This window comes from Rhodococcus sp. 114MFTsu3.1 (genome assembly GCF_000383555.1).
Lineage (GTDB): Bacteria > Actinomycetota > Actinomycetes > Mycobacteriales > Mycobacteriaceae > Rhodococcoides > Rhodococcoides fascians_E.
Genome location: NZ_KB911560.1, coordinates 1 through 115,343, shown reverse-complemented (window position 1 = coordinate 115,343; position 115,343 = coordinate 1). Strand labels below are relative to the sequence as shown.

Annotated in this window: 100 protein-coding genes (1 of these 100 running past the window's edge); 58 read left to right on the top strand and 42 right to left on the bottom strand. The window is 65.0% G+C overall.

Translation table 11 applies throughout. The annotated features are described in order from the left end of the window. The 4 genes in view from H292_RS0124190 to H292_RS0124175 are tightly spaced (at most 5 nt apart) and all read left to right on the top strand, a layout consistent with a single transcriptional unit that may run on beyond the window. Positions 1-1,096: the 3' portion of an ABC transporter substrate-binding protein gene (locus H292_RS0124190; protein ID WP_020113107.1), read on the top strand. The gene continues 227 nt to the left of window position 1, outside the view; only the last 1,096 of its 1,323 coding nucleotides appear in the window; its start codon lies off the left edge, out of view; the stop codon is at positions 1,094-1,096. Further along, positions 1,093-2,016 carry a carbohydrate ABC transporter permease gene (locus H292_RS0124185; RefSeq protein ID WP_019665372.1) on the top strand — a complete coding sequence of 308 codons (924 nt, stop codon included), beginning with the start codon at positions 1,093-1,095 and terminating at the stop codon, positions 2,014-2,016. The genes H292_RS0124190 and H292_RS0124185 overlap by 4 nt, the downstream gene beginning before the upstream one ends. Further along, positions 2,016-2,849, top strand: a complete 834-nt coding sequence (locus tag H292_RS0124180; RefSeq protein WP_019665371.1) for a carbohydrate ABC transporter permease — start codon at positions 2,016-2,018, stop codon at positions 2,847-2,849. Before H292_RS0124185 ends, H292_RS0124180 begins: the two co-directional genes overlap by 1 nt. A 5-nt stretch (positions 2,850-2,854) precedes the next feature. After that, a complete protein-coding gene (locus tag H292_RS0124175; RefSeq protein WP_020113106.1) occupies positions 2,855-4,024 on the top strand; it encodes an ABC transporter ATP-binding protein in 1,170 nt (389 codons plus the stop codon). Between the two features lie 104 nt (positions 4,025-4,128). Here the strand turns inward: H292_RS0124175 and H292_RS0124170 are convergent, their stop codons facing one another. The 4 genes from H292_RS0124170 to H292_RS0124155 form a co-directional block, all read right to left on the bottom strand. Continuing rightward, positions 4,129-4,404, bottom strand: a complete 276-nt coding sequence (locus H292_RS0124170; protein ID WP_019665369.1) for a hypothetical protein — start codon at positions 4,402-4,404, stop codon at positions 4,129-4,131. An 84-nt stretch (positions 4,405-4,488) separates the two neighbouring features. After that, positions 4,489-5,991: an MFS transporter gene (locus H292_RS0124165; protein WP_020113105.1), complete on the bottom strand. Its 1,503-nt coding sequence runs from the start codon at positions 5,989-5,991 to the stop codon at positions 4,489-4,491. A 110-nt stretch (positions 5,992-6,101) separates the two neighbouring features. Next, positions 6,102-6,959 carry a hypothetical protein gene (locus H292_RS0124160; protein ID WP_019665367.1) on the bottom strand — a complete coding sequence of 286 codons (858 nt, stop codon included), beginning with the start codon at positions 6,957-6,959 and terminating at the stop codon, positions 6,102-6,104. Next, the gene (locus H292_RS0124155) at positions 6,949-7,665 is read right to left on the bottom strand and encodes a metallophosphoesterase family protein (protein WP_027499053.1); all 717 of its coding nucleotides are present in this window, start codon (positions 7,663-7,665) and stop codon (positions 6,949-6,951) included. The genes H292_RS0124160 and H292_RS0124155 overlap by 11 nt, the downstream gene beginning before the upstream one ends. Before the next feature lie 33 nt (positions 7,666-7,698). Here H292_RS0124155 and H292_RS0124150 point away from each other — a divergent pair, with 33 nt between their 5' ends. Next, positions 7,699-8,295: a suppressor of fused domain protein gene (locus H292_RS0124150; RefSeq protein WP_019665365.1), complete on the top strand. Its 597-nt coding sequence runs from the start codon at positions 7,699-7,701 to the stop codon at positions 8,293-8,295. Here the strand turns inward: H292_RS0124150 and H292_RS0124145 are convergent. Further along, positions 8,292-9,389, bottom strand: a complete 1,098-nt coding sequence (locus H292_RS0124145; RefSeq protein ID WP_027499052.1) for a magnesium and cobalt transport protein CorA — start codon at positions 9,387-9,389, stop codon at positions 8,292-8,294. The two genes, H292_RS0124150 and H292_RS0124145, sit on opposite strands and share 4 nt — an antisense overlap. Before the next feature lie 57 nt (positions 9,390-9,446). On the opposite strand from H292_RS0124145, the gene H292_RS27990 reads away from it, so the two are divergent. From H292_RS27990 to H292_RS0124125, 4 genes are all read left to right on the top strand, one after another. Continuing rightward, positions 9,447-10,298, top strand: coding sequence for a PHP domain-containing protein (locus tag H292_RS27990; RefSeq protein WP_020113102.1), 852 nt, complete (start codon positions 9,447-9,449; stop codon positions 10,296-10,298). Beyond that, a complete protein-coding gene (locus H292_RS0124135) occupies positions 10,295-10,909 on the top strand; it encodes a MarC family protein (RefSeq protein WP_019665362.1) in 615 nt (204 codons plus the stop codon). Before H292_RS27990 ends, H292_RS0124135 begins: the two co-directional genes overlap by 4 nt. A gap of 16 nt (positions 10,910-10,925) precedes the next feature. Then, positions 10,926-11,174, top strand: a complete 249-nt coding sequence (locus H292_RS0124130) for a hypothetical protein (RefSeq protein ID WP_019665361.1) — start codon at positions 10,926-10,928, stop codon at positions 11,172-11,174. A gap of 326 nt (positions 11,175-11,500) precedes the next feature. Further along, on the top strand, positions 11,501-12,697 hold the full coding sequence (locus H292_RS0124125) for an NAD(P)-dependent malic enzyme (protein ID WP_020113101.1): 1,197 nt from the start codon (positions 11,501-11,503) through the stop codon (positions 12,695-12,697). A 198-nt stretch (positions 12,698-12,895) separates the two neighbouring features. On the opposite strand, the gene H292_RS0124120 is transcribed toward H292_RS0124125, so the two are convergent. Genes H292_RS0124120 through H292_RS0124105 form a run of 4 tightly spaced genes read right to left on the bottom strand, consistent with a single transcriptional unit; the run spans position 12,896 to position 16,388 of the window. Beyond that, positions 12,896-13,579, bottom strand: coding sequence for an ABC transporter permease (locus H292_RS0124120; protein ID WP_020113100.1), 684 nt, complete (start codon positions 13,577-13,579; stop codon positions 12,896-12,898). Next, positions 13,576-14,241, bottom strand: a complete 666-nt coding sequence (locus tag H292_RS0124115) for an ABC transporter permease (protein ID WP_019665358.1) — start codon at positions 14,239-14,241, stop codon at positions 13,576-13,578. The genes H292_RS0124120 and H292_RS0124115 overlap by 4 nt, the downstream gene beginning before the upstream one ends. Beyond that, positions 14,241-15,410, bottom strand: coding sequence for an ABC transporter ATP-binding protein (locus H292_RS0124110; protein ID WP_020113099.1), 1,170 nt, complete (start codon positions 15,408-15,410; stop codon positions 14,241-14,243). The genes H292_RS0124115 and H292_RS0124110 overlap by 1 nt, the downstream gene beginning before the upstream one ends. A 12-nt stretch (positions 15,411-15,422) precedes the next feature. Continuing rightward, a complete protein-coding gene (locus H292_RS0124105) occupies positions 15,423-16,388 on the bottom strand; it encodes an ABC transporter substrate-binding protein (RefSeq protein WP_170947450.1) in 966 nt (321 codons plus the stop codon). Between the two features lie 176 nt (positions 16,389-16,564). On the opposite strand from H292_RS0124105, the gene H292_RS0124100 reads away from it, so the two are divergent. Further along, the gene (locus H292_RS0124100) at positions 16,565-17,452 is read left to right on the top strand and encodes a glycine betaine ABC transporter substrate-binding protein (RefSeq protein ID WP_019665355.1); all 888 of its coding nucleotides are present in this window, start codon (positions 16,565-16,567) and stop codon (positions 17,450-17,452) included. Here H292_RS0124100 and H292_RS0124095 read toward each other — a convergent pair. Genes H292_RS0124095 through H292_RS0124085 form a run of 3 tightly spaced genes read right to left on the bottom strand, consistent with a single transcriptional unit; the run spans position 17,408 to position 20,746 of the window. Continuing rightward, positions 17,408-18,346: an alpha/beta hydrolase gene (locus H292_RS0124095; RefSeq protein WP_019665354.1), complete on the bottom strand. Its 939-nt coding sequence runs from the start codon at positions 18,344-18,346 to the stop codon at positions 17,408-17,410. The two genes, H292_RS0124100 and H292_RS0124095, sit on opposite strands and share 45 nt — an antisense overlap. Positions 18,347-18,350: 4 nt before the next feature. Continuing rightward, a complete protein-coding gene (locus H292_RS0124090) occupies positions 18,351-19,184 on the bottom strand; it encodes an SDR family NAD(P)-dependent oxidoreductase (RefSeq protein ID WP_019665353.1) in 834 nt (277 codons plus the stop codon). After that, positions 19,181-20,746, bottom strand: a complete 1,566-nt coding sequence (locus tag H292_RS0124085; protein WP_027499051.1) for a flavin-containing monooxygenase — start codon at positions 20,744-20,746, stop codon at positions 19,181-19,183. The genes H292_RS0124090 and H292_RS0124085 overlap by 4 nt, the downstream gene beginning before the upstream one ends. Before the next feature lie 69 nt (positions 20,747-20,815). Between H292_RS0124085 and H292_RS0124080 the strand changes: the two genes are divergently transcribed. Next, entirely contained in the window at positions 20,816-21,451 is a 636-nt protein-coding gene (locus tag H292_RS0124080; RefSeq protein ID WP_020113097.1) for a TetR/AcrR family transcriptional regulator, read from the top strand. 165 nt (positions 21,452-21,616) lie between these two features. Here H292_RS0124080 and H292_RS0124075 read toward each other — a convergent pair whose 3' ends face one another. From H292_RS0124075 to H292_RS0124050, 6 genes are all read right to left on the bottom strand, one after another. Next, positions 21,617-25,450 carry a multifunctional oxoglutarate decarboxylase/oxoglutarate dehydrogenase thiamine pyrophosphate-binding subunit/dihydrolipoyllysine-residue succinyltransferase subunit gene (locus H292_RS0124075; RefSeq protein WP_080733888.1) on the bottom strand — a complete coding sequence of 1,278 codons (3,834 nt, stop codon included), beginning with the start codon at positions 25,448-25,450 and terminating at the stop codon, positions 21,617-21,619. A gap of 112 nt (positions 25,451-25,562) precedes the next feature. Further along, positions 25,563-29,354, bottom strand: a complete 3,792-nt coding sequence (locus H292_RS0124070; protein WP_196806198.1) for an ABC transporter ATP-binding protein — start codon at positions 29,352-29,354, stop codon at positions 25,563-25,565. Between the two features lie 36 nt (positions 29,355-29,390). Continuing rightward, the gene (locus H292_RS0124065; protein WP_019665348.1) at positions 29,391-30,155 is read right to left on the bottom strand and encodes an ABC transporter permease; all 765 of its coding nucleotides are present in this window, start codon (positions 30,153-30,155) and stop codon (positions 29,391-29,393) included. Further along, a complete protein-coding gene (locus tag H292_RS0124060; RefSeq protein ID WP_020113095.1) occupies positions 30,152-31,201 on the bottom strand; it encodes an ATP-binding cassette domain-containing protein in 1,050 nt (349 codons plus the stop codon). The genes H292_RS0124065 and H292_RS0124060 overlap by 4 nt, the downstream gene beginning before the upstream one ends. Positions 31,202-31,298: 97 nt before the next feature. Beyond that, the gene (locus H292_RS0124055; RefSeq protein WP_020113094.1) at positions 31,299-32,168 is read right to left on the bottom strand and encodes an LLM class F420-dependent oxidoreductase; all 870 of its coding nucleotides are present in this window, start codon (positions 32,166-32,168) and stop codon (positions 31,299-31,301) included. A 19-nt stretch (positions 32,169-32,187) separates the two neighbouring features. Beyond that, positions 32,188-32,928: a hypothetical protein gene (locus H292_RS0124050; RefSeq protein ID WP_020113093.1), complete on the bottom strand. Its 741-nt coding sequence runs from the start codon at positions 32,926-32,928 to the stop codon at positions 32,188-32,190. 83 nt (positions 32,929-33,011) lie between these two features. On the opposite strand from H292_RS0124050, the gene H292_RS0124045 reads away from it, so the two are divergent. Continuing rightward, positions 33,012-33,827: an AraC family transcriptional regulator gene (locus tag H292_RS0124045; protein ID WP_027499049.1), complete on the top strand. Its 816-nt coding sequence runs from the start codon at positions 33,012-33,014 to the stop codon at positions 33,825-33,827. An 18-nt stretch (positions 33,828-33,845) separates the two neighbouring features. Next, positions 33,846-34,265, top strand: coding sequence for a VOC family protein (locus H292_RS0124040; RefSeq protein WP_026347826.1), 420 nt, complete (start codon positions 33,846-33,848; stop codon positions 34,263-34,265). Here the strand turns inward: H292_RS0124040 and H292_RS0124035 are convergent. Both H292_RS0124035 and H292_RS0124030 read right to left on the bottom strand, forming a co-directional pair. Beyond that, complete coding sequence (locus H292_RS0124035) at positions 34,247-35,254, bottom strand: glutathione S-transferase family protein (protein WP_051127791.1); 1,008 nt, start codon at positions 35,252-35,254, stop codon at positions 34,247-34,249. The two genes, H292_RS0124040 and H292_RS0124035, sit on opposite strands and share 19 nt — an antisense overlap. 4 nt (positions 35,255-35,258) lie before the next feature. Then, entirely contained in the window at positions 35,259-35,951 is a 693-nt protein-coding gene (locus H292_RS0124030) for a GNAT family N-acetyltransferase (protein ID WP_020113090.1), read from the bottom strand. A gap of 148 nt (positions 35,952-36,099) precedes the next feature. Between H292_RS0124030 and H292_RS0124025 the strand changes: the two genes are divergently transcribed. Together H292_RS0124025 and H292_RS0124020 are read left to right on the top strand one after the other, a co-directional pair. Continuing rightward, entirely contained in the window at positions 36,100-36,303 is a 204-nt protein-coding gene (locus tag H292_RS0124025; protein ID WP_019665340.1) for a cold-shock protein, read from the top strand. Between the two features lie 228 nt (positions 36,304-36,531). Continuing rightward, positions 36,532-37,980: an MFS transporter gene (locus H292_RS0124020; RefSeq protein WP_019665339.1), complete on the top strand. Its 1,449-nt coding sequence runs from the start codon at positions 36,532-36,534 to the stop codon at positions 37,978-37,980. A 94-nt stretch (positions 37,981-38,074) separates the two neighbouring features. Here the strand turns inward: H292_RS0124020 and H292_RS0124015 are convergent, their stop codons facing one another. Then, a complete protein-coding gene (locus tag H292_RS0124015; RefSeq protein ID WP_019665338.1) occupies positions 38,075-39,220 on the bottom strand; it encodes an acyl-CoA dehydrogenase family protein in 1,146 nt (381 codons plus the stop codon). A gap of 87 nt (positions 39,221-39,307) precedes the next feature. Between H292_RS0124015 and H292_RS0124010 the strand changes: the two genes are divergently transcribed. Next, entirely contained in the window at positions 39,308-40,099 is a 792-nt protein-coding gene (locus H292_RS0124010; protein WP_019665337.1) for an enoyl-CoA hydratase/isomerase family protein, read from the top strand. A 10-nt stretch (positions 40,100-40,109) separates the two neighbouring features. Continuing rightward, the gene (locus tag H292_RS0124005) at positions 40,110-41,045 is read left to right on the top strand and encodes an adenosine deaminase (RefSeq protein ID WP_019665336.1); all 936 of its coding nucleotides are present in this window, start codon (positions 40,110-40,112) and stop codon (positions 41,043-41,045) included. Here H292_RS0124005 and H292_RS0124000 read toward each other — a convergent pair. Next, on the bottom strand, positions 41,038-42,519 hold the full coding sequence (locus H292_RS0124000; protein WP_019665335.1) for a molybdopterin-dependent oxidoreductase: 1,482 nt from the start codon (positions 42,517-42,519) through the stop codon (positions 41,038-41,040). The genes H292_RS0124005 and H292_RS0124000 overlap by 8 nt on opposite strands. Before the next feature lie 18 nt (positions 42,520-42,537). Then, on the bottom strand, positions 42,538-43,833 hold the full coding sequence (locus H292_RS0123995) for a D-arabinono-1,4-lactone oxidase (protein WP_019665334.1): 1,296 nt from the start codon (positions 43,831-43,833) through the stop codon (positions 42,538-42,540). A gap of 66 nt (positions 43,834-43,899) precedes the next feature. Between H292_RS0123995 and H292_RS0123990 the strand changes: the two genes are divergently transcribed. The 3 genes from H292_RS0123990 to H292_RS0123980 all read left to right on the top strand — a co-directional run bounded on the left by H292_RS0123990 (position 43,900) and on the right by H292_RS0123980 (position 46,835). Then, positions 43,900-44,532 carry a TetR/AcrR family transcriptional regulator gene (locus H292_RS0123990; RefSeq protein WP_019665333.1) on the top strand — a complete coding sequence of 211 codons (633 nt, stop codon included), beginning with the start codon at positions 43,900-43,902 and terminating at the stop codon, positions 44,530-44,532. 46 nt (positions 44,533-44,578) lie between these two features. Further along, entirely contained in the window at positions 44,579-45,772 is a 1,194-nt protein-coding gene (locus H292_RS0123985; RefSeq protein ID WP_170949159.1) for an alanine racemase, read from the top strand. 88 nt (positions 45,773-45,860) lie between these two features. After that, complete coding sequence (locus tag H292_RS0123980) at positions 45,861-46,835, top strand: ABC transporter substrate-binding protein (RefSeq protein WP_231383917.1); 975 nt, start codon at positions 45,861-45,863, stop codon at positions 46,833-46,835. 6 nt (positions 46,836-46,841) lie between these two features. Here H292_RS0123980 and H292_RS0123975 read toward each other — a convergent pair whose 3' ends face one another. Further along, positions 46,842-50,264, bottom strand: a complete 3,423-nt coding sequence (locus H292_RS0123975) for a TM0106 family RecB-like putative nuclease (protein WP_020113088.1) — start codon at positions 50,262-50,264, stop codon at positions 46,842-46,844. A gap of 56 nt (positions 50,265-50,320) precedes the next feature. On the opposite strand from H292_RS0123975, the gene H292_RS0123970 reads away from it, so the two are divergent. Beyond that, a complete protein-coding gene (locus H292_RS0123970) occupies positions 50,321-50,935 on the top strand; it encodes an alpha/beta hydrolase (RefSeq protein ID WP_020113087.1) in 615 nt (204 codons plus the stop codon). Positions 50,936-50,978: 43 nt separating this feature from the next. On the opposite strand, the gene H292_RS0123965 is transcribed toward H292_RS0123970, so the two are convergent. Next, positions 50,979-52,766, bottom strand: coding sequence for an AMP-dependent synthetase/ligase (locus tag H292_RS0123965; protein WP_027499048.1), 1,788 nt, complete (start codon positions 52,764-52,766; stop codon positions 50,979-50,981). Positions 52,767-53,216: 450 nt separating this feature from the next. Between H292_RS0123965 and H292_RS0123955 the strand changes: the two genes are divergently transcribed. The 5 genes from H292_RS0123955 to H292_RS0123935 all read left to right on the top strand — a co-directional run bounded on the left by H292_RS0123955 (position 53,217) and on the right by H292_RS0123935 (position 60,145). Then, positions 53,217-54,908, top strand: coding sequence for a DEAD/DEAH box helicase (locus tag H292_RS0123955; RefSeq protein WP_170945279.1), 1,692 nt, complete (start codon positions 53,217-53,219; stop codon positions 54,906-54,908). Between the two features lie 133 nt (positions 54,909-55,041). Continuing rightward, entirely contained in the window at positions 55,042-56,520 is a 1,479-nt protein-coding gene (locus tag H292_RS0123950; protein ID WP_020113084.1) for a carboxylesterase/lipase family protein, read from the top strand. A gap of 90 nt (positions 56,521-56,610) precedes the next feature. Continuing rightward, positions 56,611-57,105, top strand: coding sequence for a 2Fe-2S iron-sulfur cluster-binding protein (locus H292_RS0123945; protein WP_019665325.1), 495 nt, complete (start codon positions 56,611-56,613; stop codon positions 57,103-57,105). Then, positions 57,102-58,097, top strand: coding sequence for an FAD binding domain-containing protein (locus tag H292_RS0123940; RefSeq protein WP_020113083.1), 996 nt, complete (start codon positions 57,102-57,104; stop codon positions 58,095-58,097). The genes H292_RS0123945 and H292_RS0123940 overlap by 4 nt, the downstream gene beginning before the upstream one ends. Then, positions 58,094-60,145, top strand: coding sequence for a xanthine dehydrogenase family protein molybdopterin-binding subunit (locus H292_RS0123935; protein ID WP_020113082.1), 2,052 nt, complete (start codon positions 58,094-58,096; stop codon positions 60,143-60,145). The genes H292_RS0123940 and H292_RS0123935 overlap by 4 nt, the downstream gene beginning before the upstream one ends. Positions 60,146-60,185: 40 nt before the next feature. On the opposite strand, the gene H292_RS0123930 is transcribed toward H292_RS0123935, so the two are convergent. From H292_RS0123930 to H292_RS0123910, 4 genes are read right to left on the bottom strand one after another with little or no spacing between them, the layout of a single operon-like run. Further along, positions 60,186-60,932 carry an amino acid ABC transporter ATP-binding protein gene (locus H292_RS0123930; RefSeq protein ID WP_019665322.1) on the bottom strand — a complete coding sequence of 249 codons (747 nt, stop codon included), beginning with the start codon at positions 60,930-60,932 and terminating at the stop codon, positions 60,186-60,188. Further along, positions 60,929-62,413, bottom strand: coding sequence for an ABC transporter permease subunit (locus H292_RS27985; RefSeq protein WP_020113081.1), 1,485 nt, complete (start codon positions 62,411-62,413; stop codon positions 60,929-60,931). Before H292_RS27985 ends, H292_RS0123930 begins: the two co-directional genes overlap by 4 nt. Positions 62,414-62,422: 9 nt before the next feature. Next, positions 62,423-62,905 (bottom strand): RidA family protein, encoded by a 483-nt coding sequence (locus H292_RS0123915; protein WP_020113080.1) that lies wholly within the window; start codon positions 62,903-62,905, stop codon positions 62,423-62,425. Between the two features lies 1 nt (position 62,906). Then, positions 62,907-63,473 carry a histidine phosphatase family protein gene (locus H292_RS0123910; protein ID WP_019665319.1) on the bottom strand — a complete coding sequence of 189 codons (567 nt, stop codon included), beginning with the start codon at positions 63,471-63,473 and terminating at the stop codon, positions 62,907-62,909. 77 nt (positions 63,474-63,550) lie between these two features. Here H292_RS0123910 and H292_RS0123905 point away from each other — a divergent pair, with 77 nt between their 5' ends. Beyond that, positions 63,551-64,726, top strand: a complete 1,176-nt coding sequence (locus H292_RS0123905; protein WP_019665318.1) for an acyl-CoA dehydrogenase family protein — start codon at positions 63,551-63,553, stop codon at positions 64,724-64,726. A gap of 10 nt (positions 64,727-64,736) precedes the next feature. Further along, positions 64,737-65,834, top strand: coding sequence for an acyl-CoA dehydrogenase family protein (locus H292_RS0123900; RefSeq protein ID WP_020113079.1), 1,098 nt, complete (start codon positions 64,737-64,739; stop codon positions 65,832-65,834). A gap of 53 nt (positions 65,835-65,887) precedes the next feature. Here the strand turns inward: H292_RS0123900 and H292_RS0123895 are convergent, their stop codons facing one another. Next, entirely contained in the window at positions 65,888-66,682 is a 795-nt protein-coding gene (locus tag H292_RS0123895; protein WP_019665316.1) for an alpha/beta fold hydrolase, read from the bottom strand. 190 nt (positions 66,683-66,872) lie between these two features. Between H292_RS0123895 and H292_RS0123890 the strand changes: the two genes are divergently transcribed. Further along, positions 66,873-67,778: a phosphodiesterase gene (locus H292_RS0123890; protein ID WP_019665315.1), complete on the top strand. Its 906-nt coding sequence runs from the start codon at positions 66,873-66,875 to the stop codon at positions 67,776-67,778. 1 nt (position 67,779) lies between these two features. On the opposite strand, the gene H292_RS0123885 is transcribed toward H292_RS0123890, so the two are convergent. From H292_RS0123885 to H292_RS0123875, 3 genes are all read right to left on the bottom strand, one after another. Next, a complete protein-coding gene (locus H292_RS0123885) occupies positions 67,780-69,210 on the bottom strand; it encodes a stealth family protein (protein ID WP_019665314.1) in 1,431 nt (476 codons plus the stop codon). Positions 69,211-69,439: 229 nt separating this feature from the next. After that, complete coding sequence (locus H292_RS0123880) at positions 69,440-69,799, bottom strand: VanZ family protein (protein WP_020113078.1); 360 nt, start codon at positions 69,797-69,799, stop codon at positions 69,440-69,442. Between the two features lie 10 nt (positions 69,800-69,809). Next, the gene (locus H292_RS0123875; RefSeq protein ID WP_019665312.1) at positions 69,810-70,442 is read right to left on the bottom strand and encodes a class I SAM-dependent methyltransferase; all 633 of its coding nucleotides are present in this window, start codon (positions 70,440-70,442) and stop codon (positions 69,810-69,812) included. Positions 70,443-70,527: 85 nt separating this feature from the next. On the opposite strand from H292_RS0123875, the gene H292_RS0123870 reads away from it, so the two are divergent. Then, positions 70,528-71,007 carry a phosphoribosyltransferase gene (locus tag H292_RS0123870; protein WP_019665311.1) on the top strand — a complete coding sequence of 160 codons (480 nt, stop codon included), beginning with the start codon at positions 70,528-70,530 and terminating at the stop codon, positions 71,005-71,007. 75 nt (positions 71,008-71,082) lie between these two features. Further along, positions 71,083-72,165 carry a M20 family metallopeptidase gene (locus H292_RS0123865; protein WP_020113077.1) on the top strand — a complete coding sequence of 361 codons (1,083 nt, stop codon included), beginning with the start codon at positions 71,083-71,085 and terminating at the stop codon, positions 72,163-72,165. Here the strand turns inward: H292_RS0123865 and H292_RS0123860 are convergent. Next, entirely contained in the window at positions 72,126-73,151 is a 1,026-nt protein-coding gene (locus H292_RS0123860) for a LacI family DNA-binding transcriptional regulator (RefSeq protein ID WP_020113076.1), read from the bottom strand. The two genes, H292_RS0123865 and H292_RS0123860, sit on opposite strands and share 40 nt — an antisense overlap. A gap of 214 nt (positions 73,152-73,365) precedes the next feature. Between H292_RS0123860 and H292_RS27495 the strand changes: the two genes are divergently transcribed. Genes H292_RS27495 through H292_RS0123810 form a run of 8 tightly spaced genes read left to right on the top strand, consistent with a single transcriptional unit; the run spans position 73,366 to position 80,356 of the window. Further along, positions 73,366-74,208 (top strand): BtpA/SgcQ family protein, encoded by an 843-nt coding sequence (locus tag H292_RS27495; protein ID WP_020113075.1) that lies wholly within the window; start codon positions 73,366-73,368, stop codon positions 74,206-74,208. Between the two features lie 4 nt (positions 74,209-74,212). Continuing rightward, positions 74,213-75,109 carry a carbohydrate kinase family protein gene (locus H292_RS0123840; RefSeq protein ID WP_020113074.1) on the top strand — a complete coding sequence of 299 codons (897 nt, stop codon included), beginning with the start codon at positions 74,213-74,215 and terminating at the stop codon, positions 75,107-75,109. Then, on the top strand, positions 75,110-76,123 hold the full coding sequence (locus tag H292_RS0123835; RefSeq protein ID WP_019665306.1) for a substrate-binding domain-containing protein: 1,014 nt from the start codon (positions 75,110-75,112) through the stop codon (positions 76,121-76,123). A gap of 3 nt (positions 76,124-76,126) precedes the next feature. After that, positions 76,127-76,912: an ATP-binding cassette domain-containing protein gene (locus tag H292_RS0123830; RefSeq protein ID WP_027499046.1), complete on the top strand. Its 786-nt coding sequence runs from the start codon at positions 76,127-76,129 to the stop codon at positions 76,910-76,912. Beyond that, on the top strand, positions 76,909-77,943 hold the full coding sequence (locus tag H292_RS0123825; RefSeq protein WP_020113072.1) for an ABC transporter permease: 1,035 nt from the start codon (positions 76,909-76,911) through the stop codon (positions 77,941-77,943). The genes H292_RS0123830 and H292_RS0123825 overlap by 4 nt, the downstream gene beginning before the upstream one ends. Further along, complete coding sequence (locus tag H292_RS0123820) at positions 77,907-78,968, top strand: phosphotriesterase family protein (protein WP_231383916.1); 1,062 nt, start codon at positions 77,907-77,909, stop codon at positions 78,966-78,968. The genes H292_RS0123825 and H292_RS0123820 overlap by 37 nt, the downstream gene beginning before the upstream one ends. A gap of 9 nt (positions 78,969-78,977) precedes the next feature. Next, positions 78,978-79,730 (top strand): glutamine amidotransferase, encoded by a 753-nt coding sequence (locus H292_RS0123815; protein ID WP_019665302.1) that lies wholly within the window; start codon positions 78,978-78,980, stop codon positions 79,728-79,730. Next, entirely contained in the window at positions 79,727-80,356 is a 630-nt protein-coding gene (locus tag H292_RS0123810; RefSeq protein ID WP_019665301.1) for a TenA family protein, read from the top strand. Before H292_RS0123815 ends, H292_RS0123810 begins: the two co-directional genes overlap by 4 nt. A 59-nt stretch (positions 80,357-80,415) precedes the next feature. Here H292_RS0123810 and H292_RS0123805 read toward each other — a convergent pair whose 3' ends face one another. Continuing rightward, positions 80,416-81,480, bottom strand: coding sequence for an NADPH:quinone reductase (locus H292_RS0123805; RefSeq protein ID WP_020113070.1), 1,065 nt, complete (start codon positions 81,478-81,480; stop codon positions 80,416-80,418). A gap of 33 nt (positions 81,481-81,513) precedes the next feature. Here H292_RS0123805 and H292_RS0123800 point away from each other — a divergent pair, with 33 nt between their 5' ends. After that, on the top strand, positions 81,514-82,026 hold the full coding sequence (locus H292_RS0123800; protein ID WP_020113069.1) for a mycothiol transferase: 513 nt from the start codon (positions 81,514-81,516) through the stop codon (positions 82,024-82,026). On the opposite strand, the gene H292_RS0123795 is transcribed toward H292_RS0123800, so the two are convergent. Further along, the gene (locus tag H292_RS0123795; RefSeq protein WP_081631904.1) at positions 81,996-83,402 is read right to left on the bottom strand and encodes an MFS transporter; all 1,407 of its coding nucleotides are present in this window, start codon (positions 83,400-83,402) and stop codon (positions 81,996-81,998) included. The two genes, H292_RS0123800 and H292_RS0123795, sit on opposite strands and share 31 nt — an antisense overlap. Before the next feature lie 66 nt (positions 83,403-83,468). On the opposite strand from H292_RS0123795, the gene H292_RS0123790 reads away from it, so the two are divergent. Beyond that, positions 83,469-84,119: a TetR/AcrR family transcriptional regulator gene (locus tag H292_RS0123790; RefSeq protein WP_019665297.1), complete on the top strand. Its 651-nt coding sequence runs from the start codon at positions 83,469-83,471 to the stop codon at positions 84,117-84,119. Here the strand turns inward: H292_RS0123790 and H292_RS0123785 are convergent. Together H292_RS0123785 and H292_RS0123780 are read right to left on the bottom strand one after the other, a co-directional pair. Continuing rightward, positions 84,101-84,601: an SRPBCC family protein gene (locus H292_RS0123785; RefSeq protein WP_019665296.1), complete on the bottom strand. Its 501-nt coding sequence runs from the start codon at positions 84,599-84,601 to the stop codon at positions 84,101-84,103. The two genes, H292_RS0123790 and H292_RS0123785, sit on opposite strands and share 19 nt — an antisense overlap. Beyond that, entirely contained in the window at positions 84,598-85,419 is an 822-nt protein-coding gene (locus tag H292_RS0123780; protein WP_019665295.1) for an SDR family NAD(P)-dependent oxidoreductase, read from the bottom strand. Before H292_RS0123780 ends, H292_RS0123785 begins: the two co-directional genes overlap by 4 nt. A 72-nt stretch (positions 85,420-85,491) precedes the next feature. Here H292_RS0123780 and H292_RS0123775 point away from each other — a divergent pair, with 72 nt between their 5' ends. Beyond that, the gene (locus H292_RS0123775) at positions 85,492-86,514 is read left to right on the top strand and encodes an iron-siderophore ABC transporter substrate-binding protein (protein WP_020113067.1); all 1,023 of its coding nucleotides are present in this window, start codon (positions 85,492-85,494) and stop codon (positions 86,512-86,514) included. Positions 86,515-86,519: 5 nt separating this feature from the next. Here the strand turns inward: H292_RS0123775 and H292_RS0123770 are convergent, their stop codons facing one another. Next, complete coding sequence (locus H292_RS0123770; protein WP_020113066.1) at positions 86,520-86,987, bottom strand: GbsR/MarR family transcriptional regulator; 468 nt, start codon at positions 86,985-86,987, stop codon at positions 86,520-86,522. 35 nt (positions 86,988-87,022) lie between these two features. Further along, positions 87,023-88,501: a cryptochrome/photolyase family protein gene (locus H292_RS0123765; RefSeq protein ID WP_019665292.1), complete on the bottom strand. Its 1,479-nt coding sequence runs from the start codon at positions 88,499-88,501 to the stop codon at positions 87,023-87,025. A 57-nt stretch (positions 88,502-88,558) separates the two neighbouring features. Between H292_RS0123765 and H292_RS28775 the strand changes: the two genes are divergently transcribed. The 10 genes from H292_RS28775 to H292_RS0123715 all read left to right on the top strand — a co-directional run bounded on the left by H292_RS28775 (position 88,559) and on the right by H292_RS0123715 (position 98,403). Continuing rightward, positions 88,559-88,693 carry a ParA family protein gene (locus H292_RS28775; RefSeq protein WP_019665291.1) on the top strand — a complete coding sequence of 45 codons (135 nt, stop codon included), beginning with the start codon at positions 88,559-88,561 and terminating at the stop codon, positions 88,691-88,693. Positions 88,694-88,745: 52 nt separating this feature from the next. Continuing rightward, positions 88,746-89,486, top strand: a complete 741-nt coding sequence (locus H292_RS0123755) for a GNAT family N-acetyltransferase (RefSeq protein ID WP_019665290.1) — start codon at positions 88,746-88,748, stop codon at positions 89,484-89,486. A gap of 62 nt (positions 89,487-89,548) precedes the next feature. Beyond that, positions 89,549-91,219: an alkaline phosphatase D family protein gene (locus tag H292_RS0123750; RefSeq protein WP_020113065.1), complete on the top strand. Its 1,671-nt coding sequence runs from the start codon at positions 89,549-89,551 to the stop codon at positions 91,217-91,219. 92 nt (positions 91,220-91,311) lie between these two features. Further along, a complete protein-coding gene (gene trhO / locus H292_RS0123745; protein ID WP_020113064.1) occupies positions 91,312-92,154 on the top strand; it encodes an oxygen-dependent tRNA uridine(34) hydroxylase TrhO in 843 nt (280 codons plus the stop codon). Continuing rightward, positions 92,147-93,043 carry a pseudouridine synthase gene (locus H292_RS0123740; protein ID WP_020113063.1) on the top strand — a complete coding sequence of 299 codons (897 nt, stop codon included), beginning with the start codon at positions 92,147-92,149 and terminating at the stop codon, positions 93,041-93,043. The genes trhO and H292_RS0123740 overlap by 8 nt, the downstream gene beginning before the upstream one ends. A 95-nt stretch (positions 93,044-93,138) precedes the next feature. Continuing rightward, entirely contained in the window at positions 93,139-93,483 is a 345-nt protein-coding gene (locus H292_RS0123735) for a hypothetical protein (protein WP_019665286.1), read from the top strand. Next, positions 93,473-95,002, top strand: coding sequence for a sensor histidine kinase (locus H292_RS0123730; protein WP_231383915.1), 1,530 nt, complete (start codon positions 93,473-93,475; stop codon positions 95,000-95,002). The genes H292_RS0123735 and H292_RS0123730 overlap by 11 nt, the downstream gene beginning before the upstream one ends. Then, a complete protein-coding gene (locus H292_RS0123725) occupies positions 94,999-95,658 on the top strand; it encodes a response regulator transcription factor (protein ID WP_019665284.1) in 660 nt (219 codons plus the stop codon). Before H292_RS0123730 ends, H292_RS0123725 begins: the two co-directional genes overlap by 4 nt. Next, the gene (locus H292_RS0123720) at positions 95,655-97,154 is read left to right on the top strand and encodes an SLC13 family permease (protein WP_020113061.1); all 1,500 of its coding nucleotides are present in this window, start codon (positions 95,655-95,657) and stop codon (positions 97,152-97,154) included. Before H292_RS0123725 ends, H292_RS0123720 begins: the two co-directional genes overlap by 4 nt. Before the next feature lie 28 nt (positions 97,155-97,182). Next, positions 97,183-98,403 carry a glycerate kinase family protein gene (locus H292_RS0123715; protein WP_020113060.1) on the top strand — a complete coding sequence of 407 codons (1,221 nt, stop codon included), beginning with the start codon at positions 97,183-97,185 and terminating at the stop codon, positions 98,401-98,403. Positions 98,404-98,549: 146 nt separating this feature from the next. On the opposite strand, the gene H292_RS0123710 is transcribed toward H292_RS0123715, so the two are convergent. Next, on the bottom strand, positions 98,550-104,018 hold the full coding sequence (locus H292_RS0123710) for an ATP-binding protein (RefSeq protein WP_019665281.1): 5,469 nt from the start codon (positions 104,016-104,018) through the stop codon (positions 98,550-98,552). 801 nt (positions 104,019-104,819) lie between these two features. Between H292_RS0123710 and H292_RS0123705 the strand changes: the two genes are divergently transcribed. The 3 genes from H292_RS0123705 to H292_RS0123695 all read left to right on the top strand — a co-directional run bounded on the left by H292_RS0123705 (position 104,820) and on the right by H292_RS0123695 (position 111,425). Further along, complete coding sequence (locus H292_RS0123705) at positions 104,820-109,517, top strand: AAA domain-containing protein (protein WP_020113059.1); 4,698 nt, start codon at positions 104,820-104,822, stop codon at positions 109,515-109,517. A gap of 71 nt (positions 109,518-109,588) precedes the next feature. Then, complete coding sequence (locus tag H292_RS0123700) at positions 109,589-110,239, top strand: NAD(P)-dependent oxidoreductase (protein ID WP_026347816.1); 651 nt, start codon at positions 109,589-109,591, stop codon at positions 110,237-110,239. Beyond that, positions 110,232-111,425, top strand: a complete 1,194-nt coding sequence (locus H292_RS0123695) for a metallophosphoesterase (RefSeq protein WP_020113058.1) — start codon at positions 110,232-110,234, stop codon at positions 111,423-111,425. The genes H292_RS0123700 and H292_RS0123695 overlap by 8 nt, the downstream gene beginning before the upstream one ends. Here the strand turns inward: H292_RS0123695 and H292_RS0123690 are convergent. Further along, the gene (locus H292_RS0123690) at positions 111,422-112,297 is read right to left on the bottom strand and encodes an aldo/keto reductase (RefSeq protein WP_020113057.1); all 876 of its coding nucleotides are present in this window, start codon (positions 112,295-112,297) and stop codon (positions 111,422-111,424) included. The genes H292_RS0123695 and H292_RS0123690 overlap by 4 nt on opposite strands. A 46-nt stretch (positions 112,298-112,343) precedes the next feature. On the opposite strand from H292_RS0123690, the gene H292_RS0123685 reads away from it, so the two are divergent. The 3 genes from H292_RS0123685 to H292_RS0123675 all read left to right on the top strand — a co-directional run bounded on the left by H292_RS0123685 (position 112,344) and on the right by H292_RS0123675 (position 115,144). Continuing rightward, positions 112,344-113,219: a Cof-type HAD-IIB family hydrolase gene (locus H292_RS0123685; protein ID WP_020113056.1), complete on the top strand. Its 876-nt coding sequence runs from the start codon at positions 112,344-112,346 to the stop codon at positions 113,217-113,219. Beyond that, complete coding sequence (locus tag H292_RS0123680) at positions 113,216-113,746, top strand: LpqN/LpqT family lipoprotein (RefSeq protein ID WP_020113055.1); 531 nt, start codon at positions 113,216-113,218, stop codon at positions 113,744-113,746. Before H292_RS0123685 ends, H292_RS0123680 begins: the two co-directional genes overlap by 4 nt. Positions 113,747-113,815: 69 nt before the next feature. Then, the gene (locus tag H292_RS0123675) at positions 113,816-115,144 is read left to right on the top strand and encodes an IS1096 element passenger TnpR family protein (RefSeq protein ID WP_020113054.1); all 1,329 of its coding nucleotides are present in this window, start codon (positions 113,816-113,818) and stop codon (positions 115,142-115,144) included. Positions 115,145-115,343: the final 199 nt, after the last annotated feature.

The window sequence follows — 115,343 nt, the reverse complement described above, 5'->3', positions numbered from 1 at the left end:
GGGCAACGACAATTCGTTGGACCTGATGACCCTCGACGTGGTGTGGACCGCCGAGTTCGCCGAGGCCGGCTGGGCACTTCCGGTCCCGGATGATCTCGCCGCCAAGCTCGAAGGCGGCGCCACCCTGGAAGGCCCGCTCGAAACGGCGCAGTGGCAGGACCAGCTGTACGCGGTTCCACTGAACTCCAACACGCAGCTGCTGTGGTACCGACCCGATCAGGTGCCGGGTGGTCAGCCGCCGCAGACGTGGGACCAGATGATCGACGAAGCCGAATCCAACGCGGCCGAAGGCAAACCCGCGTACATCGGCGTCCAGGCCAAGCAGTACGAGGGCCTGATGGTGTGGTTCAACAGCCTCCTCGTCAGCGCAGGCGGTCAGGTCGTCGCCGACGACGGTACGACGGTGACCCTGAACGACACTCCCGAGCATCGTGCGGCGACCGAGAAGACACTCGAGATCATGAAGCGCGTCGCCACGGCCGACGGCCACGACCCGTCGATCTCGCAGACCGACGAGGCCACCGCCCGTCTCGGTATGGAGGCCGGCAACTCGGCATTCCAGGTCAACTACCCGTTCGTGCTCCCGGGCATCAAGGAGAACGCGGCAGCCGGGGCAGTACCGTTCCTCGATCTGACGAACGTCCCTGCGGACCAACAGGATGCCAAGGTCGCCGAGGTGTTCCGCAGCGCGCCGTACCCGGCGGTGATCCCGGATACTCCGGCCAAGGTGACCATCGGTGGCTTCAACATCGGCGTCGCCAAGACCACTCAGCACGAGGACCTCGCGTGGGAAGCCGTCGAGTGTCTGACCAACGAGGACAACCAGCGCAACAACGCCGTCAACGGCGGAGTTCCGCCGGTGCTGGCGCAGCTGTATCAGGACCCTGAATTCCAAGCCGTCTACCCGGCGTGGGAAGGCGTACTCGACTCCATCGAGAACGCCGCGGTCCGACCCGTCTCACCTGCCTACCAGAGCATTTCGATCCTGCTTGCCGACGCGCTCAATCCACCTCAGAACATCGATCCCGTTGCGGACGTGGACAAGCTCGCCGACCTGGTCTCCAAGGCTGTCAATTCGGAAGGGCTGATTCCATGAGCGAGACGTTGGACAAACAGGAGATCCTGAAGAAGGTCTCCGACGGCAAGAAGGCCGAACGTCGGCTCGGTCTGACGTTGATCGCTCCCGCCGCGATCATGATGATCGCGGTGACCGGATACCCGATCATCTACGCCTTCTGGCTCAGCCTGCAGAAGTACAACCTCGCGTTCCCCGACGATCGTGAGTTCGTCGGAATCTCCAACTACGTCACCGTTCTCACCGACGGATACTGGTGGACGGCGTTCGGTGTCACCACCGCGATCACCATCATCTCGGTGATCATCGAATTCGTACTCGGCCTCGCGGTAGCGCTCATCATGCACCGCACGATCTTCGGCCGCGGACTGGTGCGCACGGTCGTGTTGATCCCGTACGGCATCGTCACCGTCGCCGCCGCCTACAGCTGGTACTACGCGTGGACGCCGGGCACCGGCTACCTCGCCAACCTGCTGCCCGACGGCAGTGCCCCACTGACCGAGCAGATTCCGTCGCTCGCCATCGTCGTGCTCGCCGAGGTGTGGAAGACGACGCCGTTCATGGCCCTGCTTCTGCTGGCCGGTCTCGCACTCGTCCCGGACGATCTGCTCAAGGCCGCGCAGGTGGACGGCGCGGGAGCGTGGACACGGTTGGTGCGCATCACGATCCCGCTGATGAAACCGGCGATCCTCGTTGCGCTGCTGTTCCGCACACTCGACGCATTCCGCATCTTCGACAACATCTACGTGCTCACCAAAGGCAGCAACGGCACGGGATCGGTGTCGATTCTGGGCTACGACAACCTGTTCGGAGCGTTCAACCTCGGACTCGGCTCGGCGATCAGCGTTCTGATCTTCTTCTGCGTCGCCATCATCGCGTTCGTGTTCATCAAATTGTTCGGTGCGTCGGCGCCGGGCTCGGACGACGGAGGCCGTAAGTAATGACGACCGTGACGCCTCGCAAGAAGGTCGGTTGGACCGTCATCAATGCGCTCGTGCTGCTGTACGCGCTCATCCCACTGGCATGGATCATCAGCTTGTCGTTCAAATCGACGGCCACCATCGCCGACGGCAAGTTCATTCCGAGCTCGTTCACCCTGGACAACTACAAGGGCATCTTCCAGACCAACCAGTTCACCTCGGCACTGATCAACTCGATCGGAATCGGACTGATCACCACGGTCATCGCCGTCGTGATCGGAACCATGGCTGCCTACGCCGTCGCTCGCCTCGACTTTCCGGGCAAGAAGGCGCTCGTCGGTGCGGCTCTGCTCATCGCGATGTTCCCGCAGATCTCGCTCGTGACACCGCTGTTCGACATCGAACGCGCCATCGGCCTGTTCGACACGTGGCCGGGCCTGATCATCCCGTACATCACGTTCGCGTTGCCGCTCGCGATCTACACGCTGTCGGCGTTCTTCCGGGAAATCCCCTGGGAGTTGGAGAAGGCCGCCAAGATGGACGGCGCGACACCGGCACAGGCATTCCGCAAGGTGATCGCACCACTGGCGGCACCCGGCATCGTCACCGCCGCGATCCTGGTGTTCATCTTCGCCTGGAACGACCTGCTGCTCGCGATCTCGCTGACCGCGACGGAGCGATCCATCACCGTTCCGGCCGCGATCTCGCAGTTCACCGGTAGCTCTCAGTTCGAGGAGCCGACCGGGTCCATCGCCGCGGCTGCCGTGGTCATCACCATTCCGATCATCATCTTCGTGCTCTTCTTCCAACGACGTATCGTGGCGGGCTTGACGTCCGGCGCAGTGAAGGGATAACCGTCATGGCCGAAATCGTTCTCGACAAAGTCACCAAGCTCTACCCGGACGGCGCGGCTGCGGTCAGCGACGTCGACATCACCATCGCCGACGGCGAATTCATCATTCTCGTCGGTCCGTCGGGCTGCGGAAAGTCGACGACGCTCAACATGATCGCCGGTCTGGAGGACATCTCCTCGGGTGAGCTGCGCATCGCAGGCGAACGCGTCAACGAGCGGGCACCGAAGGACCGCGACATCGCGATGGTGTTCCAGTCCTACGCGCTGTACCCGCACATGACGGTGCGTCAGAACATCGCGTTTCCGCTGACGCTCGCGAAGCTCAGCAAGGACGAGATCAACACCAAGGTCGAGGAAGCAGCGAAGATCCTGGACCTGAGTCAGCACCTGGACCGCAAGCCGTCGAATCTGTCGGGTGGTCAGCGTCAGCGAGTCGCGATGGGCCGGGCCATCGTTCGTACACCCAAGGCGTTCCTGATGGACGAGCCGCTGTCCAACCTCGACGCCAAGCTGCGCGTGCAGACGCGTGCGGAGATCTCGCGGTTGCAGAAACGTCTCGGCACGACGACGGTGTACGTCACGCACGATCAGACCGAGGCCATGACGCTCGGGGACCGGGTCGTCGTACTGCGGGGTGGGCTCGTGCAGCAGATCGGATCGCCCCAGGAGCTGTACGACAAGCCGCGCAACCTGTTCGTGGGCGGGTTCATCGGATCGCCGTCGATGAACTTCGTTCCGGGCCAGCTCACGTCGGACGGGGTGCAGACGGACCTCGGCACGTTCGAACTGCCGCACGAGCGTCGTCAGGCGATCGCGCAGAAGAACCCGGGCAAGGACGTCGTCATCGGTATCCGTCCGGAGCACTTCGAGGACGCGGCGTTGATCGATTCCTATCAGAAGTTGAACGGTGCGACGTTCACCGCGAGGGTGGATGTTCTGGAGTCGATGGGCAGCGACAAGTACGTGTACTTCGAGTCCAAGGGCAGCAAGGTGCAGTCCGCGGAGTTGCAGGAACTGGCTGCGGACGCCGGTCTCGGGGACACCGGAGGTGCTCAGATCGTCGCCCGTCTGGCCGCGGAATCGGCGGCCCGCGAGGGCGGCGACGTCGAGCTGTGGTTCGATCCGGGCAAGATCTCGGTGTTCGACCAGGCCTCGGGTGACAACCTGACGCTGTAGAGGGCTCTACCCCCTGTGTGAGTGGAAATGTAGGCCCTGGGCCACCGGAGCGGAGCCGGCGAAGCGACCCGAAGACACATTTCCACTCACATAGGGGAAGCGAGCTACAGGGACGAGCCGGTGGACAAGCCCTGGAAGAACCCGGGCGCGAAGTTCGGAATGTCGGTCGGCGCCGGGGCGGGGGCAGGCGCGGGAACCGGTTGAGCCGGAGCCAGATTCGGCAACTGGAACTGTGGAAGCTCCCATTGAGGCTGAGCCTGCTGATGTCCCTGCTCGTCACGGATCGGATCGGCCGAGGCGGTACCCACCACCGCGACGAGCGGAACGGCAACCAGTACCCCGGTGACAGCGGTGCGGGACAAGATCTTTCGAGCGTTCATTCGGATTCCCTTTCGTGTGCGTACAACTCGAATCTAGGTACGCACGGAAGGGTCCGAAAGGGAGAAGCGGCTACTCCCAGAACGTCAGCAGTCTTCTGCCAGGATGCGCTCACCAGCGGATGCGCGTGCTTTTGCCTGCTCGGAATCGCCTCCGACCGTGGAGGCTGCTGTGAGTGTGCTCCGAGTCGCGCGGGGTACGCGGATCGCGAAGGCGGACAGGGTCGCAATGGCGCACGCGAGTGCACCGACCAGGAACGCTGCGGTGTAGACGATCTCGCGAGGAACAGATGTACCCGCGATCGTGTAGGTGGCGAGCATCGTCGTCAGGACCGCGCTCGCAATGGATGTCCCGACTGTTCGAACGATGGAGTTGACGCTGTTCGCGACGCCGGTGTCCGCCGGAGAGACCTCGGCCATCAGCAGGTTCGGGATCGAGGCGAAGGCCAACGACACGAAGACGTTGACGATCGACGACGCGAGAATCACCTGCCACGTCGTGTCGTGGAACAACGCGAATTGAATGAATCCGACGATGCCGATCGCGCCGCCGCCGATCAGAACCGGCCGTGGGCCGAACCGTCGGATCAGCCCACCGCTCAACGTCGCCGCGACGACGCCCACCGCGGCACCGGGGAGCAGGTAGACGACGCTGGCGTACAGCACGTCGGCGCCGAAACCGTATCCGGCGACCTCGCGCGGTGTCTGCACGAAGTACGAGCACGCCAGGAAGTTGACGAACATGCCGATGCCGACGAACAGCGTCGCGACGCTCGTTGCGAGTAGTGGGCCGTGGGTCAGCATGCGCGGCGCGACGAGCGGGGCGGCGATGCGGTTCTCGAATATCCACCAGCAGGCGAGGACGACGATGCCGCCGACAGCGCAGAGAACCGTCGGAATCGATCCCCAACCCCACGACCGGCCCTGTGTCAGTGCGAGGAAGAGAAGTACCAGCGCGGCCGCGAGCAGGATCGCACCCCACCAGTCGACCGAGCCGGTCCCGGTGCGTGCGCGCGTGGGAACACCGAACCAGACGAGTGCGATCGCCGCGGCGACGAAAGCGACGGTGAGCCAGAACACACGCTGATAGTCCGCGCCGTCGGCCGTCAGGACTCCGGTGAGCACGAGACCGAACCCACCGCCCGCGCCGAGAGTGCCGGACAGAATGGCCATCGATCCGACGAGGCGGCGCGGGGGCATTTCGTCGCGCAGCAGAGCGAGGGAGATGGGAAACAGCGCGTAGGACAGACCCTGGAGGACGCGTCCGGCGAGCAGAAGTGGCAAGGATTCGGTGACGGCGGCCAGGAGCGATCCGAGCAACACGAGAACCAGGACGGCGATGAGGACGGGTCGCTTGCCGTGCAGGTCGGCGAGGCGACCGATGACGGGGGTCGCGACGACGGCGGCCAGTAGGTTGGCCGTCAGGACCCAACCGGCCGCTGTCGTGCTGACGCCGAGCTGTGTACCGATCGTGCCGATGATGGGGACCACCATCGTCTGAAGGACGGCAAGTGTCATGACGACGAAACAGAGGCCGGGAAGCAGCAGGCGTCCAGGGTGGATCTCGTCGGTGCGAGCCTGGGTGGGCATGACGAAAACCTCGTTACTTTTTCACAAGAGCTAAAGGGAAGACCAAAAGTTTGATGTGTGCATCTAAGTAACTATCAGGTTTGTGCCCGCCGGGAAAGACGAGCGGTGTTCTACGGAGTGCGCGAGCTGCGAGCGCGCTGGCGAAGCTCGGACACGATCTCGTCGTTCCAGATGTGTTCGCGGACCAATCGGTACCGCTCTCGGCTCATCCACATGTACGCCTCGGCGTCGGTCCGGCCCTCGAGAATGTCGGCGGCCCGGACCATCCTGACGACGGGCAGAAACTCCTCACCGAACCATCGGCGCGCGACGGTCGCCCGGTCCACGAATTCGCCCAACTCCTGCATCAACCTGAAACCCCACGCTTCGACCGACTCGCTCAGCTCGGCGTAATCGAACGGGTCGGTCACGGTGACGGCCTCACGAGCCTTCCCGACGAGGGGGACCCGGGACAGGAAAATCCGTCGGTGATCCTTGATCAGCAGGTCACCGCGCCGAGTGATTCCTTCGGGGGAGATGCGGGTGACGATTTCCGTGACGAGCGCGTCGATCGTGGTGCGGTGCATCGCGAACGCGATCGACACCCGGTGATGGCCGTCGAGCACGAAATGCATGGAACCGATGCGGTAGACCTGAATCGGCGGCATCGCCTCGCCTCGCCGCTGCGCCGCAGCAAGACGCTGCCACCGCTCCCTGATCCGAGCCGACGTCGGCCTGAAGAACCGGTCGAAGTCCCGGGTGCGGTCGACACTGCCGACGATCGAATCGACACGAATGACCTGAACGCCCAGTTGGCGTTCACCGACCTTGCCGAGCGCGGCGACCACCTCGTCGAACGGCAGGATCGTGTTGATGTCGTCGGGTTGGCGACGCAACCAGCCGACGAGACGCGCCACATCGGCACGCCGACGCTGACGGGTGAAGTCGTTCTCGGCGTCGGCCGCGGGGAATCCGGTGTCACGTGCCATGGCGTCGCCTCACGATGGTCGGTGCTGTGATCTCCCGAGCCCCTCCACCGGGTTCTATGTCCAGCAAGGTGTAGCCGACGGTGTTCACGACGGCTGTGTCGTGCAGTCGAAGATCCGGAGGTGACTGCCCGTGCGGATGAACGTGCCCGTGCAGCAGAACCTGCGGTCGAAGAGACTGCACCGTGTCGTGCAGGCACTCGAATCCGATGTGCGCGGGATCGGTGTCGTCTCCGACGCCGAACGGTGGACTGTGCGTCAGCAGTACATCGACGCCGCGGTCGTCGCCCCGGACCTTCTCTGCCCACGTCTTGGTCCGTGTCAACGTCCGTGCCCGACGCCTCTGTTGGCGCTGGGTCCACTGGTTGGGTCCGCCGTTGTAGCGGATGGACCCGCCGAGACCGGCGATGCGAAGGCCCGCTGCGGTCACGATCCGACGATCCGCGTTGACGGCGCCGACGGGGCCCGGCCAGGTGCTCGGCAGTCCCGCCCGCATCCATCCGGCGCGTCCGGCCGAGTAGCCCGTCAGGTCGGCGTCGTGGTTTCCCGGCACGAACACGCACGGCGCGTTCAGGGCGTCGGTCAGATACTCGAGGTAGTCGAACGGGAGGTCTCCCGCGCCGAGAACGAGGTCGACGTCCAGTGAACGCACCTGAGAACTCCACAGGCTTTCGATCGTTTCGTCGGAGACGGCAAGGACAGAGACCACGCGGACGACGCTACCGGGCAGCGGTGGTGTTGGATGGACTTCGTGAGCGACAGTGTCATAGCTCGGGTACGCAGTCATCTGCTTGCCGCGATCGGAGACGAGAAGCCGACGCCGTTCTCGGTGACGTTCCTCGGTCTCGAATCGTTGGACGTGTTGACGTTCTTCCCGCGACGCGACGAGTTCGCCCGGTTCGTGACGCTCGGTTGTTCGAGGTATCCGATGTCGGATCCGAGCGAGATGATCGCCGACGCCACCCGCGGTCCTCGCGCCGAGCTGATTCTCGTCACCAGAGTGTTCGACGGGATCGACAAGGATTTCCTGCGGAACCTGGCCAAGCTTGCCGCGACGCCGTCCGTCGAGGGTGTCGTGCTCCGCGAGGATCTTCTGCTGGATCTCGGTGAACCATTGTGGGCGGGTGCGCCGTTCACGGCGGTACTGCTCGGGCGCAGCGACATCGAGGATCTCGAGCTGCCCGAGCCTGCCGACCCGGTCCAGTTTCTCGATGTCGTGCCGATCACGGGCACCGAGGCGGCGTGGGTTCGGCTGCGCGGCGCCGAGGCCCTGCGCGACGCGTGGACGGAAGCGGGAATCGACGTCCGTGACCCGAGCCGGTCCGCCGTGACGCTCTAGAGCCAGTCGTTCTTGCGGAACGTCGCGAACAATCCCACGCAGGCCACGGCCACAACGGCGACGACGATGTAATACCCGTACTTCCAGTGAAGTTCGGGCATGTTGTCGAAGTTCATCCCGTAGATGCCGGCCACCATCGTCGGCAGGGCTGCGATGGCCACCCACGCCGAGATCTTGCGCATGTCCATGTTCTGCTGCATCGTCACCCGCGCCAGCGCGGCGTCGACGAGCGAGCTCAGAACCTCGTCGAACTCCGCTACTCGTTCCGCGACCAGAGTGTGATGGTCCTGCACGTCGCGCAGGTAGCGTCGTACCGCTTTGGGGACAGGGTTCTCCGAGCTCTGCGCCAGCTGATTCAACGGCGTCGACAACGGCGTGACGGATCGTCGAAGTTCGACGACCTCACGCTTGAGCAGATAGATGTTCTCGATCGGTACGTGATGGTGAGGCGAGAAGACCTCTTCCTCCATGACGTCGACATCTCGCTCGATCGAGCCGGTGACCTCGAGATATTCGTCGACGACGTGGTCGGCGACGGCGTGCAGAACGGCCGACGGCCCCAGAGCCAGCTGCTCGGGATTGTTCTCGAGCGTTTGCCGCACACCGGACAACCCCGAATGCTCGCCGTGGCGCACGGTGATGACGAAGTCCCGTCCGAGGAACACCATGATCTCGCCGCTCTCGACGATTTCGTTGGCCGTGGTCACCGATTCGTGTTCGACGTAGCTGATGGTGCGCAGGACGAGGAACAACACGTCGTCGTAGCGCTCCAACTTGGGACGCTGATGCGCGTGGACGGCGTCCTCGACCATCAGTTCGTGGAGGCCGTAGCACTGCGCGACACCGTCCATCTGACCCTCGTCCGGGGCATGCAGACCGAGCCAGACGAAGCCTTCCCCTCGCTTGCGGACCTCGGCTATCGCCGCCGAATGCGTGTACTTGCCCGGCAGCCGGTGCCCGTCGACGTAGACCGCGCAATCGACGATCGCGCGAGCGGTGGGTACGGGAACCTTCGGTCCGGCTGCCTGTCCACGATTGGACGGCCGCAGGGAGTGGAGCGACGGAAGCGACGGCCTCGGAGGTAGAGACGGCATGGCGCGAATCGTACGCCTGCGATACCAACGCCCGGTGCGCCTGAGACACTGGCTGTCGTGCGCATCGACCTCCACACCCACTCCTCGGTCTCCGACGGCACCGACACTCCCGCGGAGCTGGTCCGCGCCGCTCGTACCGCCGGACTCGACGTCGTCGCGCTGACCGATCACGACACCACATCGGGGTGGGACGAGGCCCTCGATGCAGCCCCGACCGGACTGACCGTCGTGCGCGGTATGGAGATGTCGTGCGTCGGCCGAGGGGAAGACGGCAAGCCGGTCCCGGTGCATCTTCTGGCCTACCTGTTCGATCCGAACGACTCGAGCTTCGCCGACGAACTCGCCCGCCTTCGAGGGGAGCGAGCGGCCAGAATCCGGCTGATGGCCGAGCGTCTAGCCGCTGACATCCCAGGCATCGTCCCCGACGACATCATCGCGGCCACCGGCGAATCGGCAGGCAGGCCTCACCTCGCCCGAGCCCTCGTCGACCTCGGCGCCGTCGACAGCGTTCAGCACGCGTTCGACGGCTACCTGTCGACGACCAGCCCGTACTACGTCGACAAAGTGGACACACCGATCCAGCGGGCCGTGGAGATGATCGCGGCGGCAGGGGGCGTCAGCGTCGTCGCGCACGCCCGTGCACGCAAACGCGGACGGATTCTCGACCCGAACCACATCCGAGAACTCGTCCCGCACGGTCTCGGCGGCGTCGAAGTCTTCCACGCCGACCACGACGAGCCGGACACCCACTTCATGCACGAACTCGCCGACGAACTCGGCATCATCGCGACCGGATCGTCGGACTACCACGGAGCGAACAAACCCCTGAAGCTCGGAGAACACACCACCGCGCCGGACCAGTACGAGCGCATCCTCCGCGCGGCGACAGGGTCGACGGTCCCGTCGTGAGCTTCGACACGACCCTCTACCTCACCGTCCTGATCACCCTGTTCGTGATCATGGACCCGCCCGGTGCCATCCCGGTGTTCCTCTCCCTCGTCGGACGCAAGAGCAAGGAAGCACGCAACCGCGCCGCATGGCAGGCACCGGCGGTATCGCTCACCGTCATCACCGTGTTCGCGATCGGTGGCCAGGCCATCCTGAACTACCTGCACATCGGTATCCCCGCACTGCAAGGCGCAGGAGGACTGCTCCTGCTCATCATCGCGCTGTCCCTGCTCACCGGACGCGGAGCCGGCGGCGGCGCCGAAGCCGAAGACGTCAACGTGGCACTCGTCCCTCTGGGAACCCCACTGATGGCCGGGCCGGGAGCAATCGCCGCCGTGATCGTCAACGTCAGCCAAGCCGAAGGACACGTCGGATCCCTCCTCGCGGTCGCACTCGCAATCGTGACCATCCACCTCGTGTTCTTCCTCGTCCTCCGATTCTCGACCGTCCTCATCCGCATCCTCGGCGAAGGCGGCATCACACTGCTCGCCCGCATCGCAGGTCTACTGCTGGCCGCAATCGCGGTCCAGCTCATCGCGGACTCCGTCCGCGGATTCATCACAGGAGGCTGACGGTTTGCTACGAGGTTTGAGTGGGGCCGTCACCGCGGGCCTCGTCGTACTGGCCGTCGTCGTCGCCGGCGCACAGTATCTCGGCAGCCAACGGGGATTCCCCGGCCCGGGAACAGTATCCGTCGCCGCGCACATCGCCGCAGCCATCGGCGCCGTCGTGATCCAACACTTCGCGGATCACCGACGCCGCGCCGTCTCCGTCATCGCATCACTACTGGTCCTCGCCGTCGCCGGCATCCTGCTGTGGACACAGTGGTGGGGCTGACGCGGACTCACTCCGCAGGCTCCGCTCGCGGGTGGGGCTGACGCGGCCTCACTCCGCAGGCTCCGCTCGCGGGTGGGGCTGACGCAGGCTCACTCCGCAGGCTCCGCTCGCGGGTGGGGCTGACGCCGCGGGCTCAGTCCGTCCTGGACCGCAGTCGACGGCAGGGATGTTTGCGCATCACGCGGTCCCGGTGGCAGACTGACCGACCAGTGCAGCCTGCGGTGCCACAGCGCCCGGCTCTTGTCTGCGACGGCGTCACCCGCCTCACGCCATCTTCGTGATTTCCCGACGCTTTTACGCGTCTTTACGTGACTGGGGCAACTAACGTGACTGCTGTGACCGAATCCATCGACAACGCCATCGACCCGACCGCCATCACCGACGAGGACATCTTTCTCGGCCACGTCGGCGGAAAACTCTCGGTCGAACTGACTGCGCCGTTGGATACGCAGCGGGACTTGTCCATCGCTTACACGCCCGGCGTCGCGCAGGTCAGCCGCGCGATCGCGTCCGACGCCTCGCTGGCGAAGCAGTACACGTGGACCGACCGTCTCGTCGCCGTCATCACCGACGGATCAGCTGTTCTCGGACTCGGCGACATCGGACCCCGCGCGTCGCTTCCCGTCATGGAAGGCAAGGCGGCGCTGTTCAAGAGGTTCGCCGGCCTCAACTCCATCCCGATCGTGCTCGACACGAACGATGTCGACGAGATCGTCGACACCATCGTCCGGCTCCGCCACAGTTTCGGTGCGGTCAATCTGGAGGACATTTCTGCGCCCCGCTGCTTCGAGATCGAGAAGCGGGTCGTCGAGGCTCTCGACTGCCCGGTGATGCACGACGACCAGCACGGCACCGCCATCGTGGCGCTCGCAGCACTCAACGGCGCCGCGAAGTTCCAGGGCCGACGTACCTCCGAACTGAAGATCGTGATCTCCGGAGCGGGCGCCGCTGGAGTCGCATGTGCCAACATCTTTCTCGCAGCGGGTATCTCGGATGTCGTGGTGCTGGACTCCAGAGGCATCGTCTCCGCCGACCGCGGTGACCTGAACGCCGTCAAGGTCGATCTCGCTGCACGCACCAACCCGCGTGGACTGTCCGGTGGGGCAGGGGATGCGCTCGTCGGCGCGGACGTGTTCCTCGGGGTCTCTGCGGGCAAGATCGACGAGAGCTACATCGCGTCGATGGCGCCGCACTCCATCGTCTTTGCATTGTCGAACCCCGACCCGGAGATTCATCCGGAACGGGCTGCGCTGTACGCGTCGATCGTCGCGACCGGTCGCAGCGACTTTCCCAATCAGATCAACAATGTGCTCGCCTTCCCCGGCGTGTTCAGAGGCGCACTCGACGCCGGAGCGCGACGGATCACCGAAGGCATGAAACTCGCCGCCGCCGAGGCAATCCTCTCGGTACTCGGCGACGAGCTGGCTGCGGACAAAATCGTGCCCAGCCCGCTCGACCCTCGCGTCGCCCCGGCCGTTGCGGACGCAGTTGCGGCAGCAGCGCGAGCCGAGGGTGTCGCGTAGGACAGGGAAACGAAGCGCCCCGAATCACGCCTCACCTGGCTGTGGTTCGGGGCGCTTTCCCGTTTTCGCCCGGCTTTGCTCCGGCTTTCGGAGCGAAAGTGGCGTCTGGTCAGTCTGAGTGACTGAAGGGCTCGTTCGCTCCGAAAACCGGACTGTGGGCGTGGGTGGTCCTGGGACGAAATGTGGCCGTTGGTCGAGCTAGTGCAGGTTCGGTGTTCGACGCAGCCGGCCGGTGCCGGGCACGGACGCGTACACCGCGAGGGCGAGGAGGCCGTCGACGACGAGTGCGAGCACGGCAACCAGGATGGCGCCGACGAGAACTCGGTCGTAACTGTAGAGCGCCAGACCGTCGAAGATGTAGCGGCCGAGCCCGCCGAGGTTGACGTAGGCCGCGACGGTCGCGGTAGCGATGACCTGCAGGGTGGTGTTCCGAAGACCCCCGAGAATCAAGGGCATCGCGTTGGGGATCTCGACTCGGAACAACACTTGCAATTCGGTCATGCCCATAGCGCGTGCTGCATCGACGACGTCTGCGTTCACGTTCGCCACTCCGGCATACGTTCCGGCGAGCACCGGCGGAATGCCCAGTAGGACAAGGGCGATGATCGGTGGAACGAGCCCGAGACCGATGAGCAGCACGAGGAACACGAGCACGCCGAGCGTCGGAAGCGAACGAAGGGCGTTGACGAGTCCGACGATCAGTACCTCGCCGCGGCGCAAGTGCCCGATCAGCAGCCCGACGGGTACTGCGATCGCCGAGGAGACGACCACGGCGATGAAGCTGTACCAGATGTGTTCGAGGATCCGTGCGCCGATTCCGGTGCTGCCCTCCCAGTTCGCCGGGTCGGTCATGTACGCGAAGGCGTCGGTGAAGATGTTCATGCCCGTGCTCGCTTCTTGCCTGCCGACGTTCCGATACGGGTCCACGGCGTCAGTCGACGCCCCAGCAGATACAGCGCAGCGTCGAAGATCAGCGCCAGGAACACGATGGAGATGATCCCCGCGACGATCTGATCCGGGTAGTCGCGCTGGTACCCCTGGGTGAACAACTGGCCGAGACCGCCGATGCCGATGACCGAACCGACGGAGACGAGCGAGATGTTGGTGACGGCGACAACGCGGATGCCTGCCACGAGAACCGGAAGTGCCAGTGGCAGTTCCACTCCGATCGCGCGGCGCAACGAGGTGTAGCCCATCGCCTGCGCGGAGTCGACGACGGCGAAAGGCACCGAATCGAGTGCTTCGGGGACCACTCTGATCAGGAGCGCGGTGGAGTACACGGCGAGAGCGATGACGACGTTGATCTCGTCGAGAATCCTGGTGCCGAGGATGGCTGGGATGGTCACGAACAAGGCGAGCGACGGGATGGTGAACGCGATGCTGGCCACCGTCAACGTGATTCGGCGGATCCACGAGACGTTGCGAACCAGAGTGCCGACGGGGACCGCGATTGCGAGTCCGATGAGCAGGGGGACCAAGGACAGGTACAGATGAGTCTTGGTCAGGTCGAGAACGACGTCGAAATTGTCGACGAGCCAACGCATCAGAGCGACCCGAAGTGGTGCTCGTTGCGCGCCTCGTCCTCGGCGCGGCGTTGTGCCGCCAGATGCTCTAGAATTTCCGAGCCGTCGAGACTGCCGACGACCGCACCCGACTCGTCCACAGCGACACCGATTCCGGACGGAGACGAAATGGCTGCGTCCAACGCCTGTCGGAGGTCACCTCCGACGGTGAACAGCGACCCGCCTGCCGCGGTGCTTTCCTGAACACTGCGCCCGGCGCGGATGCCCTCGACACCGGTGACGTCGATCCAACCCAGCGGCGCACGATCGGCCGTGACGACGAGAACCCACTGGCCCTGCTCGAGCCGGAGGCCGTCGAGTTTCTCGACCGGCGAGGTGTCGATGCCGTGCACGGGAACGGCGTCGGCGCTGCGGAAGGACAATCCGCGGTAGCCGCGATCGCGTCCGACGAACGAGGCCACGAAATCCGTTGCGGGTGACGAGAGTACGACCTCCGGCCGGTCGTACTGCTGAAGCCTGCCTCCCGTCCCGAAGACGGCGATACGGTCCCCGAGGCGTACGGCCTCGTCGATGTCGTGGGTGACGAACACGATCGTCTTCTTCAGCTCGGCCTGCAGCCGGAGCATTTCGGTCTGCAGGTCCTCGCGAACGACCGGATCGACGGCGCTGAACGGCTCGTCCATCAACAGGATGGGTGGGTCCGCAGCCAGTGCACGGGCGACACCGACTCGCTGCTGCTGCCCACCGGACAGCTGAGCCGGATAGCGGTCGGCGAAAGCAGGGTCGAGCCCCACACGTTCGAGGACACCCAGTGCGGCGGTTCGTGCAGCGCGGCGCGACGTGCCCCGCAACACCGGGACCGTCGCGACGTTGTCGACGACGGTCCGGTGGGGGAGCAGACCCGCACTCTGGATGACGTATCCGATACCGCGCCGCAGCTTCACCGCGTCGGACTCGGCGATGTTCTTCCCGTTCACCGTGATCACCCCGGACGTCGGGGTGATCATGCGGTTGATCATCCGCATGGACGTCGTCTTGCCGCAGCCCGACGGCCCGACGAACACCGTGAACGATTCGGCCTCGATGTTCAGATTCAGCGAATCGACCGCGGTGGTGCCGCTGAGAGTGGAGCCTGCGGAACGACCCCCGGCTTCCGGGTATCGCTTGGTGACGTTCTCGAATGTGATCACGTGCGGCTCTCTCTAGGAGACCGGAGTATCCAGTCCCTGTGCGGTGACCCACTGCTGTGCGGCAGCAGCAGGCTCTGTCTTCGACTCACCGGAGACGGACTGGTTGAGCGCCAGCAGTTCCTCGGTGGTCAGCTTGTCCGAGATGGCGTTCAGCACCGACGTCAGCTTGTCCGACGTCTTGCCCGCGTTGATGACGGGAATGACGTTCTGCGCGGCGAAGTTGAACTCCGGATCCTCGAGGACGACGAGGTTGTTCTCGGCGATCGACGCGGATGTGGAGAAGATGTCGGCGGCCGTGACCTCGCCGGAGGTCAGCGCGCGGACCGTGGCCGGGCCACCACCGTCGGACAGCGGCACGAAGTTGGCCGGATCGATGTTCACGCCGTAGTTCTCGCTCAGCCCGGGGAGGCCGTAGGTGCGCTCGGCGAACTCGGGAGGTGCACCCAACTTGATCTCACCGGAGTAGGGGGCGAGGTCCGCGATGGACGTCAGATTCCACCGGTCGGCGGTCTCCCTCGTCACGACGATGGAATCCTTGTCCTCCGCCGACGCCGGGTCTGCGACGACGAGGTCCGAGCCCAACGCGTCAGGGAGCGCAGCTTCCACGTCGTCCGCCGACGTTGCCGTGGCCTCGGGATCGAGGTACTGCAGCAAGTTACCGGTGTAGTCCGGGATCACGTCGATGGAGCCGTCCTTCAGTGCCGGGATGTACGCCTCACGGCTGCCGATGTTCAGGGTCGTGCTGACGTCGAAGCCGTTGACCTTCAGCACCTCGGCGTAGATGTTGGCGATGATCTCCGACTCGGTGAAGTTCGCCGATCCGACCACGATGGAATTGGGGTCGGAATTGGTGTCACCTCCGCCCGAGGACAACGGATCGGAGTCCTCGCCGCCGCATGCAGTGAGAGCGAGGGCCGCTACCGACAGGGCCGCGACAGCGCGCGCAGTTCGGGTGATCTTCACAAGGAATCCTTCCATCGTGTCCAGCCGTCGCGTTCAGCCTGTTCCAGAGCTGTCCGAGCATGCGGGATGGTGCTTCGAGCGAGTCTAGCCATAAGGTTGTCCGGAGTATTTCTCTCGCAGGGCTCTGTTCCCAGCGTGCGAAACGTTAAACCAGACCACCGACAACTACTCCTCGAACGGAGATCTCTCTCGTGCGTGCGTTCGGCAACCGGCTGGTCGGCTCCCTCGTCCTGGCGTCGGTGGTCACCGCATGCAGCGCCGTGGCCGAGCCGACGGACGCGTCGTCGGTGGTGGTCGGTCGCGGAGACGACACGACGAGTGAACTGCTGGCCGAGATCTACGCGGGAGCGATTCGGTCCGCCGGAGTCACCGTGTCGGTCACGGACGGTCTCGGAGAACGCGGTGACTACCTTGCCGCACTCGACGCCGGGGATGTCTCGCTCGTTCCGGATTTCACGGGCGAACTTCTGCGTACGTTCGATTCGACGTCCACGTCGACGGACGCCGAGGATGTCTTCGTCGACCTGAACAGGTCGTTGCCGGAAGGGTTGTCGGTGGGCGACTACGCGCTTGCGGAAGACCGCATTGCTGTCGCGGTAGCGCCCGACGGGCCGCTTGCCGAACTGACGACAGTCTCGGAATTCGTGGACAACCGCGGTAGGGCGACGTGGGGTGTCGTCGGTGATCCGCCCGACCCGGACCCGATGGAGGTCGCCATGCGGCTGGTTCCTAGCGGAACAGGATCTGTGTTCGAGGACATCGCCGTCTACGTCGATGCAGACGCTGCGACAGCCGCACTCGAGTCCGGCGAGATCGGAGCGTTGGTGTTCAGAACGGCATCGCTCGGCCCGGCGGCGGCGAATCTGATGACCCTCGAGGACGAACAGTCGGCGTTCAGCGCGGAGAACGTCGTGCCGTTGATGCGCACGGGGACGTTGAACGATGCCGCGACAGCGACGTTGAGTGTCGTTGCGGGCGAACTGACCACAGCGGACCTCGCCGACATGATCGGCGAGGTCCGCAGTGGGGGAGAATCAGGCGATGTCGCTGCTCGTTGGCTCGGCGAGCACAACCTCTGACGATCGCAGACGTGCCCCGAGGAAAGCACCGAGGTGGTGAGTCGCCTCGGCGGCCTCGCGCAGTATCGAGGTCTGCAGATGCGCGACGTGCCACAGCTTCTCGTACTCTACGTACTCGACCTCGTTGCCCTGCGTCAGTAGCCGATCGTGAAAATCCACGATCTGCGAGTAGAGCACCTCGGCCTTGCCGACGTGCATGACGATGGGCGGAAGGCCGGACAGGTCTCCGTGCAACGGCGCGAAGCCCTGATCGAGTGGATCCCCGTCGCCCAGGTACGCTTCCGCGGCCGCGAAGGACCAAGCGGTGTTGACGACGATGTCCCGGGGGAACGGCGCATCGCGAGCACCTGGATCCACCCACGGCGAGATGAGGCCCAGCGCAGCCGGTTTCACACCGTCGTCGACGAGATGCCGGGCCGTCGCGACGGTCAGCCCGCCGCCCGCGGAATCGCCGGCGATGGCAATCCTGTCCGGCGTGTATCCGTGTGCCTTGACGAGTTCGCGGAACGCCGCGACGGCGTCGTTCAGGCCGGCGGGATAGGGGTTCTCGGGCGCCAGGCGATAGTCGAGAACGTACACGGCACTGGCCGATTCGCGCGCCAGGTGGGCAGCGAGCGAACGGTGCGTCGAGATGGATCCGATGGTGTACGCGCCGCCGTGCAGATACAGAATCGCAGTATCGCGCTCGGTTGCTCCGACGGTGATCCGCTCGGCGGGTCGGCCGGCAAGCGTCGTCTTCAGGCTGACGGCGCCGTCGGGCATGGTCTGCAGCGGAGAAGCCAGATCGAGGATCCGTCGCTGCACCGACACCGGCAACCTGGCGTCGAGGGCCAAGCGGTAGAACGGTTTCAGTGCGGCGGCGACCAGCGGAAGCGGCAGGTAGAAGGACTTCATCGTCCTACTTCTTCCTGGGCATGACGCGGTTGGCGATGGTGGCGACCACTCGCTGGTACTTCGACCCGGTGATCCGCTGGAACAGGTCCAACGCGATGGCGTCGGATCCGATGAGTACGCGGCCCTTGCCCTTCTCGACGCCTTTGAGGATCGTCTTCGCGGCCTGATCGGGTGTTGTCTTGGCGAGTTTCGCGTCGAAGAACTTCGCGACCGACTGCTGGTCGTAGTTCTCGGCAACCGTAGCGTTGCGCGCGATGGCGGTCTTGATGCCACCGGGGTGCACGACGGTCATCTTGACGGGGGCCTTGGAGATCAGCAGTTCCATCCGCAGCGCTTCACTGAAACCGCGGACGGCGAACTTCGCCGCGTTGTAGGCGGCCTGCGACGGCATCGCGAGCAGCCCGAAGAGGCTGGAGATGTTGACGATGTGACCGTCGCCGGATTCCTGCAGGTGCGGGATGAAGGCTTTGGTGCCGTTGACGACGCCCCAGAAATCCACGTCGACGATGCGTTCGATGTCCTTGAACGAGGACTGCTCGACGTCACCGTGGTACGCGATGCCCGCGTTGTTGTAGATCTGGTTGATCTTGCCGAAGCGTGTCTTGACGGTCTCGGCGTACTCGATCACGGTTTCCCGCTGGGTGACGTCGAGGAACTGTGATTCGACCTCGCCGCCGAGTGCCTCGACCTGTCGCACGGTCTCGGCCAGGCCGTTCACGTCGACGTCGGACAGTGCAAGTTTCGCCCCGCGCTGCGCCAGGTTCAGCGCAAGTGCGCGTCCGATACCCGATCCCGCGCCGGTGACGACGGCAACTTTGCCGGTGAATGTGGTGGTCACTTCGCTGCTACCTCGATGTCGGAGTCGTTCACGGTGCCCACGGCGGGAGCGGGCAGATCGGATGCTGCGACGCTTCGGTAGGCCGCCAGATCGAACTTACGGGTGATGGCGCGGAAGCGGAAGGTGAAGTCCGGCCACAGCGTCGTGTTGTTCCCGTGCTTGTCGAGGTACCAGCTGGCGCAGCCGCCGTTCATCCAGACGCTGTCCGCCATGCGGTCCTGCAGGTCGGCGTTGTAGTCGTCCTGGATGTCCTTGCGGACCTCGATGACACCGATGTCGTGCTTCTCGATGGTGTCCAGGGCGTCGACGACGTAGTTGAGCTGCGACTCGATCATGAAGACCATCGAGGTGTGGCCGAGACCTGTGTTGGGCCCGACGAGGAAGAACATGTTGGGGAAGTTCGCGACAGCGGCCCCCTTGTAGCCTTGCTGGCCTTCCTCTTCGAAGGTCTGCGCGAGGGTCTTGCCGCCCTTGCCGTAGATCCCCTGGTAGGCGGGCGAATCCGTGACATGGAATCCCGTTGCCACGACGAGTGCGTCGATCTCGCGCTCCGTGCCGTCCGCGGAGACGATCGAGTGCGCCTTGACCTCGGCGATGCCGTCGGTGACGAGGTCGACGTTCGGGCGGTCCAGCGCGGGGTAGTAGGCGTTGGAGATGAGCATGCGCTTGCAGCCGATTCGGAAGTTCGGCGTGACCTTCTTGCGGAGCGCCTTGTCCTTGATGCCCTTGTTGATCTGCTGCTTGGCGATGAGCTCGAAGATGCGCATCAGCGCCGGCTTCTTCGCGAGACCGACGACCTGCGTCTCGCGTGCCGCGTAGATGCCGGTGCGGGACAGTCGCTGGAATCCGGGGATGCGCTTGAAGGCGAACTTCTCGAGTGCGGTGTACTCGCGGTCGAACCGGGGAAGGATCCACGGCGCGGTGCGTTGGTACACGTCGAGGTGCTTCACCTTGCCGGCGATCGCGGGCACGATCTGGATGGCCGACGCACCGGTGCCGATGACGGCGACACGCTTTCCTTCCAATGAGACGTCGTGGTTCCACTGTGCGGAGTGGAAGACGTCGCCTTCGAAGCTCTCGATGCCTGCGATGGGCGGCAGGTTCGGCTCGCACAGGGCGCCGACGGCCGTCACGACCACCTTTGCGGTGTACTCGCCGGTGCTCGCGACGACGTCCCAGCGGTGAGTGCTCTCGTTCCAGGTCACGGAGGTGACGTCGGAGTTGAACACGTGCTTGTCCAGCACGTTGTACTTCCGCGCTACAGACGAGATGTACTTCTGGATCTCGGGCTGAGTGGAGAAGGAGCGGGTCCAGTCCGGGTTCAGCGCGAACGAGTACGAGTACAGGTGCGACGGCACGTCGCAGGCTGCGCCCGGGTAGGTGTTGTCGCGCCAGGTGCCGCCGACGTCGCTGCCGCGTTCGAGCACGAGGAAGTTGTGCTTGCCCTTCTGGGACAGCTTGATCGCTGCACCGAGGCCTGCGAATCCGCTGCCGATGATGAGGGTGTCGACCGTGCGCGGGGCCGTCACGCGCTCCGAGTTATCTGTTACGGAAAGACTCATGAAACAGAGAGTAGGAGCTTATTGAGTGTGAGTCAATAGTTATTGACTGCTATTCAGTAAGCTGGTTGCATGTCCAGTGTGAACACCCCGGCTGCCAAGCGAACGCGTATGAGTCCACAGGAGCGTCGTGCCCAGCTGATCGAACTGGGAACGGAGATGCTCGCGGACCGACCGCTGGAACAGGTATCGGTCGAGGACATCGCCGACCAGGCCGGAGTGTCCCGCGGCCTGCTCTTCCACTACTTCTCGTCGAAGCAGGACTTCCACCTCGCCATCGTGCGAGAAGCAAGCAAGACCATGCTCGAGCGCACCGCCCCGGACATGACCCTCGACCCGTACCAGATCCTGCGCGACTCCATCGCCAACTACGTCGACTACGTGACCGAGAACCGCGAAACCTTCATCTCTCTACTCCGCGGCTCCGCCACCGGCGACCCGGACATGCGCGACGTCTTCGAGCAGACCAGAACCACCATGGCCGAGCGCACCATCGCCAACCTCTACAAACTGCACGTCGACGCCAACCCCACCACCGAACTCGCCGTGCGTGGATGGATCGCCTTCGTCGAGGAAGCCACCATCTCGTGGCTCCGCGACCCCCGCATCAGCCGAGACGAACTCATCGAACTGAACGTCGGTGCACTGCCCGCCGTCGCCCTGGCGCCCAGCATGATCGCCAGCCTCCTCGGCACCGGGGCTGAGTAGGCCTCCCTCTGTTCGGCATGGATGCGCCATGGCAGCCGTACGACGAATGTCATGTGACATCGATGACGATGCCGATGCCGAAACTGGCGGCCGAAAAAACGAATGCGCCGTTCGGTCACTCGAGGTGACCGAACGGCGCATTCGCTCCGAACTGGTGCGGGTCGACTATCCCTCGCCGACGCCCGAGAAGGCTTCGTCGATGATTTCGAGCTGCTCCACGGCGTGGACCTTGCTCGAACCCGAGGACGGTGCGGACATTGCACGGCGGGAGACGCGCTTGATGTTGCTGAGCACGTCGGGCATGAGCTCGGGGAATGCGAGGCCGAAGAACGGCCATGCGCCCTGGTTCGCGGGCTCTTCCTGGACCCAACGGAATTCCGTTGCGTTCGGGTAGCTCTTGATGGCCTCGGTGATCCGACGGGTCGGGACCGGGTAGAGCTGCTCGATGCGGACGATGGCGACGTCGTCGCGGTTGTCCTTCTGCTTGCGTGCCAACAGCTCGTAGTAGAGCTTGCCGCTGACCATCAGGACGCGCTTGACCTTGCTACGGTCACCGGTGCCGGTTTCGTAGGTCGGCTCGTCGAACACCGAGTGGAACTTGCCGTCGGTGAAGTCCTCGATGTTGGACACAGCGGCCTTGTTGCGCAGCATCGACTTCGGGGTGAAGACGATGAGCGGACGCCGGATTCCATCGCGTGCGTGGCGACGCAGCAGGTGGAAGTAGTTGGCAGGCGTCGACGGAACCGAGACGGTCATCGATCCTTCGGCGCACAGCGTCAGGAACCGCTCGATGCGGCCGGACGTGTGGTCCGGGCCCTGGCCTTCGTGGCCGTGCGGGAGGAGCAGCACGACGTCGGACAGCTGTCCCCACTTGGCTTCACCGGAGCTGATGAACTCGTCGATGATGGACTGCGCGCCGTTGACGAAGTCACCGAACTGCGCTTCCCACAGGACGAGTGCGTCCGGGTTTCCGACGGAGTAGCCGTACTCGAAGCCGACGGCCGCGAACTCGCTGAGCGCGGAGTCGTAGACCATGAACTTGCCGGGGTTCTCGCTGCCGATGTTGTGCAGCGGGGTGTACTCGGCGCCGGTCTTGCGGTCGATGATGACCGAGTGACGCTGGGTGAACGTTCCGCGGCGAGTGTCCTGGCCGGAGAAACGGACGTTGCGTCCTTCGTCCACGAGCGATCCGAGGGCGAGCAGCTCGCCGAACGCCCAGTCGACCTTGCCTTCGTAGGCCATCTCGCGACGCTTCTCGAGCACGGGCTTGACGCGCGGGTGCACGTTGAAGCCTTCGGGGACCTCGAGGAACGCATCGCCGATGCGATGCAGGATGGACTTGTCGACGGCGGTGGTGAGCTTGGCCGGCAACTGCTGGTCGAGTTCGACCGATTCGCTGGGCTCGGGGTTGTACTTCTCGAGTTCGCGAACCTCGTTGAACACCCGCTCGAGCTGTCCCTGGTAGTCGCGGAGCGCGTCCTCTGCCTCCTTGAGGGAGATGTCGCCGCGGCCGATGAGGGATTCGGTGTAGCTCTTGCGGACGCTGCGCTTGGTGTCGATGACGTCGTACATCGCCGGCTGCGTCATCGACGGGTCGTCGCCCTCGTTGTGGCCACGCCTGCGGTAGCAGATCATGTCGATGACGACGTCCTTGTTGAACTTCTCGCGGAAGTCGACGGCGAGCTGTGCAACGCGGACGCATGCCTCGGGGTCGTCGCCGTTGACGTGGAAGATCGGCGCGCCGATCATCTTCGCCACGTCGGTGCAGTACTCCGAGGAACGGGAGTGCTCGGGTGCGGTGGTGAAGCCGACCTGGTTGTTGACGACGATGTGCACGGTGCCGCCGGTGCGGTAGCCGCGCAGCTGTGCGAGGTTCAGCGTCTCGGCCACGACGCCTTGGCCTGCGAAGGCCGCGTCGCCGTGGAGCATGAGCGGCAGAACCGAGAAGCCACCTTCGCCCGGTCCCTTGTCCAGAAGGTCCTGCTTGGCGCGAACGAGGCCTTCGAGGACCGGGTCGACGGCCTCGAGGTGCGACGGGTTCGCGGTCAGCGACACGGCGATGTCGTTCTCGCCGAACATCTGGATGTAGGTGCCTTCGGCGCCGAGGTGGTACTTCACGTCGCCGGAGCCGTGTGCGGCTGCCGGGTTCATGTTGCCCTCGAACTCGGTGAAGATCTTCGAGTACGGCTTGCCGACGATGTTGGCCAGCACGTTCAGTCGACCGCGGTGCGGCATACCGATGACGACCTCGTCGAGGGCGTGCTCGGCGCTCTGGTCGATGACGGCGTCCATCATCGGGATGACGGACTCGGCGCCTTCGAGCGAGAATCGCTTCTGGCCGACGTACTTGGTCTGCAGGAAGGTCTCGAATGCCTCGGCGGCATTGAGCTTGCTCAGGATGTACTTCTGCTGTGCCACAGTCGGTTTGACGTGAGTGGCCTCGACGCGCTCCTGCAGCCAGGCAACCTGGTCGGTCTCGAGGATGTGGGTGTACTCGACGCCGACGTGGCGGCAGTAGGAGTCGCGCAGAACGCTCAGCACGTCCCGCAGCTTCATCTTGTCCTTGCCGTGGAATCCGCCGACCTTGAATTCACGGTCGAGGTCCCACAGCGTCAGGTCGTGGCTGATCACGTCGAGGTCCGGGTGCATCCGGAACTTGTCCTTGGTGAACTGCAACGGATCCGTGTCGGCCATCAGGTGACCGCGGTTCCGGTACGCCGCGATGAGCTCGAGAACGCGGGTGTTCTTGTCGACGGTGCCCTCGGGCAGATCCTTGCGCCAGCGGATGGGCTCGTACGGGATCTTCAGCGAATGGAAGATCTCGTCGTAGAACTCGTCGCTGATCAGCAGGTTGTGGATCGTGCGGAGGAAGTCGCCGGACTCTGCACCCTGGATGATGCGGTGGTCGTACGTCGAGGTCAGCGTCATGAGCTTGCCGACGCCCAGTTCCGCGAGGCGCTCGTCGGACGAGCCCTGGAACTCGGCGGGGTACTCCATGGCTCCTGCGCCGATGATGGCGCCCTGGCCGTTCATCAGGCGAGGAACGGAGTGCACGGTTCCGATGCCGCCGGGGTTGGTCAGCGAGATCGTGACGCCCTGGAAGTCGTCGCCGGTGAGCTTGCCGTCACGGGCACGCCGGACGATGTCCTCGTAGGCGTTGTAGAACTGCGTGAACGAGTGCTCGTTCGTGTTCTTGATGGCGGCGACGACGAGGGAGCGGTTTCCGTCCTTGCCGGGCAGGTCGATCGCGAGGCCGAGGTTGGTCGACGCCGGGGTGACTGCGTTGGGCTTGCCGTCGACCTCGGCGAAGTGCCGGTTCATGTTGGGGAACGCCTTGACGGCCTGCACGATGGCGTAGCCGAGGAGGTGCGTGAACGAGATCTTTCCGCCCCGCGTGCGTGCGAGGTGGTTGTTGATCACGAGGCGGTTGTCGACCATGAGCTTGGCCGGGATAGCGCGGACGCTGGTCGCCGTGGGGATCTGCAGTGAGGCCGACATGTTCTTCGCGACGGCAGCAGCGGCGCCGCGGAGGACCTTGGACGATGCCTCGGCCGCGGGGGCGGCTGCAGCGGGCTTGGCTGCGGGAGCGGACGGTGCCGCACCTGCCGCCTTGGAGGTCGCGGGCTTCGCGGTGGGCGCAGGCTTCTCGGCAGCTGCCTTCGGCGTTGCGGATTTCGGGGCGTCGGCCTTGGCTGCCGGGGCCTTGGGCGCAGCCTTCGCTGCCGGGGCCTCGGACTTCGTGGGCGCACCGTTGCCGTTGGAGCTAGTGCCGTTGGAGCTGCTGGAGCTCGTCGACTTCCCGGAGCTCGCCGAGCCGCTTCCTGCACTTCCGTTCGGAACCGGCGCGGCCTCGTCACCTGCCGGCGCGTCCGGGTCGTAGTCGGTGAGGAATTCGTGCCAGCTTGCGTCGACCGATGACGGGTCGTCCTTGAATCGCTGGTACATCTCGTCGACCAGCCATTGATTTTGTCCGAATTGGGTAGTGGAGCTGCTGCTCACGGCAGTAGTTCGCCTCGCTTCTTCTCTTCGTTCCCGATCACACGCGCGTACACATCCAGGGTAGACCTCATCCGGGGAGCGCGGACGTCCGGGACGTGGCTGTGGTATGTACTCACGAGTAACTGTCAACCTCGTTGCTGACGACTCCTGTGCTTATCGAATTATTCCCGCCGCGCGTTTCGGCCGCATCCCACAAGCGTGCGTAATACCCGCCGCGGGATCTCAGATCGTCGTGAGTCCCGGTCTCGACGATCCGACCGTGGTCGACCACGACGATCATGTCGGCGCGTGCCGCCGTCGCCAATCGGTGTGCGACGACGACGGACGTTCGTGCACGCAGCACCCGCGTGCTGGCGTCGAGGACCGTGCGTTCGGTCGCGGGATCGAGTGTCGCGGTCGCCTCGTCGAGGAGCATCAGGTCGGGGTCCACCAGCTCGGCTCGGGCCAGCGCGATCAGCTGCCTCTGGCCGGCGGACAGGCCTTGACCACGTTCGCCGACGGGTTGGCGCATACCGCCTCGAAGTGCGGCGATGGCCTCCAGTGCGCCGACGGCGCGGGCCGCTGCTTCGATCTCCTCGCGTGTTGCGTCGGGTTTGCCGAAGGCGATGTTCGACGCGACGTCGCCGGTGAAGAGGTGCGCTTCCTGCGGGACGACGCCGAGCCTGCCGCGGTATTCGGCGAGTGAATAGTCGCGGAGATCGGTGCCGCCGACGCGTACCGATCCGGAAGTCGGGTCGTAGAACCGGGCGAGGAGTTTGACGATGGTGGACTTGCCCGCGCCGGTCTCTCCGACGAGGGCGACGGTTGCTCCACGGGGGATTGTGAGATTGACCTCACTGAGTGCTTCGGTGTCTGCCCCGGCATAGCGGAAGCCGACTTCGTCGAAGGCGATGTCGGTTCTGAGTCGGCCGTCGGGAATGCGTGTGGCAGCTCCGGTCGTCGCTGCTTCGATGGAACTGGGGGTGCGCAGGAGGTCGCCGATTCTCCGTACCCCGACGCTGGCTTGCTGGTAGCCGTCGAACACTTGGGACAGTTGCTGGATGGGCCCGAACAGCAGGCCGAGGTAGAGCACGAACGCGACGAGGGTTCCGGCGGAGGTCGACCCGGAGGCGACCTGGTGAGCACCGACGAACACGACGAGCGCGAGTGCGGCGTCGGACAGGAACGTGATGAAGGGGAAGTACACCGAGATCGCGCGCTGAGAACGCATCCGGCTTGCGCGATACAGGTCGGCTCGCTCGGCGAACCTGTCGGCGGCGAACTGTTCTCGGCGGTAGGCCTGTGCGGAGCGCAGACCGGCGATGTTCTCCTGGAAGTCGGCGTTGACCGCGGAGATTCTTTCCCTGGACTCGGTGTACGCGGCGGAGGAGATCCGCTTGAACACGACGGTCGCGATGATGAGAGGAGGTACGACTGCCAGCGCGACGAGTCCGAGAGGCAGGTCGGTGATCAGCAGGGCCGTGGCGATGCCGACGACGGTCACGAGGCTGACGACTGCCGTGGACGCCCCGGTCTGGATGAAGGTGGACAGTGCGTCGACGTCCGTCGTCATTCTGGTCATGATGCGGCCGGACAGTTCCCGCTCGTAGTAGTCGAGTCCGAGGCGCTGGATGTGCGCGTAGCTCTTGACCCGTAACCCGAACAGCACGCGTTCGCCTGCTCTGGCGGTGATGACCGTGGTGGCTGCGATGACGAACCACCCGGCGACCGCGAGGAACACGCCTGTCGCGGTGGCTGTCCAGAGAGCGCCCGTGTCGGCGCGGGAGACTCCGTCGTCGACGGCGAAACGAACGATGGATGGAAACGCGATCGACGCGAGGGAGTCGAGCGCGAGCAGGACGACGACGGCTACGAGGAGTGTGCGTACCGGCGTGAGGAGCCGTGACAGCCGGAAGTCGGTGTCCGGGGCGCGTACGGCGCTGGGCGTGGGCGGCATTTCGGTAGCTGGGGGAAGGGCGTCGACGGCGTCCCTGAGCTCGGGGGTGGCCGCGACACTTCCGAGGGCCCCGGCGATCTGACCGCCGCCTCCGCCGCCGGTGGGTCTGCCCGCGCTCTGTGGTGTGCCGGACGTCGTAGCCGCCGTGCCCGTAAGCGCAGGCTCGGTGTCGGGCCACAGCTCGTTGCGCTGCGGCGTCGCAGACGCGGAAGCGTCGGTAGCGCCGTCGTCGGCTTTCTGGTCGTTGGAGAGCAGTTCGCGGAACAGTGGACATCGCGCGTCGAGTTGGTCGACGGTTCCGATGTCGATGACTCTGCCGCCGTCGAGTACGGCGACTCGGTCGGCGAGGGTCAGCGTGGATCGGCGGTGCGCGAGCACGATGGTGGTGCGCCGTGGTCGACGCCGGAGTGCGTCGAAGATCTTGGCCTCGGTTGTCGCGTCGACAGCGGAGGTTGCGTCGTCGAGGACGAGAACTCTCGGGTCGGTGAGCAGAGCCCGGGCCAGCGCTATGCGTTGTCGTTGGCCGCCGGACAGGGTGAGGCCGCGTTCGCCGACCACGGAGTCGTAGCCGTCGGGGAGTTCGGAGATGAAGTCGGCTGCTTCGGCGAGTACGGCGGCGTCGTGTATTTCCTCGGCGGTGGCGTCGGGACGGCCGAGGGCGATGTTGGCTGCGATGGTGTCGGAGAACAGGAACGGCTCGTCGAACACGAGGCCGACTGCTTCGCGGAGGTGCTCGGCGCTGACGTCGGCCACGTCGATTCGCGCGGCGCAATCGCCGGTCGAGGTGAGGGCGACGGAGCCCGAGCGCGGACTGTAGAAGCGTGGCAGAAGCAACGACAGTGCTGTCTTGCCCGACCCTGCGTGCCCGACGACGGCGACGCTCTCACCTGGTGCGACGGCGAGATCGAAGGATCGGAGTACGTCGCGTTCGGGCTCGAAACCGAAGGTGACGGCGGACAGGTCGATACCGAGGGGGCCGTCGGGGAGGGCGATGGGGTGCGGCGGCTCGGGTACGGATGGGCCGGTGTCGATGACGTCGTAGACACGCTCGACTGCGGCCCGAGAGAGCTGCGCGAGGATGACGACGGAGGACAGAGTGCGGGTGACTGCGGACAGGGTCGCGACGTAGGTGGCGAAGGCCAGGAACGTGCCGACGGTGATGTGGCCGTGCAGTGCGAGGTAGCCGCCGAGCGCGATGACGCCGACGAGGCCGAGTTGGGGGATTGCGGCCATGGAAGGGGCGAGCCGGGCGTTGATCTTCGCTGATCTCATCCGCTCGGCGAACAGGGTGCGGGACAGGTTCTCCAGCCGATCGACGGCGCGTCCTTCCTGTCCGAAGCCTTTGACGACGCGGACACCGGTGACGGTTTCCTCGACGTGTTGGGCCAGGTCGGCGGCGCGTTGTTGGGCCGACCAGGTGGCGGCGAACTGCTTCGGTCGGACTTTGTACACGACCAACGTGACGGCGGGGACGATCGCCAGCGCGACGACGGTGAGGAGCGGGGACAGGTACGCCATCACCACGAGTGCGAGGACGAATTGCAGGAGCGCGCCCGCGGACAGCGGAACCATGGCGAGGAGGCCCTGCACCAGCTGTAGGTCGGTGATGGACCGGGACACCACTTGGCCGGTGCGGATTTCGTCCTGTTTGCGGCCGTCGAGGCGTTGCAGGGAGGAGAGCAGGCCGAGGCGCAGGTCGTGTTGTACGTCGACCGAAAGGCGACCGGCGAGGAGTCGTCGGCCGAACTGGCATCCGAACCGGACCACGGCCAGGCCGCCGATCGCGAGGGCGACCCACATGATGGTCTCGCCCGCACCGGCAGAGGCGTCGTCGATGGCGATCCGTGTCAGCAACGGAAACGAGATGTCGATGACGGCGGCGATCATCGTGACGGCCAACGCGCCCACGGCGGTGCGTCGGTGCACCCAGCACTGCGCTACGAGCCGACGTATCCAGGATTCACTCATCGATAGCGAACGGTAGTCCGCACCTCCGACAGGCGATCAGCTGATGTCACGCTCCCGGGTCCGCAGCCACCCGGCAACGACGATCAGTGCGGCCCACAGCGCCAGGCCGATGGGCGCCCACGGCCACTCTGCCAAGCCGTTGCCGTCGTCGAGGTTCCACGCGACGACGGTGGACAGCGTCAGAGATCCGGGTGCGATCTGCCAGAACCCGACGAGGCCGAGGCCGGAGAGAATGCCGAGGACAACCAGTTCACCGACGGGGAACCAGGCGACGATGGCGATCGACGGCCAGGTGGGTGAACCGAACAGCAGCCCGAGACCGGATCCGATGAGCGACCACATCACGACGACGAACAGTCCTGCTGCGATGTAGCCGAAGACGTCGCCGTTCAGTGTGAAGTCTCCGGCGGTGAACGCGAGCATGCACAGAATGGTCAGGATGGAGACCACCAGCCCGTATCCCAACGCGAAGAGTGCCGTCACGAGCACTTTGGCGCCGATGACCCGATCGCGCCCACGCGCGGACAGGAACGACGTCGTGATCGTGTCGTGGCGAAACTCCGTTCCGGCGTTGATCGCCGAGAACACGGATCCGAACAGTGTTGCCGCACCGAGGGCGACGAAGAGCCCGGCGAGGACCACTTCGTTCATCTCGCTGCCGGTGATGTCGCTCATGCCCTTGCCGACCGCCGAGGAGATGGCGGTGGCGCCGATGCCGACGAACACCGGCGGTAGTGCCAGGGCCCACCAGAACTTCAGGGTGGTGACCTTGCGAATTTCCGAGGTGAGGACAGTGCTCATCGTCGGTCACCTTCCCACGGAGACGGTTGTGCAGCGGGCGGCCAGTAGCCGGGCTGCGGTTGTCCGTAGCCGGGTGGCGGTTGTCCGTAGCCGGGTGGCGGGTAACCCGCGTGCTGTGGTGGGTGGCTCGGTGCTGCCGCGTACTGCCCGGCCGTCATGGAGAGAAAGACCTGCTCGAGGTCGACGTGTTCGCTGCTGGTTCCGAAGACCGTGACCTCGGCTGCCACGGCGATGCGGCGCACGGTGTCCGCGTCGGCGCCGGCGACTCCGAGACGGCCGTCGGGAAGGAGTTGTGTGTTGGTGATGCCGTTCGACGCGAGGGCGAGCGCGAGGGTTGCGGGATCGGATACCGCGACGAGGATCCGGTTGGGTCGTGAGGAGCGCAGTTGTTCGATGCTGCCCTGGTAGACGAGCGACCCTGCACTGACGATGACGAGGTTGTCGACGGTGGCCTCGACCTCGCGCAGGAGATGGCTGGAGATCAGCACGGTCCTGCCGCCGGCCACGTAGGACTTCAGGAAGTCGCGGAGCCAGGCGATGCCTTCGGGGTCGAGTCCGTTGGCCGGTTCGTCGAGTACGAGGATCTCGGGGTCGCCGAGCAGCGCGGTGGCGAGGGCCAGTCGTTGCCGCATTCCCAAGGAGAAGCCGCCGACCTGGCGTTTGGCGGTGTCGCTGAGTCCGACGAGGTGGAGGACGTCCGCGGCACGTGAGTCGGGGACACCGATCGCCGACGCGAAGATGCCGAGGTGACCGATGGCAGTTCGCTTGGGATGCAGGCTGCGCGAGTCGAGGACCGCGCCGACGGTACGGGCCGGGTCGACGAGTTCGGAGAACGGGACACCGGTGACCAGTCCGATTCCTGTAGTGGGTTTCGCGAGACCGAGCAGTAATCGAAGGGTGGTGGTCTTGCCGGATCCGTTGGGGCCGAGAAAGCCGGTGATGGAGCCGCGGGGCACGGCGAAGGACAGATCCGACACCGCGCGGACGGTGCCGAAGTTCTTGGTCAGTCCGTGCGCTTCCAGTGCGTTGCCGAAGCCGTACGTCATGTGTGCGTGTCCCCCGGGCCGACGTGAAGTACCGGGCCGGAAGATCCGGCCCGGTACGAGGTTACGGGTTCACACGTCGGTCAGGGGAGCACGAGCTTCACAGAAATGCCGCGGCCACTTCCCGGTAGATCACCGACGGGTCGCCGTCGTCGGGTAGCGAGTGCAGCGTGACGTGCGAGGCGCCCGCGTAGAGGTGCTGACGGAGCCGGGAGGCGATGGCGTCCGCGTCTCCGTGTGCGACCAAGGCGTCGATGAGACGATCGCTGCCGCCGTCGCCGATCTCGTCCGCGGAGTACCCGAGACGCTTCAGGTTGTTCACGTAGTTCACCAGGTGCAGGTAAGGATTGTTGACGGGCGGCCGCCCGATCTCCCGAGCCTTCTCCGCATCGGATTCGAGCACTGCCTTGTGTTCGGGCGCGAGGATCTTGTCCGGGCCGAGGATCTCGCGGGCTTCGGCGGTGTGCTCGGGCGTCGTCAGGTACGGGTGAGCGCCTGCGCTTCGATCGGCCGACAGTTTCAGCACCTTCGGACCGAGGGCTGCGAGTACGCGTCGGGACTCGGGGACGCCGCCGTCGTCGAGGGCGTCGAGATAGTTCACCAGCGCGTCGTACGGCTTCTGGTACTCCTGCGTCGCTTCGGGATGCCCGGCACCGATGCCGAGGAGGAATCGACCGGGATGCTTCTTCTCGATGCGGTGGTAGGACTCGGCCACGTCGGGCGCGGCGGCGGACCAGATGTTGACGATGCCGGTGGCAACGACGATGGACTCGGTGGCGTCGAGGATCTCCTCGGCCGAGGTCAGGTCTGCCGGCGGCGAGCCACCGAGCCAGATCGTGCCGTAGCCGCTGGATTCGATGATGCGGGCCAGTTCCGGCGGGATGCCGGAGTAGTGCCGCCAGATTCCGAGTGTGCCCAAATCGGGTGTGCCCAGATCGGGTGTGCGCTGCTCAGGTGTGTCGGTGGTCATATGGTGTCCCAACGCCGAGTCACTGCTCGAGAATTCCGTCGATCGGGTCCGCGTCGATGACGGCGCCTTCGGGCCACATCTTCGGTGCCGGTCCGAAGGCTTCGCGGGCGTTGCGGATGACGCCCTTGCCGATGACGCGGTTTCCTGCGCCGCCGATCACGGCGCCGATTCCTGCGGGCAGAAGTTTGCCGAACAGCAGTGCACTGCGCTTGGCCAGGTACTTCTGGACGAATTTCTTGACGAGGGACTTGTTCATGTTCGTCATCGCGCCACCGGGAATTCGCGATGTGACGAGCGGGCCCCAGTTCTTCGCGGAGCTGCCGACGGTCTTCTGGACGATCTGCATGCCGGATTCACCCAGCGCCACCGACAGGACCAGCGCGCGTCGTTGTTGGTGATCGTGCACCGGAATGCCGTGCACCGATGCGACCGACAATGTCAGCAGCGCCGACGATTCGATGAAGAATGCGGTCTCGGCGCCCACGGCGGCGATCGACGCGACGGTGCCGACCCCCGGTACCGCGGCCGCTCCGCCGACGGCGCTGCCACTGCCGGTGACGGCGAGGAGGAAGCGGTTCTCCAGACGCTCGATCAGCTGTGCAGGCGTGTCGTTCGGGTGTGCCCGACGCATGTGTGCGACGTACTTCTCGACGGCGGGCCCCTGCAGGCGCGATGCGTTGTCGAGGATCTTGACGAGCGATTTCTCGAGACGCCCGCCTTCCTTGAAGGTGTCGACCTGGTCGTTGCTCTTCTTCGCCACCGGCGCTCCCGATCTGCTCGTCGTACCGGTTTTCCGGCCCCGACCCATTGCTACCCGTTCGCTCACGGTTCTACCCTGCGTGAATGGGCTGTGTTTCCGATGGTGCGCGACGGCGTCCTGCCGGCCGGCTTCGGCCGTACGTCTCGTCGTACGACGGATATCGGCTTGCCGGTTTCGAGCCGGGCGAGCATGTGGGCATGCCGAGTCCGGCGTTGACGGTCATCGTGTCGATCGAGTCGAAGCTCGAGATCGCGGATTCTCCGCGGCAGGGGTCCTGTGCGTTCGAGACGTTGGCCAGTGGCATTTCGGCCGAGCCCGTGACGATTGCGCACGACGGCAATCAACACGGGATCCAGTTGTCGTTGACGCCTGCGGGGTCGCGCGCGCTGTTCGGAGTGCCGACGTCGGCTTTGGGGGAATGGATGGTCGATCTGTCGGAGGTGCTGCCCCAGGCCGCCGAGATGGTCGAGCGTGTGTCCGCCGAGTCGGACTGGGATCGACGCTTCGATGTGCTCGACGAGATCCTCGGCCGTGCGTTGGTGGCGAGCGCGATCGATCCGACGTTGACCGAAGCCTGGCGTCTGCTGGTGGAGAACGGTGGATCGGCACGCGTCGGGGATGTGGCGCGGGAAATCGGGTGGAGTCGACGGCACCTGATCAACCGGTTCACGGCGGAGTTCGGCGTCGGGCCGAAGGACGCGGCGCGGATCGCGCGTTTCGATGCATCTCATCGACTTCTGCGACGCGAGACGATTCCTCCCCTCGCCGACATCGCCGCACAGTGCGGGTACTACGACCAGGCACACATGGCGCGGGAGTGGCGCGAGTTCGCCGGGATGGCGCCGTCGCGGTGGCGTCGGGAAGAGAAGTTCGCATTCGTACAAGATGACGACGTCTGATCCGAGCATGCTGTGGCCATGACATCCACGACAGTCTGGCCTTGTTTCCGCTACCGGGACGCCCGCGCGGCAATCACGTTCCTCGTCGACGTCCTCGGGTTCGCCGAGGCCGCCGTGTACGGCGACGGCGACGTCGTCGAACACGCCGAACTCCGCTGGCCCGAAGGCGGCGGCGTGATGCTCGGCAGTGCAAGTCGGGTCGTTCCGCAGGCTCCACTCCAGGCCCGACCGGACAGCGCGATATCCGATCTACCTGCTGGAGTGGGCTCTGCCTACGTCGTCACCGACCACCCCGACGAGATTCACGATCGCGTCGTGGCGGCAGGTGGCGTCGTCGTCCAGGGGCTTCGGGAGGAGGACTACGGAAGCCGCGGCTTCACGTGCCGCGACCCCGAGGGTGTGCTGTGGAGTTTCGGAACCTACGCCGGAACCCAGTGATCGGCGGGAACTAGCTCCTCGGTGCGAGGCGGGGGAGGCGGGGTTCCGTCCCCGAAGGGACGTCCACCGAGTGATTCACGGCCGTGCGGTTCGAGCCAGCCGTGCAGATCCGGTCCTTTGGGCACGATCGACGTGGGATTGATGTCGGTGTGCACCACGTAGTAGTGCCTCTTGATGTGGTCGAAGTCGACGGTGTCTCCGAAGCCCGGCGTCTGGAACAGGTCCCGGGCGTAGTTCCAGAGCACCGGGATCTCCGTGAGCTTGCTGCGGTTGCATTTGAAGTGGCCGTGATAGACGGCGTCGAACCGCACGAGTGTGGTGAACAGGCGGACGTCGGCCTCGGTGATGGTGTCTCCGACGAGGTAGCGCTGCTCGCTCAGCCGCCCGGTCAACCAATCCAGTGCAGTGAACAGCCTGTCGTACGCATCGTTGTACGCCTCCTGTGACCCGGCGAATCCGCAGCGGTAGACGCCGTTGTTGACCTCGGTGAACACGCGCTTGGAGACTTCGTCGATCTCGGATCGAAGCGCCTGCGGGTACAGGTCGGGGGCGCCGTCGCGGTGGTGCTGCGTCCACTCGGTCTCGAGATCGAGGGTGATCTGCGGGAAGTTGTTGGTGACGACCTGTCCTGTGGCGATCTCGACGATCGCCGGCACGGTGATGCCGCGCGGGTAGTCGGGGAACCGTGCGAAGTAGGCGTCCTGCAGCCGGGGGATGTTCAGGACCGGGTCGACGCCCCCGGGTTCCTCGTCGAAGTTCCAACTGCGTGGATCGTGCGTCGGACCTGGAATGCCGAGCGACAGCACGTCTTCGAGGCCGAGAAGACGACGGACGATGATCGAGCGGTGAGCCCACGGGCACGCGCGGGCAGCGACCAGTCGATATCTGCCCGGCTCGACCGGATACCCGTCGCGGCCGTCCGCGGTGATGCGGGTTTCGATGTAGTTGGTGTCGCGGGTGAATTCCTTGCCGTTCTCCACATAACTCATACCTTCAACCTACTTCGATCGACACCAGCGCACCCCACTCTTCGAAACCCAGTCTCGCGCCGAGCCGTCGGGCAACGACGTTGTCGGCGTGGCACCGCCACTGCGGGATCATTCCTTCGTCGAACGCTTCGTTGGTGGCGAGGCGCGACACGACCTGGCCGTTGCCCTGGCGTCGGGCATCAGGGGCGGTGAGCACCCCGACGTCGCCGAGAAGTCCTTGCCATTCCGCGTAGCCCGCACTCGCGAGCGGTGCGGCTGCGTCCACAGGTGCGTCGTCGCCGAGAAGGGTGAACCACGACTGCTTGTGCACGAGGTCGGCAGCGATCACGTCGTCGGGCGCACAGGCGGATTCGAGACTGTCGACGTGTGCGCGTTCGTGCGAGATCAGTGGATCGTGGCGGTCGATGGTGGTGCCGGCATCGTCGGCGTACGACAACACGATCGGGCCGGATGTGCGACCGGAAGCGAGTTCCCTCAGGCGTCCGCCGGTCAGCTCGTCGTCGGACATCGTCGCCGCCGCGGTCAGTGCCGACGCGGGCCCGATCAGTGCGCTGGAGTCACCGAGACGAACAAGTGTGACGGAGGTCGCATTCTCGTCGGAGTGCACGTGGCGAACACCGGGCCGAAACGCGGAATCGCCGAGGTCGAAGTGCCTGGACCACGCGAGGCGGATGATGTCGTGATGATGTGAATCCACCGAATCGAGGCTATCGGGTGCTCGGGAAAATCAAGCTATTGGACTTTTTCTGCCCCGCTGTTTCGCAATCGCGTGATCAATGGCAGTATCGCCAGTGAGATTAGTGCTTCGACGTGAAGGGCTAGCTCGCTTACAGAAGGTTTACGGTATGACGCAGGGCAGTGTTAAGTGGTTCAACGGCGAAAAGGGCTTCGGCTTCATCGAGCAGGATGGTGGCGGACCTGACGTGTTCGTTCACTACTCGGAGATCCAGGGATCTGGCTTCAAGACGCTCGACGAGGGTCAGCGCGTGGAGTTCGAGGTTGGACAGGGCCAGAAGGGTCCTCAGGCAACGGGCGTTCGCGCTATCTGATCCCCTCAAGGATCGCCACCCGAAATTGCTGACGGCTTGACGCTGTCTTCAGTTCAGGTACCCGAAGAGGCCGGGCACACGGAGTTCGCTCCGAGTGCCCGGCCTCTTTGCGTGCCGACTTCGCTGTGGTGGCATTGTCATCGGGGACCGAATGAACCGTTCGGTCACTCCAAGTGACCGAACGTCACGTTCGGTCACCTCAGGCGATGAACCGACGGGGGACAGACGATGACGACGCAGAGTGCGCCGGTCGAGATCAAGCCGTGGCCTGCGCTGTGGGCGCTGTGTCTCGGCTTTTTCATGATTCTCGTCGACACGACGATTGTCGCGGTGGCGCAGCCGGCGATTCTCGACGGTTTGCAGACCGATATCAACAATGTCATCTGGGTGACCAGTGCGTACCTGTTGGCTTATGCCGTACCGCTTTTGGTGACCGGTCGGCTCGGGGATCGGTTCGGACCTCGGAATCTCTACATCGCGGGCCTTGTGGTGTTCACCCTGGCGTCGGTGTGGTGTGGTCTGTCGGGTTCGATCGAGATGTTGATCGCGGCTCGTGCGGTGCAGGGTGTGGGCGCAGCGATGATCACCCCGCAGACCATGGCGGTCATCACGCGAATCTTCCCTGCGGACAAGCGCGGGACGGCGATGGGCGCCTGGGGTGCGGTGGCCGGGGTCGCGACGCTCGTCGGGCCGATTCTCGGCGGCGTGCTCGTCGATTCGCTCGGGTGGGAGTGGATTTTCTTCATCAACGTGCCGGTGGGGGTCGTCGCCATCGTGTTGGCGCTGAGGTTCGTTCCGGTGTTGCCGACCAACGAGCACAAGTTCGACATCCTCGGTGTGGTGCTCAGCGCGGTGGCGTTGTTCGCCATCGTGTTCGGGATCCAGGAGGGGCAGCGGTTCGACTGGGACGGCCGCGTCTGGTCGTTGATCGCCGCCGGGACAGTGGTCTTCGCGGTGTTCGTGTACTGGCAGGCCAAGAACCGCAACGAGCCGCTGGTTCCACTAGCGCTGTTCAAGGATCGTAATTTCTCGCTGTCCAACATCGGTATCGCCGCAATGGGTTTCGCGACGGCCGGAATGATGTTGCCGTTCATGTTCTATGCGCAGAGTGTGACCGGACTGAGCCCGACGCGCTCTGCCATCCTGTTCGTTCCGATGGCCGTGCTGACGGGGGCTCTGGCGCCGAACGTCGGAAAGCTCGTGGACCGAACCCATCCCCGCTACATCGCGGGCACCGGTTTGTTGTTGCTGGCGATATCGCTGCTCGCATTGGCCGTACTCATGACGCCGACCACGGCAATCTGGAAGCTTCTGATTCCCATTGCGCTGATGGGTGTGGCGAACGCGTTGATCTGGTCGCCGTTGGCGGCCACGGCGACTCGTAATCTCCCGCTGTCCCAGGCAGGCGCAGGCGCCGGTGTCTACAACACGACGAGAATGATCGGATCGGTCCTGGGCAGTGCGGGTATCGGCGCCCTCATCCAGTCTCGGTTGGCTGTGGAAATTCCGGGTTCCGACGCGGCCGGTGCCAACGAGTTCAGCGGTCGTGTACCGGAAATGCTCCGTGACGGGTTCTCCACGGCCATGGCGCAGTCGTTGATTCTGCCGGCCATCGTGCTGCTGCTCGGCATGGTGGCGGTCTCGTTCTACGCCAGGCCTGCGTTCAAGCCTATGTGAGTGGAAATGACAGTCCCATCGGGTCGCTCCGCAGGCTCCGCTCCTGCCCCAGGGCCTACATTTCCACTCACACAAGCATTTCGACTCACACAGGTCAGAGCCCGAGATCGCGGCCGATGAGCTCTTTCATGATTTCGTTCGACCCGGCCCAGATCTTGCTGACGCGGGCGTCCTTCCATGCCCGGGCGGCGCGGTACTCGTTCATGAAGCCGTAGCCGCCGTGCAGCTGCACGCAGTGGTCCAGGATTTCGTTCTGCACCTGGGACGTCCACCACTTGGCCTTGGCCGCGTCGATGGCGGTGAGCTCGCCCTTGCCGTGCGCGACGATGCAGTTGTCCACGAATGCCTGTGCGACATCGAGTTTGGTGACCAGCTCGGCGAGCAGGAATTTGTTCCACTGCAGTGATCCGATGGGCTGACCGAATGCCTTGCGGTCCTTGGCGTACTGGATGGTTTCCTCCAGGATCGGCCGTGTCTGCCCGAGGTTGGCCACGGCGCAACTGATGCGCTCCTGCGGCAGCAGCTGCATCATGTGGATGAATCCACCGTCGAATTCGCCGATCATGTTCGACGACGGCACGCGGACGTTCTCGAAGAAGAGTTCCGCGGTGTCGGATTCCGGCTGGCCGACCTTGTCGAGTTTGCGGCCGCGAGAGAAGCCTTCGGTGCCGTTCTCGACGGCGAAGAGCGTGATGCCCTTGGCCTTCTTCTCGGGCGTCGTGCGGGTAGCGACGATGACGAGGTCGGCGCTGTTGCCGTTGGTGATGAACGTCTTGGAGCCGTTGATGATGAAGTCGTCGCCGTCCTTGACGGCGGTGGTCTTCAATGCGGCGAGGTCCGATCCGCCGGACGGTTCCGTCATCGCGATGGCGGTGAGGAGTTCACCGCTGCAGAACCCGGGGAGCCAGCGCTTCTTCTGTTCCTCGGTGGTGAGCTTGACGAGGTACGGCGCGACGATGTCGTAGTGGATCCCGAAGCACGACGCGACCGCCGCGCTCGATCGTGCGAGTTCCTCGCCGAGGACCGCGTTGAATCGGTAGTCGTCGGCGCCGCTGCCGCCGTACTCTTCCGGTACTTCGAGGCCGAGGAAGCCGTTGCGTCCGGCTTCGAGCCAGATGTCACGGTCGATGAAGCGCTGCTCGATGAGCTTCTCTTCTCGGGGCGCGATCGTGCGGGTGACGAATTCTCGGGCGGATTCGCGGAACGCGTCGTGGTCGTCCTCGAACAGGGAGCGCTTCATGTGTGTTCCTTCCGGTAACGGTAATTCTCGTCTGCACAATACTCGCCGGTAACTTCGCCTTCGGCAGCGTATGGCACTCTGACAGTCATGGCTGACCAACCCACGTCCCTCGTCCGGTACACCACCGACGCCGGCGCCGAGGTCGCAGTGCTGACCTTCGACCACGGCCCCCTCAACCTGTTCGACCAAGCGATGTTCGACGCCGTGGCGGCCGATGTCGCCGCCCTCGTCGCCGATCCGCCTCGCGCGGTCCTGCTGCGCGCCGAGGGCAAGGTCAACTCGGCCGGGGTGGACGTGCATGTCTTCGAGGGGCTGACCGCTCAGCAGGGCGCTGATCTGTGGCGCACGCTCTTCGCGCAGATCGCGCATCCGCTCGAGGCGTTGCCGTGCCCGGTCGTGTATGCCGCGCACGGCCTGACTCTCACCGCGGCCTTCGAGATCTCTCTTGCCTGCGACATCATCGTGGCGTCGCCGAGAGCGAAGTTCGGACTGGTCGAGACCGTCGTCGGGCTCACGCCGTCCATGGGCGGCCCGCAGCGTCTCGCCGAGCGCGCCGGTTCCGGACGTGCGCGCGAGCTCGTGATGACGGGTGATCTCTACGACGCGGCAACCCTGAAGGAGTGGGGCGTCGTCAACAGCATCCACGACGATGTCGACGCCTATGCCCGTTCCCTGGTGGAGCGGTTGGCCGCCGGTCCGACGGTGGCTCACGCTGCCACCAAAAAGATTGTGGCAGCGTGGCGTTCGGGTGGTGTTGCTCATGCGGACGAGGTGACGTCGGACGTGTCGGGGGCGTTGTTCGAGACCGATGATCTTCGCGGGGCGGTTGCGAGTTTTCTCGAGAACGGCCCGGGTAAGGCGACGTACACAGGCAAGTAAGCTGGGTCCAATGACCACGTTGCCCCTCGCAGAATTGCACATGCACATCGAAGGGTCCTTGGAGCCTTCGCAGATCTTCGAGTTCGCCGAGCGGAACGGTATTGCGTTGCCGTACAGCGATATCGGTGAGTTGGAGGCGCTGTACGAGTTCACGGATCTGCAGTCGTTCCTGGATCTGTACTACGCGAACATGTCGGTGTTGCGGACGGCGGAGGATTTCGCCGATCTTGCGCGGGCGTACTTTCGTCGGGCTGCGGCGGGTGGTGTGACGCGGGCGGAGATCTTCTTCGATCCGCAGGCGCACACGGATCGGGGTGTTCCGTTGGAGGCTGTCGTCGAGGGGTTGGCCGAGGCGTCGGCGTCGAGCGAGCGGGAGTTCGGCGTCACGAGTGGGTTGATCGCGTCGATTCTGCGGGACAAGCCGGTGTTGCATGCGAACAAGCTGCTGGACGATCTGCTGGCGATGAAGGCGCCGATCATCGGTCTCGGTCTGGATTCCGCGGAGGCGGGGTTCCCGCCGTCTCTGTTCGTGGACGTGTTCGCCAAGGCCAGGGCCGAGGGTTTGCACGTGGTCGCGCACGCGGGCGAGGAAGGTCCGGCGGAGTACATCTGGGAGGCTCTGGATCTGCTGAAGGTCGAGCGGATCGATCACGGTGTGCGGTGCCTCGAGGATGATGCGTTGGTGAATCGTCTTGTGGACGAAGAGGTTCCGTTGACGGTGTGCCCACTGTCGAATGTTCGGCTCAAGGTGATTCCCGACCTGAAGGACCATCCGATTCGGCAGATGATCGAGCGTGGCCTGGTGGTTACCGTCAATTCCGACGATCCGGCGTACTTCGGCGGTTACGTGGACGACAACTTCGCTGCGCTCACCGAGCAGGTGGGTCTCACCGAGCGCGAACGAGAGATCCTGTACGACAATTCGATCAAGGCGTCCTTCATCTGACGGTGACGAACGCCTTCGGGTAGCCGGTGGCGCCGTCGGGAACGGTGTCGGCCGTCATCGAGGTCTGGATGTCGCCGTCGGCGTCGGTGGCTCGTGCACGGATGGTGTGGTCGCCCGGTGCCGCGTCCCACTGGTACGTCCACTGGCGCCAGGTGTCCGTCGAGTACTCCTCGGACAGTGTTGCGGCGACCCAGTTTCCGTCGTCGATCTGGACGTCGACGCCGGAGATTCCGGTGTGTTGGCGCCAGGCGACTCCGGCGATCACGACGGTGCCGGCGTCGACCGCGGCACCCGAGCGTGGGGTGTCGATACGTGATGCGGTCTTGATGGGTCCACGTTCGCCCCAGCCTCGGTCGGTCCAGTAGGCGCTGGCCTTGTCGAAGCGGGTGATCTCGAGGTCGGTCACCCACTTGGTCGCGGACACGTAGCCGTACAGCCCCGGGACGACGAGACGAGCCGGGTATCCGTGTTCCACGGGCAACGGTTGACCGTTCATGCCGACGGCGAGCAGCGCGTCCCTACCGTCGAGCAACACGTCCAGCGGCGTTCCGGCGGTGAAGGCGTCGTGGCTGGAGGACAGCACCATGTCCGCATCGTCGTGAATGCCGGCCTCCTCCAGGAAGTCTCGCAGCGGGTAGCCGATCCACGTCGCATTGCCGACGAGGTCACCGCCGACGATGTTGGACACGCACGTCAGCGTGACCGTCCGCTCCACCGCTTGCCTCGACATCAGGTCCTCGAACGTGATCTCGATTTCACGGTCGACCATCCCGTGGATGCGTAGTGACCAGTCCTCGGACGACACCTGCGGCACCACGAGTGCAGTGTCGATGCGGTAGAAGTCCTCGTTCGGGGTGATGTAGGACGCCAAGCCGTCGATCCGCAGGTCGGCGCCGTCGGGAATCGGGGTCTGCGGAGTCGGTACCGGGAGGCGGAAACCGAGCCGGTTGGCCGTGACATCGCGTGCGTGGCCGATCAACCGGCCTGCCGTTCCCGCGGCGACGGCAACCACACCTGCGGCGAGCGCGAGTCCGAGAAAGCTGCGCCGGGATACACCACCTGCGACCGGGTCCTTCGTTTTCAGGAGGGCGTTCAGGACGACGATGCCGGCTGCGACGCCGAGGATCGTCGGCAGCGCGGTGAGCGGGGTCGCGGTCGAGCGAGTGACCGCGGCGAGCACGCCGATCACGCCCAGGACACCGAAGAGCACGGCGCCGAGTGGCCGACGCAGCATGCCCGCTCCGGCTGCAATAGCAGCGATGACCAGTGCCATTCCGATGAAGAGGGCGGTCTTGTCGGCTGTGCCGAACGTGTCGATGGCCCATTCGCGTACGGCTTCGGGGGTGTTGTCGACGACGGCCGATCCGACGGCGAAGAAGGGCGATGCGTTCGGCCCGAACGGTACGGCGACGAGTTCACCGACGCCGAGAACAACTCCGGCAGCGATGATCCCGGCGAGTGGCTTTTCGATCATCACTCCAAGATAGGCGCCTCACATAGGGAGGGTGGTGCGCAGATACTCGTTGCCGAAGATACGGTCCGGGTCCATTCTGTTGCGCACCGCGACGAAGTCCTCGAACCGCGGATACATCTCGGCGAAATCGTCGGCGCGCATCGAGTGCAACTTGCCCCAGTGCGGGCGACCCCCGACGCTGCGGGCGATGGCTTCGACGGCATCGAAGTAGTCGCGATGATCACGGCGGTGGTACTGATGCACGGCGATGTAGGCGGTGCCGCGGCCGTAGGCGGTGGAGAGCCAGATGTCGTCGGAGGCTGCGAAGCGAACCTCGACGGGGAATGCGACGACCAATCCCGACGATCGTTGCCACCGATCGATTTCCCGTATCACCGACGCCACCGTGTCCGCGGGGACCGCGTATTCCATCTCGCGGAATTTGACGGTGCGCGTCGACGCGAACACCCGGTAGCTGCGATCGGTGAACTCGCGGGCGGACAGCGCACGGGACGACAACGCGTTGACGCGCGGAATGGCCGACGGGAATCGCGTCACGGCGCGGTTGACCAGCTCGAATGCCCGGTTGGCGAGCAGGTCGTCGTCGACGAACGCCCGCAGGCGAGAGAGTGGCCTCGTGGCGTCACCGGGCACGCGCGTGTTCGTTTTGGTGAGTACGCGGTCGGTGTGCGGGAACCAGTAGAACTCGAAGTGGTCGGCGTCGTTCCACGCCTGAGAGTCGAGCGTTCCACCGAGCGTCGCGGGTGCTTCGGCAGCGTGCAGCACGTACGCGGGCTCGCATCGCAACGTCACCTTCGTGATGATTCCGAGAGCGCCTAGCCCGACGCGTGCGGCGTCGAACACGTCGGTTTCGGTCTCCCGGGAGCAGTGCACGATGCTGCCGTCGGCGGTCACCAGTTCCAGCGCGAGAACCTGAGTCGAGATGCCACCGAAGCGCTGTCCCGTCCCGTGAGTACCGGTCGAGAGTGCACCGGCGATCGATTGTTCGTCGATGTCGCCGAGGTTCGTCATCGCCAGACCCAGATCCCACAACGCGGCCGACAATGCGCGGAGGCGAGTGCCCGCGAGGACGGTGACGGCGGAACAACCGTCGGGCAAGGGATGTACGGACTCGATGCCCTGCATCAGGTCCAGGCTCATCTGCACCCCGTCGGTGACCGCGATGGATGTGAACGAGTGCCCGGCGCCGACGCACTTCACCGTCGCCCCGCGCTGCAGAGTCCGTATCACGTCCTGCACCGATCTCGGCCGCACCACATCCGCCGGATGTGCGACTTGGTTGCCTGCCCAGTTACGCCACTCGCGCCCCGTCATCGACCCACTATGGCACTCGAGGGAATCCGACCACCGGGTCCGACACGCGGGCCTACTATCGGACGCATGCAGACCCGGCTGCCCGTCGATGCTCGGCGTGCACACCTGGTCCACGCGGCGTTGAACCTAGCCGAACGGGTCGGTGTGGACGCGTTGACGGTCCGTGCCGTCGCCGAGGAGGCGTCGGTTCCCCGCGGAGCCGTCTACTACTGCTTCGAATCCAAGGAAGATCTGGTCATCGCCATGGGCGAGGGCTTGGTGGTCGATGTCACGGCGGCGCTGTTCACCGCGTTCGAGCATCCGAGTCACGTCGGCGGGGTGCGTGGGCTGCGGATGTTGGTGCACAGCGGTCTGACGGCGATCTGGCCACTCGTGGAGGAGACGGCCGATCGGCAATTGCTGTCCTACGAGATCAAGACGTATCTGCTTCGGCACCGCGCGCTCGGCTCGGAGGTCGCCGCGACCATCGCATCCGGTCAGTATCGGATTCGCGACACCGACACGTTCGCGTTCCTGGACAGGTGCGCGCGGATCACCGGCACCCGCTGGCTGGAGCCGACGTCGGCCGTCGCGCATTTCGGGATGGCCACGGTCGACGGGCTGATTCTGCGGTGGCTGGTCGACAGGGACGACATGGCAGTGATCACTGCACTCGACGATCTGTCCGGTGTCATCGCAGGCAAGGCCGTCGAAATCTGACGGGGAGGGCGATCGGTGGTTAGCTGACCGGGTGCCGACCGACCGTATGCCCTCTCTGAATCTTCTCGCCGACGCCACCGCGCATCTCGAGCCGCCGTTCGCCGTCGTCGATGCGGGGGCTCTGGACGCGAACGCTGCTGATCTTCGGCGGCGGGCGGGGTCGACGCCGATTCGTGTCGCCAGCAAGTCGGTCCGTTCCCGGGCGATTCTGGAGCGTGTGCTGGGTCCGAATCTCACTGCAGCACAGCAGTTCGAGGGAATCATGGCGTACTCGCCGGCCGAGGCGATCTGGTTGGCGAGGGCGGGGGCGGAGGACGTTCTGGTCGGGTATCCGACGGTGGACAGGGTCTCGTTGGAGGAGATCACCCGAGATCGGGTGCTGTCGGGGCGCATCACGCTGATGATCGACGATCCCGCCCATCTCGATGTGATTCGCGAGGCCGCCGGTTCGGATCGGCCTCGGCCGCGCGTGTGCATCGACGTCGACGCCTCGCTTCGTCTGGGGCCGATCCACCTCGGTGTCCGACGGTCACCGCTGCGGGAGCCTGCGCAGGTGGCGTCGTTCGCGAGGACGGCCAAGGACCGAGGATTCCGGGTTGTCGGTGTCATGTTCTACGAGGCGCAGATCGCGGGACTGCCGGATTCCAACGCGGTGGTCGAGCTGATGAAGAAGGCGTCGGCTGCAGAGTTGCGGACCCGCCGGTCGACGGTTGTCGACGCGGTCGTCGATGCCGTCGGCCCGCTGGAATTGGTCAACAGCGGTGGCACCGGGTCGCTCGAAGTCAGCTCCGCGGCGTCCTCGGTCACCGAGGTGACGGCCGGGTCGGGGTTGTTCGCGCCGACGTTGTTCGACCGCTACCGGGCATTCACGCCGGAGCCTGCGCTGTACTTCGTGTTGCCGGTCGTTCGTACGCCGACGCCGACGATCGCGACGGTGTTCGGTGGGGGATACGTCGCGTCGGGTCAGGCATCGAGGTCGCGTCTGCCCGCCCCGGTGGCGCTCTCCCGAACTGCGCAGGGAATCCTGCGGGGAGGGCTGAAGCTTCTGCGCAACGAAGGCGCCGGTGAGGTGCAGACTCCCGTCGCCACCAGCGGTGCGCGTATCGGTGATCGCATCTGGTTCCGTAACGCGAAGGCCGGAGAGCCGTGTGAGCGGGTCGATACGCTGCATGTCGTCGAGTCCGACGGCAGCGTCAGCGTGGTCCCGACGTACCGCGGCGAGGGCAAGAACTTCGGCTAGGCGCGTCGCCTCGGTCTGTGGAGCCGGGTCGTCTCGAACTATATGAACGCAAGTCGGGGCCGGGAAGGCATTAACTTAGCATTGCCTAATGCATCTGAAGAATGGGTTGTCTCGACGGTCGTTCATGGTCGGGAGTGTGTCCTTGCTGGGCTTGGCTGGGTGCGCTCGCGCAGAATCGTCGGTCACGCAGGACAGTTCGGAGTCCGCGGCGAGGGTGACCGTGCGAGGTGACGGATTCGAGTCGACAATTCCGCGAGACCCTGCTCGTGTCGTCGTGATGGAGGGTCGTGGCGACCTCGAGTTCGCTCTGCTCGTCGGGTATCCGCTTGTCGCAACGGGCAACACGGCCGCGCCGGGATCTCTTCCGGCCGGTCAGTACGACGGACGGATAGGGAGGGACGTGCAGTCCATCGGCGGTCCGGACGGTCCGAGCATCGAGGAAGTCTCAGCGCTCGCTCCCGATCTCATCGTGATGCGCGCCAACGGGTGGCGGCTGGACTGGTACGGCAACGAGCTGTTGTCGCAGGTTGCTCCCGTGCTGCCGGTCGAGGTGAACGAACCGGATTTCCGAGCGCAGATGTCGAGCCAGTTCGACGCTCTCGGGAGGGGATCGGACGCAGCGGTGCTGCTCGACGCCTACGATGCGACCGTCGCCGATGCGCGCTCCGAACTGGGAGACGCGTTGGTGGGCAGAAGGATTGCGTTGGTCACGAGCGAACCTGCCGCGAAGGGCTACGTCAACTTGTGGACCAATCAGATCGGCACCACCGTGGCCCGAGATCTCGGGTTGGACGTGCTGTACTTCGACCCCGCGGACGAGAAAGGCAATCAGCAGCTGTCGCTCGAGAACCTGTCCTCGATAGCGGATGCGGACTACATCTTCCACCAGACGACGGACCCTGCGGTTGTCGGTGCGGCGGGAACATGGCAGGCGCTCCCTGCGGTCGCCGAGGGTAGGACCGCTGTGCTCGATCCTCGATTGAACAACGGGCTGGTCATCACCGCGTCGGCCATTGCCGACACGATCGCCGGTTCGATCGGCTCCTGGACGAGGGCGTCGTAGCGGCTGCTATCCGGTCAACGCCATGAACGCCCCGAGGGAGTCCAGGCCGTCGGGGGTGGCGGGGAGGTAGTGGGCGAGGGTTCGGGACTGGATGATCATTGCTGCCCATTGCCCGCGAGAGAGGGCCACGTTCAACCGGTTTCGGGACAGCAGAAATCCCGCTCCGCGGGGTGAGTCACCGAGGTTGGACGCGGTCATCGACAGGAGGGCGACTGCGGCTTGTCTGCCTTGGAACTTGTCGACGGTTCCGACGAGGACCTCGGCCAGTCCGGCGCGGTCCAATGACTCTCGGATGCAGGCGACCTGGGCGTTGTACGGGGCGACGACGATGAAGTCGGTCGGCTCGAGTGGGCGGGGACCGGAGTGCGTGTCGGGGTTGGTCCACGGCAGGCCGACCATCTTCTCGATCTGTCGACGAACTTCTTCTGCTTCTTCGGGTGATTCGGTGGTTCTGGCGTCGTGGTCGATGGTCACCGTGTGCAGTCCGGGTCGCAGGCCGTCCAGGACGCGTCGGGACGTGGCGTCCTCGTTGGAGAACAGTTTGTTCTCGTAGGACAACGCGGAGACCGGTGCGCACAGGTCGGGGTGCATGCGCCAGGTGCGGCTGAGGAAGTAGCCGCGGTCGGCGGGAAGTGCACCATGCCCGGCGGCGAGCCATCCGAGCGCGGACTCGTCGACGGGCTCCGGATGTGTTCCTTGGCTGACCTGGGGGAGTTGCTGAGGGTCGCCCAGTAGCAACAGGTTTCGTGCGGACCCTGCGACGGCGATGGTGTTGGCCAGGGAGAATTGTCCGGCTTCGTCGACGACGAGCAGGTCGAGCGATCCGGGGACGACGCGGGTGGTGTGCGAGAAATCCCAGGCGGTTCCGCCGACGACGCAACCCTCTGCTGCGTCGGCCACGAAGGACGGGTACTTGCCCTCCTCGAGCTCGGTCACGCCGTCGGGCGCCTTCTTCTTGCCGACGAGCTGTTCGGGGACCCCGGCGCGGACGATCCCGTCGAGCAGGTTGTCCACCACAGAATGTGACTGTGCGACAACGCCGATACGCCAGTGGTGATCGCGGACGAGCGAGGAGATGACCGCGGCCGCGGTGTAGGTCTTGCCGGTTCCGGGTGGTCCTTGCACGGCGAGGTACGAGTTGTCTAGATCGGTCAGTGCGCCGAGGATCGCGCCGATGTAGTCGCTGCCGACGACGGCGGGAAGCCCGGAGCCGGACCGCGTGCGAGGAGCCGACCGTGATGTCAGATCGGCGACTGCCGTTGCAGGGAGGTCGGGCAACGATGCCGCGAGTTCCTCGGCGGCAGTGACGATCGCCGCTTCGATGCTGACCGTGGGGATGGGTGAGACCGGCGCTGCGGCCATCGGCAGCGCCGACCACGGGTCCGCGCCTGCTGTCAGCTTCTCCTCGATCACGACGACGTCGTCCTCGGCCTCGACCAGGTCGCCTCGGCTGCACGCCCGGTACGACGGGTGAGGCTGTTCCAGGCCGTCGGGTGCGGGTGTGTCGTAGAGCAACCGGACCGACTTCTCGACGTTTCCCGCGCCCGTCAGTCTCAGTCGCCGTCGCAGCAACTTCTGCCGCGGCGTGGTCTTCGCCCATTCGCTCTCGGCTTCCGCCGAGTCGACGGTGAACACTCCCGGGGCGTCGGCCCACTCGTCGACGGGGCTCTGCAACCGGTCGAAGTGTGCCCACCAGAACGGCTTTCGTTCGCGTCGGTGGTATCCGATGGATCCGCCGTAGAGTGCGACGGCGTGCTGGAGATCGGACCTGTCGCCGGTGAGTCCGGCGAATTCGCGGAGCGATTCTTCCAGCGGGGTGGCTTCTTCCTCGGTGTCGGCGCCGATGTCCGCCGCGTGGCGGGGTGGGATTCCTGCGTCGGAAGCCCTCTCCAGCAGCCAGTCTCGTAGTTTCAGAGTGGAATCACAGTCGTAGCGGTTGTAGTCGGCGATCTCGTTCAATAGTGCATCGGCTTCCTCGGTCCTGCCCTCGTCTCGGAGGTCGCACCAGTTGGCGTACTCGACGATCGACGCCGCGGCGTTGGTGACGTCGCCGTCGCGCCCCGCGGGCATGTAGAGGGGTTCGAGTTTCTTGATGCTGTAGGAGCGTTCGCCGATGCGTAGCGATGCTCGTACGACGGGGTAGAGGTCGACGAGCACGTTGTCGCGGAGGAGGTCGTCGACGACCTCCTCGCCGACGCCGTATCGCCCGGCGAGCCTGAGCAGCGCGGTCTTCTCGTAGGCGGCGTAGTGGTAGACGTGCATGCCGGGAAATTGTTTCCGGCGTTCGACGACGTAGGCGAGGAAGTCGATCAGGGCCTGGCGTTCCTGTACGCGGTCGTGCGCCCACAACGGAAGAAACTGCCCGTCGGTGTCGAGAACGCCGAACAGATATTCCAGGCCCCACTCGGTGGATCCTGCCGGGAGTGCAGCCCGCGGATCGGCTCCTGAGGTTGGTTCTGCCCAGAGTGGGTCGCCTTCGAAGTCGAAGAAGATGTCGCCGGGATTCGGTTCGGGGATGGCGCCGAGCGCGTCGGCGTCGAAGATCTCGTACTCTGTTCTGCCGCTTGCGGACTGGGTGATCTGCAGACCTGCTTGCGCGCGCAGGTTGCCGAGGATGCGAGCCGAGATGCCGTCGATCGGGCCGTCGCCGGATGCCAGTTGGACGGTTGTGGTGACGTCGGCGTCGTGCAGATGCGCTCGGTGGCCTCCGGTCAATCCGGCGACGAGGAGGAGGTCGTCCCGTGCGACGACTTGCTCGTCGCACATCTCGCAGCGCCCGCACTTGGTGAAGCGAGGGTCGGCCCAGTCGACGGCGTCGCCGTCGCGCACGTGTTCGTCGAGGATGTCTTCGAGGTGGGCACGTTGGCGACGGTAGATCGGGAGTAGGTTCCGCCGGGCGTGGTCTGTGGTCGTTCCGTCGCCCAGCATGAGGTGCAGGGTGTCGGCGACATCGATTCCGCTCGATCCGAGTGCGTCGGCGTAGGCGGCGAGTTGCAGTAGTGCCGGGACGCGTGCGTGGCGGGACAGCTTGGTGTCGTACACGGAGTACCCCGCGTCCTCCTTGACGAGGAAGTCGCAGAATCCGAGGAACCGGCCGTCGAAGAATGTCGCCTGGTACAGGACGTCGTACCCCCACAGCGCGGTTTCGATGGTGGCGGCGTGCGCGTCGGCGAGGCCCTGCATGGTTCGTTCGGGGCGCGGCATGATGGACACGCCCGCGCCGAACCGTTTCCGGAACGCGTCGAGTTGGCGTCGTTCGTGGGCGAATCCGAGTTCCGACGTGCGTTCCAGCATCGGGTCGGGTGCGGTGGGGACCGGCTTCGTCCGGCCGAGTTTGGCGTCGAGGGTGCGCAGCAATGCGTATTCGCATTCGGCTGCGGCCGACAGGTCGCTGGCGCTGTAGATGACCTGATCACCGAGTACGAACACGCGCCCAACTGTAGGTGAATGCAGCGACAGGTCCGTCGAGAAGGCAAAATAGTCGAATGCCGTTTTTCGAAGGAGTCACCGGGGCCGTGCACTATCGGTCCTGGACCACGCCGCATCCCCGTCTCGTACTGGTGTTTCTGCACGGCTTGGGCCAGAACAGCGGCAATTATCATCGGTTCGCCCGCGTCATGAACACCGAGAACATCGACGTGTGGGCGGTCGATCACGTCGGTCACGGGCTGACCGAGGGCGAGTTGTCCGACGCGTCGCAGATCACCGGTCTTGCCGACAATGCCCTGCAGCTCGCGGACATCGCACGCTCCGAGCGTTCGGGTGTCCCGGTCGCGCTGATGGGCCACTCGCTCGGTGCCGCGACGGCAATCTCTGCGCTCGGAAAGAACCCGGACGGTTTCGCGTCGGTCGTACTGTGCGGAACTCCCAAGTCGACGACGGGCAAGCCGACCGATCTGAGCGATTCCACCTTGCCGCTGCTGGCGATGCACGGTGTCGACGACCGCATGGCGCCCATCGACGCAGTCCGGTCGTGGATCCCGAACGTGCCGGGCGCCCGCCTTCGTGAATTCGAGGACGCGGGCCACGATCTACTGCACGAGAAGGTTCACCGGACGGTTTCGCTCGAAGCCGCGGAGTTCCTCCTGACACACGTGTGACGGGCGGCCCGGTCCGGGTCCGCCCGCCACACGCAGAAACTGTCTACTTGGCGTAGATCGACTCGATCTCCGAGCCGCGCTCCTGGTGGATGATGTTCCGCTTGAGCTTCATCGTCGGGGTCAGTTCTCCCGATTCGACGGTGAAGTCCTGCTCCAGGATCTTGTACTTCTTGATCTGCTCGGCGTTGGACACCTTCTTGTTGGCGTCGGCGACGGCCTTGTCGATCTCGGCGACCAAGTCGGGGTGCTTCTTCAGGTCCTCGAACGAGATGTCGGTGAGGTTGTGCCGTTCCTTCCACCCGGGCAGGGCTTCGGGATCCAGGGTGAGAAGCGCGCCGATGAACGGCTTGGCGTCTCCGACGACGAGGGTCTGGCTGATCAGGGCGTGTGCGCGCAGTGCGTCCTCGAGCACGGCAGGTGCGACGTTCTTGCCGCCGGCCGTGACGATGATTTCCTTCTTGCGGCCGGTGATGGAGACGTATCCGTCCTGGTCGATGGCACCGAGGTCGCCGGTGTGGAACCACCCGTCGACGATGGACTCCGCAGTCGCCTTCTCGTTGTGCCAGTAGCCACCGAAGACGACCGGGCCCTTGAGCAACAGTTCGCCGTCCTCGGCGATCTTGGCGGCGTGGCCGTTGAGCGGTTTGCCGACGCTGCCGATGCGCTGCTCGGCGGTGGTGTTTACGGTGATGGCCGCGCTGGTCTCGGTGAGGCCGTAGCCCTCGTAGACGGGGATTCCCACGCCGCGGAAGAAGTGACCGAGGCGTGCGCCGAGGGGAGCGCCGCCGGAGATCGCGCGGTCGCAGTTGCCTCCGAGTGCTGCGCGCAGCTTGGAATAGACGAGCTTGTCGAACACGGTGTGCTTGATGTTCAGGAGCAGTCCGGCGCCGCCCTTGTCCTGGGCTTCGCTCCACTCGATCGCGGTGGCCGCGGCCTTGTCGAAGATGCCGCCCTTGCCGCCGTCGTGTGCCTTCTGTTTGGCCGAGTTGTAGACCTTCTCGAACACACGCGGGACGGACAGGATGAAGTCCGGCTTGAACGTCGCGAACTGGTCGAGCAGCGTGGTGATGTCCGAGGTGTGGCCGATAGTGGCCTTCGACTCGAATGCGCCGAAGGAGACAGCGCGTGCGAACACGTGCGCCATCGGCAGGAACATCAGGGTGCGGTTGCCCTCCTTCATCGAATCGTGCAGAGCGAGCTGTGTGGCCTGCACCTCGGCGTAGAAGTTGGCGTGCGTCAGCTGGACACCCTTGGGGCGACCGGTCGTTCCGGAGGTGTAGATCAGCGTTGCGGGCGCCGACGCCTTCACCTGGTGACGCCTGGTGTCGAGGTCCTCGTCGCTGATCCCTGCACCGCGGGTGGTCAGTTCGTCGATGGCGCCTGCGTCGATCTGCAGCACCTCGCGCAGGTCTGCTGCGCCTTCGGTGACCTCCTTCAGTGCCTCGGCATGTGCGGGAGTCTCGAGAATCAGCAGTTTGGTGGCGGAGTCCTCGAGGATCCACTGAGCCTGATCGGCTGCGGAGGTCTCGTAGATCGCGACGGTGCAGCCGCCTGCGGTCCAGATGGCGTAGTCGAGGACGACCCACTCGTAGCGGGTTGCCGACAGGATCGCGACGCGGTCGCCCAGCTCGACGCCGGAGGCGATCAGGCCCTTGGCGACGGCCTTGACCTCCTTGGCGAACTGCGCTGCGGTGACGTCGGTCCAGGTTCCGCCGACGAGACGCTGGAACGGTACGAGGTTCGGGGACTCCTTCTCGTACCGGAAAACGGTATCGGCCATCGAAGCATCGTCGGGAATGGTGAATGACGCCGGCACAGAATATTCGCGCACTGTAGGACCCCTCCGGGAAAATGACGTAACAGGTGTGCATTTCATCACATTCGGGGCCGTGTTGCACTACCGAGGGTGTCCGGTTTGCGAATTTTTCCGACCAGTCGTGTGGAGTTAGGTGTGACTCGCAGTGCACAATAACTGTTGCGACCGTCGATTTCGACAGCGAGTGTCGCCTCGGTCACCACGACACCGACGATGCTGGTCGGCGGGACGGGGCGTGGGAGGTGACGTCGACCGCTGATTTGCGACACTCGTCTGTCCGAGTCCGTGACAGGGACTAAGCTCGGCTGTATATGAGCACAATCGACTACTTGTTCAACACTGCCGAATCAGGATGCCGCTGTGACGACTGACGAGTCCACTTCGAGCGGGTCGGCATCGGCGTCCTCCGAAGCGACCCCCTCCGCCGAGTCCCCTTCCGAGTCTCCCACCACCACGTTCGCCGATCTGGGTATCGACGAGCGCGTGCTGAAGGCTCTGCATGCCGTGGGCTACGAGAGTCCGTCGCCGATTCAGGCGGCGACGATTCCGCCGTTGATGAACGGCAGCGACGTCGTCGGCCTCGCGCAGACCGGCACCGGTAAGACCGCCGCGTTCGCCGTGCCGATCCTGTCGCGTCTGGACGTAGAGCGGCGTGTTCCGCAGGCGCTCGTCCTGGCGCCGACGCGTGAGCTGGCGCTGCAGGTGGCCGAGGCGTTCGGCAAGTACGCGGCCAACATTCCGGGCCTGCACATTCTTCCGATCTACGGCGGCCAGGCCTACGGTATCCAGCTGTCCGGGTTGCGCAAGGGCGCGCAGATCATCGTCGGAACGCCCGGTCGTGTCATCGACCACCTGGAGAAGGGGACGCTCGATCTGTCGCATCTCGAGTATCTGGTGCTCGACGAGGCCGACGAGATGCTCAAGATGGGCTTCCAGGAGGACGTCGAGCGCATTCTCTCGGACACTCCGGAGTACAAGCAGGTTGCGCTGTTCTCCGCGACGATGCCGCCTGCCATTCGCAAGATCTCCAAGCAGTACCTGCACGATCCGGTGGAGATCACCGTCAAGACCAAGACGTCGACGGCACCGAACATCACCCAGCGGTACGTCCAGGTGGCGCATCAGCGCAAGCTCGAGGCACTCACTCGCATCTTCGAGGTCGAAGAGTTCGAGGCGATGATCATGTTCGTCCGTACCAAGCAGGCCACCGAGGAACTCGCGGAGAAACTGCGGGCCAGGGGCTTCTCGGCAGCGGCCATCAACGGTGACATCGTCCAGGCTCAGCGTGAGCGCACCATCGGTCAGCTCAAGAACGGCACCATCGACGTTCTGGTCGCGACCGATGTCGCGGCACGCGGACTCGACGTCGACCGAATTTCGCACGTCATCAACTACGACATTCCGCACGACACCGAGTCCTACGTGCACCGCATCGGTCGCACCGGGCGAGCGGGACGTGCAGGCGAGGCGCTGCTGTTCGTCGCACCGCGGGAGCGTCACCTGCTCAAGGCGATCGAACGTGCGACGCGTCAGCCGATCACCGAGATCCAGTTGCCGAGCGTCGACGACGTCAATGCCCAACGTGTCACGAAGTTCGGCGACTCCATCACCGAGAGCCTGAACTCGCCGAACCTGAGTTTGTTCCGCAAGCTCATCGAGGATTACGAGCGTGAGCACGACGTCCCGTTGGCGGACATCGCAGCGGCTCTGGCCGTTCAATCCCGTGACGGCGAGGAGTTCCTGCTCAAGCCCGAGCCTCCTGCCCCGCCGCGCGCACCTCGCGAGAAGCGCGAGCCGCGGCCGGCGCGGACGTTCGACGACGATGCCGCAAGCTCGCACCACCGCAAGACCGGCCAGGCGATGGCGACGTACCGCATCGCCGTCGGCAAGCGTCATCACGTCGCTCCCGGTGCCATCGTCGGTGCCATCGCCAACGAGGGTGGGCTCCGGCGCTCGGACTTCGGGCACATCAGCATTCGTCCCGATCACTCGCTCGTCGAGCTGCCCGCCGATCTCGCCGACGAGACGGTCGAGGCGTTGCGGCGCACCAGGATCAGCGGTGTGTTGATTCAGCTTCAGCCTGATTCGGGTCCTCCCGGTGGCCGCGGTGGCCCCCGCGGCGGCGGCAAGTTCAAGGGCCGTCGTCCCCGGGACTGACACGAGCACACGAGAAACCCCCACCCGCACGTCGGATGGGGGTTTTCTCGTGTCCACCGGGCCGGTGGTCCGCACCTCGAGAATTCGATCGACTTGTCGGGACGACGCACCGCCGGCAGGGGATCATGAGTCGGTGATCGCGCAGACACTGTATGGACAGGTGCAGGGAATCGTCGACGACGGTGTGGCCGTGTGGAAGGGAATTCCCTACGCGGCGCCCCCGGTGGGCGATCTGCGGCTGCGGGCACCGCGGCCGCCGACGGCATGGTCGGGCGTGCGCGACGCGACCGAGTTCGGGCACATCGCGCCGCAGACCGAGCACGGCCCCCTGCCCATCGACCCGGGCCTGACCGTCGGCGAGGACTGCCTGACGCTCAACGTGTGGAGCCCGGCCGGCGCCCGAGGCTTGCCGGTGATGGTGTGGATTCACGGCGGCGCGTACTACCTGGGCAACTCCGCGCAACGGGTGTACGACGGCAGGACGCTGGTCACCGACGGTCAGGTGGTGCTGGTGACGGTGGGCTACCGTCTCGGTGCGCTGGGGTTTCTGGATTTCTCGGCGTTCGGGGATTTCGATTCCAACGTCGGTCTGCGTGATCAGATCGCGGCTCTGGAATGGGTGCGGGACAACATTGCGGGCTTCGGCGGTGATCCGTCGCAGGTGACGCTGTTCGGGGAGTCGGCGGGCGGTGGGTCGGTCACCACCCTGATGGTCTCGCCTGCGGCTGCCGGACTGTTCCACCGGGTCATCGCGGAGAGCTCCCCGGCGACATCGGTGTACGGGGCGCAGAGGGCGTCGTCCATTGCGGAGCGTTTCCTGGAACTCGCGGGGGTGGAGGCGTCGGGACTGCGGGGGCTCGACATCGGGGACATCGTGCGAGCGACGGGTGAGTTGGTGCAGGAGATCCCGGCGAAAGTGCCGGGAACCTTGGCGCTGGCTCCCGTCGTCGACAGGGATCTGGTCCCGCACTACCCGGTCGCGGCCTTCCAGAAGGGGTACCAGCACGCGGTCCCTCTGTTGATCGGGACCAACCACGACGAATCGTCGATGTTCAAGCTGATGAAGTCGCCGTTGATGCCGATCACCCCGGACAAGGTGCACGAGATGTTCCAGGCGATCGCCGAGGATCATCCCGAGATGAGGTCCGACGAGGAAGTGGAGGTCACGTCGGCCTATCCGGGGTATCCGACGAAGCGGTCGGCGCTCGAAATTTCGCGCGATGCAGCGTTTCGAATGCCGACGCTGTGGATCGCGGAGGCGCACAGTCGTCGGGCACGCACTTTTCTGTATCGCTTCGACCAGGCGACTCCGTTCCTGAAGATCACCAGGCTGGGCGCGATGCACGGTACCGAGGTGCCCTATGTGTTCGGCAACTTCGGCGTCGTTCCCAAGGACCCGACGTTCAAGCTGGGTGGTCGCAGAACTGCAGAAGCGGTCGGTGAGCGTCTCCGGCGCCGCTGGGTCGATTTCGCGTACGGACGTGATCCGTGGGCTCCGTACGACGAGGCGACTCGGACGACTCTGTTGATCGACAAGCACGACACGGAGGTCGACGACCCGGACCGCGAACTCCGTCGGGCATGGGGTGAGGAGATTCTCGGGTTCACCTAGATTTACTCACATAGGCGAGGGAGGTTAGGCTGGCCTTTGTTGTGCGCCACTATGTTTGAGAATTCTACGATCCTGGGTAATTGCGACCGCATGACCAGAGTGACGCTGCGCGTGAACGGCACCGACCACGATTTCGACTGCGATGTGCGGACGACTCTGCTCGACGCACTTCGAGAACATCTCGATCTGATCGGCGCCAAGAAGGGATGCGATCACGGCCAGTGCGGTGCGTGCACCGTGCTCGTCGACGGCCGCCGCATCAACAGCTGCCTCGCCCTCGCAGTCGGCTACCAGGGCCGCGAGGTGGTGACCGTGGAGGGCCTCGCCGACGGTGACACGCTCCATCCTGTGCAACAGGCCTTCGTCGACAACGACGCGTTTCAGTGCGGATACTGTACGTCCGGGCAGATCTGCTCGGCCGTTGCCGTCATCGAGGAGGCGAAGCAAGGCTGGCCGAGCGCGGTCACCGAGGACGATCACCCACGCCTGACCCGCGAGGAAGTCCGCGAACGGATGTCCGGCAACCTGTGCCGCTGCGGTGCCTACGCCAACATCGTGCCCGCAGTGATGGAGGCAAGCGAATGAAGACGTTCACCTACGACGTCGCCACCGACGTCGCCGACGCTGTGAATCGGCTTGCGTCGGATCCGGATTCCGCGCTTCTGGGCGGTGGGACCAACCTGGTCGATCTGATGAAGCTCGGTGCGGCGCAACCGTCGTCGCTCATCGACGTGACGAGGTTGCCGCTCGGTGAGATCGACATTCTGGACGACGGGTCGCTTCGGGTCGGCGCAGCGGTGAGCAACAGTGATCTGGCTGTGCATCCGGTGGTTCGCTCGCGCTATCCCGTGTTGTCGCGTGCGGTGTTGTCCGGTGCGTCGGGTCAGCTCCGCAACATGGCCACCGTCGGGGGCAATCTGTTCCAGCGCACGAGGTGTGTCTACTTCATGGACACCTCCAAGCCGTGCAACAAACGTGATCCTGGTTCCGGCTGTCCGGCCATCGCGGGTGATCATCGCAACCTCGCCATCCTCGGGGCGTCGGATCATTGTGTGGCGACGCATCCGTCGGACATGGCAGTGGCGTTGACCGCGTTGGATGCGGTGGTGAACATTCAGGGCCCGCACGGGGCCCATCGTGTGCCGATCGGGGAGCTGTACCGGCTACCCGGACACGATCCCGATCTGGACACCACCATCGGCCACGACGAGATCGTCACCTCCATCGACATTCCTGCGCTGCCCGACGGCGCGGTGTCGCTGTACCGGAAGGTGCGCGACCGTGCGTCCTACGCATTCGCGCTCGCGTCGGTGGCTGCGGTCCTTCGGGTGGAGGGCGGTCAGGTCACCGAGGCGCGCGTGGCGCTCGGCGGAGTCGCGCACAAGCCGTGGCGTGCGATCACCGCGGAGGGTGAACTGCTGGGCAGGTCGGCGAAGCACGAGGCGTTTCGTGAAGCGATCGACTTGGAATTGAAGGCCGCGGTGCCGTTGCGGGACAACGGGTTCAAAGTTCCCTTGGTGCGCAATCTGGTGACCGAGGCCCTGACCGATCTGGCAGCCAGGAGTGTGCAGGAATGAGTACCGCATCGATAGGGCAGTCGATCCCCCGGACGGAGAGCGTCGCGAAGGTGACCGGCCGGGCGCGATACGCTGTCGAGCAGCATGCGGAGACGGCGCCGGCCTACTGCTGGTATGTCCCGGCGGAGATTCCTACAGGTCGCGTCTCCCAGGTGACCGCGCCGGCCGACGTCACGCTGCTGTGGCACGAGAACGCCGAGAAATTGGGTGAGATCGAGGACACCGAACTTGCTGTGCTGCAATCCGATCGAGTCGCCTACCGTGGTCAGATCGTCGCCGCAGTGGTGGCCGACTCCCTGGAGGCCGCACGCGAGGGCGCCGCGCAGGTTCGGGTGACGTACGCGGACGAGGCGCGGCCGGACAACGAACTGACGACGGATCACGCGTCGCTGTATGCGCCGGAGACCGTCAACGCAGGGTTTCCGACCGACGTGACCGTCGGCGATCCTGACTCGGCGTTGGCGTCCGCGGCCCACGTCGTCGACCGCTGGTACACGACGGCTCCCATGCACAACAGTCCGATGGAACCGCACGCGACGACAGCGCAATGGTCGGACGGCGTTCTGACGGTGTGGGATTCGACGCAGGCGCCCTCCGGAGTCCAAGGGGACCTCGCGACGGTGTTCGGTCTGGACCCGTCGAACGTCCGCGTCGTCGCCGAGAACGTCGGCGGCGGGTTCGGCGCCAAGGGCAGTACCCGGCCGAACGCGGTGCTGGCGGCCATGGCGTCGCGTGCCGTCGGCCGCACTGTCAAGCTGGCGTTGCCGAGGCAGGCGTTGTTCGATCTCGTCGGATACCGCACGCCGACGATCAACCACGTCCAGTTGGGTGCATCCGCCGACGGCACCCTCGCGGCGTTGGCACACGACACGTTTCAGCAGACGTCGCAGATCTTCGAATTCTGCGAGCAGACCGCGGAGTCGTCGCGCCACATCTACGCCTCGCCCCACCGTCGCACCACGCATCGACTGGCAGTGCTGGATGTCCCGACGCCGCGCTGGATGCGGGCACCTGGCGAGGCTCCCGGGATGCTCGCGGTGGAGACGGCGATCGACGAGTTGTCCTACGAGGTCGGAATCGATCCGATCGAGTTGCGAATACTGAACGAACCGGACGTGGACCCGGCGAGTGGCAACGCGTTCTCCTCGCGCAGCGTCGTCGAGTGTCTGCGTGAGGGAGCCGAGAGGTTCGGGTGGGCGGAGCGCGATCCACGTCCGGGGCATCGCAGGGAAGGGCGCAAGCTCATCGGTACCGGTGTCGCCACGGCGAGTTACCCGGTGCTGATCAGCCCGTCGACGGCGTCGGCGACGCGGGCCGAGGACGGCTCCGTCACGGTGTCCGTGGCGGCGTCGGACATCGGTACCGGCGCTCGAACCGTGTTGCGGCAGATCGCCGCCGATGCCCTCGGTGTGTCCGCGGATCTCGTGGTCCTGAAGCTGGGTGACAGTGCGCTGCCGAAGGCCCCAGGTGCAGGCGGTTCCTCGGGCACGTCGTCCTGGGGGTGGGCGGTGACGAAGGCGTGCACGGAACTCGCCTCGAAGACCGGCCCGGCCGAGGTCACCGTCGACACCTCCGACGACCTGGACGCGCAGAAGGACTTCGCACGCATGGCGTTCGGTGCGCAGTTCGCCGAGGTCGAGGTGGACGTCGACACCGGTGAGGTGCGGGTCCGGCGAATGCTCGGTGTCTTCGGGATCGGGCGTGTGATGAATCCGCGCCTCGCTCGGTCGCAACTGATCGGCGGCATGACCTTCGGGATCGGCATGGCGTTGATGGAAGCGGGAAACACCGATCCGGAGTTCGGCGGATTCTCCAACCACGACTTCGCCGAGTATCACGTTCCGGTGTGCGCGGACATTCCCGTCGACATCGAGGCGACCTGGGTCGAGGAGCACGACGACGAACTGAGCCCCATGGGAGGCAAGGGAATCGGCGAAATCGGTACGGTCGGTTCCCCCGCAGCGATCGGTAACGCCGTCTTCCATGCCACCGGCGTGCGGGTCCGGGACCTTCCCATCACTCTGGACAAGGTCCTTCCGCACCTCTAGTCACGTGCGCGGAAATGTAGGCCAATGCCTACATTTCCGCTCACAGGAGCAGACGGCTGAGGAACTGCCTCGTTCGGGCCTCGGCGGGGTTCTTCAGTACGTCGGCGGGAGTTCCGCGTTCGACCACGACGCCGCCTTCGATGAACAGCACCTCGTCGGCGACCTGCTCGGCGAACCGGATCTCGTGGGTCACGATGACCATCGTCCAGCCCTCGGACGCGAGTTGTTTGATGACGGCGAGGACTTCGCCGACGAGTTCGGGATCGAGTGCCGACGTCGGTTCGTCGAACAGCATCAGTTTCGGTTTCAGCGCCAATGCCCGTGCGATGCCGACGCGTTGCTGTTGGCCGCCGGAGAGCTGGAACGGGTACTGATCGGCCTTGGCGTCGAGGCCGACCTGGTCGAGCAGGCGGTGTGCGTCGGCTTCGGCGTCCGCGCGGGGGCGCTTCTGCACGATGACCGGGCCTTCGGTGATGTTCTGCAACACGGTCTTGTGCGGGAACAGGTTGTGCTGCTGAAACACCATTCCGCTCTGGGCGCGATATGCGCGCAGAGCTGCGGCGGAGGGGTTCGCGCCGAAGTCCACGGTCACGTCGCCGATGCGGACGATGCCTGCATCGGCGGGATCGAGAGCGTTCAGAGATCGCAGAACCGTGGTCTTGCCCGATCCCGACGGGCCGATGATGACGGTGACCGTGCCCGACGGCACCGTGAAGGAGACGTCGCTGAGGACGTCGATCGGGCCGAACGACTTTCGCAGAGACTTGACTTCGAGAAGATCTGTCATTTGGCCACGTACCTGTCGAGTCGGACTTCGAGTTTGCCTTGGAAGAACGAGAGAATCATGCAGATCACCCAGTAGTAGAGGGCGGCGACGCTGTAGAGCGCGAAGAAGTCGAAGGTGGGTGCGGCGGCGAGCTGGGCGACGCGCAGAAGTTCGGTCACGAGGATCGTCGACGCCAGCGAAGTGTCCTTCACCAGCGAGATCAGTGTGTTCGACAGCGGAGGGACCGCGGTACGCAGGGCTTGGGGAAGGACGATGCGCTGCAGCGTGGTCCGGTAGCCCATACCGATGGTCTGCGACGCTTCCCACTGGCCCTTGGGCACGCTGAGGATGGCGGCTCGGATGACTTCCGCGGCGTATCCGCCGACGTTGAGGGAGAAGGCGATCACCGCGGCAGGGAACGGATCGATCACGACGCCGAACTGAGGCAGCGCGTAGAAGACGATGAACAGCTGCAGCAGCAGGGGAGTGCCGCGAATGATCGAGACGTAGAACCGGGCGGCCGACGAGAGCGCTGTGGTGGACGAGATCCGCGCCAGCGCGACGCCGAGGGCGATGACGAGTCCGACGACGAAACTGATGGCGGTGAGCGGAATCGTCATGGTGACGGTGGCCTTCAGCATCGGCCAGAGGTTGTCGAGGATCAGGTCGAACTTCGACTGTTGTTCGCTCGCAGCGCCGTCGGACGTCGGAGCCTGGGTGTCCGCGGTGGGTGCAGCGACGGCCGAGCCGAAGTACTTCTCGGAGATCCGGGCGAGTGTGCCGTCGGCCTGAAGGGTGTCGATCGCGGCGTCGATGTCGTCCATCAGTCCGCTGTCCTTGCGGGCGGCGAACGCCTGATAGCTGGTGTCTCCGGTTTGTGCGGCGACCTTCACGCCGGTGTCGCCGGTTTCCTTCAGATATTCGGCGACGGCGAGGCTGTCGTTCACGGTGGCGTCGACTCGGCCGTCCTTCACCAGGGTGACCGCTTGGACGAACCCTTCGACGGCCTCCACGTCGGCACCGGCATCGGCGGCCACCTCGGCCCAGTTGCTCGTCGACGACTGCGCGGTGGTCTTGCCGGCGAGGTCGGCGACGGAGGTGATGGAAGTGTTGTTCGCCGCGGTGAGGATCTCGCCTTCGGAGACGGTGTACGGCTTGGACAGGTCGTACGCGCTCTGCCGTTCGGGGTTGATGGTGACCTGGTTGGCGATCAGGTCGAAGCGCTGCGATTCGAGGCCGGCGAAGATCGAATCGAACGGTGTCTGCACGAATTCGACGCCGACCCCGAGTTCGCCGGCGACGGCATTGACGACGTCGACGTCGTACCCGGTCAGTTGGCCGTCGGAACCTTGGAAGCTGAACGGACTGTAGGTCCCTTCGGTGCCGACGACGATCACGCCGTCGTCGCGGATCTTGTCCAGTACCGAACCGGACGATCCGCAGCCGGCCACGGCGAGCAGAGCGACGATCGCGGCCAGTAGAGCGAGCGCTTTTCGGTGCACTGGAAAAACCTACCCGTCGATTTCCAATTCCGCCGAGACAACCACGGCATTGTTCATCGGTAGCGCGGCCACGCCGATCGCGCTGCGGGCATGTGCCCCGATCTCCGGGCCGAACACCTGAAGGACGACGTCGGAGAAACCGTTGATCACGGTGGTGGTCTGTGTGAAGCCGTGGTCCGCGTTCACCATCCCGGAGACGGTCAGCCAGGCCGAGACGCGGTCGAGGTCGCCGACAGCGCGACGGACGCTGGCCAGCACCGCGAGAGCCGCGTCTCGCGCCGCGTCGGTGGCCGCGTCGAGGGAGATGTCCGACGGCACCGCACCGAACGGGCCTGCGAGGGAGCCGTCGGGACGCTGCGGTGAGTGACCGGATACGTACACGCGGTTGCCGCGGACCCGGGCCCAGTCGAAGCAGAATTCGAATCCGGGAGGTGCCTGCGCCTCGGCGGGGAGGACGAAGCCGAGTTCTTCGATGCGTTTCTCGATGTGCATGTCACCACAGCCTCGTCGTCGGGACACCGTTGATCGTCTCGACGGTCCATCCGGATCCGTCGTGCAGGAGCGTCGAGACGCCCGCGTTGAGGATCCGTGGGGACGTGACGCCCCGGATGGCGTCGAGAATGCCGCGGATGACTCCGCCGTGCGCGACGGCGATGACCGAGGACTCGGGATTTGCGGCCGCGATCTCGTCGACCGCGCGCACTCCGCGGACGATCATGTCGCGTCGTGGCTCGAGGCCGGGATACATCCCGTGCGGCCAGTGGGAGTACGCGTCGTAGTCGGTGAACCCCTCCGCGGCGCCGAAGTGACGTTCGGCGAGATCGGGGTAGGTGGCGGTGCGGGAGATACCGAGGTGCGAGCCGATGATGTCGGCCGTCTCGGCCGCACGCGAGAGCGGTGAGGAGACCAGCAGGTCCCACGAGTGTTCGGACAGTTCGTACACGGCTTCGCGGGCCTGTGCGCGTCCGGTGTCGTTGAGTGGGATGTCGGAACTGCCCTGGAGACGGCCGTGAAGATTCCAGTCGGTTTCTCCGTGCCGGACCAGTGCCAGAAAAGTCATAGTGAAGAGAAGATTATCGCAGTTACCGCAGAGTACGGTCGAAGAGGACATACGTGGTCGATATCGGAGGCACCCCTATGAATCTTGCCCTGACAGAGGAGGAAGCCGCATTTCGCGACGAGATGCGGACGTTCTTCACCACCGAGATTCCCGCGGAGATCCGCGAGAAGAACCGGGTGGGCATCGAACTGAGCCGTGAGGACATGGTGACGACGATGCGAATTCTCAACGCCAACGGCCTCGCGGTCCCGCACTGGCCCAGCGAGTTCGGTGGCAGGGATTGGACGGCAGTACAGCATCACATCTGGCTCGACGAGATGCAGCTGGCATCGGTTCCCGAGCCGCTCGCGTTCAACGCGTCGATGGTCGGGCCGGTCATCGCGACGTTCGGTTCGCAGGAACAGAAGGAGAAGTTCCTCCCGAAGACCGCGAATCTGGACATCTGGTGGTGTCAGGGATTCTCGGAGCCGGAGGCAGGTTCGGACCTCGCGTCGCTGCGGACGACGGCACTGCGTGACGGAGACGACTACATCGTCAACGGGCAGAAGACGTGGACGACGCTGGGGCAGTATGCGGATTGGATTTTCGCGCTCGTGCGGACGAATCCTGATGCGCCGAAGAAGCAGGCAGGTATTTCCTTCCTGTTGATCGATCTGCAGACGCCGGGCATCACGGTGCGCCCGATCAAGTTGATCGACGGCAGCGTCGAGGTCAACGAGGTGTTCTTCGAGAACGTGCGCGTTCCCGCGGAAAACCTTGTGGGCGAGGAGAACCAGGGCTGGAGTTACGCGAAGTTCCTGCTGGGGAACGAGCGGACGGGTGTCGCCCGCGTCGGCCACACCAAGGTTCGGCTCGAGCGCGCGAAGGAGTACGCGGCGGCGACGAAGGTCGGCGAGGGTACGTTGCTCGAGGACCCGCTGTTCGCGGCGCGGTTCGCGGAGCTGGAAAACGAGGTTCTGGCACTGGAACTGACTCAGCTGCGATTGGTGTCGAGTTCCGCCGACGGCAAGCCCAACCCGGCGTCGTCGATTTTGAAGCTCCGCGGTTCGGAATTGCAGCAGTCCGCGACGGAGGTGTTGATGGACATCGCCGGTCCGGATTCGTTGCCCTACGAGGCCGGTGACGACATCGAGAGTCCCGGCTGGGCTCAACGTTCGGTTCCGACGTATCTGAACTATCGCAAGGTCTCCATCTACGGTGGCTCCAACGAAGTTCAGCGGCAGATCATCGCGTCGACGATTCTCGGACTGTGAGGGTAGGGCAATGGATTTCGAACTGAACGAAGAGCAGAAACTTCTCCGCGACACCACGCGTGAGGTGCTCACCCGCGCGTACGACACCGAGAAGCGCAACAAGATCGTGGCCGCTGATCCGGGGTGGTCGACGGACGTGTGGAAGCAATTGGCCGAGGTGGGTTTGCTCGGGCTGAGCTTCAGCGAGGATGACGGCGGCATGGATGCCGGTCCGGTCGAGATCATGGCCGTCATGACCGAGGTGGGTCGACGGCTCGCCCCGGAGCCGATTCTCGACGCCGTCCTCCTTCCCGGTGGGCTGATCTCCGCGGTCGGTTCTGCCGATCAGCGCAAGCGTGTGCTGCCTGGGGTTTCGGAGGGATCGACGTTGCTTGCGTTCGCGCACAACGAAACCGGCAGCCGGTGGCCCGACGTCGAGGTGAAGGTCGCTGCGACGGAGGACGGTGGATCCTGGTCCTTGAGTGGTGTCAAGAATCCGGTTCCGCACGGCGGTTCGGCGAACGTGATCGTGGTCAGTGCGGCGCTTCCGGGCGGCGGAACGGGACTGTTTCTGGTCGACGGTGACGCAACGGGTCTCGAGCGAAAGAGCTACGTGACGCACGACGGCGGCCGGGCGGCGCAGCTGTCCTTCACCGACGTCGCGGCCGAGCCGTTGGGTGACGGATCGGACGCGAGTGCTGCGATCGTTGCTGCCGAGGTCAAGGCGCAGGCTGCCCTGGCGGCCGAGGCTGTCGGCGCGATGGAGGAAGCGCTGCGTCTGACGACCGATTATCTGAAGCAGCGCAAGCAGTTCGGCGTTCCGCTCGCCAAGTTCCAGGCGCTCACGTTCCGCGCCGCGGACATGTACGTGCTGCTCGAACTGGCGCGCAGCATGTCGCTGTACGCGACGATGAACCTGGCCGACGACGTGGTCGATCAGACGGTGGCGTCGCGCACGAAGCTGCAGATCTCGCGGTCGTCACGCAAGATCGGGCAGGAAGCGATCCAGTTGCACGGTGGTATCGGCGTGACCGCCGAGTACCCGGTGGGTCATTACGTGTCGCGGTTGACGGCGATCGAGCACACCTTCGGTGGTGCGGACGAGCACCTGCGCATTTTGTCTCGCTGATCCCACGTGCGCGGAAATGTAGGCCCTGGCCTACATTTCCGCGCACAGCGGAGTCAGGACGCGTCGACGATCAGGTCGACGACTGCACCCGGGTTGGACACGAGGATCGCGTGCGAGCCCGGGACCTCGGTGATCTCTGCGCCTGCGCGTTCGGCCATGAACTTCTCCGAGGCCGGCGGAATGATCTGGTCCTGCTGGGGGATCAGTGCGTAGCTCTTGGTGTCCGCCCAGGACGGCGGTTCGCTCGGCTCGATCAGGGCGGTGGCCGCGATCGACTTCTGGCTCGCGATCATCTTCGCCGCCTGCTCGTCGCTGACGTCGGGAGCGAAGTACTGCTTGAACAGACTCGGCGAGATGTAGCCGTCGACGTTCTTGCCGAGGATGTTGGTCGAGTCGTCGACGATGCCGAGGCCGAGCACCGGCGGCAGCAGCGATGTCAGACCGAAACGGAACGGGTCGAGTGCCAGCGCGGCGGGTTCGCCCGCGGCGGGTGCGAAGGCCGCGACGTACACCAAGGATTCCACGTTCGACGCGTGCACGTTGGTGATGACCGAGCCGCCGTAGGAATGCCCGACGAGCACTACGGGCCCGTCGATGCCCTGGACGACCTTCTCGACGGCTGCGGAGTCGTAGCCGGGCCCACGGAGCGGGTTGTCCGGAACGACGACGTCGTATCCCCGAGCGCGTAGGTCTGCTGCGACGCCGTCCCAGCTGGAGGTGTCGGCGAAGGCGCCGTGGACGAGCACGACGGTGGGCAGGTCCTGCGCAGCTGCGGTTCCTGTGCCGAGCAGCAGGCTTGCTGCCAGTGCCGCGGTGGCAGCGGCGACTTTGGATCGAGTGAACTTCATGGGCGGGATCCTCTCGTAGGGAGTGGACCCAAATCTAGGCCACTGCGCCGGTGCCGGGACTCCCGGCAGATGTTCGTTCCATGTTGGTGTGACGTACCCGCGCTATTTTCCTCTGGAGTCTTGGCTAGGGTTGAGGAAGAGGACCACGCGATCAGCGTGCCCACCACGGCCGATCGGAAGCGAGTTACCGATGAAGGCTCGGACGGCGGAGTATCCACGCCCGAATCACTGCTTGTTGCACGTCAGCGATACCCATCTGGTTGCCGACGGAGATCTGTACGGCGCAGTGGACAGTACTGCCAGGTTGACCCGTCTTCTCGCCGACGTCGAGGCGTCCGGTGTTCGCCCCGACGCGTTCGTCTTCACGGGGGATCTGACCGATCGAGGGGAGCCGGGCGCGTACGACACCTTGCGCCGCCTCGTCGAACCCGTTGCCGACGCCTTGGGTGCGACGGTCGTCTGGGCGATGGGCAATCACGACGATCGGGCGACGTTTCGGTCGCGGCTGCTCGATCAGGAGCACGCGTCGGGGTCGGTCGATCGTGTCCACGACATCGACGGCCTCCGCGTGATCACCCTCGATTCGACGGTCCCCGGCGCACATCACGGTGAAGTGACGGCCGCGCAGTTGGATTGGCTCGCCGATGTTCTCGCCACCCCGGCCGAGTTCGGGACCATTCTCGCCATGCATCATCCTCCGGTTCCGACGGTGCTGGATCTGGCGGTGCTCGTCGAACTGGTCGATCAGCACAGGCTGGCCGACGTGGTCCGCGGCACCGATGTTCGGTCCATCATCGCCGGGCATCTGCATTATTCGACGACGGCGACGTTCGCCGGAATTCCGGTGTCGGTGGCGTCGGCGACGTGTTACACCCAGGACTTGAGTGTGGAGCCGGGCGCGATCCGTGGCCGGGACGGAGCCCAGGCGTTCAACCTGGTGCACGTCTACGACGACACCGTCGTGCATTCGGTGGTGCCGATAGGCTCGTACGACACCGTCGGCGAGTACGTCTCGGCCGACGAGGTCGCACGGCGGCTCGACCGCGCGGGCGTGACGATTGCCGACAGCACTCGCCACTCGAGAGTGGACGTCTAGTTCACTCGGCCCGAGCCGAACTTTCCCACGGCGCGACGATGGGGAAGTAGCGGTCGAGGAACTCGGTGACGCGATGGGTGCGCACTTCGAGATCGACCTCCGGAAAGCTGCCGTCGTTGAGACAGAAGAAGTCGACTGCGCGTTTGGGCAGCATCGATTCCATCCGGTGGAGACCGGCGTATGCCGTGGTGTCGATGTAGGTGACCTTCGCGTCGCGTTGCACCACCGCTCGGCCGCTCATCAGGGCGTAGTAGTGGTAGAGCGAGTTCGTCACCGAGATGTTGGTGCTCGCACGGAACACGCTGGCCGCGGTGGAAGCGAACTCGTCGGGAAACTCGTTCTCCATCTCCTGCATGACGCTCTTGCGCAACGGGGTCGCTGCGTGTTCGAGGTGGCGGGTGGTCGTCATGCCGAATCGGTCCTGTAGGAGCCGACGGTTGACGCGGGCGGCGTTCTCGAATCCGCTCCGGTCGGCGTCGTTGTAGCCCAGTCCGATTCGGATGGGGGCTTCGATGAACATGCTGATGCCGCCGGGGGAGAAGAACATCTGCGGTCCGACGGGTCGACCGAAGAACATGTCGTCGTTGGAGTAGAGGAAGTGCTCGGACAGTCCGGGGATGTGGTGCAGCTGGCACTCGACGGCCTGTGAATTGTGGGTCGGCAGTACGGACGTGTCGACGAAGAAGGTCTCGCTCGGCACGAACGTGACGCGTGGATCGTCGGCGAGCCACGACGGCCGGTCGGAGTCGGTTGCGACGAAGATTCGCCTGATCCACGGTGCATACATGTGGATCGATCGGAGGGCGTACTTCAGCTCGTCGATCTGACGGAAGCGTGCGGCGGACGCGTCCCCCTCGCCGACGACGTAGTTCTGCATGCGCTTCGCGCGTTGAGCCTGGAATTCCGCCGACGAACCGTCGACCCAGGAGAACACGATGTCGATGTCGAAATTGATGTCGGACGCGTGGTCGGCGAACATGTTCTCGATGGTCGGCCACGTCTTGCCGAACCGGTCGACGGTGCCGCGTACCGCTTCCTCCGGTTTGATCGTTCGGCGGGTCAGAGAGTTCTCGACGGGCAGAACGATGTCCGACGCCGAGATGTCCCACAGTTCGATCTGTACCGCGGTGGACGCGCCGTAGTTCAAACCGCTCGTCGGTTCTGCGCGGGGTCGGAACAACCGGAAGATTCGTGCGTTGGGTGAGTCGTCGAGTCCTCCGTCGGCGACGAGCACTGCCTTGCCGCGTTTGACGTCGACGGTCTTGCAGTAGAACGGCTCGGCGGTGCATGCCGCCACCAGTGCGTCCCGAAGAGCAGCGCGACGCGAATCGTCGATGGCGACGACCGGACGTTCGTCGTTTCCTCGCACCAGGAGGTACGGGATCGCTGCGTCGTCGAGCACGGCCCGAACGAACAGAAGATCCTCGACCATCGCCTGGTGAGGCGTCGTCGAGGTGATCTTCAGTGCGAACCGACCGCCGAACGGAACGATGTCCGCGCGGCCGGTGAGGCGTGCAGTCGTATCGGCCGACGCGCCGAGGACGGGTTCGTCCGAGTCCTGCTCGGGAGGAACGAGGTAGATATCGTGCGGAGCGGACGTCGAGGTGATGGTGAACCTTCCGGAGGTGGCGTGCGAGCCGAGGACCCCCGGAGCAGTGTGCTCAGTGTATAGCCGACCGGGCCGGAAGGACGCGGACGGCGATCAGCAGGCCTGCGCAGACGCCGAGGACGTCGAACACCGCGTCGAGTGCCGACCCGCTGCGCCCCAGTGGAAGCAGAGCCTGGAGGACCTCCGACGCCGCCGCGAACGCCACCGTCCAGGCGAGGGTCACCCGCACGGTGATACCGGCGAATCGCGACGAGTACGCCAGCGCCGCGAACAGGAGGAAGTGAATGATCTTGTCGCTGTGCTGAAAACCACTGGGAACGCCGGACGCCGGTGTGAACAGGATGATCATTGCCGCCGACAGCGACACGGCCAACGGGGCGTAGTACTTCAGCGGCATGTACTTCAGCGGCATTCGGTCGAGTCTAGGTGCGTTCCGTCGGCTGGGAGCGACGCAGGAGGACCACCGTGTCGGTGCGCTCGGCGGGTGTGCCGTCCGGGTCGATTCCGGGACGGGCGCGGTCCTCGGCGACGACCGTCGTCCACTGGTCCTCGTCGAAGAGGGCAGTGATGGTGTCGACGTCGAACAGCATCTGCGCGTGCTGGTGGTGCGACGCGAGGTGGTCGTTGGGGCTGTGCCCGACGATCAGCAGGTGCCCGCCGGGGGCCACCGCGGTACCGAAACGCTGGAACGCGGGGCCGACCTGATGGGGAGGCAGTTGGAAGAAGTGCGCAGTGACGAGGTCGTACCGTTCCTCGGGCTCCCACGTCAGCAAATCGCGGTGCAGCCACGTGATGGTGCGGTCGCCTTGTGTCTCTCGGGCGCGCTCGATGGCAACCGCCGAGATGTCGGCGCCGGTCGTCGTCCACCCGTTGTCGGCCAGCCAGCGTGCGTCGCCGCCCTCGCCACTGCCGATGTCGAGCGCAGTTCCCGGGATGAGCTCGGAGGCCTCGGTGATCAGGACTGGGTTGGCGTTCCCGCTCCAGCGCTGCGCCTGCTCGGTGTAGAGATTGTCCCAGAAGGCCTGATCGAACACGGGCTCGTCATGTGTGTGCATGGGTCCAGGATGCAAGGCTTCTTACCGATTCGCAACACTGTTTGCTGTTTCGGCAAGACTTTGTCGATCGGCCTACGCTTCGTGCATGACAGACGGAGGACGCGAAGTCCTGACCTGGGAGACGTTCGGAACCGCATCTCGTGAGCTGACGCGGTCGATTGTGGACAGCGGGTTCGAGCCCGAAATCGTGATTGCGATCGCTCGCGGCGGTTTGATCCCTGCAGGCGCCATCGCGTACGCGATGGGAATCAAGGCTGCGGGCACGCTGAACGTGGAGTTCTACTCCGACGTCGAGGAGACGCTGCCGGATCCGGTGGTTCTGGAGCCGCTGCTCGACACCGACGCCATCGTCGGCAAGCGGTTGCTCGTGGTCGACGACGTCGCGGATTCCGGTCGCACACTCGCACTCGTCGTCGAGCTGCTGAAGAAACACACGGACGAGGTGAAGTCGGCGGTCATCTATACCAAGCCGCAGTCGATCATCGCACCGGATTTCTCCTGGCGCGAGACGGAGCTGTGGATCAATTTTCCGTGGAGTACTTTGCCCGTCATCACCCCCACGTGAGTGGAAATGTTTGCCCCAGCAAACATTTCCACTCACATCGGGCATGGACGCGCAACCTCAGGGCATACTCGGGTCATGGATTCCAGCGGATTGCTCTCGGAACTGGTGACACAGCGAACCGTCTCGGGTGACCCGGCGCCGCAACGCCTCTCGATGGAGGTGATCGTGTCGGTGATCCGGTCCGCGGGAGTCGCGACAACAGTCGAAGGCGACCCCGACGGACCGCATCCATGGATCCTGATCACCAACGAGGCCCCGCCGGGTACGCCGCGCTTGATGTTCGCGTGCCACGTCGACACGGTTCCTGCGGGCGATCCATGCAACTGGGAGTTCGACCCCTTCGCCGCATCGATCGAGAGCGGTCTGATGCTCGGCAGGGGGGCCTCGGACATGAAGGCGGGTCTTGTTGCAGCAACTGCCGCGGTGATCGATGCACTGCAGCGAGGCACCCCGATCGCGTTGTTGCTGACGAGCGACGAGGAGATCGGATCGCTGGGGGCGAGGGCGTCGCGGCATGCCGTTGCCGAGTGCACCGTCGGCGCCGTCGTAGTACCCGAGGCGACGGCGAATGTCGTTCACCTCGGCCATCGAGGGGCGCTCTGGCTCGACATCGGCACCAAAGGTATTGCGGCGCATGGGAGTACGCCGTCGAAGGGTGAGAGTGCGATCATGAAGTTGGTCGACGTTCTCTCGCGCGCGCGGACCGAGCTCCCGCTTGGATCCGATGCGTTCTTGGGGGAGGAGACCTTCAACGTCGGCACGATCGACGGCGGATCAGCGCCCAACATCGTCCCGGACGCCGCGCATGTGGTCGTCGACCATCGCACTGTGGGTAACGGCTCGGAACTTGTGTCGTGGTGGCGAAGTCAGCCGGAGGTCGACTCGGTCTCGGCGCGGATCGATCTCCCTGGAGTAGTGACGTCGCCCGACGCGCCGTGGGTTCGAGACATGTCCTCGACGATCGCGGGCACGCCGGTCACCTACTTCACGGACGCGTCGATTCTGGCCGAAGCCGCGCCGGGAGCCCCGATCGTCGTCTGGGGTCCCGGAACGCCGGCGTTGATGCACGCCGCGAACGAAAGCGCATCCCTCGCGGAAGTGGACGGAGCGATCGAGGCCTACACGTCCGCCGTCCGTGCCTGGCCCACGGTCGACTGACGAACGATCAGCTCCGGCTTCAACGCGATGTGGGCGGTGCCGGCGTTGTCGGAATTCATGGCTTGGTCCAACAACCGCGCGGCCTCGACCGCGATCCGTTCCTGAGGTTGACGAATTGTGGTGAGCGGCGGATTGCTCAGTGCCGAGAACGGAATGTCGTCGAATCCGGTGACAAGCACATCGCCGGGAACCGATAGGCCAAGGCTCTGGCACGACTGCAGCACACCGAGCGCGATGAGATCGTCGGCGCACACCACTGCGTCGGGCTTGACGTTCTCGTTCAACATCTTTCGAGACGATTCGCGTCCCCATTCGATCGAGTAGTCGCCCAGCAAGGTCCATTCGTCCCTGGTCTCGATCCCGACCCGCTTGGCATGCCGGAAAAATCCAGCCCGCCTGAGTTCGGTCGAAGAATTGGTCAACTCCGAGCTGATGAACGCAGCGCTACGAACCCCGTGTGAGGAAAGATGCTCCATCACCAGGGACTGTGCGGCGTCGTCGTCGACGCCGACCCAGTCGGTGTGCGTATCGAGGGCGAAGCGGTCGAGTTGTACTACGGGTAACGAACGGGCGCTGGTGCGCACTGCTCTGGCTGACCGTTCTCCGTGGCACGGGCTGATGATGATGCCGTCGACCTGCCGAGACACGAGACTGCGTAACCGTTTCGCCTCGACGTCGGGGTCGGAGCGCGAGTCGCACAGGAACAGCTGCAGACCTCGCTGCGAGAGAACGTGCTCGACGTTGACCACCAGCGACGTGAAGAACGGGTTCGCGATGCTGGGGACGACCATCCCGACGGTGTCGGTCCGGCTTCTTCGTAGCGAACTTGCGATGATGTTGCCCGAGTAGCCGAGATCGTCGGCCGCCTGGCGGATCGTCTTCGCCAACTCGTCCGAGACCGGTCGCGAGCCGGAGAGAGCGCGCGACACCGTCGCGGTCGACACTCCTGCGCGATCGGCTACATCGCGGATGGTCGCCTTGCGCATTCTTCTCCTACAACTCTTCGGTGAGCCCCGAGATTATCGAACCGACCGGGTGCTTGGTGTCGAAGTAACACAATAGAGGTAATCGTTTACATAAACGACTCGCGAATTCCTTGACACAACCCGGTGGACATCGCATACGGTGCATGTACGCAAGGCAATCGATTACATCCCGAGGTCTTCGGGTCGCCTGTTCTCTGGACTCTAGGAGTATTTCGTGACCGCTTCACCGCTGGGAGTGTTCCCGGCCAAGCCGTCGGCGCTGGCCGAGATGTTCGACGGCAATCCCTCGCTCATCGGAGCGATCCACCTGCCTGCGTTGCCGGGTAGCCCCCACTACACGGGACAGCCCGTTGCCGAGATTGCTGCATTCGCGGTCGAGGAAGCGCACGCCTACATCGACAACGGGTTCGACGGTGTCATTGTCGAGAACCATTGGGACATACCGTTCCTCAAGCCCGGCGAGCACGGCTACGAGACGGCTGCAAGCATGGGTGTGGTCACCGCAGCCGTCGTCGCCGATTTCGGCAAGCGGGTGGGAGTCAGCATCCTGTCCAATGCGGGTGAGTGCGGAGTCGCTGCCGCGTGGGCAGCGGGCGCCAGTTTCGTACGCGTCAATCAGTGGGCCAATGCGTACGTCGCGAACGAAGGATTCATCGAAGGCCAGGCCGCGAAGACCACGCGCTTCCGTCACCGGATCGGCGCCGACCCCATCCGCATCTTCGCCGACGTTCACGTCAAGCACGGTGCGCACGCGATCGTCGCTGACCGCACCATTGCCGAGCAGACGGAGGACGCCGAGTTCTTCGATGCCGACGTGTTGATCGCCACCGGATCTCGCACCGGAGACGCAGCGTCGGTGGACGAAGTGTCCGTCATCAAGAGCAACACCGTTCTTCCGGTCATCATCGGCTCGGGCATCACGGCCGGCAACGTTGCATCGCTGATGAAGGAATGCGACGGAGCGATCATCGCGTCGTCGGTGAAGGAGAACAGTCGTTGGTGGGGGCGCGTCGCGGCCGAGAAGGTGCGCGCAGTGTCGCGCGCAGCAGGTAAATGACGCAATGATCGTATTCTTCGGCTACGCCAACAACGATGTCACGGTCCATGTTCCGCACGTACCGGTTCTCGGCGAACGCGTACAAGCCACGTCCATCTCGATGATCGACGGCGGTATGAACGCCAATGCAGCCGTCTCCGCTGCGCGGATGGGGGCACAGGTGGCCTTCGCCGGTGCTGTGGGCCCGGACACTCGATCTGCCGAGTTCCTCGCGCATCTCGAACTCGACGGCGTCGACACCAGCTGGTCACCGCGTGATGCGTTTCTCTCCACTGCGGTCGTGCTCATCGCCGACGGCGGGGACCGTTCGATCATCAGCCAGGACGATCCCAACGACGGAACGCGCATCGGCGAACTGCTGGGCAGAATGGAGAATGCGGGCGGCGGGCGATTGTTCGTCGACGGTTACCGCGCAGCCATCCTGCCCGATCGGCTTCCCGAGAACGTGAGCCTGGCAATCGATCTCGATGGATGCGAGGACAGGGCCGCAGCTCTGCGAGCCTTTGCTCTCGCCGATCACGTCATCGTCGGACGACCCCTCTGGGAAGAAGTATTCGGCATCGAATCCGAACACTGGTCGACGCTGACCGCAGAGCACGGCACCACACTCGTCGTCACCGACGGCGAGCGCGGATGGACGCTCGTCACCGAAGACGGCGACACCACGCACGAGCCCGCAGTGACGGTGGAGGTCATCGACGCCGTCGGCGCAGGCGACTGCTTCTGCGGGACGTACATCGCCTTCGTCGACGCAGGGAGAACACCACTGGAGGCTGCTCGCCTTGCCGGTGCATCCGCTGCGATGGCGTGCGCGACCGCAGGCCCACGCGGATGCCCGAGTCTCACCGAACTGACCCGATTCACCGAATCCCTCACTACCCTCGATCTTCAGGAGATCTAAATGATGAAACGCGCTCTTCCCCTCGCCATCGGTGCCGTCGTCGCGCTGACCCTCGCGGGATGCGACTCGGCCGCGCCCAGCGATTCCGCCTCGGGCGGTGACGCGGCGGCATCCGCCATTCCTGGCCCGTCGCGGGTCGCCGAGACGTGCGAAGGCAAAACCGGGACGCTCAAGGTAGGCCTGGTCACGATCAACCTGCAGGCGCTGTTTTTCAACCAGATCAACAGCGCAGCACAGAAAGTCGCCGACGACGCGGGCGTCGATCTGCAGATCATCAGCGGCAACGACGACTCCGTCACACAGGCCAACGCGTTCGACAACCTGATTGCATCGAACGTCGACGCAATCATCGTGGCAGCCATCGACACCGACGGAATCAAACCGTCGATCTCCAAAGCAGCCGCCGCAGGCATTCCGGTGGTCGCCGTCGACGCAGTGGTCGACGACCCGGGCGTCTCGACGCAGGTCGGCACCGCGAACGAGCAGGGCGGCATTCAGATCGGTGAGACGTTGACCGAGCTGTCCGGTGGTACCGGCACGGTCGGCATCGTCGGCGCGCTCAACAGCACCATCCAGCTCGAGCGCCAGAAAGGCTTCACCGACACCGTGTCCGCGTCGGGAATGACGGTAGGCACGGTGGTCGACGGTCGAAACATCCAGGAAAACGCCCAGACCGCCGCGGAGAACCTGCTGACGGGTAACCCCGACATGGAGTACGTCTACGCAACCGGCGAACCGGCGCTGATCGGACTCGTCGCAGCAGTGAACAGCCAAAGCGCCCAGGACCGAGTCCAGGCCGTCGGATGGGACCTCTCGGATCAGGCTGTCAGCGCGCTGAACGCAGGCTGGCTGAAGGGCGTCGTGCAGCAGAACACGTTCGATTTCGGATACGAGTCGATGAACGCCGCGATCGACCTCGGTTGCGGTCGAACCGCACCCGCCGACATCCCGGTCCCGACTCAGATCGTCACCCCGGACAACGTCGACGACTACCTCTACTACCTGGAGAAGTAAGTGATGGGATCTCCGAATACCGACGCGGCTCCACTCATCGAGCTCTCCGGAATCACCAAATCGTACGGTCCGGTCAAATCCCTTCGCGGAGTCGACCTTCGGCTCGGCGAGGGTGAAGTGCTCGGGGTCGTCGGAGACAACGGCGCCGGCAAGTCGACGCTCATGAAAATCCTTGCCGGCGCCGTCCAACACGATGGCGGCGACATGCGCGTCAACGGCGAACCCGTGCGGTTCTCGACGCCACTCGATGCGCAACAGAAGAAGATCGGGATCGTCTACCAGGATTTGGCGCTGTGCGACACGCTGGATGTCGCGAGCAACCTCTTCCTCGGTCGCGAACCCAGGAAAGGGCCGTTCCTCGATCGGCACGGAATGCACGAGAAAGCGGCGCAGATTCTCGCGGACCTGCACGTCAAGGTGAAGTCGACCTACCAGGAAATCGGGCAACTCTCCGGCGGTCAACGCCAGACTGTCGCCATCGCACGAGCGGTGTCGTTCAAGCCGGACGTCCTGATTCTCGATGAACCGACCGCGGCCCTCGCCGTCGCCGAGGTCGAGTCCGTTCTGAAACTGATCACCGACGTCGCTGCCCAGGGAGTAGGCGTCATTCTCGTGACTCACCGACTGCAGGAACTGTTCCGGGTCTGCGACCGCATCACTGTCATGTACGAGGGCGAGAGCGTCGACGACGTACCGATCGAGGATCTGAACATCGAATCGCTCGTCGGACTGATCACCCGCACGCCCGTCCCGGCTCGTACAGCGGCCACACCTGGAGTTGCGTCATGATCACACTCGACAAGAATGCACAGCCGTCGGTACGGAAACTTGCGGCTCGCCCCACGTTCTGGCAGGCGACGAACAAGCCGACTGTGGCGATGTTGGCTGTGACGGTCGCTGTGGCGCTGGTGTTCTCGGTGACCACCTCGTCGTTCTTGACCTTCACCAACATCTCGAACCTTGCGACTCAGATCGCACCGGTTCTGATCATTGCGGTCGCGATGACATTCGTGATCACTACGGGGCAGATCGATCTGTCGGTCGGCGCAACGGTCGCGTTCGTGGCGGCGATGAGCGCCGAGTTGATCCAAGCGGGCGTCGACTCTTCCATCGTGTTCGTCGCTGCCCCGTTGATGGGCGCGGCGTGGGGGCTCGTCAACGGGTGGCTCGCGGCCTACCAAGGTATTCCGCCGTTCATCGTCACCCTGGCGACGCTGTCGATCATCCGCGGTATCGCGCTCTACCGCACCGAGGGGTTCTCGGTACCGATCCCGCCGCAGACATCCTTTGCGAAATTGGGCACCGCGTCGTGGCTCGGGTTCTCGGCAAGTGCGTGGATCGCATTGGTCGTTGTGATCATCGGCGCGATAGCTCTGAACAGAACTCGATTCGGACGCTACGTCACCGGAATCGGTTCCAATGTCGAGTCGGTACGCCGATCCGGAGTCAACACCCGCCGCGTCCTGATGATGACCTTGGTGTTCACCGGCCTCGCGGCAGGAATCGCTGGTCTGCTGATCGCTGCCCGTCTCGGCTCGGGGTCGGCGAACTCCGCCAACGGTTTCGAGTTGACCGTCATCACCGCTGTCGTGCTCGGAGGTACCAACCTGTTCGGTGGCCGAGGCACGGTGATCGGCACGGTGATCGGTGCGGTGCTGACGGGCATCATCGCCAACGGACTCACGCTGCTCGGAGTCAGTCCGTTCCTGACGCCGATCACCACCGGAATCGTTCTGTTGGCTGCGATCTGGATCAACATGCGCGGCCACTCGCTTGCGCAACTGTGGAAGCACTTGCAGAGCGCGCCGGGCCGAACATGATCGTCTCCACCGTCACCGGTCCGATCGACTCGTCCGAGTTGGGGTTGGTCCTGCCGCACGAACACCTTCACAACGACGCATCGGTGGCCTACTCGGAATCCGAGGATCCGGTCGTCGCACGTGTTCTGGCGGGACCGGTCCGTGCCGCGGATGCATGGTTGTTGCACGACAACCCGTATCACAGCCTCGACAACTGTGGTGTGGACGACGCCGCCGCCGTGCTCGACGAACTACGCGTCTTCGCCGAGCACGGGGGCACGACGGTCATCGATCTGACGCCCCCTGGAATCGGCCGTCGACCGGACATTCTCGCGGAGTTCTCGCATACGTCAGGAGTCCGTGTCGTCATGGGCTCCGGGTGGTACCTGGAGGCGACGCACCCACCCGAGGTCGAGAAGCTCGGCGTCGACATGCTCGCTGCAACGCTGATCGACGAGTTCGGTGCGGGTGGGGGCCCGAGACCGGGAGTCATCGGGGAGATCGGGGTGTCGCCGGCGTTCACACCCGCCGAAGCCAAGTCCCTCCGGGCCGCATGTGTGGCGCAACGAGAGGTGAATGTGCCTCTGTTCGTTCATCTGCCAGGCTGGAAGCGGTTCGGCCACAATGTGATAGACATCGTCGTCGACGAGATGGGCGTGGCGCCGCATTCCGTGGTGCTGTGTCATATGGATCCGTCGGGATCCGATCCCGATTATCAGTGTTCCCTGGCCGACCGTGGTGTCTTTCTCGAGTTCGACATGATCGGCATGCCGTTCGAATTCCCGGGTGAGGGGCAGTCGCCGCACCCGGCGGAGACTGCCCTTGCCGTCGCCGGCCTCGTAGGTGGTGGCTACGGAGGCCAGCTGCTGCTCAGTCACGACTTGTTTCTGAAGTCGATGCTGCGCAAGCACGGCGGAAACGGATTGTCCTACGTACCTGTCTCTTTCGCCGCACGGCTCGTGCGCGGCGGAATGGACCCATTGCAGGTGTCCTCGCTCATGCGAGACAACCCGAGGTCGCTCTTCGAGCAGGCCGGAAAAGGATAGAGAAGCTACATGGGTAAGAAAGTTCTGATCGCAGGCGAAAGCTGGATGACCACGTCCACCCACGTCAAGGGTGTCGACGAGTTCACTGTCCATTCCTACGTCGAGGGCGTTGGTCCATTGAAGGATGCGTTGGTCTCCCGTGGGCACGACGTCGTGCACATGCCTGCACACCTTGTTCCGACTCGGTTCCCCGGCACGCGTGAGGCCCTGTCGGAGTACGACGTCGTCGTACTGTCGGACATCGGAGCGAACTCGATCCAGCTTGCGCCCGGGGTGTTCGACAGGTTTCAGGCGGGTGAAGACCGTCTTGTCGCACTTCGTGATTGGGTATTCGACGGTGGTGCCCTGATGATGATCGGTGGGTACCTCTCGTTCTCGGGATTCCAAGCACGCGGAGCTTTCCGTCAGACCGCTCTCGCGGACGCATTGCCGGTGACGATGTTGCCGGAGGACGATCGCGTCGAGACCCCCAGTGGGATGACCCCCGATGTTGTGGATTCGTCGCACCCGGCGCTCGGGGGTAGCGGACGTCAGTGGCCGGCGTTGCTGGGATACAACCGGGTGGTGGCGAAGGACGGTACCTCGGTGCCTGCGACCATCGACGGAGATCCGCTCGTCGTGGCGGGCGAGTACGGTTCCGGACGCTCCGTCGTCTTCACCTCGGATTGCTCGCCGCATTGGGCGCCTCCGGAGTTCTGCGAACAGTGGGCGGGATACACCGACCTGTTCGACGGCTTGATCACGTGGGTGGCAGGGGAATGAGTCGATCCGTCGATCTGGTCGATCGGCAGAGGGACAACCTCGCACAATCGAGGTGCGTCGAGTTCATCGTTCGATCGATCGACGGCAGCTTGTCGGATGCCGGCTTCCGCAAGTATCTGGTCATCGAGGAAGCATTCGTTTTGACAGCGGTCCAGATTTTAGGGTTGGTCGTCTCGGAGTCCGAATCGCTCGACGACGCCTTCGATCACGTTGTGTCGCTATCGAATCTCGTGGGTGAGCAGCGTCGGTACTTTGCCGACTTGCGCAGCGAGTTCCCGTACGACGGTGATGTCGGGGCACTGGTGATGCGTTCGTCCGCGCTGACGACGTATGCCCTGGGGCTGGCGCGCGAGCACGGTCGCACGGCGGCGCTGGTGGGGATGTTCGCCGCCGAGACCCTGTATCTCTCGTGGTGCCGTGAGGCGATGGCTGTCGACGTTACCCGTGAACCCGCACTTGCCCACTGGATCGCAATGCATACCGAACCGGCCTTCGTTGGTCAGGTGGAGGCCCTGGCGGTCGAGGTCGACGCCATTCCGGAGAACATCACGGACGACACTCTCGACACCTGGTTCTCGGGCATGTTGTCCGCCGAGGATTCGTTCCACCAGGCAGCAGGCGGCTGAGAGCGTCCCCCTGGTGAGTGGAAATGTAGGCCCTGGCCTACATTTCCACTCACATAGGGTCAGAGGTCTATCAGCACCTTTCCGACGGTGCCGTTTTCCACGGCATCGTGGGCAGCTGCGGTGTCTGCCAGGGAGAAGCGGTGCAGAGGTAGGCCCGCGTCCTCACCCACCTCGAGGACGCCGGCTGCAGCAGCGGCTGTGACGTCTTCTTCGGCGGCTTTCAGCGCGTCTGCACCGACGGTGTAGAGCAGCACGAACTGGTAGCGGGCGTTGGTCACCATGTTCGGCCGAATGTCGAGGGTGAAGCTGTCGCCGCCGTTGTTGGCGTATATCGCGATCGATGCGCGGTTCGCGGCGACGGCGGCGTTCAACTCCGCGTTCTGCGCGGGCGCGACCTCGACGATCAGGTCCACTCCGTTCGGTGCGATCGCGCGGATTTCGGAGGCGGCGTCGCCGGTCTTGTAGTTGACGACGTGGTGGGCTCCCGCGGCTGTCGCGAGGGCGGCCTTCTCGGGTCCGCTGACGGTGGTCACGACGGTTGCTCCTGCCCATCGGGCCAGCTGGATCGCCGCGTGCCCGACGGCTCCGGCGCCACCGGCCACGAGGACCGTCTTGCCGTCGAGGGCGGAGGGGTGCAGTCGTGTCGGTCCGTCCTCGGAGACCGTCAGGGCGCGGTGAGCGGTCATCGCGGGTACGCCGAGGGATGCGCCGACGTCGAAGGAGACGTTCTCGGGTAACCGGACGACGTGGTCGGCGGACACGACGGTGTACTCCTGGGCGGTGCCGGAGGGGCGTTGGTACTGGGAAAGATAGAGCCAGACGCGGTCGCCTTTGGCGAGGCCTTCCACTCCCGGTCCGGTGGCGTCGACGGTGCCTGCGCCATCCTGGTTGGGGGAGACCTCGTCGAAGGCGAGTTCGCCGGTCGCGCCGCTTCGGTTCTTCCAGTCGGTGGGGTTGACGCCGGAGACAGCGACCTTGACGCGCACTTCGCCTGGTCCTGGTTCGGGGATGTCGCGATCCTCGAGGGTGAGTACGGATGAGTCGCCGGTCCGGGTGTACCTGATTGCCTTCATGCTCGGTGCAACGGGCGCACGGGTGATGGAAATTCCGGTGACAGAATTCATCGTGGGGTATGCATGAGATGTGCCGACGAAAGGATGCTCGTGAATCACGCCGAAGTACTGGTGGACGCTTTCGAACGTGTCAAGGGTGTCGTGCACGACACCCTCGACGACATCCCGGAGCAGGCCCTGACGTTCCGCGCCGACTCCGAGGCCAACACGGTTGCGTGGTTGATCTGGCATCTGACGCGTGTGCAGGACGATCACATCGCCGGGGTGGCGGGTTCCGAGCAGGTGTGGACCGCCGATGGCTGGAGTGACCGGTTCGCGCTGCCGTTCGACGACGATGCGATCGGTTACGGGCAGTCGTCCGACGACGTCGCAGCGGTGGCGAGCAGTGCTGATCTGCTGCGCGATTACCACGACGCCGTCCACGCGAAAACTGTTGCTTACGTGCAGTCTCTGGGTGCCGAAGATCTGGATCGGGTGGTCGACGACAATTGGGATCCGCCGGTGACCCTCGGTGTTCGTCTCGTTTCGGTCGTCTCCGACGATCTTCAGCACGCAGGCCAGGCTGCCTACGTTCGGGGGCTCGCGGAAAGAGCCTGATCGACAGCAGGTTTCGGAAATCCGAGGGACAGGACGAATCCGACGGCGAGTAGTCCTGCGCAGGCGAGCAGGGCGAGGCTGTATCCGTGTACGAGGTCGGCGGGCTGGGAGCTGGTTGTCGCTCCGGCTGCGACCGACACCAGCACGGCGAGACCGATGGATCCACCGATCTGACGCGACGTGCTGAGCAGTCCGGACGCCATTCCGACCTCGTCGGGCGGTAGGTCGGCGGTCGCGATGTTGGACAGTGGCATGAAGCTGAGTCCGACGCCGACGCTCAACAGGATGGATGGACCGAGCAGTGTCGCAACGAAATTGCCCTCGACGTCCATCAGCGAGAACCAGAACAGTCCGGCGGATGCCAGGGCGGTGCCGACGGCCAGGAGCGGCTTGGCGCCGATGCGGGTGAGCAGTGCGGTGGAGACGACGATCGCGAACACGAGGCCGACGCAGAACGGTAGGAACGCGATGCCGGTGCGGGTAGGGGAGTAGCCGAGTCCGCGTTGTAGGTACAGAGATACGAAGTAGAAGCCACTGAACTGTGCTGCGCACAGGACGCACATGATGATGTTCGCCATGGCGATGCGTGGTCGACGCAGGGTGGCGAAGCGGACGAGGGGCTCGGTGGCGCGCGTCTCCGCGAGGACGAAAGCGACGAGAAGCAGGACGCTCGCGCCGAACCCGAGAAACACGTACGCGTCCGTCCATCCGCGCGACTCGGTCTGAATCACGGTGTAGGCCAACAGCACTATGGCTCCGGTGGCCAGTACGGCACCTGGAACGTCCAGGCTGCCCACGCGCTCGTCGGTGTGGTGCGGCATCCCGATGTAGGCGGCGATGCCTGCGATGACGGCGAACGGCACTGCCGAGAACATCACGAGCCGCCAGTCGACGGCGTCGGTCAGCAGTCCGCTGAGAACCACGCCGATGGCGCCGCCTCCGGCGGATGCCATGGCGCCGATTCCGAAGGCCTTGGCGCGTTGCTTGCCGGTCGGGAACGCCGAACTCAACGCGGCCAGGCCTGCGGGGGCGATCAGTGCTGCGCCGAGGCCCTGTACGGCACGTGCGGCAACGAGCATCCAGGGCTGGGTGGCCAGCGCGCCGAGCACGCTCACCACTCCGAAGACGGTGAATCCGGCGAGTAGCACCGCGCGGGTGCCGACGACGTCGCACAGTCGCCCGCCGAGCAGCAGCAGCCCGCCGAATGCGAGGGCGTAGGCGTTGACGACCCAGGACAGGTCGGCGTCGCTGAATCCGAGCGAGGACTGGATGTCGGGAAGCGCGACGTTCATGACGGACATGTCGAAGGCGACAAGGAACTGGGCGAGGGCAGCCGAGGTCAGAATCAGACCCGGACTAAATATACGGTCTCTCATAATTAATTAGGATTACCTGATTCGGTTTCGGATGGCAACACCGTCGACTCGTGGTTCACTGAAACGGTGAGCACACGCACCCCGCGCCTCGGGCGTCCCCCGACGGTCTCTCGCGAGCAGATCGTCGCCGCGGCGAAGGCTCAGCTCGACGCCGGCGGTATCGACGGATTCAGCATGCGGTCCCTTGCAGCCGACGTCGGCGTCTCACCCATGGCGATCTATCGGCACGTCGGTGATCGTGAGCAGCTTCTGTCCCTCGTGCTCGACGAGGTGTCCGAGTCGTTCCCGTCGATAGATCTGCCGCAGGAACCGCGTCGGCGAATCGTGGTGCTCATCGGAGACGTGTTCGACGTGCTGGTCGCCGATCGCTGGATCGCCGACGTGTTGCGCACCGGCAACAGGGGCGGCGCGGGCGCATTGTGGCTGGTGGATCGAATGCTCGGTGCGGCTGGGGAACTCGGTCTCACCCCGGGGGAGTCGATGGTGATGTACCGAGGGTTGTGGAACTACACTCTCGGCGCCGTGTTGAACCTGGCGTCGGCGCAGCCTCGTGCTGCCGACGATCCGTCGCCGATGACGGTGCGCGTGCAGCAGATCGGGGCCGCCGAGCTCCCGCATCTCGTTGCTGCGTCCGGGATCGACCTGCAGTCGAGCGCCAAGGATCTCTACATGCAGGGCATCGAGTTTCTCCTCGACGGCTACTTGCGGGCGAAGTGAGTTCGCAGGTTCTGCAACGTCTTCCGGATGTTACGACGCTGGAACTCGGGGAAGGTCTTGCCGCTCGTGACAATCTTGTCGAACACGAATGCAACTGCGTCGGGCCATTTTCGACGATCGTCGGTCCAGGTTTCGGTGACTTTCGTTCCCTGAGGCGTGGGCTCGAAATCGTATCGCCACGTCGCGTTCGCGCCCTTCAGGCGAGGAGATTTCACGCCGATCGCGAAGACTCGAAACTCGAACGTCTTCCCGGGGTCGGCGACGGTCACCGTCGAGCGTGTCACCCACTGCGCCCGGCCCCGCTTGTTGCGGCCGTCGAATTGCATTCCCACGTAGGCGGAGTCGCGCGGGTCGAGCACGACGGCGCCGAGGTTCTCGGGACTCCACGATCCCATGTGTGTGGGGTCGCTGATCGCGTCGTACAGTTCCTCGGCGGTGGCGTCGACGACGATGCTGTCGGAGACGGTGAATTCGCGCGTCATGACGACGTTCCCTTTCGAAGGCCCGGATGGCTGCGGGCGAGGACGGGTACCAGCAGTGTTCGCGGCGTGACTGCCGCGAAGATCGATGCGACGCGGTTGATCAGTCCTGGGATCGCCACCATCTGCCCCTTGGCCATTCCGTCGACGGCGGTCTTCGCGACGGCATCCGCAGACACCCACATGACGGGCGGCAACGCTGCTTCGGCGTCTTCCTTGGCGAATCCGGCGGCTTCGCCGAAACCGGTGTCGACGGGGCCGGGGCACAACGCCGTCGCGGTGACACCGGTCCCTTTCAGTTCGCCGCTCAGGCTCTGGGTGTAGGAGAGCACGAAGGCTTTGCAGGCGCCGTATCCGGCCTGTCCGGGAAGCGGCTGGAACGCTGCGGTGGAGGCGACGTTGAGCACGGCCCCGCGTCGCCGAGCGGTCATTCCGGGGAGGAATCGACTGCACAGGTCGGCGACGGACGCGACGTCGACCTCGATCATGTTCAGCTCGGCGTCGGGATCCGAGGCGGCTACGGGGCCGAGGGTGGACAGGCCCGCGTTGTTGACGAGGATGTCCGGGACGAGCCCGAGGTGCTCGATCCGCTGCAGCAGGTCAGCCCGGTCGGACCTGACCGACAGATCGGCAGGAAGAACCTCCACGCGGACTCGAGCGCTCAGTTCGTCCGCCAGCTCCCGTAACTTCTCCGCCCGCCTCGCGACGAGGGTGACGCCGTGGCCCCGCGAGGCGAGTTCGCGTGCGATGGCTTCGCCGATGCCCGACGAGGCGCCGGTGACGACGGCAGTGCGGTCCGGGGCAGGACGGGGAAGGCTCATGTGCACCACCGTAGCGTCTGTGAACTTTCATTCGATTTGAAAATTCGAGATAGGTTAGCCTATGGTCAATTGATGATCATCGCCTCTCGCCGGCGCGCTGCGGCGCTGTCCGGACTCGTTGCTACAGCGTTGGTTCTCGCTGGGTGTGGGTCGACCGAACCCGCCGACTCGGACACCTCGGGCGATTTCGCCGCCGTCACGATCGATTCTGCGCTCGGCCAGGCCGTCATCACCGAGAAACCGGAACGCATCGTGACACTCGGCATGGGATCGGCCGAGACGGCGATCGCGCTGGGCACCGTTCCCGTCGGAGTCGAGGAATATCCGTGGGGAAGTGACGATTCCGGGTATCTGCCCTGGATCGACGAGGCGCTGGACGACGACCGGTTGCCGCAGCAGTTCACCGGCGGAACCGAGCTGAACATCGAGGCGATCCTCGCGCTCGACCCGGATCTGATCCTGGCGCCGTGGTCGGGAATCACGCAGCAGCAGTTCGACGCACTCAACGGCTTCGCTCCCGTGGTCGCGTACGAGGAGCAGCCGTGGACCATCACCTGGGAAGACCAGATCTCCGTGATCGGCAAGGCCATGGGTGAGCAGGAGCGCGCGGCGGAGGAGATCGACAAGATCAAGAGCCGGTTCGCCGACGCCACCGCCTCGCATCCGGAGTACGAGGACGTCTCGTTCTCCTACATCTACAACACCGGCCCCGGCACGCTCGGTGTGTTCCTCGCGGAGGAGCAGCGGGTCGCGATGGTCCGTGCACTCGGACTCCAGGTCGATCCCGTGGTCTACACCCTCGACGAGACCGAGGGCACCGATTCCGCGGTCATCGGGCTCGAGAACGCCAACCTGTTGAACGATTCGGATCTGATCTTCACGTTCTACTCGGACGCGCAGAACCGCAGCGACACCGAAGCGCAGCCGGCGTACAACCAGATCCCCGCGGTGAATCGCGGATCGGTCGTGGCGCCCACCGAGCAGCCGTTCGTCACGGGCTCCTCGATCATCAACCCCCTGACCGTTCCGTGGGCGCTCGAGCGATACGTCCCGATGATCGACGAGGCCATCGCGAAGCTGCCCGCTCGGGGTTGACCGAGCTAGGAATCCCGTTCTTCCTTGAACCGATTCCACTCGCTGCGCAGCATCCGGTTGTCGATGATCCACCCCATGTAGTCACGCATGTTGAGCACACGGAGATACGCCGGCCCGCTCGGGTCGGCGTATTTCAGTGCTTCGGTGGCCAGTGCGCGCTGATTCTCGAGGTAGGCATGTTCGGTTTCGAGGAATCCGCCCCAGACGTCCGCGTCCATGACGTAGTAGTGCGTCCGATCCTTCGGTCGCCGAACCTGTTTGACGAATCCGCGCGTGATGAGGCGTCGGATGTAGTTCGATACCGATCCGCGTGAGGTGTTCAGAGCCTCGGCGAGTTCGGCAGCACTCACACCCGGTGTCTCGTCGATCAGCAGATACCCCATGATCCTGCCCTCGATGCGCGACGCCCCGCCGGACTGCCAGTAGTCGGCGAAGCGCTCGACGAACCACTCGGGGAATCGACCGTCGTTCATCGATGATTCTCTCGTTCCAGCACGGAACGATTGTGTCAGAATACCTCTCGCTGTGCCTCCTGCTCGAGGACCTGGTCGAGGTCGGACAACCTGTTCATCGAGGACACCTGGCGTGCGGTTCGGTGGTTGTGAGACAACCGATCTCGATGGCGGTGCACGAACGCCCAGTACCCGGCCGTGAACGGGCACGCGTCGCGCCCGAGTCGCTTCTTGGGGTTGTACTCGCATCCACCGCAGTGATCGGTCATTCGGTTCAGATAGGCGCCGCCGGATGCGTACGGTTTCGTGGCGATGAGACCGCCGTCGGCATGCTGGCTCATGCCGATGACGTTGACGGGCATGACCCACGCGAACCCGTCGACGAAGGCGGTGGCGAACCACTCGGTGAGGGCGCGAGGGTCGTAGCCGCGCTGCAGTGCGAAGTTGCCCAGGATCATCAACCTCGGGATGTGATGCACCCAGCCGCGGTCGCGGAGTTCGGACAGTGTGTGCGCCAGGCAGGCGGCGATCGGCTCGTCACCGTCGAGGTCGGTGAACCACTTCGGCAGCGGGACGTGAGCATCGAGTTCGTTCCGATCGATGTACTCGGGTCCGAAGTGCCAGTACAGATGCCACACGTACTCACGCCATCCGAGTATCTGCCGGACGAACCCCTCGACCGACGCCAGCGACGCGTCGCCGTCGCGCCAGGCCTTCTCGGCGGCCTCCGCCACGTCGATCGGCTCGAGCAATCCCATGTTCAGCGGCACCGACAACAACGAATGCGCCATCGTCCAGTCCTGCGTCATCACGGCGTCCTCGTACTTGCCGAAGTCCTGAAGTCGGTAGGACACGAAGTGCTCCAAAGCCTTTCGTGCCTCGGCTGCAGTCACCGCGAACAGTCGGGGGCCGTCGTTGCCGACGGTGTCCAGCTCCATCGCGTCCAGATCTGCGCGTACCTGCTCGTCGATGTCGTCCTCGGTCGGCCACCACGGCGGGTCGACGCCGAGCGTCGCCTGCTTCTTCGGTGGTGGCTCGCGGTTCTCCTCGTCGAGATTCCAGACACCCTGCACCGGTTCGTCACCGGACATCAGGATCTCGAAGCGTCGCCTCTGATCGCGATAGAAGGTTTCCATCCGGAACTGGTGACGATTACCTGCCCACTCCGCGAAATCCGCTCGACTCAGCGCGAACATCGGCGTCGGCAACACGTCCTCGACGAGACCTTCCTGGAACAACCCGTCGACGAAGGCCTCGGCTGCGTGCGATGTCGGCTCGAAGACCACGACGGGTTTGCCGAATTGTTCGAGCGCCTCCCGATAGGTCTCGGTTCTGAGATAGGTCGCGCGGTCTCCCAGCTCGTCGGCCAGGTGCCTCATCCCGGACAGCACCAGGTGGAGCTTCTGCCGGTGGAAAGGCCGTCGTCGGAGCACGCGTGCACTCTCGATCAGCAGAACCTCGCGGTCACGGAAGTCCGGCGTGGAATGGAAATGCGGACCGAGTTGATCGCCGAACAGCCAGAGCGGGGAGTTCATGCACGGCAGAATGCTCCCATCCATAGGCCTGCAAACCCGCTCGCTGTGTGCGGAACTGTGCGCGATACAGGGAGGTGGCCTGCACTGGCGACTGTCATCGCCACGATCGATCCGAAGGGCGGCGTCGGGAAGTCCACGACGACTGCCGCCGTGGCCGAGCGCATCATCGCGACCGCCGGTGTGTATCCGTAGTCAGAATCTTGCTGATCGCAACCGGTGACGGAGGCAGCGGCGGCTCCTAGCCTTGGTCGACGTGACCGTCGATCTACCCCGGAATCCAGGATCAGCAGTACGTGAGAGCGCACATCCGCTCGACGACGCCGTGCGGGAAGCGCTGCTCGGCGAGCATGCGCGTTTCGCGCAGTGGCGAGGCCGAATCGGTCGCTATCACCCTGATGTCGCGGGACACCTCGGGCACCCACAGCAGCTGTCGACGCAGGACTGGGACGACCTGGCCGGCATCGTCGGTCCCGGTGAGGAGACCTCGGTCCGAGGGTTCGGTCACGAGGTACCGGCAGGGTGGGAGGTCGTCGGCGGGTTCGATTCGGTGCAACTCGACGGGTCCGCGCTCGCCGTCGACCACGACCCCGACGCCGTCGTCCTCGGCGCCGACGACGTCCCGGACATCCTCGATCTCGTCGGCCGCACCAACCCCGGCCCGTACCGCATCCGGACCGTCGAGATGGGTCGGTACGTCGGAATTCGGGTCGACGGTCGTCTGGTCGCGATGGCGGGAGAGCGACTTCACCCGCCGGGATGGACCGAGATCAGTGCTGTCTGCACGGACCCGGCCTTTCGTGGTCGAGGTCTGGCCACGAGGTTGGTGCGCGACGTCGGTGCAGGCATCGTCGACCGCGGCGAGACCCCGTTCCTGCACGCTCTCGCGTCGAACGTGACGGCGATCAGCCTCTACGAGACGCTCGGTTTCAAGCTGCGCAAGCGTTCGTATGTCACTCGGGTACGCACACCGGCAACGGATCGGTGAATTTTCCGCCGCTGTGGCCAGCCCGACTTGACCGGGGCCCGAAGTTCGCATGAACTGGCTCGGTGATCGTGAACGAGGGCGTGTCCAGACGAGGGTTTCTTCGATCGTCGACGGTTGCGCTCGCAGCTGCGGGGGCAGCGTCGGCGTTGCCTGCCGTGGCGCACGCTCAGGGTGAGGATTTCGTACCGTTCCAGCACGGCGTCGCGTCGGGGGATCCGACGCCGGATGCGGTGATTCTCTGGACTCGTGTCACTCCGGAGCCCGGTGCAACCCCGGGCTCGGGCCTCGGCCCGGCCACGACCGTGCGGTGGCGCGTGGCCACCGACCCTCAGTTGACGAACCTCGTCCGCAGCGGCGCTGTGACGACCGACGCCGGGGTCGATCACACCGTCAAGGTGGACGTCGACGGGCTGACGGCGTCGACGACGTACTACTACAGCTTCGAGATCGCCGACGGTGACGCCGCGGGTGTGCAGTCGGTCGTGGGTACGACGTCGACGGCTCCGGCGAACGACGCGGACGTCGAGCGAATCAGGTTCGGTGTCGTGTCCTGCTCCAACTGGGAGTCCGGGTACTTCGGTGCCTACCGACATCTGTCGACGCGGACCGATCTGGACGCGATCATCCACTTGGGCGATTACATCTACGAGTACCGCACAGGAGAGTTCGCCGGAAAGAACGGCGTCATCCGCGTCCACGATCCGGTCCACGAGATCGTGAGTCTCGCGGACTACCGGACCAGGCACGGCCAGTACAAGAGCGACCCCGACCTGCAGGCCGCGCATCTGGGGGTGCCGTGGATCTGCACCTGGGACGACCACGAAAGCGCGAACGACGCCTACGACGGCGGAGCCCAGAACCACCAGCCGGAGACCGAAGGGCCTTGGAACGTCCGCAAGGCCAACTCCGTCCAGGCCTACTACGAGTGGATGCCGGTACGAGCGGCGGGAACACCGCAGAATCGGCACCTGTACCGCAGACTCCGCTTCGGCAATCTGCTCGAGTTGTCGATGCTCGACCTGCGGACCTACCGATCCAAACAGGTTTCGCCGACGGCGGGAGCCGAGGTCGATTCACCCAACCGCACCATCACCGGCGCAGACCAGATGCAGTGGCTCACCGACGGCCTGATCAGCTCACCGACCCGCTGGAAGATCGTCGGCAATCCCGTCATGATCACCCCGGTGCTGGTCCCGCCGCTCGAAAGCGAAGCTGCGCGGGCGTTGACCGGGCTGCTCGGCATCCCCGAAGGCGGAGTGCCCTACATGGCCGACCCCTGGGACGGCTACACCGCCGACCGCAGGAAGCTGCTCGCCGCCATCGCGGACAACGGCGTGAACAACACCGTCTTCATCACCGGCGACATCCACTCCGCCTGGGCATGCGACATCCCTCAGGACGCTGCTCGCTACTTCGAAACCGGTGGCGTCGCGACGGAGCTCGTCGTCACCTCCGTGTCCTCGGCCAACGTCGACGACCTCACCAAGACCCCGCCGCATACCCTGGGCCGAGTCGCGGAGGCCGCGCTGACCACCCTGAACCGACACATCCGATACGTCGAACTGGACAGCCACGGGTTCGGAGTCTTCGACGTCACCCCGTCGGGCGTCCAGATGGACCACTGGTTCCTCGACGCCAAGGAGGACCCGCTCACCGGAGTGTCCTGGGCAGCAGGCTTCACCGTCGGCGACGGCATCGCCCGCGTCGACCCCGCTCCACTCCCCGTCCGCTAGCCGACCCCTCTTTTTTCGGACCGAACGTACCGTTCGGTCACTCTGAGTGAGCGAATGTGCCGTTCGGTCACCACGGGCGGCATACTTGCACCATGGCTGTACCGAAGATTGTGCTGTTCTACGTGTTCACTCCGCTGCCGGATCCCGAGGCGATTCGGCTGTGGCAGCACACCTTGGCAGCGTCGAACAACCTCACCGGGCGCATTCTGATTTCGGAGCACGGCATCAATGCGACGGTCGGCGGTGATGTGGAGGACGTCAAGAAGTATGTCCGCGGCACCCGAAGCTATGCACCGTTCAAGGCAGCCGACATCAAGTGGTCGGAGGGGCTGGGGGACGATTTTCCGCGCCTGTCGGTGAAGGTTCGGCCGGAGATCGTCACGTTCGGGGCGCCGGAGGAGTTGAAGGTCGACGAGAACGGCGTGGTGGGCGGGGGAGTGCACCTCAGTCCGCAGCAGGTCAACGATCTGGTTGCCGAGCGCGGCGATGACGTTGTGTTCTTCGACGGCCGCAATGCGTTCGAAGCGCAGATCGGCAAGTTCAAGAACGCCGTCGTCCCGGATGTGGAGACGACGCGGGATTTCGTGGCGCAACTGGACTCGGGCGAGTTCGATCACCTGAAGTCCAGCCCGGTGGTCACGTACTGCACGGGCGGCGTCCGCTGCGAGGTGCTGTCGTCACTCATGCGTTCCCGCGGATTCGAGGAGGTCTACCAGATCGACGGTGGAATCGTCCGGTACGCAGAGACTTTCGGCGACGATGCATTGTGGGAAGGATCGTTGTACGTGTTCGACAAGCGGATGACGGTCGACTTCTCCGACCACACCGAGGTGATCGGGAGATGCACGGTGTGCAGCAACCCGACCTCGAGATATCAGGATTTCGACGGCGACGACGGGCGGGGCCTTCGCTTGGTATGCGTGGACTGTGCCTGAGCATTCACAGCCTCCTCTGCCGTATCGGGACGGTCTCGCGCCGTTGAGAATCCGCCTTCCGCACGACGACTCGTCCGTACTCGTTCTCGACTACCTGCAGCGTGAGCATCCCGGAGACGACTGGGTGACGATGTTGACCGGCGGCGAGGTGGTCGACGAGAAGGCTCGGCCTTGGACCGTCGAGAGTCGTTACGCACCAGGGAGGTTCGTCCACTTCCATCGCGTGCCGGCACCCGAGACTCCGGTGCCGTTCGAGCTCGACGTTCTGTACGACGCGGCGGGCATCGTCGTCGTCGACAAACCGCATTTCCTCGCGACGATTCCTCGCGGAATGCACGTCACCGAGACCGCGACCGTCAGACTGCGTCGCCTCCTCGGTTGTGAGGACCTGACGCCCGCTCATCGTCTGGACAGAGCGACGGCAGGAGTGTTGATCTTCACCCGCTCGCGGGAGCTTCGGCGTCCGTACCAGGAACTGTTCTCCTCGCGGGCAGTGCTCAAGGAGTACGAGGCAGTCGCTGGATTCGATCCGTCTCTGGAATTCCCCCGGGTGGTGCGCAGCCGGATACTGAAGGATCACGGTGTGATGGTCGCCCGCGAGGAACCGGGGGAGCCCAACAGCGAGACCCGCATCGAACTCGTCGAACGGTTCGGTGACACTGCTCGCTACCGGCTCTTCCCGCACACCGGCCGTACTCATCAGCTTCGGATTCACCTGTCCTCGTTGGGTATTCCGATCAAGGGCGACTCCTATTATCCGATCTACACCCGGACTGCAGCCGACGATTTCGACTCCCCGTTGCAGCTGCTCGCCCGTGCGGTGGAGTTCGACGACCCCATCACCGGTGGGCGTCGCAGATTCGTGAGCAGGCGGACCCTCGCGGGCTGAGCCGGAGTCGAACCGCCGCAAGAGCAAGACACAGATGAAGAAACCTTCATGTGCGTCTCATGGGTACGTCATGGATTCCCGGCATAGTTCTACCCATGCACTCCTCCCGACCGCTCGCCGTCGGCGCGATACTCGCAGCCGTCGCGTTCGTCTTGGCGGCAAGTTTCCTCCTCACCCGCGCCCCTGATCCGGAGTTGGATCCGGCGCCGGTGGTGGTGAGCGTCGTACCGACTGCAACCCAGCCGACTGCGACCCAGCCGACCACGACCCAGCCGGCCCCGCAGCCGCCGACCGAGCTGCCGCCACCGCCGCCTGCCCCTGCCCCTGCCCCAGCCCCTGCTCCCCAGGCTCCCGCGCCGGCTCCTCAGGCACCGGTGATTCCGTACGACGACGACTGGGACGACGACGGCGACGACGGTGGGGACGACGATGACGACTGATACGACAGCTCCCGACTCGACTGCTCCCGATTCGACTGCAGTGACCAGGCGCGGATCCTCCCTTCCGGCTCGCTGGAAGATCACGGCCTGGATCATGCTGACGACGCTTCTGCTTCTGGTCGTCGTTCTGGTCACGGCTCGTAATCTGCTGCTGCGTGACGTCGACGTGCGAGCCAACGACGACATCGTGCAGGAGGCAGACGAGTTCAGGACGTTCGCCGCGGAAGGCGTCGACCCGACGACGACGCGCCCGTTCGTGTCCGTCGAGCGGCTGCTCGAGGTCTATCTGGCGCGGCAGTCGCCCAGCCTCGGTGAGGTGATGATCGGAGTCGTCGGCAACGACGTCGTCGGACAACCTCGTGGGGATGTCCCGGACGCGTTGATGCAGGATCCGGGACTGGTGCGTTCGTCGATCGACTCGGCGCAGCCTGCCGGCGTCGTCGAGACGGTGTCGGGTCAGATGCGCTGGGGACGAGTCGATGTCGACGACGTCGCCGGGACGGGCGGAACGTTGTTCGTTGCGGTGTTCACCAAGTCCGGACGCGACCTCGTCAACCGCACGATGCAGACGATGGCTCTCGTCGGCATCGTCGGATTGTCGCTCACGGCAGGCGTCGCGTATCTGGTGGCAGGCCGCATCCTGGCACCGGTGCGCACCGTGCGTACCGTTGCCGCGGAAATCGGTGAGACGGATCTGACCGCGCGGGTGCCGGTGCACGGTCGTGACGACATCGCCGACCTCGCCGAGACGTTCAACGCGATGCTGGATCGGCTCGAGAGCGCCTACACGACGCAACGCCAGTTCGTCGACGACGCCGGCCACGAATTGCGGACCCCCATCACGATCGTCCGCGGGCACCTCGAGCTGATGTCCGATGACCCCGACGAGCGGCGCAAGACGTTGGCGTTGGTGGACAGCGAGCTCGGACGAATGGGCCGGATCGTCAGCGATCTGCTCATGCTGGCGAAGGCGGAGCAACCGGACTTCGTCGTCCGCAAGACCGTGGACGTAGCGCAGTTGGTCCTCGACATCGAGTCGAAAGTGCAGACGATCGGCGATCGGCAGTGGTTGCTGATGGAGGTCGCGGAGGGAACGTGCAGTCTCGACGCGGAACGTGTGACGCAGGCGATGGTGCAGATGGCCGCCAACGCGGTGGGACACACCGCGGTCGGGTCTCGAATCCGGCTGGGGTCGCGCTTCGACGGCGACGGAGACGGAAGGGTCTTCTCGTTGTGGATCACCGACGACGGCCCCGGTGTCCGGCCCGAGGACGCGCCGCTGATCTTCGAACGATTTCAGCGAGGGTCTCCGGCCGATCGGACGACGCCGCAGCAGCGCTCGGGTGCGGGACTCGGCTTGGCCATCGTCCGAGCCATCGCCGACGCGCACGGCGGGTCCGCCTGGGTGCGCAGTGTGCACGGCGAGGGCGCGACCTTCGGCCTCGACCTGCCGAGCCCGGGACACACCGTCATCACCGAACAACAGTACGACGACACCGCCACGAAGGAGATCTCATGAGCCGCATACTCATCGCCGAGGACGATGTGCACATTGCGTCGTTCGTCGGAAAGGGCCTGCGCGCCGCTGGATACAGCACCGAGCATGTCGCCGACGGTGAGACGGCGCTCATGATGGCCCGCGAGGGCGGGTTCGACATGGTGGTGCTCGACATCGGGCTCCCGTCGATGGACGGCTTCACTGTTCTTCGTCAACTTCGGGGTGAGGGCGTGAGCACTCCGGTCGTCGTCCTGACGGCCCGTGACAGTGTCCGAGACACCGTGGCCGGACTCGAAGGCGGCGCGAACGATTACATGACCAAGCCGTTCCAGTTCGCGGAATTGCTTGCACGCGTGCGCTTGAGATTGCAGGACGACGTGTCGATCGGTGCGGAGTCGTCGCTGGTGCTGCGGGATCTGAGCTTGGACCTGCGGTCTCGCCGAGCGCAGATCGGCGATCGGGTGGTCGATCTGACGGCACGTGAGTTCGCGTTGCTCGAAGTCTTTCTCAGACACGCCGACCAGGTGCTCTCCCGGGAGCAAATTCTGGGTCAGGTGTGGGGTTACGATTTCGATCCTGCGTCCAACGTCGTCGACGTCTACGTTCGGGCGCTGCGCTCGAAGATCGGTGCCGAGCGTGTGGAGACGGTGCGCGGCATGGGATATCGATTGCGATGACCGAGACACGTTTCGCAACAACCCCGCCCACCAAGCTCGGCCGCACCGGGCCCAGTCGCCCGAGGATGCGGATCCCCGCGCCGACGCTGCCCATTGCGCTCAGCGGTGTCGTCGTCCTGCTTCTCTGCGTTCGCGTGGTGTTCGCCGGTGTCGCCGGGGACCTCTCGTTCGACGGAACGGTCACGGTGCTTGTCTTCCTCGTCGCGGTGTGGATGTGGATTTTCGCGCCGGTGGACGACACGTACGTCGCTCTCGGCGCGGCACTCACTCTCGTCCTGGCAGGTCCGGTCGACGCCGAGACGTTCACCGGCACCCTGGGCGACACCGTTATCTGGCTGTTGGTCGGATCCTTCGTCATCGCCGCAGCAGTCACGGCGAGCGGACTGGCGTCGTGGGTCGCCGCGCGGGTGTTGTCCGCGGCACGCACTCCGCGCCAACTCGTCCACCTCGTGACCATCGTTCTGCTCGTCACCACCTACGCGATTCCAGCGACGTCGGGGCGGGCCGCCCTCGCACTCCCGGTGTTCCTGGCGTTGGCCGCGGTCCTGCGGCACCGTCCGAAATTGGTGCTGGCCTTGGCGATCGTATTTCCGTCGGTGATCCTGTTCTCGGCCGTCGGTTCACTGCTCGGTGCAGGAGCGCATTTGATCACCAGCGAAATCCTGCGGACCGCCACGGGCTCGGGAATCGGCTTTCTGCAGTGGATCCTCCTCGGTCTTCCTCTGGCGATCGTGTGGTCCCACATCGCGGCCGAGATCGCGCTGTCGCTCTTCACCGACCGATCCGAGCGTGCAAATCCGATCACGCTGAGCACGAACGCATTCGGTGTCAGCTCGGCCGCACCCCTCACCAGGCCGCAGCGTCGGCTCGTCGCGTTGCTCGGCGTCGTGATCGTGCTGTGGTCGAGTGAACCGCTGCATGGCATCGACCCGGCGATCGTGGCGATGATCGGAGCGCTGTTGGCGGCGGCTCCGCGCCTGGGTGCTACCACGCTGCCTGCCGCGCTCAAGACCATTCCGTGGTCGCTGTTGCTGTTCATGGCGGCGACGCTGTGTCTGGGTGTCGCCCTGACCACCAGCGGTGCCGCCCAGTGGTTCGCCGACCTTGCGTTCGGCCCGGTTCGCGGAATGGGCGGGTCGGCAGCCACGTCGTTCGTGGTGGTCGTCGTTCTGGTGTCGCTGGTGTCCCACTTGGTGATCCAATCGCGTTCGGCTCGGTCCGCGGTGCTCGTCCCCATCGTGATCGCCACGGCACCTGCCTTCGGAATCGATCCTGCTGCAGCGGCATTCGCATCGACCGCCGCCGCGGGATTCTGTCTGACTCTCACCAGTTCTGCCAAGCCGGTTGCCATGTTCGCTGCCTCGGACACCGTCCCCGGCTACTCCGGATCACATCTGCTTCGGATGTCCGCTGCCCTCGCTCCGGTATCGGTGGCGCTGATCCTCGCCTGCGCGTTGTGGGTCTGGCCCGCACTCGGGCTGTCCCTGCATTCCTGATCGTCCACGTCCCCAGAGGAGAACCCCCATGTCCAATCGCGTCCCGCAGAGAATTCTCGTTGCTCCCAGCGGTTTCAAGGAAAGCCTGTGCGCAGAGTCGGTGGCGACCGCCATCGCTGCAGGTGTGCGACGCGTACTGCCCGGGGTGCGCGTCGACACCGCGCCGATCGCCGACGGCGGGGAAGGCACTGCACGCACTCTGGCCGCCGCGACGCGAGGACAACTGCACGACGCGGTGGTGACGGGACCCGTCGGACAGGCGGTGACCGCGCAGTGGGCAACCCTCGGTGGTTCGGCGACCGGCGTCGCCGTCGTCGAAATGGCTGCGGCCGCTGGGCTTTCGCTCGTACCGGCCGACATGCGTGACCCGGGGGCGACGACGACGCACGGCGTCGGGCAGCTCATTGCGGCCGCACTCGACGCCGGGGCCGAGCAGATTCTCGTCGGCTGTGGGGATTCCGGGACGTGCGACGGTGGGGCCGGAGCACTGCAGGCGCTCGGTGCTCGGATTCTCGACGCCGAGGGGATCGAGATCGGCCTCGGAGGAAACGAACTGACCCGAGCCGTGTCGATCGACCGGAGCGGACTACATCCGAGGTTGGCCGAGGTGGAAGTGGTGTTGGCCTGCAACCCGCACAACGTCCTGTGCGGTTCGGGCGGGGTGGCACGCGTGTTCGGGCCACAGAAGGGCGCGTCCACGACGCAGGTGGAACGCTTGTCCGAGGCCCTGGACAACTGGGCCGACGTCCTCGAACGCGACGGAGTCCACGACGGCGACATCCGGCACGGCCTCGGTACAGGAGCGTCGGGAGGGCTGGGCGCCGGTCTCGCAGCCGGTGTCGGTGCCGCCCTCCGGTCTCGATTCGACGCCCTTCTCGATTCGGGACTGTCCGGAATCGACCTCGACCGCCGAATTCGCAAGGCGGACCTGGTGATCACCGCCGAAGGGTCGATCGACTTCCAGACCCCGAAAGGCAAAGTCCCCGCCGAAGTGGCGCGGCGCTGCCAACGACTCGGCGTACCTCTCATCGCGCTGGCAGGATCGCTGGGACAGGGTGCGCCGGCTGTCCACGACGTCGGCATCGCAGCCATCGCATCGATCATCACGGTCCCCATGCCCCTGGCCGAAGCCGTAGCCAATGGCGAGTCCCTGCTCACCGATGCAGCGGAGCGAACGATGCGGATGATTCTCCTCGGCGGCGCCGTCTCCGCACGGTCCGGTGGCAAACGACGCAAGGGTGCCGCCTAGCCGCCGCGCACCCCCTTTGGGTGGGACCGAATGAACCGTTCGGTCACTCCAAGTGACCGAACGTCACGTTCGGTCCGGAAAATGGAGGCCAGCCCGGACACGACTGCGCCCCCTGACCGTTGGTCAGGGGGCGCAGCGGTTGGAGGTTATGCCTGTGCGCGGGCGATGCCTCGTTCGATGGCTGCGATGATTTGTGGTCGCAGTTCGGCGGCGGGGACGATGTGGTCCACGGATCCGACTTGTTGTGCTCGCTGGATGTTGTGGATTGCTTCGAATTCCGCGGCGACTTCGCCGAGTTTGGCGTTGCGGACGTCGGCCTTGGTCGAGGCCAGTTCGACGCGTAGGTGTGCGCGTTCGGCGTCGGTGTCGGCTGCGGTGAGCCGGGCTTCGAGTTCCTTCACCGCGTCGTCGGCTGCGGTGCGGGCGTTGACGTCGCGGGTGAAGACGACGGCTGCGGCGGGTGCACCACCGAGGACGGAGGCGAAGGAGCCTTCGACGGCGAGAACTTCCATGTTGTCGTTGAGTGCTCCGGAGAACACCACGAATGCGCCGCCGTGGTAGCGGGAGACGACGCAGAACACGATGGGTCCGTCGAAGTTGACGATGGCCCTTCCGATTTCGGCGCCGTATTCGAGCTGGATGTTGCGCAGCGACTCGGGTGAACCGTCGAAGCCGGACAGGTTGGCCAGCACCACGATCGGACGTGATCCGCTGGCGGCGTTGATGGCTCGTGCGGTCTTCTTCGACGAGCTCGGGAACAACGTGCCCGACGTCCACTGGTCCGGTCCGTCGGCGGGGAACCAGCCCTTACGGGGGATGGCCCGGGATTCGATGCCGATGACCGAGACGGGGATTCCGGCGAGGTGTGCATCGAAGACGACGGAGGTGTCGGCGTCGGCCATGTCGGCCCAGCGCTCGAGGACCGAGTGATCCTGGTCGACGACGGCGCGCATGACGGTGCGGATGTCGAACGGCTTCTTGCGGTCCGGGTTGGTTGCGCTGGAGAAGATGTCGCCGACGGTGGTGAAGTCGCTCGACGGGTGCACGTGCGGGTAGCTGCGCACGTCGCGGTCGGTCGGGTCGGCGGTGACGGCGCGGCGTGGGAAACGTTCGCCGGGCAGCGCGTATGCGTGGTCGTAGTGCGCGAACAGAACTTCCACGGCGGCACGCAGGTTCGGCGCCCAGTACTGGGCCTGGCCGTTCGGTCCCATGACGCGGTCGTAGCCACCGATGCCGAAGTTGTCTTCGGCGGAGACTCCACCGGAGTAGTCCAGGGACTGCTTGCCGGTGAGCACCATGGCACTGTCCGGGGTCATCACGAGGATGCCCTTGGTGTGGGCGAGCATGGTCGCTTCGGCGTTCCAGTACGGCTGGGCGCCGACGTTGATGCCTGCGACGATGATGTTGATCTCGCCGCCGCCCTGGGTGAACGTGATGATCCGGCGCAGGCCGCGCGAGACCCAGTCCATGTTCTCGGTTCCGGTGGCCATCGAGATGGTGGCGCCGGAGGACAGGGCGAACCATTCGACGGGTGCGCCGATCTTCTCGGCGAGGTCGATGGCGGCGACGATGCGGGAGCATTCTGCTTCGGCGACGGTGCCGAGCGCCTTGGTCGGGTCACCGAACAGGGCGACGCGGGTGATGCCTTCGGGGTAGCGCTCGCTCGGTGTGGTGACGACGCCGGCGATGATGCCCGCCTTGTTCTTTCCGTACGGACGGTCGACGGCGCCGAACGTGCCTGCTTCGTCGAAGTCGTATTCGGTGAACGTTCCGCCTGCTTCGGTCAGCAGAGGGATCAGCTCGTACGGGTACACGGTGCCGCGTGCCTGCGAACGCTGAACCTTCTGGGTGTACTCGTCGATCGGGCGCAGCGGCTCGGTCGGCTTGTCGGTGACCTTGGCGACGATGCCTGCGCCGGAGCGGTAGGAGAAGCGGATCGCGACGTCGCGGGGGACGGAGTTGACGCCGTCCTTCAGGCGCGCGATCAGCGTGATCTCTTCCAGGCCTGCGCCGATGGTCGACGGCGCGATGTGGCGTGCGATGGTCGCCAGGCGGTCCTCGGGTACGTCGAGCACAGGCCAGACGTAGAGGGTGACGCGGTTGGCGTCGAGGCGCTTTTTTCCGCGCTGTGCCTGGAATCGACGGATGCCGTCGAGGCATGCTGCGACGGTGCGCTCGATTTCGGGGACGGCGACGACTTCGCCGTTCTCGTCGAGTTGGGTGGTGACACCGCGGATTTCGGCGAGAGCCATGAGGCGCTCGTCGGACGGGTTCTCTTTCGCCTTGAGCTGGAAGAGGTACGTCCCCGGCGTGGCAGGCAGACGCTTGCCGTCGAAGTTCTTCAGGCGCCACAGATCCAGTCGCTGCCCGGTGAGCGGGTGCATGTCGCGGATGACGATGTCCTCGGCGAGCGGTTCGGAGCCGTCGACGTTGGGTCGGCGGAACGTCACGTTGCGAACGTCGTCGCCGCAGACGGTGATGGTGATGCGACGCCATCCACGTGTGCGGGGATGCTCGGACAGCACGGCGTGAATGGTCGACGAGATCTCGTCGCCGTCGGCGGGAGCGTCGGGCCAGGAGAGGTAGAGGTCGACGGCGAGGTGCTCGGGGGTGGGGCCTGCGATGTCGTCGATGGCGTCGAGAGTCGCGCGCAGTTCCGCGAACGACGTTGCGGTGGAGACCAAGTGGAGACGCTCACCGGCGAGTTCGAAGTTGCCGGTGACGAAGTGCTTGCCTTCACGGTCGAACGCCTTGACGTCCTCGAGCGTGCGGATCTCGTAGAACTGCCTGGTGATGACCTCGAGCAGGGCGCCGGGGTTCTCGATACGGGATGCGAGGAGGTCGATCAGTGGTTCCGGCGTCGAGACCAATGCGTCGATACGTGCCGCGTAATCGTGGGCGTCGGGGTTCTCGGCGAGGTACTGCAGGCTGCCGCGAACTCCGTCGTAGACCTGGTCGCGTGCACGTGCGATCTGCGGGGCGTCGAACAACCGGAACCGCAGGTTGCGGGCGACGTCGCCGATGACCGGGTAGCGAGCCTGGGTGGCGACGATGAGTCGCTCGAGCACGTCGCCGATCGCGGATTCGCTGGCTTGCTGGGCAGCGGAGTCGGTCAACCAGTGGTCCAGCAGAGCAGCGACGACGGGAACCTGGTTCTCGATGCGTTGGAGTGCGAGGAAGACGCGGTAGACGGCCTCTTCGAGCTCGGGGCCGCGTTCCAGATCGCCTGCGTCGTAGTGTCGAAGTGCACGAGAGAGCTTGCTGCGGAACGCATCCGGCAGTCCTTGGACGTCGGCGTCGAGTGAGCCGAGGAACGAGTGGAAGTGCTCACGCGGGGAATGGACACGCTCGTCGGTGTTCTCCTCGTCCATCGTCGGACGATTACGGGAGAGCTCGCAGATGTCGGCGAAGGTGTTGAGCAGAACCAATTCTGCATCGACGACGCTGCGGTCGTCGCGTGGAACGTCGGCACGCAGGGTTTCGTACTCGGTCAGCAGGGTGCGTGCACGCGATGCGCTGACGTCGAATCCGGTGATCAGGGCGGACAGTTCCTCGAGTACGCCCAGCGCCTGGCAGCTCGCCGACGCACCGGATGCGAGGTCCGCCGTGCGGAATTCCACCCGTGCCGTCTGGCTGGCGGCCTTCTGCTCGCCTGCCTGGTCGACACGCAGCAACGCGGCGCCGGAGTCGACCTGGCCGTTGACCGAGGCGAGTACCTCGCGGACCTTGCCGGCGTAGGGGGAGCGGACCGCGGTTTCCATCTTCATGGATTCGAGTACGACGAGGGTCTGCCCTGCCTCCACGTCGTCACCCACGGCGACGGGGACTGCGACGACGACAGCAGGTGCGGGGGCGCGGACGAGGCCCGCCTCGTCCTGGCTGATCTGGTGGCTGATGCCGTCGACCTCGACGAGGAAGTGCGCGGCCTGCGCGACGGTCACGACGGAGTATCGGCGGCCACCGAGGACGAGTCGGCTCTCGTATGCGCCGAGGCGTTCGACATCGACCTGCAGGTCTCCGCTGTCACCGTCGACGCGGTAGCTGTGCGGTCCGGTCTGGCCGACGGTCAGCTTGTAGGCCTGACCCTGGTAGCTCAGTTCCACGGTACGGCCGACGGTGTGGCTGGCGCGGGGGCGTCCGCCGCGGGCTGAGGTGAGGAACGACGCACGTTCGTGTGCTTCCTCGGCGTCGTATGCGTCGATGGCCGCGGCGATGATCGCGATGTCGGCTGTGGCCGTCGGGCCTGCGGGGGTGCCTGCGTCGGTGCGGTCGAGCCAGCCGGTGTCGGCGGAGGCGGTGATGACCTCTTCCTTGTCGAGCAGGCCGAGCAGGAACGACTTGGTGGTGGTACCGCCGTCGATGACGACGGTGGTCTCGCGCAGTGCGTTGCGCAGGCGGGCGAAGGCCTCGCTGCGATCGCGGCCCCAGGCGATGACCTTGGCGACCATGGAGTCGTAGTCCGGGGGAATGACGTCGCCCTGGGCGATACCGGTGTCGACGCGGATGCCGGTGCCGAGCGGGAACTTGAGCAGTTCGACGCTGCCCGGTGCCGGTGCGAAGCCGTTGTCGGCGTCCTCGGCGTTCAGGCGTGCCTCGACGGCGTGACCGAACTCGGCTGGGCAGTCTCCTTCGAGGCGGTGGCCGCCCGCGACGAGAATCTGCAGCTTCACCAGGTCGATTCCGGTGGTGTACTCGGTGATCGGGTGCTCGACCTGCAGTCGAGTGTTGACCTCGAGGAACGTGAAGATCTTCTGCTCGGGCTGGTACAGGTACTCGACCGTGCCTGCGCCTGCGTATTCGGCTGCGCGGACGAGTTCGGCGGACACGGACCGCAGGTGGTCGGACTGTTCCTTCGTCAGCAGCGGCGAGCTGGACTCTTCGATGACCTTCTGGTTGCGGCGCTGGATCGAGCAGTCGCGTACGCCCGGAGCCCAGACATTGCCGTGGTTGTCGGCGATGACCTGAACCTCGACGTGGCGGGCGTCGGTGACGAGACGTTCGATGAACACGACCGGGTCACCGAAGGAACGCTCGGCCTCGCCCTGGGTGCGCTCGAGTGCGAGTTCGAGTTCGTCCTCGTGGAAGACCTTGCGGATGCCGCGGCCACCACCACCGGAGCGGGCTTTGATGATCAGCGGGTAGCCGATCGCCTGGGCGTGACGACGAGCGTCGGCGCGGGTCTCGACGGGTCCGCCGGACCACGGTGCCACGGGGACGCCGACTTTCTCGGCGAGAAGCTTGGCTTCGACCTTGTCGCCGAGCAGGCGCATCGCGCTGGACGACGGACCGATGAAGGTGATGTTCAAGCGAGCGACGATGTCGGCGAACGCCGGGTCCTCGGCGACGAATCCCCATCCGACCCACACCGCGTCCGCGCCGGACTCGACGAGGGCGGCCTCGAGCACCTCGTAGTCGAGGTAGGCGGAACCGGACGCGGGCTTACCCAGGGTGACGGCCTCGTCGGCTTGGCGCACGAACATGGCCCGACGCTCTGCTTCGGTGTGCAGCGCGACCGTCCGGATGCCGTAGTCGTGCTCTGCGTTGAGTTCCTTGACGGCCCTGATCAGGCGTACTGCCGCCTCGCCTCTGTTGACTACTGCAATCCGCTTGAACAACGTGTCTCTCTTCGTCTCGGGTGAACTCGGTCTGTCTCACGTCGGGCACTACTTTTCGAGCCCGTCGGGTTCTATCAGATCTTCGGTCGGCGCCAGGGCCGATTCGGGGAATCTGCTTCGTCGTGGTCGGTCGAACGGTGCTGTTGGGTGGTCACACTGTGCCGATGTGTCCTTGCGGTGGCGACCACGCCCGATTCTCCGATCTCGACGGCTTGTACTCGTGGCCCGTCGATATCGGATGGGCCTGTCTGAATGTCGACTTATTCTAGCCGCTCACAGCAGGTTTGCGATGTCAACTTTCGACTCGGTGGATGTGACAGATATCGCGTTGTTCAAACCTCAACCACCGCAGGGCATTTCACGAGCTATTCGCGATTCCTCTATGAATTGTCACGGAAGACTTGACGGCATACTGGCGAGTAGCGTTGGCAGAGGCCGACTTTCACGTTGTGGAACGTACCCGGTTACCGGCCGGTACATTACCAGCGGGTAGGGGTGTCGGTGGGTCCCGCCCGACACTTCGACGCGGGCTCGATCGCCCTTGGTTGGCCTGTGAGTGCGGCCGACGTCGAACAACGCGCGTTGTGAACTTGCACGATAGACCGGGCAACCGGTTCGGAGACCATGACCATTACCGTCCCGGAGACTATTCTGGCGGTTCAGTGCAAGCATCCGACCTGTTCCAGGATGGCCGTTTCGAAGAGTGCAGAGGTAGTGGCAGTGTCGACTTCATCGGTTCCGGGCCGCGGTCATACGGGCCTCGGTCACGCAGGCCTCGATGGTCAGAATGTGGAAGGCCGAGTGCTTCGGCTGCTGCAGTTCCTGCGGGAGATCGTCACGGCACGTACCGAGCCGACGCTGGATTACGAGGATCACCTGCGGGTTCAGTGGATCGACGGCGAGACCGGCGCGCTCCGGCTCGACAGGAACGCCAGGGCAGGTGGCGTGGTGTTCCGAGCGGGACGCGTCGACGTCTCCGAGCCACCCGAGCTGCCGGCTCTGCTGAAAGGGCTCGTCGACCCGGCGATGATCGGCGACAGCCGCTACCGCGCGCTCGACCTGGAGGAATCGAAGGACACCGAGGCGGGTTACAGCGACACCGATGCGGATTTCGACATCCGCCGGGCGTACGAGATTCGCCAGGAGTTCGCGTCGTATTCAGCCAAGTGGCGTGTCTGGGCGGAGAACGATCGCAAGGTCAGGCCCCAGGCGTCTCTCTACGAGTCGCTGCAGCTGATGATGCAGGAGGTCGCCTCGCGGCCGGAGTCGGTCGAAGTCGTCGTCGCATCCGGTCTGCTCGGTCTCGCCGCGACGGATTCGTCGGCCGCGATCCGCACTCACGTCCTGACGCAGTCGGCGACCATCGAGAGGGACGTACGCACCGGGGACCTGCTGGTCACGCTCGCCGCGCACGCTCAACCGCATCTGGAGGATTCCAGATTGCTCGCATCCCACCCTCGATTCGACGTCTCGGGGTCGGTCGAGCTGCAGCAGACGCTCGCGTCGTCGGTGTCGTCTCCTCTCGCACCGCCGGTTCGGGAGTATCTGGTGGACTGGGCTCGGCGCACTCTCGACGTCGACCTGGAGGTGCGGGCCGAGCTGGACCGCCCGGCGACGTTCGGGGTCTCGGACAAGCCGACCCTGACGCTGTCTCCGGCAGTGGTGATGCGCAAACGAGACTCCTACGCCCTGCTGGACTACTACGAGCAGATGATCGCCGAGCTCGGACGAGACGGCGCGACGGCACCTCTCGGTCTCGCTCAGCTGGTCGAGCCCATCGAGCCGGCGGATCGGTTGGCGTGGCTGGAGCGGTCGGGCGCGGCGGACCCCCGCGAGATCGCCGAGGACCCGATGTTCCCGCTACCGGCGAACGCGGAGCAATCCCAGATCGTGCATCGCCTCGGACGTGACAGTGGGGTCGTCGTGGAGGGCCCACCGGGAACCGGGAAGACGCACACGATTGCCAACCTGATGTCCTCGCTGCTCGCGCGGGGGCAGAGGGTTCTGGTCACTAGTGAGAAATCACAAGCATTGCGTGTGCTGCGGGACAAGCTTCCTCCTGATCTACAGGAGTTGTGCGTGTCCATCACCGACCTGTCGCGCGGCGGGTCCGAGGAACTCAGTCGCAGCGTGGCTCGCATCGCGGATCGAAAAGCGGCCTACAACGACATCGACGACGCCGAGAAGATCGACTCCCTCGTCGCACGTCGCGCCGAAGCTCTCGCCCGACGCGATGGGTTGTTGGATGCGGTCGCCGAGGTGAGGGCGGCGGAAACCGTTGTACACCCGTATATCTCGGATGGATTCGAGGGGACAGCTGCGACCGTCGTGCGCAAGGTGAGTTCGCTCGAGGGAGCCCACGAGTGGCTGCCGGGCCCCCTGTTCGGTGAGCGCCCACCACTGAGCGGGACCGAGGTCGATCGGCTGCGCCGCTTGATCGCGACCGCACGTGAGGGCAGGGATGTCAGGACTGGACAGGCTCTTCCCGCGCTCGAGACGATGCTGCCCAACTCGGCCGAGCTGAGAGCCCTGTGCGAGCGCGCGAGCGCGACGGCACCGACGACGTCCGATCAATCCGCTCAGCTGGTCGAATTCCTCGGTGGGGTCGATCCGGCGGCTGCGTTCGACATCCGCAGACTCTGCGAGGAGCTCGACGCTCGTGTCCGCGATGTCCAGGAGCTCGACGCCGTGTATCGGCAGTTGACCGATTCCGTTCTGTCCGGCGAAGCCGCTCATCTGTGGTCGAGAGTCAGCGGAACAGTGTCGACGGTCGACGTCGCGGCGCAGTCGGACCGTTTCGTCGGCGCGCACGACGTGCGCAGTTCGCTGACGTCGAACGCTGCGTTCCAAGCTCTCGAATCCTTCGCCGTGGCACTGGAATCGGGCTTGGAATGGAAGGGGAGATTCCGCAAGAGCGAGCAGCAGAAGGCCGTCGAGCAGTTGGGCATCGTGGCGGAGGTGGACGGGACGGCTGCTGCCTCGGCCGCGGCCGTGCGTCTCGTGGCCGAGCATGTCCGTGCTCTCGACATCGTTCGTACCGCGTCGGTTCTGTTGGCCGACTTGGGAATCGAGGTGTCCACGGACGGATCCCGGTCACGACAGGTCAACGATCTGCAACTCGTCGCCAGCAAGCTCGTTCGCGTGTCGGGTGTTCTCCATGCACGTGACGCCCTGGTCGAGCGTTTGTATGCAGTGTCTCCGTCTGCCCCGTGGATCCGAACCCTCGACGACGCGCAGAAGTTCGCGGGGTCCGCCGGTGCCATCGCGACTCGTATCGATGCGGACGTCGCTCGCGCCGAGTTGGAGCGGGTGCTGTACGGCGTTGCGGTCCAGATCGACAGTGGTCCGTCTCCGGAGGGTAACGTGCTGGTCGCCGCGATCAGCTCGGCCGACGCCGACGCGGTTGCCGCCGCGTGCGATTCCTACCTTCTCGCCTGCGCCGAGCAGAAGGATCAACTCGAACAGGATGCGTTGTCCGCGAGGCTTATCGCGACCGCACCAGCGTTGCACGAGCTCGTCGTGGAGACTGCGGCCGACCCTGAATGGGACGAGCTGAGTTGGCAGATGTCCAAGGCGTGGGCGTGGCGCCGGGCGCGTGAGTGGGTGTCCGAACAACACGACTCGGGCCTCGAACACCGTCTCGACGCCGAGCTGAACGCGGCCGAGGCGGACCTGTCCTTTCTCACCGCCAAGCTCGGTGCGGCCATGGCGTGGCGTGACTGCCTCGAACGGATGACGGCCGTGGAAGTTCGTGCCCTGCAGACCTATCGGGAACACATTTCCGCGATCGGCTCGGGTGCGGGAAAGTACGCGGAGACCTATCGAAGTGCGGCTCGATCGGCCATGCGCGACGCACAGAGTGCCGTGCCGGCGTGGGTCATGCCTCTGCAACAGGTCCTCGCGTCGGTGCCGCCGGTCGCGGACAGCTTCGACGTTGTCATCGTCGACGAGGCCAGTCAGGCGGACATCAGCAGCCTGTTCCTGCTGTACCTGGCTCCGCGCGTCATCGTCGTCGGTGACGACCGTCAGTGCGCGCCGGCGGATGTTCCGCAGACCGGGACCCTGGAGGACGTCTTCACCAGGTTGGACGTCTATCTTCCCGATCTGCCGGAACACGTTCGCGCAACTCTGACGCCGCGATCGAGTCTGTTCTCGATGCTCCGGACGAGATTCGGCCAGGTCGTCAGGCTGCGGGAGCACTTCAGGTCGATGCCGGAGATCATCAACTGGTCCAGTCAGCAGTTCTACGGTGATTCCCCACTCGTCCCGGTGCGGCAGTTCGGGGCGGACAGGCTTCCACCGTTGCGGCACACGTACGTGCCGGATGCCACCGTCGTCGGCAAGGGCGCGACGCTGGTCAATCGCGTGGAAGCGTTGGCCATCGTCGGCCAGATCGTGAAGTGTCTCGCCGATCCCTTGTACCACGGCAAGACATTCGGAGTCGTTGTACTGCAGGGGAGTTCGCAGGTCGACGAAATTCGCAACGAGCTCATCAAACGTATCGGCATCGACCAGTGGGAGGATCGCCGACTCCGTGTCGGCACGCCCCCGGACTTCCAGGGAGACGAGCGCAGCGTCGTGTTCCTGTCCATGGTCGTCTCGCCGAGCCAGCCCTTCGTCGCGTTGACGGCAAATCAGTACAAGCGTCGTTTCAACGTCGCGGCGTCGCGTGCGCAGGACCAACTGTGGCTGTTCCATTCGGTCACCGTGGACCGGCTCAAGCGCGCGGACCTGCGTAACAGTTTGCTCGGGTACATGACGTCGGTGTCGCCTGCATCGGTTGTTCCGATGCCGCTCGGAGTGGACGCCGAATCACGCCACACAGATTTCGCGTCGTTGTTCGAGCAGCGAATCTTCGTGGAACTTCGCGATCGGGGTTACCACGTGACTCCGGGAGTCGAGGTGAACAACCGTCGGATAGATCTTGTCGTCACCGGGCAGGCCTCGCGGCTGGCGGTCGAGTGCGACGGTGACACGGTCCTGGACAGTCCGGAGCGGCTACGGGCAGACCTCCAGCGCGAACAGGAACTGAAACGGTGCGGCTGGACGTTCTGGCGAGTGCGCGAGTCGGAGTACTACCTCGACCCCGAGGCCGCCATGAGCACCCTGTGGTCGACGCTCGCCGCCGGTGGTATCGAACCCGATTCGGTGCGCGCCGACCCGGACCCGATCCGGACGATGGAGTGGACACCGTTGGACCTCGAACCGCGCAAGGAGGACATCGTCACCGAGGTGGCGTTGCCCGGTCGGGCTCCACGGCCGGCGGACGAGAATTCGTCGTGGAACGGGTGGCTCGGGCGATCGCGGGAGGACGAGGACGTGGACGTGCCGGCGGAAGCCGTCACCGAGGTCTGGACGATGCCCGCGGATGTCCGCGCGAGTTCCCCCGCGGATGTCCGCGCAAGTTCCCCCGCGGATGTCCGCGCGAGTTCCGAGGACGACGGCATCGTCGACGTGGAACTGCCGATCAACGGATTTCACGGTCGACGACGGTCGTAGCGGCAGGACCGGCGCGTCCGTGGCTGTGCGTTAGCGTGGAACACGACCTGTTTCCATTCGAGGGAGTGTTCATGTCCAGAGTTGCCATCTTCGGAGGCCACGGCAAGATCGCACTACGTCTGGCGCCGTTGCTCGTCGCACGGGGGCACGAGGTCGGAGCGATCATCCGTAATCCGGAACACGTGAACGACGTCGCGAATGCCGGTGCCACTCCGGTCGTCGCCGATATCGAGACTCTCGACGTCGAGAAGATCGCTGCGCTGATCGACGGTTTCGACGCAGTCGTCTGGTCGGCAGGCGCGGGCGGCGGAGACCCGAAGCGCACCTACGCCGTGGATCGCGATGCAGCCATTCGATCGATGGACGCGTCGGGCCGCGCGGGTGTGTCGCGATACGTCATGGTGTCGTACTTCGGTGCGGGGCCGGACCACGGCGTGGATCCGGACAATTCTTTCCACGCGTATGCGGACGCCAAAGCCGCAGCCGACGAATATCTGCGAACGACGTCGCTCGAGTGGACCATTCTCGGTCCGAGTGCCCTGACTCTGGAACCAGGTACCGGTTCCATCACGACGCGTGACGCCGGTGCGACGGGGGCGTCCGTGACCCGTGACGACGTCGCAGCAGCGATCGCAGCGGCATTGGACGACGAGTCCACCGTCGGCCGTTTCATCGAGTTCGACAACGGTGACACCCCCATCGCCGACGCGTTGCGTGGGTGATCGGACCGGGCGGCCGGTAGAGGCGCCGAACCGGCCACCGCTCGTGCGTCGGTTGACGGTGTCGTCCGTCGTTCTGTTGGTCGTGGTGCTGCTCTTCGGCGTTCCGTTGTGGACGCTGTTCTTCGCGGGTACGGATTGGCCGGCGGCCGTGTCGGTCGCGGGATGTGTCGGAATCCTTCTGGCTGGGATCACTCTGCCCACGGCGATGGTCCTGGGGCACGCGCGAGGGGACGACCGTGCGGCGCGAGTCGGCGACACGGTGCTCGGCGCTGTGTGGGTGCTGTTCGTGTGGAGTGTTCTGGGCAATCTCCTCGGCGCGGTGCTGGCTGTCGCCGGGATCGAGGATCCGTTCCGCTCCAGGCTCGTCGCGTGCGCGGTGGTCGTCGTCGTGGTCGCGCTGCTGGTGTGGGGGCACTACGAGGCGATGAAGGTGCCTCGCGTCGTCGAGAAGGACGTTCATCTCGAGCGACTCGGCGCGGACCTGGACGGGTTGCGAGTGGTGATGATCACCGACACCCACTACGGTCCGATCGACCTCGCCGGATGGTCGGCCAGGGTGGTGGAGAGAATCAATGAGCTCGACGCCGACGTCGCGTGTCACATCGGTGATCTGGCCGACGGGTCGGTCGCCGCGCGCCGGCATCAGGTGGAACCGTTACGGCACGTTCGTGCTCGGTACGGGCGGGTGTACGTCACGGGGAATCACGAATACTTCGGCGAGGCTCAGGCCTGGCTCGATCATATGGAATCGCTCGGGTGGACAGCGCTGCACAACGACCGCATCGAGATCGGTTCCGGGAGCAGCGCTCTGGTGATCGCGGGCGTCGACGATCGGACGGCGTCGGGCTCGGGGACGGACGGGCACGGCGCGGATCTGGATCGGGCCTTGGACGGGGCGGACCCGCAGGTGCCGGTCTTCCTGCTTGCCCACCAGCCCAAACAAGTCGACGACGCGGTCAGGCGCGGAGTGGATCTGCAGGTGTCCGGGCACACTCACGGTGGGCAGATCTGGCCTTTCCGGTACCTGGTTCGGCTGGATCAGCCCACCGTGCGAGGTCTCAGTGCGCACGGTGAGCGGACCCAGCTCTACACCTCGCCCGGTACGGGCTTCTGGGGTCCGCCGTTCCGGGTGTTCGCGCCGAGCGAGATCACCGTTCTGGTTCTCCGTGCTCGGACTGCGGGCTAGTCCGGCGCGCCGAGATTCAGCTCGTCGGGGTGGGCACCGACGCGTGCGTTGTCGTCCAAGGTGGCAATCTCGCTGAGGTCCTCAGGCGTGAGCTCGAAGTCGAACACATCGATGTTCTGTGAAATCCGTTCGTCGTGAACGGATTTGGGGATCACGATCAGGCCGTTCTGCAGGTGCCAGCGAATCAACACCTGTGCTGCGGATTTACCGTGACGCTCGCCGATGGTCGTGATGACCGGGTCGGTGAGCAGGGTGTTGGGCTTGGATGCCTTGCCCCACCCGGAGTTGCTCGTTCCACCGAGCGGACTCCACGACTCGACAGCGATACCGTGCCGAGCGGCCGTGTCCTTTATCGCCTGCTGGGTGAGATGGGGGTGTAACTCGACCTGATCGACAGCGGGCAGCAGGCCGCCGCGGTCGATCAGCAGCTGTAGGTGGCGAGGCTCGAAGTTGCACACTCCGACTGCTTTCGCCTTGCCGGATTCTGCGATCTGTTCGAGCGCCTCCCAGGTTCGGAGCAGTCGATCGTCGTTCTGCAGCGGCCAATGGATGAGATAGAGGTCGACGTAATCGAGGCCGAGTTTGCTCAGGCTGGTGTCGAAGGCTGCCAACGCGGGCTCGTAACCCTGATCGGCGTTCCACAGCTTGGTGGTGACGAAGATGTCCTCACGCGCGACGTCGGCCGACGAGATGCCTCGCCCGACGGCTTCTTCGTTGCCGTACGCCGCGGCGGTGTCGATGTGGCGATAGCCGGCTTCGTCGAGCGCGTACCGGACAGCGTGCTCGGTCTCGCTGTCGGCTGCCTGCCAGACTCCCAGGCCGAGCTGGGGGATCGTGGTTCCGGAATTGAGGGTCAGGTTCGGAGTGCTCACACGTTCAAGGCTAGCGCCGTCCACCGTCCACCATGCCCGCATTGCCGTGGCCGGTGCGAGCGCTGGCATCATCGTGGGTGTGACGGTTCGTTTGCTTGCCACAGACCTCGACGGGACTCTGTTGAATTCGGAGCGTTCCGTTTCGGCACGAACTGCAGCGGCGATGGCCGCCGCCCGGGCCGCCGGGATCGAGGTTGTCTGGGCGTCGGCCCGGGCCAGGCACTCCATCCACGAGTTGGCCCAGTCCTGCGGATTCACGGGCAAGGCGATCGGCGCCAACGGAGCTGTTGTTCTCGATCTCGCCGACGGCACGCCCGTCATCTCCGGGACGACGTCCATCGACGCGACTGCGGTCGCGACGGCGATGAAGAGGGTCCGTGACGTCGTGCCGGGGGTCGTCTTCGCGACGGTCGGTGCGACTCGATTCGTCGCCGAGCACGGATACGCCGCTCTGTGCGTGTTCGCCGACCATCATCGGCACCCCCACGAGATGGATGTCCGGTCGACGGTTCTGTCCGACGAGCCGACGGTCAAGATCGTTGCTCGTCACCCTGATGTTCCCAGCGTGGAGCTGTACCGAACGGTGTTGGCCGCAGAGGTCGACGGTGTCGAATTGACCCATTCCGGCGCACCGTACATCGAGATGTCGGCGACAGGGGTGTCCAAGGCCAGCGCGCTGGCGCGGTTGTGCGAGGAGTTGGGCATCGATCGGACCGCCGTCGCAGCCGTCGGTGACGCGTTCAACGACGTCCCCATGCTCGAATGGGCAGGAACCGCTCTGACCACCGAGAACGCGATGCTGGAGATCAAAGAGATCGCGGACAGAATCCTTCACTCCAACGACGACGACGGGGTGGCTCGGTACCTGGAAGAGCTGACAGAAGACCGTGCAGGACATTCGACAGAAGGAGCCCCCTCATGACTTCCGGCAGCGGTGACTTGACTGTCGCCCAGTACCTTTCGTCGAACGGCATTCAGGTGACGCCGATCGGGCGCGACGCTGCGGCCGCCCTCGGGGTGGTGGCGCACACCCCGGCCGGGTGGGAGGCGGCACCTGCCGAGCAGTTCCCCGGCGCGACGGCCGTGCTCGTCGAGACTTCGCTCGTGGAGAACGGATTCGCGCCGAACGCCGTGCTTCTTGTCGGAAAGCTTTCCACAACAGTCGATTCCGGTCCGTTACTCGACTGCAGCTTCACCGATGCTCGACTGATGCCGGGGTGGTCCGAGGCATCGACAAGCGTCGAAGACCTCGGGCCGTGGCCGGCACGGTTCCTTGCTGGGTCGTTCACTGCGGAGCAACTGGAGTTGAACGTCACGACGCGGTACGCCGTTCTCGGTGTCGACGAGCAGTATCTGGTGCAGTTGACGGTCACCATCCTGGCCGGCCAAGCCGAGAAACTCGCGTTCGACGTCGCCGCGATCAACGACGGACTGTTCGATTTGGGATAGCTCACCCGTTCTGCTCGGACCCGATCGGTGCGACGCACAGTCACCGCACAGTTCACTACAGTCGGACACATGCCGAATCGCACCGGACGCGCACGGCACCTGACGCTGGTGCCGGACCTCCCGACCGAGCCGCGTCGGGAACTCGAGTTCGCACGAGCCGTACGCGACGTACCCGCCGACGGGGCGTCGGGGATCGTGCAGTTGACGCTGCACGTCGAGCTTCTGTCGTACGTCCCGACGGTGTGGCGACGCTTGAGGCTTCGGTCGGACTTGTTACTTCCTGAACTGCATGCGCTGATCCAGGCCGCGATGGGCTGGCACGACGAGCACTACCGGCTGGACTCCGCGTCGGACACGTTCGTTCCCGCTGGCTTACGAGACGGAACCGACGCGGCGGGCGATCATGTGCGCGTGGACGCGGTACTGGCCCGCCCAGGCGATCGTGCTTACTACCGGTTCGATGAAGCGCGTGGCTTGTCGGTGCAGGTCATGGCGGTGGACATGGACATCGACGACCTACGGCCGACGTGCCTGGGCGCCGAGAACATTTGCCCCGGCCACGGGGCCGACGCGGATGCAGTATCCGGCAGATCCTCGGCGCCGACAGTGGACGAGATCAACACACGTCTGCGCGGAGCCAGAGAAGTTCGCTCGTCGGAGACCGAAAGCGCAGCTGCATCGGCACTGGTTGCGAGGCTGTTCAGTCGAAGCGGTGCCGTCCCGAAGCCTCGTTTGCTGGAACTACTGCCTCGATGCGAGCTGACCATCGAGAGTTCCGTCGACCTGCCGGTAGCTGACACCGCCATGACGAAAATGATGTGGCTGCTTCGGAAAGTCGGTGACTCCGGCATCGCACTGGCCGGCGGCAGATTGCCGCCCCGTGTAGTGGAAGCCGTCCGCGACGAGCTGGACTGGGGAATCGGCTGGGTAGGCGACAGTCTCTTCGAAGCCGACCACCACCAAGCAACGGACCTGAGGGAAGCCGCGAAGGCGCTGGGTCTCGTTCGCGTGTTCAAGGGGGAGCTCGTTCGAACCAGAGTCGGCACCGCATTGGTCGACGACCCGGTCGGGCTCTGGCACCACTGCGCAGCTCGGCTGCCTCTCGGAAAGCAACCTCATGAACAGGACGCCGGAACGCTCTTCCTGATCGCGCTCGCCGCCTCGGCTTCACCCGCCCAACGGGACGCGATGATCGTCGAAGTCACGGGTGCACTCGACTGGGTGACCGGAGACCACGGCGCATTCGAAGCGCAGAAGATCGCGCACCCGACCGTTGCATTTCTGGATCTGATCGGTGCACACGGGCCGTTGTTCTATCTCGGAGGAGGGGGAGCGGAGTCCCCGATCTGGGCTCGACGGTTCGCTCGGGACGCGCTTCGGACTAGCCGACGCCTCTGACCAGGCGATTTGGAGTTCGGCGAGTCGTCGCGTAACTTTTGTCGAGTCAGAGCGACACGGACACCGACTCCAGCCGAGAGGTTGGAGACAACGAGGTTGTACGGTAGCTTTTGATTGGTTTGTCCCCCAAGAGTCGGAGCTTGCATCCGAGACCAAGCTGGGATAGGCTGGAACAGTTGCCCTTGATGCTGGCAGGCGT

What these genes read in the sequence shown, in the direction of transcription:
- H292_RS0124185 (WP_019665372.1), top strand. Translation starts at nt 1,093, where the DNA reads ATGAGCGAGACGTTGGACAAACAGGAGATCCTGAAGAAGGTCTCCGAC.
- H292_RS0124180 (WP_019665371.1), top strand. Translation starts at nt 2,016, where the DNA reads ATGACGACCGTGACGCCTCGCAAGAAGGTCGGTTGGACCGTCATCAAT.
- H292_RS0124175 (WP_020113106.1), top strand. Translation starts at nt 2,855, where the DNA reads ATGGCCGAAATCGTTCTCGACAAAGTCACCAAGCTCTACCCGGACGGC.
- H292_RS0124170 (WP_019665369.1), bottom strand. Translation starts at nt 4,404, where the DNA reads ATGAACGCTCGAAAGATCTTGTCCCGCACCGCTGTCACCGGGGTACTG.
- H292_RS0124165 (WP_020113105.1), bottom strand. Translation starts at nt 5,991, where the DNA reads ATGCCCACCCAGGCTCGCACCGACGAGATCCACCCTGGACGCCTGCTG.
- H292_RS0124160 (WP_019665367.1), bottom strand. Translation starts at nt 6,959, where the DNA reads ATGGCACGTGACACCGGATTCCCCGCGGCCGACGCCGAGAACGACTTC.
- H292_RS0124150 (WP_019665365.1), top strand. Translation starts at nt 7,699, where the DNA reads ATGGACTTCGTGAGCGACAGTGTCATAGCTCGGGTACGCAGTCATCTG.
- H292_RS0124145 (WP_027499052.1), bottom strand. Translation starts at nt 9,389, where the DNA reads ATGCCGTCTCTACCTCCGAGGCCGTCGCTTCCGTCGCTCCACTCCCTG.
- H292_RS0124120 (WP_020113100.1), bottom strand. Translation starts at nt 13,579, where the DNA reads ATGAACATCTTCACCGACGCCTTCGCGTACATGACCGACCCGGCGAAC.
- H292_RS0124115 (WP_019665358.1), bottom strand. Translation starts at nt 14,241, where the DNA reads ATGCGTTGGCTCGTCGACAATTTCGACGTCGTTCTCGACCTGACCAAG.
- H292_RS0124105 (WP_170947450.1), bottom strand. Translation starts at nt 16,388, where the DNA reads ATGGAAGGATTCCTTGTGAAGATCACCCGAACTGCGCGCGCTGTCGCG.
- H292_RS0124095 (WP_019665354.1), bottom strand. Translation starts at nt 18,346, where the DNA reads ATGAAGTCCTTCTACCTGCCGCTTCCGCTGGTCGCCGCCGCACTGAAA.
- H292_RS0124085 (WP_027499051.1), bottom strand. Translation starts at nt 20,746, where the DNA reads ATGAGTCTTTCCGTAACAGATAACTCGGAGCGCGTGACGGCCCCGCGC.
- H292_RS0124080 (WP_020113097.1), top strand. Translation starts at nt 20,816, where the DNA reads ATGTCCAGTGTGAACACCCCGGCTGCCAAGCGAACGCGTATGAGTCCA.
- H292_RS0124070 (WP_196806198.1), bottom strand. Translation starts at nt 29,354, where the DNA reads ATGAGTGAATCCTGGATACGTCGGCTCGTAGCGCAGTGCTGGGTGCAC.
- H292_RS0124065 (WP_019665348.1), bottom strand. Translation starts at nt 30,155, where the DNA reads ATGAGCACTGTCCTCACCTCGGAAATTCGCAAGGTCACCACCCTGAAG.
- H292_RS0124060 (WP_020113095.1), bottom strand. Translation starts at nt 31,201, where the DNA reads ATGACGTACGGCTTCGGCAACGCACTGGAAGCGCACGGACTGACCAAG.
- H292_RS0124055 (WP_020113094.1), bottom strand. Translation starts at nt 32,168, where the DNA reads ATGACCACCGACACACCTGAGCAGCGCACACCCGATCTGGGCACACCC.
- H292_RS0124045 (WP_027499049.1), top strand. Translation starts at nt 33,012, where the DNA reads ATGGGCTGTGTTTCCGATGGTGCGCGACGGCGTCCTGCCGGCCGGCTT.
- H292_RS0124040 (WP_026347826.1), top strand. Translation starts at nt 33,846, where the DNA reads ATGACATCCACGACAGTCTGGCCTTGTTTCCGCTACCGGGACGCCCGC.
- H292_RS0124035 (WP_051127791.1), bottom strand. Translation starts at nt 35,254, where the DNA reads ATGAGTTATGTGGAGAACGGCAAGGAATTCACCCGCGACACCAACTAC.
- H292_RS0124025 (WP_019665340.1), top strand. Translation starts at nt 36,100, where the DNA reads ATGACGCAGGGCAGTGTTAAGTGGTTCAACGGCGAAAAGGGCTTCGGC.
- H292_RS0124020 (WP_019665339.1), top strand. Translation starts at nt 36,532, where the DNA reads ATGACGACGCAGAGTGCGCCGGTCGAGATCAAGCCGTGGCCTGCGCTG.
- H292_RS0124015 (WP_019665338.1), bottom strand. Translation starts at nt 39,220, where the DNA reads ATGAAGCGCTCCCTGTTCGAGGACGACCACGACGCGTTCCGCGAATCC.
- H292_RS0124010 (WP_019665337.1), top strand. Translation starts at nt 39,308, where the DNA reads ATGGCTGACCAACCCACGTCCCTCGTCCGGTACACCACCGACGCCGGC.
- H292_RS0124005 (WP_019665336.1), top strand. Translation starts at nt 40,110, where the DNA reads ATGACCACGTTGCCCCTCGCAGAATTGCACATGCACATCGAAGGGTCC.
- H292_RS0124000 (WP_019665335.1), bottom strand. Translation starts at nt 42,519, where the DNA reads ATGATCGAAAAGCCACTCGCCGGGATCATCGCTGCCGGAGTTGTTCTC.
- H292_RS0123995 (WP_019665334.1), bottom strand. Translation starts at nt 43,833, where the DNA reads ATGACGGGGCGCGAGTGGCGTAACTGGGCAGGCAACCAAGTCGCACAT.
- H292_RS0123990 (WP_019665333.1), top strand. Translation starts at nt 43,900, where the DNA reads ATGCAGACCCGGCTGCCCGTCGATGCTCGGCGTGCACACCTGGTCCAC.
- H292_RS0123985 (WP_170949159.1), top strand. Translation starts at nt 44,579, where the DNA reads ATGCCCTCTCTGAATCTTCTCGCCGACGCCACCGCGCATCTCGAGCCG.
- H292_RS0123980 (WP_231383917.1), top strand. Translation starts at nt 45,861, where the DNA reads ATGCATCTGAAGAATGGGTTGTCTCGACGGTCGTTCATGGTCGGGAGT.
- H292_RS0123970 (WP_020113087.1), top strand. Translation starts at nt 50,321, where the DNA reads ATGCCGTTTTTCGAAGGAGTCACCGGGGCCGTGCACTATCGGTCCTGG.
- H292_RS0123945 (WP_019665325.1), top strand. Translation starts at nt 56,611, where the DNA reads ATGACCAGAGTGACGCTGCGCGTGAACGGCACCGACCACGATTTCGAC.
- H292_RS0123940 (WP_020113083.1), top strand. Translation starts at nt 57,102, where the DNA reads ATGAAGACGTTCACCTACGACGTCGCCACCGACGTCGCCGACGCTGTG.
- H292_RS0123935 (WP_020113082.1), top strand. Translation starts at nt 58,094, where the DNA reads ATGAGTACCGCATCGATAGGGCAGTCGATCCCCCGGACGGAGAGCGTC.
- H292_RS0123930 (WP_019665322.1), bottom strand. Translation starts at nt 60,932, where the DNA reads ATGACAGATCTTCTCGAAGTCAAGTCTCTGCGAAAGTCGTTCGGCCCG.
- H292_RS0123915 (WP_020113080.1), bottom strand. Translation starts at nt 62,905, where the DNA reads ATGCACATCGAGAAACGCATCGAAGAACTCGGCTTCGTCCTCCCCGCC.
- H292_RS0123910 (WP_019665319.1), bottom strand. Translation starts at nt 63,473, where the DNA reads ATGACTTTTCTGGCACTGGTCCGGCACGGAGAAACCGACTGGAATCTT.
- H292_RS0123905 (WP_019665318.1), top strand. Translation starts at nt 63,551, where the DNA reads ATGAATCTTGCCCTGACAGAGGAGGAAGCCGCATTTCGCGACGAGATG.
- H292_RS0123900 (WP_020113079.1), top strand. Translation starts at nt 64,737, where the DNA reads ATGGATTTCGAACTGAACGAAGAGCAGAAACTTCTCCGCGACACCACG.
- H292_RS0123895 (WP_019665316.1), bottom strand. Translation starts at nt 66,682, where the DNA reads ATGAAGTTCACTCGATCCAAAGTCGCCGCTGCCACCGCGGCACTGGCA.
- H292_RS0123890 (WP_019665315.1), top strand. Translation starts at nt 66,873, where the DNA reads ATGAAGGCTCGGACGGCGGAGTATCCACGCCCGAATCACTGCTTGTTG.
- H292_RS0123885 (WP_019665314.1), bottom strand. Translation starts at nt 69,210, where the DNA reads ATGGTCGAGGATCTTCTGTTCGTTCGGGCCGTGCTCGACGACGCAGCG.
- H292_RS0123880 (WP_020113078.1), bottom strand. Translation starts at nt 69,799, where the DNA reads ATGCCGCTGAAGTACATGCCGCTGAAGTACTACGCCCCGTTGGCCGTG.
- H292_RS0123875 (WP_019665312.1), bottom strand. Translation starts at nt 70,442, where the DNA reads ATGCACACACATGACGAGCCCGTGTTCGATCAGGCCTTCTGGGACAAT.
- H292_RS0123870 (WP_019665311.1), top strand. Translation starts at nt 70,528, where the DNA reads ATGACAGACGGAGGACGCGAAGTCCTGACCTGGGAGACGTTCGGAACC.
- H292_RS0123865 (WP_020113077.1), top strand. Translation starts at nt 71,083, where the DNA reads ATGGATTCCAGCGGATTGCTCTCGGAACTGGTGACACAGCGAACCGTC.
- H292_RS0123860 (WP_020113076.1), bottom strand. Translation starts at nt 73,151, where the DNA reads ATGCGCAAGGCGACCATCCGCGATGTAGCCGATCGCGCAGGAGTGTCG.
- H292_RS0123840 (WP_020113074.1), top strand. Translation starts at nt 74,213, where the DNA reads ATGATCGTATTCTTCGGCTACGCCAACAACGATGTCACGGTCCATGTT.
- H292_RS0123835 (WP_019665306.1), top strand. Translation starts at nt 75,110, where the DNA reads ATGATGAAACGCGCTCTTCCCCTCGCCATCGGTGCCGTCGTCGCGCTG.
- H292_RS0123830 (WP_027499046.1), top strand. Translation starts at nt 76,127, where the DNA reads ATGGGATCTCCGAATACCGACGCGGCTCCACTCATCGAGCTCTCCGGA.
- H292_RS0123825 (WP_020113072.1), top strand. Translation starts at nt 76,909, where the DNA reads ATGATCACACTCGACAAGAATGCACAGCCGTCGGTACGGAAACTTGCG.
- H292_RS0123815 (WP_019665302.1), top strand. Translation starts at nt 78,978, where the DNA reads ATGGGTAAGAAAGTTCTGATCGCAGGCGAAAGCTGGATGACCACGTCC.
- H292_RS0123810 (WP_019665301.1), top strand. Translation starts at nt 79,727, where the DNA reads ATGAGTCGATCCGTCGATCTGGTCGATCGGCAGAGGGACAACCTCGCA.
- H292_RS0123805 (WP_020113070.1), bottom strand. Translation starts at nt 81,480, where the DNA reads ATGAATTCTGTCACCGGAATTTCCATCACCCGTGCGCCCGTTGCACCG.
- H292_RS0123800 (WP_020113069.1), top strand. Translation starts at nt 81,514, where the DNA reads ATGCTCGTGAATCACGCCGAAGTACTGGTGGACGCTTTCGAACGTGTC.
- H292_RS0123795 (WP_081631904.1), bottom strand. Translation starts at nt 83,402, where the DNA reads ATGAGAGACCGTATATTTAGTCCGGGTCTGATTCTGACCTCGGCTGCC.
- H292_RS0123785 (WP_019665296.1), bottom strand. Translation starts at nt 84,601, where the DNA reads ATGACGCGCGAATTCACCGTCTCCGACAGCATCGTCGTCGACGCCACC.
- H292_RS0123780 (WP_019665295.1), bottom strand. Translation starts at nt 85,419, where the DNA reads ATGAGCCTTCCCCGTCCTGCCCCGGACCGCACTGCCGTCGTCACCGGC.
- H292_RS0123775 (WP_020113067.1), top strand. Translation starts at nt 85,492, where the DNA reads ATGATCATCGCCTCTCGCCGGCGCGCTGCGGCGCTGTCCGGACTCGTT.
- H292_RS0123770 (WP_020113066.1), bottom strand. Translation starts at nt 86,987, where the DNA reads ATGAACGACGGTCGATTCCCCGAGTGGTTCGTCGAGCGCTTCGCCGAC.
- H292_RS0123765 (WP_019665292.1), bottom strand. Translation starts at nt 88,501, where the DNA reads ATGAACTCCCCGCTCTGGCTGTTCGGCGATCAACTCGGTCCGCATTTC.
- trhO (WP_020113064.1), top strand. Translation starts at nt 91,312, where the DNA reads ATGGCTGTACCGAAGATTGTGCTGTTCTACGTGTTCACTCCGCTGCCG.
- H292_RS0123735 (WP_019665286.1), top strand. Translation starts at nt 93,139, where the DNA reads ATGCACTCCTCCCGACCGCTCGCCGTCGGCGCGATACTCGCAGCCGTC.
- H292_RS0123730 (WP_231383915.1), top strand. Translation starts at nt 93,473, where the DNA reads ATGACGACTGATACGACAGCTCCCGACTCGACTGCTCCCGATTCGACT.
- H292_RS0123725 (WP_019665284.1), top strand. Translation starts at nt 94,999, where the DNA reads ATGAGCCGCATACTCATCGCCGAGGACGATGTGCACATTGCGTCGTTC.
- H292_RS0123720 (WP_020113061.1), top strand. Translation starts at nt 95,655, where the DNA reads ATGACCGAGACACGTTTCGCAACAACCCCGCCCACCAAGCTCGGCCGC.
- H292_RS0123715 (WP_020113060.1), top strand. Translation starts at nt 97,183, where the DNA reads ATGTCCAATCGCGTCCCGCAGAGAATTCTCGTTGCTCCCAGCGGTTTC.
- H292_RS0123700 (WP_026347816.1), top strand. Translation starts at nt 109,589, where the DNA reads ATGTCCAGAGTTGCCATCTTCGGAGGCCACGGCAAGATCGCACTACGT.
- H292_RS0123680 (WP_020113055.1), top strand. Translation starts at nt 113,216, where the DNA reads ATGACTTCCGGCAGCGGTGACTTGACTGTCGCCCAGTACCTTTCGTCG.
- H292_RS0123675 (WP_020113054.1), top strand. Translation starts at nt 113,816, where the DNA reads ATGCCGAATCGCACCGGACGCGCACGGCACCTGACGCTGGTGCCGGAC.